This is a genomic window from Ottowia sp. (assembly GCF_046348305.1).
Lineage (GTDB): Bacteria > Pseudomonadota > Gammaproteobacteria > Burkholderiales > Burkholderiaceae_C > Ottowia.
Window position 1 is genome coordinate 1 of the sequence record NZ_JAXMEM010000008.1, and the last position, 114,098, is coordinate 114,098.

General features: G+C 67.9%; 100 protein-coding genes and 2 pseudogenes (1 of these 102 running past the window's edge). 47 read left to right on the top strand and 55 right to left on the bottom strand.

Features of this window, described 5'->3' with window-relative positions:
• The first annotated feature begins 277 nt into the window (after positions 1-277).
• The 3 genes from imuA to U1F38_RS10565 are packed head-to-tail and all read left to right on the top strand — an operon-like array spanning position 278 to position 5,796.
• A complete protein-coding gene (gene imuA, locus U1F38_RS10555) occupies positions 278-1,024 on the top strand; it encodes a translesion DNA synthesis-associated protein ImuA (RefSeq protein ID WP_409987027.1) in 747 nt (248 codons plus the stop codon).
• Positions 993-2,378, top strand: coding sequence for a DNA polymerase Y family protein (locus tag U1F38_RS10560; RefSeq protein ID WP_409987028.1), 1,386 nt, complete (start codon positions 993-995; stop codon positions 2,376-2,378). The genes imuA and U1F38_RS10560 overlap by 32 nt, the downstream gene beginning before the upstream one ends.
• Positions 2,371-5,796: an error-prone DNA polymerase gene (locus tag U1F38_RS10565; RefSeq protein WP_409987029.1), complete on the top strand. Its 3,426-nt coding sequence runs from the start codon at positions 2,371-2,373 to the stop codon at positions 5,794-5,796. Before U1F38_RS10560 ends, U1F38_RS10565 begins: the two co-directional genes overlap by 8 nt.
• Here the strand turns inward: U1F38_RS10565 and U1F38_RS10570 are convergent.
• Positions 5,790-6,608: a ferritin-like domain-containing protein gene (locus U1F38_RS10570; protein WP_409987030.1), complete on the bottom strand. Its 819-nt coding sequence runs from the start codon at positions 6,606-6,608 to the stop codon at positions 5,790-5,792. The two genes, U1F38_RS10565 and U1F38_RS10570, sit on opposite strands and share 7 nt — an antisense overlap.
• A 39-nt stretch (positions 6,609-6,647) precedes the next feature.
• Here U1F38_RS10570 and U1F38_RS10575 point away from each other — a divergent pair, with 39 nt between their 5' ends.
• The 11 genes from U1F38_RS10575 (at position 6,648) to U1F38_RS10625 (ending at position 17,405) form a co-directional block, all read left to right on the top strand.
• Positions 6,648-7,172 (top strand): gamma carbonic anhydrase family protein, encoded by a 525-nt coding sequence (locus U1F38_RS10575; protein ID WP_409987031.1) that lies wholly within the window; start codon positions 6,648-6,650, stop codon positions 7,170-7,172.
• 17 nt (positions 7,173-7,189) lie between these two features.
• On the top strand, positions 7,190-8,179 hold the full coding sequence (locus U1F38_RS10580; protein WP_409987032.1) for an Hsp33 family molecular chaperone HslO: 990 nt from the start codon (positions 7,190-7,192) through the stop codon (positions 8,177-8,179).
• 10 nt (positions 8,180-8,189) lie between these two features.
• On the top strand, positions 8,190-8,957 hold the full coding sequence (gene trmD / locus U1F38_RS10585; protein WP_409987033.1) for a tRNA (guanosine(37)-N1)-methyltransferase TrmD: 768 nt from the start codon (positions 8,190-8,192) through the stop codon (positions 8,955-8,957).
• Positions 8,958-9,065: 108 nt separating this feature from the next.
• Positions 9,066-9,452 carry a 50S ribosomal protein L19 gene (gene rplS / locus U1F38_RS10590; protein ID WP_409987034.1) on the top strand — a complete coding sequence of 129 codons (387 nt, stop codon included), beginning with the start codon at positions 9,066-9,068 and terminating at the stop codon, positions 9,450-9,452.
• Between the two features lie 102 nt (positions 9,453-9,554).
• On the top strand, positions 9,555-10,280 hold the full coding sequence (locus U1F38_RS10595) for an NUDIX hydrolase (RefSeq protein WP_409987035.1): 726 nt from the start codon (positions 9,555-9,557) through the stop codon (positions 10,278-10,280).
• Between the two features lie 56 nt (positions 10,281-10,336).
• Positions 10,337-11,296, top strand: coding sequence for a CobD/CbiB family protein (locus U1F38_RS10600; protein WP_409987036.1), 960 nt, complete (start codon positions 10,337-10,339; stop codon positions 11,294-11,296).
• 181 nt (positions 11,297-11,477) lie between these two features.
• Complete coding sequence (locus U1F38_RS10605; protein ID WP_409987037.1) at positions 11,478-12,629, top strand: ABC transporter substrate-binding protein; 1,152 nt, start codon at positions 11,478-11,480, stop codon at positions 12,627-12,629.
• A 427-nt stretch (positions 12,630-13,056) separates the two neighbouring features.
• Complete coding sequence (locus U1F38_RS10610) at positions 13,057-14,085, top strand: branched-chain amino acid ABC transporter permease (RefSeq protein ID WP_409987038.1); 1,029 nt, start codon at positions 13,057-13,059, stop codon at positions 14,083-14,085.
• Positions 14,082-15,902, top strand: coding sequence for an ABC transporter permease subunit (locus U1F38_RS10615; protein WP_409987039.1), 1,821 nt, complete (start codon positions 14,082-14,084; stop codon positions 15,900-15,902). The genes U1F38_RS10610 and U1F38_RS10615 overlap by 4 nt, the downstream gene beginning before the upstream one ends.
• On the top strand, positions 15,899-16,639 hold the full coding sequence (locus U1F38_RS10620; protein WP_409987040.1) for an ABC transporter ATP-binding protein: 741 nt from the start codon (positions 15,899-15,901) through the stop codon (positions 16,637-16,639). The genes U1F38_RS10615 and U1F38_RS10620 overlap by 4 nt, the downstream gene beginning before the upstream one ends.
• A 40-nt stretch (positions 16,640-16,679) precedes the next feature.
• Entirely contained in the window at positions 16,680-17,405 is a 726-nt protein-coding gene (locus U1F38_RS10625; RefSeq protein WP_409987041.1) for a Crp/Fnr family transcriptional regulator, read from the top strand.
• A 217-nt stretch (positions 17,406-17,622) separates the two neighbouring features.
• Here U1F38_RS10625 and U1F38_RS10630 read toward each other — a convergent pair whose 3' ends face one another.
• The 3 genes from U1F38_RS10630 to dnaG form a co-directional block, all read right to left on the bottom strand.
• The gene (locus U1F38_RS10630) at positions 17,623-18,885 is read right to left on the bottom strand and encodes a multidrug effflux MFS transporter (RefSeq protein ID WP_409987042.1); all 1,263 of its coding nucleotides are present in this window, start codon (positions 18,883-18,885) and stop codon (positions 17,623-17,625) included.
• 82 nt (positions 18,886-18,967) lie between these two features.
• The gene (rpoD, locus tag U1F38_RS10635) at positions 18,968-21,214 is read right to left on the bottom strand and encodes an RNA polymerase sigma factor RpoD (RefSeq protein WP_409987043.1); all 2,247 of its coding nucleotides are present in this window, start codon (positions 21,212-21,214) and stop codon (positions 18,968-18,970) included.
• A 321-nt stretch (positions 21,215-21,535) separates the two neighbouring features.
• The gene (gene dnaG, locus U1F38_RS10640) at positions 21,536-23,371 is read right to left on the bottom strand and encodes a DNA primase (protein ID WP_409987044.1); all 1,836 of its coding nucleotides are present in this window, start codon (positions 23,369-23,371) and stop codon (positions 21,536-21,538) included.
• A 75-nt stretch (positions 23,372-23,446) separates the two neighbouring features.
• Here dnaG and U1F38_RS10645 point away from each other — a divergent pair, with 75 nt between their 5' ends.
• On the top strand, positions 23,447-25,090 hold the full coding sequence (locus tag U1F38_RS10645; protein ID WP_409987045.1) for an acyl-CoA synthetase: 1,644 nt from the start codon (positions 23,447-23,449) through the stop codon (positions 25,088-25,090).
• A gap of 66 nt (positions 25,091-25,156) precedes the next feature.
• Here U1F38_RS10645 and U1F38_RS10650 read toward each other — a convergent pair whose 3' ends face one another.
• Genes U1F38_RS10650 through U1F38_RS10670 form a run of 5 tightly spaced genes read right to left on the bottom strand, consistent with a single transcriptional unit; the run spans position 25,157 to position 31,466 of the window.
• On the bottom strand, positions 25,157-26,644 hold the full coding sequence (locus tag U1F38_RS10650; protein WP_409987046.1) for a nucleobase:cation symporter-2 family protein: 1,488 nt from the start codon (positions 26,642-26,644) through the stop codon (positions 25,157-25,159).
• 48 nt (positions 26,645-26,692) lie between these two features.
• A complete protein-coding gene (locus tag U1F38_RS10655; protein ID WP_409987047.1) occupies positions 26,693-27,964 on the bottom strand; it encodes a M20/M25/M40 family metallo-hydrolase in 1,272 nt (423 codons plus the stop codon).
• A gap of 56 nt (positions 27,965-28,020) precedes the next feature.
• A complete protein-coding gene (gene uraD, locus U1F38_RS10660; RefSeq protein WP_409987048.1) occupies positions 28,021-29,805 on the bottom strand; it encodes a 2-oxo-4-hydroxy-4-carboxy-5-ureidoimidazoline decarboxylase in 1,785 nt (594 codons plus the stop codon).
• A 3-nt stretch (positions 29,806-29,808) separates the two neighbouring features.
• Positions 29,809-30,765 (bottom strand): allantoinase PuuE, encoded by a 957-nt coding sequence (gene puuE / locus U1F38_RS10665; RefSeq protein WP_409987049.1) that lies wholly within the window; start codon positions 30,763-30,765, stop codon positions 29,809-29,811.
• Positions 30,762-31,466: a GntR family transcriptional regulator gene (locus U1F38_RS10670; RefSeq protein ID WP_409987050.1), complete on the bottom strand. Its 705-nt coding sequence runs from the start codon at positions 31,464-31,466 to the stop codon at positions 30,762-30,764. The genes puuE and U1F38_RS10670 overlap by 4 nt, the downstream gene beginning before the upstream one ends.
• Positions 31,467-31,538: 72 nt before the next feature.
• Between U1F38_RS10670 and uraH the strand changes: the two genes are divergently transcribed.
• Entirely contained in the window at positions 31,539-31,892 is a 354-nt protein-coding gene (gene uraH / locus U1F38_RS10675) for a hydroxyisourate hydrolase (RefSeq protein ID WP_409987051.1), read from the top strand.
• An 80-nt stretch (positions 31,893-31,972) separates the two neighbouring features.
• Here the strand turns inward: uraH and U1F38_RS10680 are convergent, their stop codons facing one another.
• Entirely contained in the window at positions 31,973-32,131 is a 159-nt protein-coding gene (locus tag U1F38_RS10680) for a hypothetical protein (RefSeq protein ID WP_409987052.1), read from the bottom strand.
• 256 nt (positions 32,132-32,387) lie between these two features.
• Here U1F38_RS10680 and U1F38_RS10685 point away from each other — a divergent pair, with 256 nt between their 5' ends.
• Positions 32,388-33,596 carry a urate hydroxylase PuuD gene (locus U1F38_RS10685; protein ID WP_409987053.1) on the top strand — a complete coding sequence of 403 codons (1,209 nt, stop codon included), beginning with the start codon at positions 32,388-32,390 and terminating at the stop codon, positions 33,594-33,596.
• Positions 33,597-33,729: 133 nt separating this feature from the next.
• Here the strand turns inward: U1F38_RS10685 and U1F38_RS10690 are convergent, their stop codons facing one another.
• The 11 genes from U1F38_RS10690 to dapC form a co-directional block, all read right to left on the bottom strand.
• Positions 33,730-33,900 (bottom strand): hypothetical protein, encoded by a 171-nt coding sequence (locus tag U1F38_RS10690; RefSeq protein WP_409987054.1) that lies wholly within the window; start codon positions 33,898-33,900, stop codon positions 33,730-33,732.
• Entirely contained in the window at positions 33,897-34,865 is a 969-nt protein-coding gene (locus tag U1F38_RS10695) for a restriction endonuclease subunit S (protein WP_409987055.1), read from the bottom strand. The genes U1F38_RS10690 and U1F38_RS10695 overlap by 4 nt, the downstream gene beginning before the upstream one ends.
• On the bottom strand, positions 34,862-36,517 hold the full coding sequence (locus U1F38_RS10700; RefSeq protein ID WP_409987056.1) for a class I SAM-dependent DNA methyltransferase: 1,656 nt from the start codon (positions 36,515-36,517) through the stop codon (positions 34,862-34,864). The genes U1F38_RS10695 and U1F38_RS10700 overlap by 4 nt, the downstream gene beginning before the upstream one ends.
• A gap of 75 nt (positions 36,518-36,592) precedes the next feature.
• Complete coding sequence (locus U1F38_RS10705) at positions 36,593-36,847, bottom strand: YlcI/YnfO family protein (RefSeq protein WP_409987057.1); 255 nt, start codon at positions 36,845-36,847, stop codon at positions 36,593-36,595.
• Positions 36,848-36,849: 2 nt separating this feature from the next.
• On the bottom strand, positions 36,850-37,278 hold the full coding sequence (locus U1F38_RS10710; protein ID WP_409987058.1) for a putative toxin-antitoxin system toxin component, PIN family: 429 nt from the start codon (positions 37,276-37,278) through the stop codon (positions 36,850-36,852).
• Positions 37,279-37,335: 57 nt separating this feature from the next.
• Positions 37,336-39,477 (bottom strand): DEAD/DEAH box helicase family protein, encoded by a 2,142-nt coding sequence (locus U1F38_RS10715; protein ID WP_409987059.1) that lies wholly within the window; start codon positions 39,475-39,477, stop codon positions 37,336-37,338.
• A gap of 62 nt (positions 39,478-39,539) precedes the next feature.
• Positions 39,540-39,788, bottom strand: coding sequence for a GlsB/YeaQ/YmgE family stress response membrane protein (locus tag U1F38_RS10720; RefSeq protein WP_409987060.1), 249 nt, complete (start codon positions 39,786-39,788; stop codon positions 39,540-39,542).
• A 91-nt stretch (positions 39,789-39,879) separates the two neighbouring features.
• Entirely contained in the window at positions 39,880-41,964 is a 2,085-nt protein-coding gene (locus U1F38_RS10725) for an ABC-F family ATP-binding cassette domain-containing protein (RefSeq protein ID WP_409987061.1), read from the bottom strand.
• 87 nt (positions 41,965-42,051) lie between these two features.
• Positions 42,052-43,314, bottom strand: coding sequence for a PilT/PilU family type 4a pilus ATPase (locus tag U1F38_RS10730; protein ID WP_409987062.1), 1,263 nt, complete (start codon positions 43,312-43,314; stop codon positions 42,052-42,054).
• A gap of 46 nt (positions 43,315-43,360) precedes the next feature.
• Positions 43,361-44,194 (bottom strand): 2,3,4,5-tetrahydropyridine-2,6-dicarboxylate N-succinyltransferase, encoded by an 834-nt coding sequence (gene dapD, locus U1F38_RS10735; protein WP_409987063.1) that lies wholly within the window; start codon positions 44,192-44,194, stop codon positions 43,361-43,363.
• A gap of 16 nt (positions 44,195-44,210) precedes the next feature.
• A complete protein-coding gene (gene dapC, locus U1F38_RS10740; protein WP_409987064.1) occupies positions 44,211-45,416 on the bottom strand; it encodes a succinyldiaminopimelate transaminase in 1,206 nt (401 codons plus the stop codon).
• 107 nt (positions 45,417-45,523) lie between these two features.
• Here dapC and U1F38_RS10745 point away from each other — a divergent pair, with 107 nt between their 5' ends.
• On the top strand, positions 45,524-46,417 hold the full coding sequence (locus U1F38_RS10745; RefSeq protein ID WP_409987240.1) for a LysR family transcriptional regulator: 894 nt from the start codon (positions 45,524-45,526) through the stop codon (positions 46,415-46,417).
• Between the two features lie 12 nt (positions 46,418-46,429).
• On the opposite strand, the gene U1F38_RS10750 is transcribed toward U1F38_RS10745, so the two are convergent.
• Positions 46,430-47,647, bottom strand: coding sequence for a D-amino acid dehydrogenase (locus tag U1F38_RS10750; RefSeq protein WP_409987065.1), 1,218 nt, complete (start codon positions 47,645-47,647; stop codon positions 46,430-46,432).
• Positions 47,648-47,902: 255 nt separating this feature from the next.
• On the opposite strand from U1F38_RS10750, the gene U1F38_RS10755 reads away from it, so the two are divergent.
• From U1F38_RS10755 to def, 8 genes are all read left to right on the top strand, one after another.
• A complete protein-coding gene (locus U1F38_RS10755; RefSeq protein WP_409987066.1) occupies positions 47,903-48,412 on the top strand; it encodes a hypothetical protein in 510 nt (169 codons plus the stop codon).
• 406 nt (positions 48,413-48,818) lie between these two features.
• Positions 48,819-49,322: a signal peptide protein gene (locus U1F38_RS10760; protein WP_409987067.1), complete on the top strand. Its 504-nt coding sequence runs from the start codon at positions 48,819-48,821 to the stop codon at positions 49,320-49,322.
• Between the two features lie 221 nt (positions 49,323-49,543).
• A complete protein-coding gene (gene smc, locus U1F38_RS10765) occupies positions 49,544-53,059 on the top strand; it encodes a chromosome segregation protein SMC (RefSeq protein WP_409987068.1) in 3,516 nt (1,171 codons plus the stop codon).
• Between the two features lie 172 nt (positions 53,060-53,231).
• A complete protein-coding gene (locus U1F38_RS10770; RefSeq protein WP_409987069.1) occupies positions 53,232-54,311 on the top strand; it encodes a cell division protein ZipA C-terminal FtsZ-binding domain-containing protein in 1,080 nt (359 codons plus the stop codon).
• Between the two features lie 229 nt (positions 54,312-54,540).
• On the top strand, positions 54,541-56,703 hold the full coding sequence (gene ligA, locus U1F38_RS10775) for an NAD-dependent DNA ligase LigA (RefSeq protein ID WP_409987070.1): 2,163 nt from the start codon (positions 54,541-54,543) through the stop codon (positions 56,701-56,703).
• Entirely contained in the window at positions 56,700-57,683 is a 984-nt protein-coding gene (locus tag U1F38_RS10780; RefSeq protein WP_409987071.1) for an ROK family protein, read from the top strand. The genes ligA and U1F38_RS10780 overlap by 4 nt, the downstream gene beginning before the upstream one ends.
• A 123-nt stretch (positions 57,684-57,806) precedes the next feature.
• Positions 57,807-58,262 (top strand): hypothetical protein, encoded by a 456-nt coding sequence (locus tag U1F38_RS10785; RefSeq protein ID WP_409987072.1) that lies wholly within the window; start codon positions 57,807-57,809, stop codon positions 58,260-58,262.
• Between the two features lie 45 nt (positions 58,263-58,307).
• The gene (gene def / locus U1F38_RS10790) at positions 58,308-58,844 is read left to right on the top strand and encodes a peptide deformylase (protein WP_409987073.1); all 537 of its coding nucleotides are present in this window, start codon (positions 58,308-58,310) and stop codon (positions 58,842-58,844) included.
• A gap of 90 nt (positions 58,845-58,934) precedes the next feature.
• On the opposite strand, the gene U1F38_RS10795 is transcribed toward def, so the two are convergent.
• Positions 58,935-59,621 (bottom strand): C40 family peptidase, encoded by a 687-nt coding sequence (locus U1F38_RS10795; protein ID WP_409987074.1) that lies wholly within the window; start codon positions 59,619-59,621, stop codon positions 58,935-58,937.
• Positions 59,622-59,876: 255 nt separating this feature from the next.
• On the opposite strand from U1F38_RS10795, the gene U1F38_RS10800 reads away from it, so the two are divergent.
• A complete protein-coding gene (locus U1F38_RS10800) occupies positions 59,877-61,040 on the top strand; it encodes a PQQ-dependent sugar dehydrogenase (protein WP_409987075.1) in 1,164 nt (387 codons plus the stop codon).
• Between the two features lie 92 nt (positions 61,041-61,132).
• On the opposite strand, the gene U1F38_RS10805 is transcribed toward U1F38_RS10800, so the two are convergent.
• Together U1F38_RS10805 and U1F38_RS10810 are read right to left on the bottom strand one after the other, a co-directional pair.
• Entirely contained in the window at positions 61,133-62,191 is a 1,059-nt protein-coding gene (locus tag U1F38_RS10805) for an extracellular solute-binding protein (RefSeq protein WP_409987076.1), read from the bottom strand.
• Between the two features lie 316 nt (positions 62,192-62,507).
• The gene (locus U1F38_RS10810; protein ID WP_409987241.1) at positions 62,508-63,062 is read right to left on the bottom strand and encodes a phasin family protein; all 555 of its coding nucleotides are present in this window, start codon (positions 63,060-63,062) and stop codon (positions 62,508-62,510) included.
• A 213-nt stretch (positions 63,063-63,275) separates the two neighbouring features.
• On the opposite strand from U1F38_RS10810, the gene U1F38_RS10815 reads away from it, so the two are divergent.
• The 6 genes from U1F38_RS10815 (at position 63,276) to U1F38_RS10840 (ending at position 68,749) form a co-directional block, all read left to right on the top strand.
• Positions 63,276-63,725, top strand: coding sequence for an acyl-CoA thioesterase (locus U1F38_RS10815; RefSeq protein WP_409987077.1), 450 nt, complete (start codon positions 63,276-63,278; stop codon positions 63,723-63,725).
• Entirely contained in the window at positions 63,713-64,432 is a 720-nt protein-coding gene (locus U1F38_RS10820) for a nitroreductase (protein ID WP_409987078.1), read from the top strand. The genes U1F38_RS10815 and U1F38_RS10820 overlap by 13 nt, the downstream gene beginning before the upstream one ends.
• Before the next feature lie 72 nt (positions 64,433-64,504).
• Positions 64,505-65,734, top strand: coding sequence for a nicotinate phosphoribosyltransferase (pncB, locus tag U1F38_RS10825; RefSeq protein ID WP_409987079.1), 1,230 nt, complete (start codon positions 64,505-64,507; stop codon positions 65,732-65,734).
• Positions 65,735-65,798: 64 nt separating this feature from the next.
• A complete protein-coding gene (locus tag U1F38_RS10830; protein WP_409987080.1) occupies positions 65,799-67,256 on the top strand; it encodes a sodium:proton antiporter in 1,458 nt (485 codons plus the stop codon).
• Position 67,257: 1 nt separating this feature from the next.
• Entirely contained in the window at positions 67,258-68,316 is a 1,059-nt protein-coding gene (gene nagZ, locus U1F38_RS10835) for a beta-N-acetylhexosaminidase (protein WP_409987081.1), read from the top strand.
• Between the two features lie 31 nt (positions 68,317-68,347).
• Positions 68,348-68,749 carry a hypothetical protein gene (locus tag U1F38_RS10840; protein WP_409987082.1) on the top strand — a complete coding sequence of 134 codons (402 nt, stop codon included), beginning with the start codon at positions 68,348-68,350 and terminating at the stop codon, positions 68,747-68,749.
• 91 nt (positions 68,750-68,840) lie between these two features.
• Here U1F38_RS10840 and U1F38_RS10845 read toward each other — a convergent pair whose 3' ends face one another.
• Positions 68,841-69,473: a TetR/AcrR family transcriptional regulator gene (locus U1F38_RS10845; protein WP_409987083.1), complete on the bottom strand. Its 633-nt coding sequence runs from the start codon at positions 69,471-69,473 to the stop codon at positions 68,841-68,843.
• 227 nt (positions 69,474-69,700) lie between these two features.
• Here U1F38_RS10845 and U1F38_RS10850 point away from each other — a divergent pair, with 227 nt between their 5' ends.
• The 9 genes and pseudogenes from U1F38_RS10850 to U1F38_RS10890 all read left to right on the top strand — a co-directional run bounded on the left by U1F38_RS10850 (position 69,701) and on the right by U1F38_RS10890 (position 81,523).
• Positions 69,701-71,104, top strand: coding sequence for an efflux transporter outer membrane subunit (locus U1F38_RS10850; RefSeq protein WP_409987242.1), 1,404 nt, complete (start codon positions 69,701-69,703; stop codon positions 71,102-71,104).
• The gene (locus U1F38_RS10855) at positions 71,104-72,186 is read left to right on the top strand and encodes an HlyD family secretion protein (protein ID WP_409987084.1); all 1,083 of its coding nucleotides are present in this window, start codon (positions 71,104-71,106) and stop codon (positions 72,184-72,186) included. The genes U1F38_RS10850 and U1F38_RS10855 overlap by 1 nt, the downstream gene beginning before the upstream one ends.
• Complete coding sequence (rbbA, locus tag U1F38_RS10860) at positions 72,186-74,969, top strand: ribosome-associated ATPase/putative transporter RbbA (protein WP_409987085.1); 2,784 nt, start codon at positions 72,186-72,188, stop codon at positions 74,967-74,969. Before U1F38_RS10855 ends, rbbA begins: the two co-directional genes overlap by 1 nt.
• 2 nt (positions 74,970-74,971) lie before the next feature.
• Positions 74,972-76,102, top strand: a complete 1,131-nt coding sequence (locus U1F38_RS10865; RefSeq protein WP_409987086.1) for an ABC transporter permease — start codon at positions 74,972-74,974, stop codon at positions 76,100-76,102.
• Between the two features lie 61 nt (positions 76,103-76,163).
• Positions 76,164-76,286, top strand: a complete 123-nt coding sequence (locus tag U1F38_RS10870) for a hypothetical protein (protein ID WP_409987087.1) — start codon at positions 76,164-76,166, stop codon at positions 76,284-76,286.
• Positions 76,287-76,304: 18 nt separating this feature from the next.
• Positions 76,305-78,547: pseudogene (locus U1F38_RS10875) on the top strand (DUF3141 domain-containing protein).
• 50 nt (positions 78,548-78,597) lie between these two features.
• A pseudogene (locus U1F38_RS10880) lies at positions 78,598-79,500 on the top strand (bifunctional enoyl-CoA hydratase/phosphate acetyltransferase); the annotation flags it as partial.
• A gap of 18 nt (positions 79,501-79,518) precedes the next feature.
• Entirely contained in the window at positions 79,519-80,292 is a 774-nt protein-coding gene (gene fabI / locus U1F38_RS10885) for an enoyl-ACP reductase FabI (protein ID WP_409987088.1), read from the top strand.
• A gap of 40 nt (positions 80,293-80,332) precedes the next feature.
• Positions 80,333-81,523, top strand: a complete 1,191-nt coding sequence (locus U1F38_RS10890) for an acetate/propionate family kinase (RefSeq protein ID WP_409987089.1) — start codon at positions 80,333-80,335, stop codon at positions 81,521-81,523.
• A 5-nt stretch (positions 81,524-81,528) separates the two neighbouring features.
• On the opposite strand, the gene U1F38_RS10895 is transcribed toward U1F38_RS10890, so the two are convergent.
• The 11 genes from U1F38_RS10895 to U1F38_RS10945 form a co-directional block, all read right to left on the bottom strand.
• The gene (locus U1F38_RS10895) at positions 81,529-82,638 is read right to left on the bottom strand and encodes a transglutaminase-like domain-containing protein (RefSeq protein WP_409987090.1); all 1,110 of its coding nucleotides are present in this window, start codon (positions 82,636-82,638) and stop codon (positions 81,529-81,531) included.
• A gap of 170 nt (positions 82,639-82,808) precedes the next feature.
• Entirely contained in the window at positions 82,809-83,042 is a 234-nt protein-coding gene (locus U1F38_RS10900; RefSeq protein WP_409987091.1) for a hypothetical protein, read from the bottom strand.
• A 45-nt stretch (positions 83,043-83,087) separates the two neighbouring features.
• Positions 83,088-84,317, bottom strand: coding sequence for an MFS transporter (locus U1F38_RS10905; protein ID WP_409987243.1), 1,230 nt, complete (start codon positions 84,315-84,317; stop codon positions 83,088-83,090).
• A 236-nt stretch (positions 84,318-84,553) separates the two neighbouring features.
• Positions 84,554-85,486: an electron transfer flavoprotein subunit alpha/FixB family protein gene (locus U1F38_RS10910; protein ID WP_409987092.1), complete on the bottom strand. Its 933-nt coding sequence runs from the start codon at positions 85,484-85,486 to the stop codon at positions 84,554-84,556.
• Positions 85,487-85,505: 19 nt separating this feature from the next.
• Positions 85,506-86,255 carry an electron transfer flavoprotein subunit beta/FixA family protein gene (locus U1F38_RS10915; protein ID WP_409987093.1) on the bottom strand — a complete coding sequence of 250 codons (750 nt, stop codon included), beginning with the start codon at positions 86,253-86,255 and terminating at the stop codon, positions 85,506-85,508.
• Positions 86,256-86,269: 14 nt separating this feature from the next.
• The gene (locus tag U1F38_RS10920) at positions 86,270-86,713 is read right to left on the bottom strand and encodes a MaoC family dehydratase (protein ID WP_409987094.1); all 444 of its coding nucleotides are present in this window, start codon (positions 86,711-86,713) and stop codon (positions 86,270-86,272) included.
• A 61-nt stretch (positions 86,714-86,774) separates the two neighbouring features.
• Positions 86,775-87,692: a phosphate acyltransferase gene (locus U1F38_RS10925; protein WP_409987095.1), complete on the bottom strand. Its 918-nt coding sequence runs from the start codon at positions 87,690-87,692 to the stop codon at positions 86,775-86,777.
• Positions 87,692-87,979 (bottom strand): hypothetical protein, encoded by a 288-nt coding sequence (locus tag U1F38_RS10930; protein WP_409987096.1) that lies wholly within the window; start codon positions 87,977-87,979, stop codon positions 87,692-87,694. The genes U1F38_RS10925 and U1F38_RS10930 overlap by 1 nt, the downstream gene beginning before the upstream one ends.
• Positions 87,980-87,987: 8 nt before the next feature.
• A protein-coding gene (locus U1F38_RS10935; RefSeq protein ID WP_409985737.1) for an IS3 family transposase occupies positions 87,988-89,174 on the bottom strand; the annotation gives its coding sequence in 2 pieces (ribosomal slippage) (positions 87,988-88,919 and positions 88,919-89,174; 1,188 coding nt in all).
• 30 nt (positions 89,175-89,204) lie between these two features.
• Positions 89,205-90,086 carry a butyrate kinase gene (buk, locus tag U1F38_RS10940; RefSeq protein ID WP_409987097.1) on the bottom strand — a complete coding sequence of 294 codons (882 nt, stop codon included), beginning with the start codon at positions 90,084-90,086 and terminating at the stop codon, positions 89,205-89,207.
• Positions 90,087-90,260: 174 nt separating this feature from the next.
• Complete coding sequence (locus U1F38_RS10945; protein WP_409987098.1) at positions 90,261-91,463, bottom strand: acyl-CoA dehydrogenase; 1,203 nt, start codon at positions 91,461-91,463, stop codon at positions 90,261-90,263.
• A 107-nt stretch (positions 91,464-91,570) separates the two neighbouring features.
• Between U1F38_RS10945 and U1F38_RS10950 the strand changes: the two genes are divergently transcribed.
• Positions 91,571-92,482, top strand: a complete 912-nt coding sequence (locus U1F38_RS10950; RefSeq protein WP_409987099.1) for a LysR family transcriptional regulator — start codon at positions 91,571-91,573, stop codon at positions 92,480-92,482.
• 327 nt (positions 92,483-92,809) lie between these two features.
• On the opposite strand, the gene U1F38_RS10955 is transcribed toward U1F38_RS10950, so the two are convergent.
• Positions 92,810-94,672 (bottom strand): glutamine--tRNA ligase/YqeY domain fusion protein, encoded by a 1,863-nt coding sequence (locus tag U1F38_RS10955; protein ID WP_409987100.1) that lies wholly within the window; start codon positions 94,670-94,672, stop codon positions 92,810-92,812.
• Between the two features lie 213 nt (positions 94,673-94,885).
• Between U1F38_RS10955 and U1F38_RS10960 the strand changes: the two genes are divergently transcribed.
• Genes U1F38_RS10960 through U1F38_RS10970 form a run of 3 tightly spaced genes read left to right on the top strand, consistent with a single transcriptional unit; the run spans position 94,886 to position 97,046 of the window.
• Positions 94,886-95,236 (top strand): hypothetical protein, encoded by a 351-nt coding sequence (locus U1F38_RS10960; protein ID WP_409987101.1) that lies wholly within the window; start codon positions 94,886-94,888, stop codon positions 95,234-95,236.
• Between the two features lie 46 nt (positions 95,237-95,282).
• Complete coding sequence (gene aroC / locus U1F38_RS10965; protein ID WP_409987102.1) at positions 95,283-96,371, top strand: chorismate synthase; 1,089 nt, start codon at positions 95,283-95,285, stop codon at positions 96,369-96,371.
• 6 nt (positions 96,372-96,377) lie between these two features.
• Complete coding sequence (locus U1F38_RS10970) at positions 96,378-97,046, top strand: sensor histidine kinase (RefSeq protein WP_409987103.1); 669 nt, start codon at positions 96,378-96,380, stop codon at positions 97,044-97,046.
• Here the strand turns inward: U1F38_RS10970 and U1F38_RS10975 are convergent.
• The 6 genes from U1F38_RS10975 to U1F38_RS11000 all read right to left on the bottom strand — a co-directional run bounded on the left by U1F38_RS10975 (position 97,036) and on the right by U1F38_RS11000 (position 103,164).
• Positions 97,036-97,626 carry a LuxR C-terminal-related transcriptional regulator gene (locus U1F38_RS10975; RefSeq protein ID WP_409987104.1) on the bottom strand — a complete coding sequence of 197 codons (591 nt, stop codon included), beginning with the start codon at positions 97,624-97,626 and terminating at the stop codon, positions 97,036-97,038. The genes U1F38_RS10970 and U1F38_RS10975 overlap by 11 nt on opposite strands.
• Before the next feature lie 121 nt (positions 97,627-97,747).
• Positions 97,748-99,064, bottom strand: coding sequence for a tryptophan--tRNA ligase (locus tag U1F38_RS10980; RefSeq protein WP_409987105.1), 1,317 nt, complete (start codon positions 99,062-99,064; stop codon positions 97,748-97,750).
• A complete protein-coding gene (locus U1F38_RS10985; RefSeq protein ID WP_409987244.1) occupies positions 99,061-99,738 on the bottom strand; it encodes a site-2 protease family protein in 678 nt (225 codons plus the stop codon). Before U1F38_RS10985 ends, U1F38_RS10980 begins: the two co-directional genes overlap by 4 nt.
• A gap of 4 nt (positions 99,739-99,742) precedes the next feature.
• On the bottom strand, positions 99,743-100,366 hold the full coding sequence (locus U1F38_RS10990; RefSeq protein ID WP_409987106.1) for an L-threonylcarbamoyladenylate synthase: 624 nt from the start codon (positions 100,364-100,366) through the stop codon (positions 99,743-99,745).
• Positions 100,367-101,064: 698 nt separating this feature from the next.
• On the bottom strand, positions 101,065-102,207 hold the full coding sequence (locus tag U1F38_RS10995) for an IS110 family transposase (protein ID WP_409985584.1): 1,143 nt from the start codon (positions 102,205-102,207) through the stop codon (positions 101,065-101,067).
• An 81-nt stretch (positions 102,208-102,288) separates the two neighbouring features.
• A complete protein-coding gene (locus tag U1F38_RS11000) occupies positions 102,289-103,164 on the bottom strand; it encodes a 3',5'-nucleoside bisphosphate phosphatase (protein ID WP_409987107.1) in 876 nt (291 codons plus the stop codon).
• Between the two features lie 239 nt (positions 103,165-103,403).
• Between U1F38_RS11000 and U1F38_RS11005 the strand changes: the two genes are divergently transcribed.
• Positions 103,404-103,961 (top strand): sterol desaturase family protein, encoded by a 558-nt coding sequence (locus U1F38_RS11005; protein ID WP_409987108.1) that lies wholly within the window; start codon positions 103,404-103,406, stop codon positions 103,959-103,961.
• Here the strand turns inward: U1F38_RS11005 and U1F38_RS11010 are convergent.
• The 11 genes from U1F38_RS11010 to U1F38_RS11060 form a co-directional block, all read right to left on the bottom strand.
• Complete coding sequence (locus U1F38_RS11010; RefSeq protein ID WP_409987109.1) at positions 103,955-105,355, bottom strand: amidase; 1,401 nt, start codon at positions 105,353-105,355, stop codon at positions 103,955-103,957. The genes U1F38_RS11005 and U1F38_RS11010 overlap by 7 nt on opposite strands.
• Before the next feature lie 77 nt (positions 105,356-105,432).
• Positions 105,433-106,923: an ABC transporter substrate-binding protein gene (locus U1F38_RS11015; protein ID WP_409987245.1), complete on the bottom strand. Its 1,491-nt coding sequence runs from the start codon at positions 106,921-106,923 to the stop codon at positions 105,433-105,435.
• Between the two features lie 64 nt (positions 106,924-106,987).
• On the bottom strand, positions 106,988-107,809 hold the full coding sequence (locus tag U1F38_RS11020; RefSeq protein WP_409987110.1) for an ATP-binding cassette domain-containing protein: 822 nt from the start codon (positions 107,807-107,809) through the stop codon (positions 106,988-106,990).
• Complete coding sequence (locus U1F38_RS11025; protein ID WP_409987111.1) at positions 107,806-108,819, bottom strand: ABC transporter ATP-binding protein; 1,014 nt, start codon at positions 108,817-108,819, stop codon at positions 107,806-107,808. The genes U1F38_RS11020 and U1F38_RS11025 overlap by 4 nt, the downstream gene beginning before the upstream one ends.
• A gap of 9 nt (positions 108,820-108,828) precedes the next feature.
• Positions 108,829-109,326: a type II toxin-antitoxin system VapC family toxin gene (locus U1F38_RS11030; RefSeq protein ID WP_409987112.1), complete on the bottom strand. Its 498-nt coding sequence runs from the start codon at positions 109,324-109,326 to the stop codon at positions 108,829-108,831.
• Positions 109,323-109,586, bottom strand: coding sequence for a ribbon-helix-helix protein, CopG family (locus U1F38_RS11035; protein ID WP_409987113.1), 264 nt, complete (start codon positions 109,584-109,586; stop codon positions 109,323-109,325). The genes U1F38_RS11030 and U1F38_RS11035 overlap by 4 nt, the downstream gene beginning before the upstream one ends.
• Before the next feature lie 213 nt (positions 109,587-109,799).
• On the bottom strand, positions 109,800-110,672 hold the full coding sequence (locus tag U1F38_RS11040) for an ABC transporter permease (protein WP_409987114.1): 873 nt from the start codon (positions 110,670-110,672) through the stop codon (positions 109,800-109,802).
• A gap of 94 nt (positions 110,673-110,766) precedes the next feature.
• Positions 110,767-111,735, bottom strand: coding sequence for an ABC transporter permease (locus U1F38_RS11045; protein ID WP_409987115.1), 969 nt, complete (start codon positions 111,733-111,735; stop codon positions 110,767-110,769).
• Between the two features lie 40 nt (positions 111,736-111,775).
• Positions 111,776-112,411 (bottom strand): aminoacyl-tRNA hydrolase, encoded by a 636-nt coding sequence (gene pth, locus U1F38_RS11050; protein WP_409987116.1) that lies wholly within the window; start codon positions 112,409-112,411, stop codon positions 111,776-111,778.
• A gap of 88 nt (positions 112,412-112,499) precedes the next feature.
• Positions 112,500-113,147: a 50S ribosomal protein L25/general stress protein Ctc gene (locus U1F38_RS11055; RefSeq protein ID WP_409987117.1), complete on the bottom strand. Its 648-nt coding sequence runs from the start codon at positions 113,145-113,147 to the stop codon at positions 112,500-112,502.
• A 95-nt stretch (positions 113,148-113,242) separates the two neighbouring features.
• A protein-coding gene (locus tag U1F38_RS11060) for a ribose-phosphate pyrophosphokinase (protein ID WP_409987118.1) crosses the window boundary here: on the bottom strand, positions 113,243-114,098 show its 3' portion. 122 nt of this gene lie beyond the right edge of the window; the window shows 856 of its 978 coding nt (coding positions 123-978); the start codon falls outside the window, past its right edge; the stop codon is at positions 113,243-113,245.

Here is a 114,098-nt window from a genome sequence, read left to right on the forward strand (position 1 = left end):
CGGCGCACCTGCGCCATTGCCGCGCTACGGCCGCGCTGCAGCAGTTCCAATTCGCCTCGCTCGGTTGTGCCCAAGCGGATCGGTTTCATGCGCCTTGGTGCAGGTGCAATTTCAATGGTCATTCGATTAGAATGTGATAACTGTATAAACATACAGTATCATGATGATGTTGGAACTTGATGGCTGCCTCTTGAAAAGTACAGTGATCGTGCCTGCCCTTGCCTTGGTTTCTGCGGCCCACCGAGTGGCCGATTGGCGCGCGACTGCGCCACCCGGCGTGTTGCCGGCCGATGCGCTGGCCGCTGATGATGGGGGGCGCACCGTGTCGACCGCCCACCCGTCGCTGGACGTCCAGTTGCCGGGGGGTGGCTGGCCCCTGGGCGCGTTGATCGAGCTTTTGCAGCCCGCGCCCGATGCGCCCGTCTGGCCGCTGGTGCTGCCGGCACTGGCTGCGCGCCAGCACAGCGCGGGCGGCGCACTGGCGCTGGTCGGTTCGCCGCACGAGCCTTTCGTGCCGGCGCTGATGGCTGCCGGCGTTCGGGCCGATGCCGTGCTGTGGTTGCGCGCCGATGCGCCGTCGGCGCGGCTGTGGCTGGCCGAGCAGGCCTTGGCCTGCGCCGACGTGGCGGCCGTGCTGGCCTGGCTGCCGCGTGCGCGCTCGGCCGATCTGCGGCGCCTGCATCTGGCGGCGGCGCGGCGTGGCGAAGGCCTGCTGTTTGCGCTGCGCCCGGCCGAGGCCGCTGTCAGTGCCTCGCCCGCGCCGCTGCGGGTGCAGGTCGATGCCGAAGACGGCACACCTGTACCCACGCTGCGCCTGCACCTGCTCAAGCGGCGCGGCCCGCCTCTGGCCGAACCCGTGCTGTTGGGGCGCTGCGCGCCGCTGCGCGATGTGCTGGCGGCCAGTGCGGCGGGGCAGGGCGTTTCGGATGCGGATCGGGCGCCGCCGTGGGCGGCGCGTGCGGGGTTGGATGTCGTGCGGCCGGAGGTGGGTGATGCTGTGGTTCGCCTTGCCGTGGCCGCTTGAGAAAGCATCGGCCCAGCCCGCCCAGGACGAGCCGGGCGATCCGCCGGCTTGCGACCCGTTGGGCTGGTGGGCGCTGCGCTTGACCCCGCACGTGACGCGGCTGGGCGATGCGTTGTTGCTGGAGGTGTCGGGCAGCTTGCGCCTGTGGGGTGGGGCGGCGGCCTTGCAGCGCCGAATCTTTGAAGAAAATCCGGCTCTGGCGTCCGCCAATATTGCGCAAGCAGCTATCGGAATAATAGCATTGGCGCACTTGCGCCTGCGCCGTGACGGGCGCGGCGTGCCTGCGGGCGGCGTGGCCGCCTTGCCCTTGTCGGTGCTGGATGCCGCGCGATTGCACTTGCCGCTGCTGGAGCGGCTGGGCCTGCGCACCTGGGGCGATGCACACGCCTTGCCGCGCGCGCCCATGGTGCGCCGCTTCGGACCGGGCTTGCGCGCCGCGCTGGACGTGGCTTTCGGCCTGGTGCCCGAGCGCTACCCGTGGCTGGTGCTGCCCGAACGCTTTGATGAGGCCCTGGAATTGCCCGCGCACGCCGAGTCGGCGCCGGCCCTGCTGTGGTCGGCCAATCGTCTGCTGGCCGCGCTGCAAGCCTGGCTGCGCGCGCGCCAGCAAGGGGTGCTGGCTTTCGAGCTGGGCTGGACGCTCGACCAAAAGCGCCTGAATGGGCGCGCGCTGCCGCCGGCGCAGTCGCTGCGGATCCGCACCGCCGAACCCGCGCAGTCCATGGATCACCTGCGCCGCCTGCTGGCCGAGCGGCTGGCGCGCACGTCCCTGCTGGCCCCCGCCATCGGCCTGCGCCTGCATGCCGTGCAGACCGCGCCCTGGCAGCCCGGCAACGCCGCGCTGCTGCCGGGGGAGCAGCGGCGCGGCGAGCCGCTGCATGTGTTCATCGAGCGCGCCAATGCGCGCCTGGGGCCCGGCAGCGTGCGCCGCCCGGTGCTGCGCGCCGATCATCGGCCCGAACAGCGGCAGCGTTGGGAGGTGGTGGACGAAAAAAATCACCCCCACCCCAAGCCTCTCCCGCCTGCGGGAGAGGGGGCAACCGACCACGCACCCGCCGACGCCCTGGCGCCCACCTGGCTGCTGCATCCGCCGCAGCCGCTGGAGGTGCGCGGCGGGCTGCCCTGGCGCGGGGGCGCCGCGCTGCGCCTGCTGACCCGGCCCTGTCGCGTCGAAACCGGCTGGTGGGCTGAAGGCGCTCCGGCGTCCGATGCGGCGGGCGAGGCCGTCGCGCGCGACTACTTCATGGCCCAGGGCGCGGCGCAGGAGCTGCTGTGGGTCTACCGCGAGCGGCCGACCTCGCGCACGCCGGCCAGCGCCGCGCCGCGCTGGTTTTTGCACGGCATTTATGCCTGAGCCGAGCCGCAAGGACGAACAAGCGCGCCGCCGCGCCCGGTTGCGCGAGCAGCCGGCCATGCCCCGCGTGGATGCGGCGTTGCCGGGCTATGCGGAGCTGCATTGCCTGACGCATTTCAGCTTTCAGCGCGGCGCTTCCAGCCCCGAGGAGCTGGTGCACCGCGCGCAGGCGCTGGGCTACGCCGCCCTGGCCATCACCGACGAGTGTTCGGTGGCTGGTGCGGTGCAGGCCTGGCGCGCACGGGCCGAACTGAAAGGCGAGGGGCAGGGCGAGGCGCGCGCCGATGCGGCTGGGCCGGGGAGCGAGGCGCTGCACCTGATCTACGGCAGCGAGTTCCGCTTTGCCGGGCAGGGCACGCTGGTGGCGCTGGCGCGCGACCGGCCAGGCTGGGGCGATCTGTGCGCCTTCATCAGCGCCTGCCGACGCGCCGCGCCCAAAGGGCAGTACCGCTTGCCGCCGCTGGCCGAGGCACTGGCGGCGCTGGCCCGTTGCGAGTGCCTGTGGGCGCCGGCGCGGGGGGGCGGTTTTTCTTCGTCGCTCATGGGCGAAAACAATGGCCCTCACCCCAACCTTCTTCCGCGCGCGGGAGAGGGGGTTTTCGCGGGGCTGGATGCTGCGGTGGCCCACGCACGAGTTTCGCTGCTGCTCGAATTGCACGCCGATGCCGACGACGCGCTGTGGCTGGCGCATATGCAGCGGCTTGCGGCCGCCAGCGGCTGCCCCCTGGTGGCCGCGGGCGACGTGCACATGCACGCGCGCGGCGCCAAGCGGCTGCACGACGTGATGTGCGCCATCCGTCTGGGCCGGCCGGTGGCCGAGTGCGGCTTTGCGCTGCAAGCCAATGCCGAGCGCCACCTGCGGGCGCGCGAGCGCCTGGCCGAAATTTATCCGCCCGAGCTGCTGGCCGCCACGCTGGCCGTGGCCGCGCGCTGCACCTTTCGGCTCGATGAGCTGCGCTACGACTATCCGCGCGAGTCGGTGTTGCCGGGATTGAGTCCCACCCAGACGCTGCGCCGCCACACCGTGGCCGGCGCGCACGAGCGCTACCCGCGCGGCGTGCCGACGCGCATCTGGCGCTATCTGGCCAAGGAGCTGCGCCTGATCGCCGAGTGCCGCTACGAGATGTTCTTTCTCACCGTGCACGACATCGTGTGCTTTGCCAGGCGGCGCGGCATCCTGTGCCAGGGACGTGGCTCGGCGGCCAATTCGGTCGTCTGCTTTTGCCTGGGCATCACCGCGGCCGACCCCGAGCATTCGCACCCGCTGCTCGAGCGCTTCATCAGCAAGGCGCGCCGCAGCGAGCCGCCCGACATCGATGTGGACTTCGAGCACGAGCGGCGCGAGGAGGTCATCCAGTACATCTACGGCAAGTACGGCCGCGAGCGCACCGCGCTGGCCGCCGCCGTCATCGCGTACCGCAGCCGCAGCGCGCTGCGCGACGTGGGTGCGGCGCTGGGGGTGGATGCGCGCCTGGTCGACGCCCTGGCCAAGGACCATCACGGTTTTGACGGCGACGCGCCTGAGTCGCGCTTGCGGGAGATGGCGCAGTCCCTGGGCGTGGCCCTGCCCGACGCCCTGGCGCGCCAGTGGCTGGAGCTGGCGGCCCAACTGCGCGGGCGCCCGCGCCACCTCAGCCAGCACGTGGGCGGCTTTGTGCTGACCGAGACACCGCTCACGCGCCTGGTGCCCATCGAGCCCGCCGCCATGCCCGACCGCACCGTCATCCAGTGGGACAAGGACGACTTGGAGGCGCTGGGCCTGCTCAAGGTGGACGTGCTGGCGCTGGGCATGCTCACGGCCGTGCGACGGTGCATCGATCTGGTCCGCCAGCGGCGTGGCCAGCCGTTCACGCGCTATGACATCCAGGGCGAAGACCCGGCCACCTACGCCATGATTCGCCGCGCCGACACCGTGGGCGTGTTCCAGATCGAAAGCCGCGCGCAAATGAGCATGCTGCCGCGCCTGGCGCCCACCACCTTCTACGACCTGGTGGTGCAGGTGGCCATCGTGCGCCCCGGGCCCATCACCGGTGGCATGGTGCACCCCTACCTGAAGGCGCGCCAGCGCCAGCGCCGCGGCCTGCCCATCGAATACGAGCGCTCGCACCACGACCGGCCCGGCACCAAACCCCGGCTGGCGCAGGCGCTGGAGCGCACGCTGGGCATCCCCATCTTTCAGGAGCAGGTGATGGAGCTGTCCATGCTGGCGGCGGGCTTCAGCGCCGAAAAGGCCGACCGCCTGCGCCGCGCCATGGCGGCCTGGAAGAAAAAGGGCGGCCTGGAGCCCTTCGAGCGCGAGCTGATCGAGGGCATGCGCGCGCGCGGCTACAGCGCCGCCTTTGCCCAGCGCATCTTCGAGCAGATCAAGGGCTTTGGCGAATACGGCTTTCCCGAAAGCCACGCCTGGAGTTTTGCCCTGATCGCCTACGAGAGCGCCTGGCTCAAGTGTCACGAGCCCGAGGCCTGGCTGGCCGCGCTGCTCAATTCGCAGCCCATGGGCTTTTACGCTCCCGCCCAACTCGTGCAAGACGCCCGCCGCCACGGTGTGCAAGTGCTGCCCCCCGACGTGAGCGTGAGCGACTGGGACTGCACGCTGGCCGACCCTCACCCCAACCCTATCCCGCCTGCGGGAGAGGGAGCAAAAAAATTGGGGTCAGACCAACATTTTTCAGGTCAACCATCGCCGCGCCCCGCCGTGCGCCTGGGCTTGCGCATGGTGCGCGCTCTGGCCGAGGCGGCAGCGCGGCGCATCATCGCCGCGCGCGCCGCGTGGGCTTTTGTCGATGTCGATGACCTGGCGCGCCGCGCCGCGCTGGATACCGGCGAGCTCAATCAACTGGCCGCCGCCGATGCGCTGGCCAGCCTGGCCGGCCACCGGCGCCAGCAGGTGTGGCAGGCCGCAGCGCTGAAGGCCATGCCCACGCTGCTGCGCGATGCACCGATCGACGAGGCGCCGCTTGCGCTGCCCGCCGCCGGCGAAGGCGAAGCCATCGTGCACGACTACGCCGCGCTGGGCCTCACGTTGCGCCGCCACCCCTTGGCCCTGCTGCGCCCGCGCCTGGAGCGCCAGCGCCTGCTGACTGCGGCCGAGTTGCAGCACCTGCCCAGCGGCCAGTTGGTGCGCGCCTGCGGTCTGGTGACGGGGCGCCAGCGCCCAGCCACGGCCAAGGGCACCATCTTCGTCACGCTGGAAGATGAGACCGGCCCGGTCAACGTCATCGTCTGGCCCGGCTTGCGCGCCGACGAGGCGCAGCGCCGCGCCTTGCTGCGCGCGCAGTTGCTGGCCGTCGAAGGGCAGTGGCAGCGCGATGAAGGCAGCGGCGGGCAAGTGCGCCATTTGGTGGCGCGGCGCCTGCGCGATCTCACGCCCTTGCTGGGACGCCTGGCCGGCCTGACGGCCAGCCGGGACTTTCACTGATCAAGCGGCGCGCCGGCCGCATCGCTCCATTGCGCCATTTCCTGGGCCGTGAAGCCTGCCCGCCGGCGCGCCGCCAGGTTGAACGGGCCTTTCAATCGCGGGGCTTGGTAGGTGATGGTCAATTGCTGGTAATGCGCCACCGGCTCCAGCCCCTGGCGCTGGCACAGCCAGCCATACCAGTGGTTGCCGATGGCCACGTGGCCGATTTCGTCGCGCAGGATGATGTCCAGGATGTCGCACGCGGCCCGCGCGTCGGGCGTGTCCACGGCGCGCAGCTTGCGCTGGATCAGCGGCGTGGCGTCCAGCCCGCGCGCCTCCAGCGTGCGCGGCACCAGGGCCATGCGGGCGGTCACGTCGCCCGCGGTTTTCTCGCACATGGTCCACAGGCCGTCGTGCGCGGCAAAGTCGCCATAGCGGCGGCCCAGCGTTTGCAGGTGCGCATGCAGCAGGCTGAAGTGATGCGCTTCTTCGCCCGCCACGCGCAGCCAGTCGCGGTAATAGGCCTCGGGCATGCCGACAAAGCGCCACACCGCGTCCAGCGCCAGGTTGATGGCGTTGAACTCGATGTGGCAGATGGCGTGGATCAGCGCCGCGCGGCCGTCCAGCGTGTGCATCGAACGCCTGGGCAACTGCGTGTGCTCGATCAACACTGGCCGCACCGGGCGCCCGGGCAGGCCGACTGGTGCGTCGACCACGCACCCGGATGCTATTGTTAACGTAGCTGCCTGCGCTGACAGGGAGCTCGTCAGCGCCAGTTTTGTTTCAACATCGTCGGCCATGAGGGCCTGCAGGGCAAGGGCGCGCATCTCCATCCCTACAATTGTAGTTTTGCCTTTTGAAGGAGCCGCGCGATGGCTGTGTATGAACTCGATGGCGTGGTCCCGCAGGTGGCGGCCAGCGCATGGGTGGCCGACTCGGCCGAGGTGATCGGCCACGTCACGCTGGCGGCCGATGCCAGCGTGTGGTTTGGCTGCGTGCTGCGCGGCGACACCGAGCACATGACGGTGGGCGAGGGCAGCAACATCCAGGACTTGAGCGTGCTGCACGCCGACGTGGGCCAGCCGCTCACCATCGGCCGGCACGTCACCGTGGGCCACAAGGTGATGCTGCACGGCTGCACCATCGGCGACGAATCGCTGATCGGCATCGGCGCCGTGGTGCTCAACGGCGCGCGCATTGGCAAGAACTGCCTGGTGGGCGCCGGCGCTCTGGTGACCGAGGGCAAGGAATTTGCGGACGGCAGCATGATCGTGGGCGCCCCCGCGCGTGTGGTGCGCCAGCTCACGCCCGAGCAGATCGAGGGCCTGCGGCGCAGCGCGCAGCATTACATCGACAACGCGCGCCGCTTCAAGGCCGGCTTGAAGAAGCGAGCTTGAGGCCTCATCTGCAACGGATGTCCGAACTGCACAAATTCATCTTCGAGGGCCTGCCGGTGCGTGGCGCGCTGGTGCGCCTCACCGACGCCTGGCAAGAGGTGCTGCGCCGGCGCGCGGCCAACACGCAAACGGGGGCGTACCCCGCGCCCGTGCAAGGCCTGCTGGGCGAGATGGTCGCCGCCGCGGTGCTGATGCAGTCGGGCATCAAGTTCGACGGCGCGTTGGTGATGCAGATTTTTGGCGACGGCCCGGTCAAGCTGGCCGTGGCCGAGGTGCAGTCCGACCTGCGCCTGCGCGCCACCGCGTCGGTGACCGGCGCCGTGCACGCGGGCGCCAGCCTGGCCGAGCTGGTCAACGTGCGCGGCGGCGGACGCTGCGCCATCACGCTGGACCCGCGCCTGCGCCTGCCCGGCCAGCAGCCCTATCAGGGCGTGGTGCCGCTGGTGGACGCCGGCGGGGCCGCACTGGGCGGCATCGGGCCCGTGGTGGAGCATTACATGCGCCAGTCCGAGCAACTGGACACCACCCTCGTGCTGGCCGCAGACGACAACGTGGCCGCCGGCTTGTTGCTGCAGCGCCTGCCGGTGCAGGGTCAGCACAACCTGGCGCAAAGCCAGGTGGCCGGCGAGGCAGCGGATGAGACCAATGCAGATGACCCGTTCGAGCGCCTGTCGCTGCTGGCGCGCAGCCTCAAGCGCGAGGAGCTGCTGGGGCTGGATGCCGACACGGTCCTGCACCGCCTGTTCTGGCAAGAGCCGCTGCGGCGCTTCGAGCCCGCGCAAGGCAGCACGAGGCCGCGCTTTGCCTGCTCGTGCAGCCGCGAGCGCGTGGCCGCCATGCTCAAGGGCCTGGGCCAGGCCGAGGTCGACTCCATCGTGCACGAGCAGGGCCAGGTGGAAGTGAGCTGCGATTTTTGCGGCCAGCAGGAGCGCTTTGACGCCGTGGACGTGGCGCGCCTGTTCACGCCGGCCGCGCAGCAGTCGCCCTTGCCGGGGTCGGTGCAGTAAGCCTCGCCCCATGCGCTTTGACGTCATCACGCTGTTTCCGGAGCTGTTTGCTCCGTTTATGGAAGCGGGCATCACGCGCCGCGCTTACGCTAGCGGCCAGATCGAACTGAAGCTGTGGAACCCGCGCGAGCACGCCGAGGGCAACTACCGCCGCGTCGACGACCGCCCCTTTGGCGGTGGCCCCGGCATGGTGATGATGGCCGAGCCGCTGGCGCGCTGCCTGCACGCCGTGCGCGCCGACCGCGCCGAGGCGATCGACGTGCAGGCGCCGGCCGTGCTGTTCTCGCCGACGGGCGAGCCGCTGCGCCACGCCGGCGTGCAGCGCTGGGCCGAAAGCCGCGGCGCCATCCTGATCTGCGGGCGCTACGAGGGCATCGACCAGCGCTTCATCGACACCTGCGTCGATGTGCAGATCAGCCTGGGCGACTTCGTGCTGTCGGGCGGCGAAATCGCGGCGCTGGCCCTGCTGGACGCGGTGGCGCGCCTGCAGCCCGGCGTGCTGGGCGAGGAGGGCAGCCACCAGCAGGACAGCTTCAACCCCGCGCTGGATGGGCTGCTGGATTGCCCGCACTACACCCGCCCCGAACTGTGGCGTGAGCAGCCCGTGCCTGCCCCGCTGCTGTCGGGCCACCACGCGCAGATCGAGCGCTGGCGGCGCGAGCAGCGCCTGCTGCTGACGGCGCATCAGCGCCCGGCCCTGATCGACGCTGCGCGCGCGGCCGGCCGCCTGGACGCTCGGGACGAGCAGCTGCTGAGCAGCATTTCAGGCACGCTATAATGGCAGGCTTTTCGATCCTCTGTCCGCCGCGGCCACGCCCTTGTGCCACCCGTGCAACCATGGCCGCCCCTAGCGTAGCGTGAGCATGATCGAGACAGGAAAAGAGTGATGAACCTGATTGAAACCCTCGAAAAAGAGGAAATCGCCCGCCTGGGCAAGAACGTGCCCGATTTTGCGCCCGGCGACACCGTGATCGTCAGCGTGAACGTGGTCGAAGGCAGCCGCAAGCGCGTGCAGGCCTACGAAGGCGTGGTGATCGCCAAGCGCAACCGGGGCCTGAACAGCGGCTTCACCGTGCGCAAGATCTCCAACGGCGAAGGCGTGGAGCGCACCTTCCAGACCTACTCGCCGCTGATCGCCAAGATCGAGGTCAAGCGCCGCGGCGATGTGCGCCGCGCCAAGCTGTACTACCTGCGCGGCCTGAGCGGCAAGAAGGCCCGCATCAAGGAAAAGCTCGCCGGTCGCGCTGCCGCCCCCCAGGCCGAAACCGCGTGATGCCGGGGCGGCACCCCCCACCGGGTGTCGCCTGGTTGCGCTTGCAACCGCCTGCCGCTTTGCGCGTGCAGGCGGTTTTTGCATTGGCGCCCACCATCCATCATGGCCACCTCTCCAACGCTTTTGCCTTCGTTCGACCCGCGCCGCGTGCCGGTGACGGGCGTGGACGATCACCTGCCCGCCGTGCCGCCCGATCGGCTCACGCCCGCGGCTTTGCGCCAGCGCTTTCAGGCGCCGCCGCCCTGGCAACCCGAGGTGCGTCAGGAGCCACTTTTCGTCGATCGCGCGCCGGTGGACGCCGCCGTGCTGGTGCCGCTGGTGCTGCGCTCGGGTGGTTTGTCGGTGTTGCTGACCGAGCGTGCGCTGGGCTTGTCCAGCCACTCGGGCCAGGTTGCGTTTCCGGGCGGCAAGGTCGAGACCAGCGATGGCGACGTGGTGCACGCGGCCTTGCGCGAGACCCGCGAGGAAGTCGGACTGGCGGATCGCTTCATCGACGTGCTGGGGCAGTTGCCGGTTTATGCGACCGGCTCGCAGTTTCTTGTCACGCCGGTGGTGGCGCTGGTGCGCGAAGGTTTCGTGCTGCATCCCAACGCCGATGAGGTGGCGCACGCCTTCGAGGTGCCGCTGGCGTTTTTGATGGACCCGGCGCACCACCGCCGCCATCGCCTCGAATGGGCGGGCGGCGTGCGCGAGTGGTTCTCGATGCCTTACCGCGAACCGGCCCAGGCGGTGCCCGGCAGCGGTGAAAGCGCGCCCGCCGCCGAGCACTTCATCTGGGGCGCCACGGCCGGCATGTTGCGAAATTTCTACAGATTCCTGCTGGCCTGAGCCGCAGTCGACATCTCGGTGCCGCGCGACAGCGGCGGCCTGACTATCATCACCGCATGATTTTGCTGGCCATCGTGATCACCTTGCTGCTCGAGCAGGTGTGGCCCTTGGCGCCGCGCAACCCCGTCATGCTGGGGCTGCTGCAATGGGCCCGCACGGTGGCGCGCAACATGGATACCGGCGCGGCCAATCACGCCTGGCTGGCGTGGGCGGTGGCGGTGGGCCTGCCTGCGCTGGGCGTGGCGGCAGTGCATGCACTGCTGACCTGGCTGGGAGGGTGGCCATTGACCACGCTGTGGACCATCGCCGTGCTGTATTGCACGCTTGGTTTTCGCCAGTTCAGCCACCACTTCGTCGCCATTCGCGACGCGCTGGAGATTGGCGATGACGAGCGGGCGCGGCAGCTGCTGGCGCAGTGGCGGCAGGTCGATGCCAGCGCCGTGGCGCGCTCCGACGTGGTGCGCCAGGCGCTCGAGGTTTCGGTGCTGGCAGCGCATCGCCACGTGTTTGGCGTGATGCTCTGGTTTTGCGTGCTGGAGGTGCTCGGCCTGGGCCCGGCCGGAGCCGTGCTGTATCGCCAGGCCGAGGCGCTGTCGCGGGTCTGGCGACGCGACGCGGCGGCGCCCGAACGCGGTGTCAGCGCCGCCCTGGCGCGCGCCGCCGGCGAGGCCTGGCGCTGGATCGACTGGCTTCCGGCACGCGCGACGGCGCTGGCGCTGGCCATCGTGGGGAGCTTCGAGGATGCGATCGATGCCTGGCGTCGTCATGCGGGCCAGTTTGCCAACGCCAACGACGGCGTCATCCTGGCGGCGGCCTCCGGTGCCGTGGGTGTGCGCCTGGGCAGCGTGCCCATGCGGGCCCCGGGCCCGCTGGCGGCCGGCGGGCCGGCCGATGCCTTGCCTGGCGAGGCGCCCAGCGTCGCGCACTTTGCCCGCGTGGTGGGCCTGGTTTGGCGGATGGTGGCGCTGTGGCTGCTGCTGCTGGCGCTGCTGACGGTAGCGCACGTGCTGGGCTGAAACACGCATCAACGCTGGCGCGTGCAGGGCTTTCACGCATAGGGAAATTCCCAGTTTGTTGACTGGGTGCAAGCCGGTGCGGGCCGATACAATCATTAACCGACCGAGCGGTCACTTTATGGGTAGCCCGTTCTCCGGCCACCTTCTCGTGACAATTTCAATCCCCGTTGGAGCCAAATCCATGAAGATCAAACACATCGCCTTGGCGTGCCTTGCCGCAACCGGCTTCTCCCTGTCCGCCTGGGCCGACATCAACGTGGGCGTCACGCTCTCGGCCACCGGGCCGGCCGCGTCGCTGGGCATTCCCGAGAAAAACACCATCTCACTGCTGCCCAAGACCATGGGCGGACAGAAGGTCAACTACATCGTGCTGGACGACGGGTCCGACACCACCGGCGCCGTCACCAATGCGCGCAAGCTGATGTCCGAAAAGGTGGATGTCATCTTCGGCTCGTCCACCACGCCGGCCTCGCTGGCCATGATCGACGCGGTGGCCGAGGGCAAGACGCCGATGATCTCGCTGGGCGCCTCGGCGGCCATCATCGAGCCGCAGGACGCCAAGAAGCGCTGGGTGTTCAAGACGCCGCAAAACGACATCATGATGGCGCTGGCCATTGCCGGCCACATGGCCGACCACGGCATCAAGACGGTGGGCTTCATCGGCTTTTCCGACGCCTACGGCGAGGGCTGGTACAAGGAAACCGTCAAGGCGCTGGACCTCAAGAAGATCAAGCTGGTCGCCAACGAGCGCTACGGCCGCACCGACACCGCCGTCACCGGCCAAGTGCTCAAGCTGATGGCTGCCAAGCCGGACGCGGTGCTGATCGCCGGCTCGGGCACGCCGGCGGCGCTGCCCGAAAAGACGCTGAAGGAGCGCGGCTACACCGGCAAGATCTACCAGACGCACGGCGTGGCCAACAACGACTTCCTGCGCGTGGGCGGCAAGGACGTGGAGGGCACCCTGCTGCCGGCCGGCCCGGTGCTGGTGGCCGATCAACTGCCGGCCAGCAACCCGGTGCGCAAGTCGGCGCTGGAATACATCCATGCCTACGAGGGCGCCTACGGCAAGGGCAGCGTGTCCACCTTTGGCGGGCATGTGTGGGACGCCGGCAAGGTGCTGGCTGCGGCCGCGCCGGTGGCGCTCAAGGGTGGCCAGCCGGGCACCGAGGCGTTCCGCGCGGCCTTGCGCGACGCCATTGAGCAGGTCAAGGACGTGGCTGGCGCGCACGGCATCTTCAACATGTCGCCGCAGGATCACCTGGGGCTGGACCAGCGCGGCGTGGTCATGGTCAAGATCGAGAACGGCAAGTGGGTGTATCAGCCCGGCAAATGAGCGGCCATGGGCGGCTGCGTTCTTGAGTGTTCGCACCGTTCAGAACAGGGCGACGTGCCTGCGGCAGTCGCCCTGTTCGCGTATGGCGATGCATCACGGAGATCCGCAGTGGGCCGGTCGGCGCGAGCGACCGATGGCGCCGGGGAGAAAACCAGGGTGTCCTGTACCGATATCATGGTTTTCCATGAGGGATCACGTCTTGCGTTGGCGTTGAAATAATTATTTAATATAAATAAATCGGACTTGAATTCGACGGATGGAATGAGACGAGCGGGTTGAAGAATCCGGGCGCTGAGCAAATCTTGCGACGGCCTGCGGTGGATATCATCCCTCCGGCGGTATCGGTTCCCACGGGATTTCGCCGGCCCCGCATGCAGCCCCCGGGGCTTTCTTGACAAGGCTTCGCGATGAACAGGTTTATCAGTCAATGGACGCACAAATAGCCCTGATGCTGGGCCAGGACGGTCTCGTCACCGGCGCGATCTACGCGCTGGTGGCGCTGGCGCTGGTGCTGGTGTTTTCCGTCACGCGCGTGATCTTCATCCCGCAAGGGGAATTCGTCACTTACGCGGCGCTGTCGATGGCCGCCATCCAGGCCGGCGGCGTGCCCTCGGCCATCTGGTTGCTGTTGGGCCTGGCCGTGCTGACCCTGGTGGTGGAGGCGTGGCGGCACTGGCGGGGCTTGCATGTCGATTGGGGGTCCACCGCCGTGTGGGCCATCGTGCTGCCGGCGGTGGCAGCCGCGGTGGCGCTGTGGGTCAGGCCGGCCGCGGCCTGGGCGCAGACGGTGCTGGCGCTGCTGCTGATCGTGCCCATGGGCCCGCTGCTGTACCGGCTGGTGTACCGCCCGCTGGCGCACGCCAGCGTGCTGATGCTGCTGATCGTGTCGGTTGCACTGCACTGGGTCATGGTGGGGCTGGGCTTGTACTTCTTTGGCGCCGAGGGCGCGCGCACCGCGACAATGTGGGACGCGCGCTGGGATCTGGGCGGCTTGCCGGTCAGCGGCCAGTCGCTGGTGGTGATCGGCGCGGCCGTCGTGCTGCTGGCGGCGATGTACGTGTTTTTCGAGCGCTCCATCATCGGCAAGGCGCTGCGCGCCACCGCCATCAACCGCGTGGGTGCGCGCCTGATGGGCATCCCGACCGACCTGTCGGGGGACATCTGTTTTGCGCTGGCCGCACTCATCGGCGCCGTTTGCGGCCTGCTGATCGCACCCATCACCACCATCTACTACGACACCGGCTTCCTGATCGGCTTGAAGGGCTTTGTCGCGGCCATCGTCGGCGGGCTGATGAGCTACCCCATGTCGGTGCTGGGCGCGCTGCTGGTGGGCCAGCTCGAATCCTTCTCCTCGTTCTGGGCCAGTGCCTTCAAGGAAGTCATCGTGTTCACCCTCATCATTCCGGTGCTGTGGTGGCGCTCGCTCAACACCCGTCACGTGGAGGACGAGGAATGACGAGTCGCCATTTCACCTGGCTTGCCATCGCCCTGTTCGCGCTGGCCTGGCCCCTGTTTGGGGCTTTCACCATCACCCTGGTGAACTACATCGGCCTGTACTCCCTGGTCGCCGTGGGCCTGGTCATGCTCACCGGCGTGGGCGGCATCACCTCGTTCGGGCAGGCGGCCTTCGTCGGCCTGGGGGCGTACGCCACGGCCTGGATCTGCACCTCGCCCACGGCCGCGCAGGCATTGTCGGCGCTGCCGGCGGGTGCCTTGCCGTGGCTGGGCCTGCTGCTGGGCCTGGCGGTCACGGCGCTGATCGCCTGGTTTCTGGGCGCGGTCACGCTGCCGCTGGCGGGGCACTTCCTGCCGCTGGGCACGCTGGCCTGGGGTCTGAGCCTGTATTACATCTTCGGCAACCTGGATGGCCTGGGGGGCTTCACCGGCATCACCGGCGTGCCAGCGCTGACGATCGGCGGCTTCGAGCTGAGTTCGCCGCGCGTGCTGGGGGTGCTGATCTGGGCCGTGCTGCTGCTGGCGATCTGGGCCTTGCACAACCTGCTGGACTCGCGCGAGGGCAGGGCCATCCGTGCGCTCAAGAGCGGTCGCGTGATGGCCGAGTCGATGGGCGTGGACACCGGGCGCCAGCGCATGAAGCTGTTCGTGTTGGCCGCCCTGCTGTCGGCCGTGTCCGGATGGCTCTATGCGCACTTGCAGCGCTTCGTCAACCCCACACCTTTCGACCTGAACATCGGCATCGAATACCTGTTCATGGCCGTGGTGGGCGGCTCCGGCCATCTGTGGGGTGCGGTGCTGGGCGCCACGCTGATCACCCTGCTCAAGGAGCAGCTGCAGGACTGGCTGCCGCGCCTGCTGGGCGCAAGCGGCAACTTCGAGGTCATCGTCTTCGGCCTGCTCATGTTGCTGGTGCTGCAACGCGCGGCCGATGGTTTGTGGCCCCTGATTGCGGCCGGGGCGCGCAAATTCATCAAGCCCGAAGCGCCGCGCCACGCGCAAACGACGGCCGCGGAGCTGCCGCGGCATGCGCTGCCGCCGGCGGGCCAGTCCGTACTGGAGGCGCGCGAGGTCACCAAGCGCTTTGGCGGTCTGGTGGCCAACAACGCCGTCAACCTGGATGTCAAGGCCGGCGAGGTACATGCGCTGATCGGGCCCAACGGCGCGGGCAAGAGCACTTTCTTCAACATGATCTCGGGGGTGGACGACCCGACCTCGGGCACCGTCGCGCTGCTGGGCCAGGCCATGGCCGGCAAGCCCTCGCGCGCATTTGCCGCGCTGGGGCTGGGGCGCACCTTTCAGCACGTGCGGCTGCTGGGTCAGCGCAGTGTGCTCGAGAACGTCGCCGTGGGAGCGCACCTGCGTGGGCATCGCGGCTGGCTGTCGGCCATGCTGCGCCGCGACCGACACGAAGAAGCCGCCTTGCTGGCCGAGGCGCGCCGCCAGATCGAGCGCTGCGGCCTCACGCAATACATCGACACGCCGGCGGCATCGCTGCCGCTGGGCCAGCAGCGCATCGTCGAGATCGCGCGGGCGCTGGCCGGCCAGCCATCCGTGCTGCTGCTGGACGAGCCCGCCGCCGGCTTGCGCCACCTTGAAAAGCAGGCCCTGGCCGAGCTGCTGGCGCAACTGCGCGCCGAGGGGCTGGCGGTGCTGGTGGTGGAACACGACATGGAGTTCGTCATGAACCTGGCCGACCGCGTCACCGTGCTGGAGTTCGGCACCGTCATTGCCCTGGGCACGCCCGCCCAGGTGCAGGCCGATCCGCGCGTGATGGCGGCGTACCTGGGCAGTGACATGCCGGGAGCGCAAGCATGAGCGCGACCCCGTTGCTTGAACTGAACGGTTTTTCCGTCTGCTACGGGCCGGTCGAGGCGCTGCACCAGGTGGCGCTGACGGTGGGCGAGGGCGAGATCGTCACCGTGATCGGCCCCAACGGCGCCGGCAAGAGCACGCTGCTGAATGCCGCCATGGGTTTGCTGCCGTCCACCGGCGGCGTGCAGCTGGCCGGCCAGAGCATTGCGCGGCCCACGGTGGAATCCATGGTGGCCCGGGGCGTCGGCCTGGTGCCCGAAAAGCGCGAGCTGTTCGGCGAGATGTCGGTGGAGGACAACCTGCTGCTGGGAGGCTTCGCCCGCTGGCGGCGCGGCCAGCGCGACCAGGCCGAGCGCATGGGCGAGGTGTTTGACTTGTTCCCGCGCCTGAAGGAGCGACGCGCGCAACTGGCCGCCACGCTGTCGGGTGGCGAGCGGCAGATGCTGGCGATCGGCCGGGCGCTGATGGCGCGCCCCAAGCTGCTGATGCTGGACGAACCCTCGCTGGGCCTGGCGCCCCTGATCGTGCGCGAGGTGTTGCACATCGTGGCTTCGCTGCGCGATCTGGGCGTGTCGGTGCTGCTGATCGAGCAGAACGCCCGCGCGGCGCTGCAGGTGGCCGACCGCGGCTACGTGCTGGAGATGGGCGCCGTGGCGCTGGAGGGCGAGGCCAGCGCGCTGCTCACCGATCGGCGCGTGATCGAGACCTATCTGGGCGTGGGCGGCAAGAAGGCGGCGTGAGGGCGCGCGGGCCGAATCCGCCGGCCCTACACTGCGTTCCATGACCGCCGGCAAACCCCGGCCCCTGACCGTGACGCACGACAGTTTCGATCTTCAGCGCTACCTGGGCACTCTGCCGCTGTTTTCCAGCATCACCGAGGCCGAGCGCACCCGCCTGGCCCAGGATTGCCATGTCCGCCGGCTGGAGCGCGGGCGCGTGATTTTTCACGTGGGCGACGCCTGCCGCGAATTTCACGTCGTGATCATGGGGCAGGTCAAGCTGTTTGCCATGTCGCCCACGGGGGTCGAAAAGGTGATCCACCTGTGCGGGCCGGGTCGCAGCTTTGGCGAGGCGGTGATGTTCATGGGCTCGCCCTATCTGGTGACGGCCCAGACCCTGACCGAGACGCTGTTGCTCACCGTCGAGCGCGCGGGCGTGATGCGCGAGATCGAGCGCAACCCGGAGTTCTCGCTGCACATGCTGGCCGGTCTGGCGCGGCGCCTGCAAGGCCTGGTGCACGACGTGCAGGCGTATTCGCTGCACAGCGGCACGCAGCGCGTGATCGGCTACCTGCTGGGCGGACGCTCGACACCCGAGCCGGGCAGCGCGTCGATGACGGTGACGCTGCCCGTCAGCAAGGCGGTCATTGCATCGCGCCTGTCGATCACGCCGGAGTATTTTTCGCGCGTGTTGGGCGATTTGGCTTCGCAAGGGCTGATCGAGGTGGACAAGCGCGAGATCCGCATCCCCGACGTGGGCAAACTGGCCAGCTATCAGGAGCGCTGAGCCTAGAAACGGCAATTGGACGCGCTTGCCAGTGCCGTGATCGGTGTGCCAGGCAAGGCGCGACGACGCGGCGGGCTTCTGCCCGCAAGGAGAAGCAACGCGGCATGGCGCGCCGAGCGCGGTGCTGGCGAGTGCGTAGCGCTGTCACCCCACAGGTGAGGGGCAACGAAGCCATCAAAGTCAATGTCCATGCGGCGCTCACGACGGTTGAAAGCGGTCAACTGCCGTTTCTAGGCTGAGACGCGTTCGCCACTTGCCGGCGCGGGTCGCCGATCTCGGGCCAGCGCTTGTGCAGCCACAGCCAGGACGCCAGCCCCACCACCATGAAGACGGCCGACATCAGCGCCATGCCCAGGGCCGAATGCATGACCAGCGGGGCCACGGCGCCGGCCACGATGCCGTTGGCCACCGAGCCCACCACCGATTGCAGCGACGAGGCCATGCCGCGCCGCTCGGGATGCAGGTCGAGCACCAGCAGCGTCACCACCGGCACCATCAGCGCCCAGCCGAAGGCAAACAGGGCGATCGGCCACAGCGACCACCAGATCTCGGGCTCCAGCAAGGCATTGGCGGCGATGTTCAGCACCGTGACGGCCACCATGATGCGAAAACCCTGCATGACCTGATTCTTGGGCGCGACCTTGCCGGCCATGCGGCCCGACAGCCAGGAGCCCACCATGATCCCGCCGATGTTGAGCGCGAAGAACCAGAAGAACTGCGTGGGTTTGAGGTGCAGCACGTCGCCCAGATAGGCAGGCGCCCCCAGAATGTAGAGAAACAGGCCGTTGAAGGGCACGCCCGAGGCCAGCGCCAGCAGGAAAAAACGCGGGTCCGACAGCAGCGCCGCGTAGCCTTTCAACAGGTGCTTGACGTGAAAGGGTTGGCGGTCCTTGACGTGCAGCGTCTCGGGCAGCAGGCGCAGGTTGGCGACGATCAACACCACGCCGACCCCCACCAGAAACCAGAAGATCGAGTGCCAGCCGAGATACTCGGACAGCACGCCGCCCATCATGGGCGCGATGGCGGGCGCGACACCAAAGAAGATGGTGACCTGACTCATCACGCGCTGGGCTTCGGCCTGGGGAAACATGTCGCGGATGACGGCGCGCGAAACCACCACGCCGGCGCCGGTGGACAGGCCCTGCAGCGCGCGAAAGAAGATCAGGTGCCCCACGGTTTGCGACAGTGCGCAGCCGATGGAAGCCAGGGTGAACAGGATCAGGCCGCCCAGGATCACCGGTCGGCGCCCGAAGCTGTCGGACAGCGCACCGTGAAACAGGTTCATGAAGGCGAAGCCGAACAGGTAGGCCGACAGCGTTTGCTGCATCTCGACCGGTGTGGCGTGCAGCGACCGGGAGATGGCCGAGAACGCGGGCAGATAGGTGTCGATGGAAAACGGCCCCAGCATGCCGAGCATGGCCAGCAAGATGGCCAGGGCCCAGCGCGGGGCCTTCCAGATTTTGTCGGCATCAGGGTTCATGGATGCATTGGATACTACAAATAAAATAGCGTCTGGCGCATATCAGATGCTGGCCAGACGCTGATTTGATTGAAAAAAGCGGTCAGGTGTTGTCGGTGAAGCTGCGCAGCTTGTCCGAGCGGCTGGGGTGCTTGAGCTTGCGCAGCGCCTTGGCCTCGATCTGGCGGATGCGCTCGCGCGTGACGTCGAACTGCTTGCCCACCTCTTCCAGCGTGTGGTCGTTGTCCATCTCGATGCCAAAGCGCATTCGCAGCACCTTGGCCTCGCGCGGGGTCAGGCTGTCGAGGATGTCCTTGACGACATCGCGCAGGCCGGCCTGCATGGCCGCTTCCACCGGCGCGGTGTTGTTGGTGTCCTCGATGAAATCGCCCAGGTGGCTGTCGTCGTCGTCGCCGATGGGGGTTTCCATCGAGATCGGCTCCTTGGCGATCTTCATGATCTTGCGGATCTTGTCCTCGGGCATTTCCATCTTCTCGGCCAGCAGGGCGGCGTCCGGCTCGAAGCCGAATTCCTGCAGGTGCTGGCGCGAGATGCGGTTCATCTTGTTGATGGTCTCGATCATGTGCACCGGGATGCGGATGGTGCGTGCCTGATCGGCGATCGAGCGCGTGATGGCCTGGCGGATCCACCAGGTGGCGTAGGTCGAGAATTTGTAGCCGCGGCGGTATTCGAATTTATCGACCGCCTTCATCAGGCCGATGTTGCCCTCCTGGATCAGGTCCAGGAACTGCAGGCCGCGGTTGGTGTACTTCTTGGCGATCGAGATGACCAGGCGCAAGTTGGCCTCGATCATCTCCTTCTTGGCGTCCCGGCTGGCGGCTTCGCCCTCGTTCATGCGCTTGTTGATGGCCTTCAGCTCGTCGAGCGGCACCACCACCTGCGCCTGCAGGTCGATCAGTTTTTGCTGCAAGTCCTGGATCGGCGGGATGTTGCGCTCCATGATCGCGCTCCAGGGCTTGCCCGCAGCCGCCTGCCTTTCGACCCACTTGAGCTCCAGCAGATGCGAGCGCACCCGGTGGCCCGCCTTGTCGCGGCCGGAAAAATCGGCGATGAAGAGCTCCTGCGGATAGCCGCAGCGATCGACCACGATACGGCGCAGCTCGCGCTCGTACTTGCGCACGTCGTCCACCTGGCCGCGCAGCAGGTCGCACAGTTTCTCGATGGTCTTGGCCGTGAAGCGGATGCTCATCAGCCGCTGCGACAGCGCGTGCTGGGCCTTGACATAGGTGGGCGAACCCCAGCCTTCCTTGTCGTAGGCACGGCGCACCTTGTCGAACAGCGCGGCGACGTCGTCAAAGCGCTCCAGCGCCTCGGCCTTGAGCTTCTCCAGCAGGCGCGTCATGGCCTTGGAGCCGCCCTTGCCGTCGTCGTCGTCCTCTTCGTCGTACTCGTCGAAGTCTTCCTCGGCCACGTAGTCGTCGTTCTCGTCGGCGTCGGCAAAGCCATCGACGATGGTGCTGATGACCACCTTGCCCTCGCGAATCTCGCTGGCCATCTTCAGGATTTCGGCGATCGTGGTGGGGCTGGCGCTGATGGCGTCCATCATCTCCATCAGGCCGCCCTCGATGCGCTTGGCGATCTCGATCTCGCCCTCGCGCGTGAGCAGTTCCACCGTACCCATCTCGCGCATGTACATGCGCACCGGGTCGGTGGTGCGGCCGAACTCGCTGTCCACGGTGGACAGCGCCGCCTCGGCCTCTTCCTCGGCTTCTTCCTCGGTGGCGGTACTGGTGCCGGTGTTGGTCAGCAGCAGGGTCTCGGCGTCGGGCGTCTGCTCATACACGGCCACGCCCAGGTCGTTGAGCATGGAGACCACGGCCTCCAGTGTCTCGGCATCCACCAGCTTGTCGGGCAGGTGGTCGTTGATTTCGCCGTGCGTCAGATAGCCGCGCGTCTTGCCGAGCTTGAGCAGAGCCTTCAGGTTGGCGCGGCGGGTGTTCATCTCCTCTTCGGAGAGCACGCCTTCGTCCAGGCCGAACTCCTTCATCAAGGCCCGCTCCTTGGCCTTGCTGATCTTCATGCGAAGCGGCTTGGCCTTTTCCACCACCTCGGGCGCGGCGGCCTCGGGCTCGCCCTCCAGGTCAGCCTCGATGTCGGACAGATCGGCGTCGTCCTGATCGCGGGCAGCGGCCTTGCCGGCGGCCCCACGCTTGGGCGGCGGCGATTTTTCAGCGGCAGGCTTGGCGGGGCCCGCGGCCTTTCGGCCCGTGGCCTTCTTGGCGACGGCTTTGCTCTCGAGTTCTTCGGCGGCGGCCTTGGCTTTGCCGGCCTTGGGCGTGGCGGGAGCGGCCTTGGCAGGAGACTTGGCGGTTTTGGCGCTGGTGGGCATGGTTCGACCTCTGGGCGGATGGGGTTTGACAACCGGAACGCGGGCACGCGCTTCCGGTCAGATGGTTCCAATCCGAATCAAAACAATAGAAAAGCACTGCGGCTGTTGCCTGCTGGGCGCGCGGCCGCACAGGCATCAAACCGTCATGGGCAAGATGGTCGGGCGAACATTTGGAGTGCAGTCCTTGCGGCGATGTGGCCGACCCTGTGTGGGAGCGCGCTCAGGCGGTGCTTGTGCGCTGGCCGATCCGGAGGTGCTGCTGTCGCTCTTGCCGGTGACAACCCACAATTATAACTGGTTTTTCGGATTTCAAGGGCGAACTCAGCTGTTTTCAACGACATTCAAGGATGCCTTGGCGGCCGCCAGTTGGGGCAGCAGCGCCTGGTACAGCTCCAGGTCGCCGGCGCTCAGGGCGGCGTCCATGCGCCGCTTCAGGTACAGCGGGCGCTCGCGGCGCAGGATCGCGTGCAGCTCGGCGGGGTCCGACTCGATGTCGTCATGCAGGCTTTCGATCGCTTGTACGGCGGCGTTTTCGTGCTCGTGCTCGCGCAGGGCCTCGCGCAGGGCGCTCCAGGGTTGGGTGCCGTGCTCCTGCTCCTGGCCGTCGAGCCAGGTGAACAGCGCCCCGTACGGCGCCGGCAGCTCGCACAGCAGCTGATGGTCGCTGGCCGACAGCGCCGGCCAGATCTCGGGCGCGGTCAGCACGATTTGCAGCGCGCGCTGGGCGCGGCCCAGCGGCGCCGCGCGTTGGGGGACTTGCGGTGTCCCTCGCCCGGACGTTCCGGGGCCGGCTGGGGGCGCGGTGTTGCCCGCGTGACGCTCGCGCAGCGCCCGGGTACTGGCGATGGGGCCGGCGGGGCGAACGCCCCACAGCGCGTGCAGCTCGTGGGTGCCAATGCGCACCAGCGCGGCGATCTCGCCCAGCAGCTGCTGCGCCAGCGCGCCGGCGGGCAAGGCCTGCCACAGCGGCCGGGCGTTGGCGGCAAAGTGCGAGCGCCCTTCGGCCGTTTCCATGTCGCAGCCCTCGGCGGCGGCGTCCAGCACGAAGCGCGACAGGGGAACGGCGGCCTGCACCGCCTGGCGGAAGGCTTCGGCGCCTTCGGTGCGGATGAAGCTGTCGGGGTCGTGCTCGGGAGGCAAGAACAAAAACTTGACGCTGCGCACGTCGCTGGCCAGGGGCAGGGCGGCGGCCAGCGCCTTGTGCGCTGCGCGCCGACCGGCGGCATCGCCGTCGAAGCTGAAGACCACGCTGTTGGTGAAGCGAAACAGCTTGTGCACATGCTCGGGCGTGCAGGCGGTGCCCAGGGTGGCCACGGCGTTGGCAAAGCCCAGCTGGGCCAGGGCCACCACGTCCATGTAGCCTTCGGTGACCAGGGCGTAGCCGTGCTCGCGCAGCGCGCCGCGCGCCTCGAACAGGCCGTACAGCTCGCGGCCCTTGTGGAACACCGGGGTTTCGGGCGAATTCAGGTACTTGGGTTTTTCGTCGCCCAGCACGCGCCCGCCAAAGCCGATCACCTGGCCTTTCACGTCGCGGATGGGGAACATGATGCGGTCGCGAAAGCGGTCGTAGCGCTTGTCTTCATCCTGCTCGCCGACGATGACCAGGCCGCTTTGCTCCAGCAGCGGGTCGGCGTAGTCGGGAAACACGCTGGCCAGCGCGCGCCAGCCCTCGGGCGCGTAGCCCAGGCCGAAGTCGCGCGCCACGGCGCCGGAGACGCCGCGCCGCTTGAGATAGTCGACCGCGTGGGGCGAGGCCTTGAGGTGCTGGCGGTAAGCGTCGGCGGCGCGCTCGAGCACGTCGGTCAGGGTGGCGCGCTTTTCGCTCTCCTGTGCGGCGCGGGCGCGCTCGGCGGGGCTGCGCTCGTCCTCGGGCACCGGCAGGCCGTATTGCTGGGCCAGGTCGTGCACGGCCTCGACGAAACCCGCGCCGGTGAACTCCATCAGAAAGCCGATGGCGTTGCCGTTCTTGCCGCAGCCAAAGCAGTGAAAGAACTGCTTGGAGGGGCTGACGGTGAAGGAGGGCGTTTTCTCGCCGTGGAAGGGGCACAGGCCCGAGAAATTGGCGCCGGTTTTCTTCAGCTGCACGTAGCGGCCGACGATCTCGACCACGTCGGCGCGTGCCAGAAGTTCCTGGATGAAGGGTTGGGGAATGGCCACCGGTCGATTGTCGCGCAAGGGACGTGCCGGCCCATTTTGACTATCATGGGAAGGTTCATTCGCCGGAGCCTTGCCATGCCTTCGATTTTCGATACCGACCTGCCCCGCACTGAAGCCAACTTTGCCCCCCTCACGCCGCTGGCGTTCATCCAGCGTGCGGCCGAGGTCTATCCCGAGCGATTGGCCGTGGTGCATGGCGATCTGCGCCAAAGCTGGGGCCAGACCTATGCGCGCTGCCGCCAGTTGGCCAGCGCCTTGCAGCAGGCCGGCGTGGGCAAGAACGACACCGTCGCCGTGATGCTGCCCAACACCCCGCCGATGGTGGAGGCGCATTTCGGCGTGCCCATGGCCGGCGCCGTGCTGAACGCGCTGAACACCCGGCTCGACCCCGAGGCCGTGGCCTTCATGCTGGACCACGGCGAGGCCAAGGTGGTGATCGTCGATCCGGAATTTGCCGGCGTGATGAAGAAGGCGCTGGCGCTGCGGCAGTCGAAGGCGCCGATGCGGGTGATCGACGTGGAGGACGCGCTGTACGGCGCGGGCGAGCCCATCGGCAGCACCACCTACGAGCACTTTTTGGCGCAGGGTGACGCCGGCTTCGAATGGGTCTATCCGGCTGACGAATGGGACGCCATTGCACTGAACTACACCAGCGGCACCACCGGCAACCCCAAGGGCGTGGTCTACCACCACCGCGGCGCGGCCACCAATGCCGTCAGCAACATCCTGGAATGGGACATGCCCAAGCACGCGGTCTACCTGTGGACGCTGCCCATGTTTCACTGCAACGGCTGGTGCTTTCCGTGGACGGTGGCGGCGCGTGCAGGTGTCAACGTGTGCCTGCGCCGCGTGGAGGCCAAGGCCATCTTCGACGCCATCCGCCAGCACGGCGTGACGCACTACTGCGGCGCGCCCATCGTGCACGGGCTTCTGGTGAACGCACCCGCCGAGCTGAAGGCCGGTGTGCCGCGCGGCGTCAAGTGCATGGTGGCCGGAGCCGCGCCGCCGGCCTCGATGATCGAGGGCATGGAGCAGATGGGCTTCGATCTGACGCACGTGTACGGCCTGACCGAGGTCTACGGCCCGGCCACCGTGTGTGCCAAGCATGAACGCTGGGACGAGTTGCCCATCGGCGAGCGCGCCGCCCTGAACGCCCGCCAGGGCGTGCGCTACCACCTGCAGCGTGACGCGCGCGTGATCGACCCCGAGACGATGCAAGCCGTGCCGCTGGATGGCGAAACGATGGGCGAGATCATGTTCCGCGGCAACATCGCCATGAAGGGCTACCTGAAGAACCCCACCGCCACGGCCGAGGCCTTTGCCGGCGGCTGGTTCCATTCGGGCGACTTGGCGGTGCAATACCCTGACGGGTACATCAAGATCAAGGACCGCAGCAAGGACATCATCATCTCGGGCGGCGAGAACATCTCGTCCATCGAGGTCGAAGACGTGCTGTACCGCCACCCCGCCGTGCTGGCCGCGGCCGTGGTCGCCAAGCCCGACCCCAAGTGGGGCGAAACCCCCTGCGCCTTCATCGAGCTGAAGGCTGGCGCCCAGGTGAGCGAGGCCGACATCGTGGCCCACTGCAAGCAGCACCTGGCCGGCTTCAAGGTGCCGCGCGCCGTGGTGTTCGGCGAGCTGCCCAAGACCAGCACCGGCAAGATCCAGAAGTTCGAGCTGCGCAAGCAGGCCGGATCGGCGACGGCGATCGACGTGTGAAAAAAGCGCGCCCAAGGCGCGCTGTTTTCGGCGCGGCAGGGTGACGGATGAAATCCGGCTCCTGCCTCAATGCGCCTCGGCCTGCTTGGCCGCGCGGATCACGGCCTCGGTGTCGCCCTTGCTGCCGTTGAACACCAGGTTCAGCACTACCGCCGAGATGGAGGCCAGCACGATGCCCGACTCGATCAGGATGTGGATGGAGTGCGGCATCCACTGCAGGTATCGGGGCGCGATGACGGGGATCATGCCGACGCCGATCGACACGGCCACGACCAGGGCGTTGTTGCGGTTTTTGACGAAGTCCACGCCACCCAGGATGCGGATGCCGGTGGCCGCGACCATGCCGAACATGACGATGCCGGCGCCGCCCAGCACCACCGTGGGCAGCGACTCGACCAGCGCCGCCATCTTGGGCAGCAGGCCCAGCAGGATCAGGATCACGCCGCCGGCCACGCAGACAAAGCGGCTCTTGATGCCGGTGACCGCGACCAGGCCCACGTTCTGCGAGAAGCTGGTGTACGGGAAGGTGTTGAAGATGCCGCCCAGCAGGGTGCCCAGGCCGTCGGTGCGCAGGCCGCGCGAGAGCATGGGCTGGTCGATCTGCTTGTCGGTCATCTCGCCCAGCGCCAGGAACATGCCGGTGGACTCGATCATCACCACCAGCATGATGAGCGACATGGTCAGGATCGACACCGGGTCGAAGATCGGCATGCCGAAGTGAAAGGGCAGCACCAGGTCCACCCACTTGGCTTCGCTGACCTTGCTGAAGTTCATCATGCCGCTGGCCGCCGCCACCACGCCGCCGACGATGATGCCGACCAGCACCGAGATATTGGCCAGAAAGCCCTTGGCGAACTTGGCGACCAGCAAGATGGTGACCAGCACGATGGCTGACACGCCCACGCCCGACAGCGCGGCGTAGCGCGGGTTGGGCAGCGTGGGCGCCAGCGCCAGGCCCTGGGGCACGGCCGGCACGCCGGGCGCACCCGTGGCGCCGGCACTGCGCAGGGTGCTCAGCCATTCGCTGTGCTCGGGCGAGACGATCAGGGGCGCGGTCGGGCCCACGGGGTTGCCGAAGATCCAGTTGATGCCCACGCGCATCAAATCGATGCCGATGACCGCAATGATGGTGCCGGTGACCACCGGCGGGAAGAAGCGCAGCATGCGGCTGACCACCGGCGCGATGAGGATCGAGATGATGCCGGCGCCGATGATGGAGCCGAACAGCAATCGCGCGCCGTCGGTGCCGGGGTTGCTGCTGGCAATGGCCACCATGGGGCTGACGGCGGCAAAGGTCACGCCCATCATCACCGGCAGCTTGATGCCGAACCATTGCGTGGCGCCAAAGGCCTGGATCAGTGTGGCCAGGCCGCAGCAAAACAGGTCGGCCGAGATCAGCATGGCCACCTCGTGCGGCGACAGCTTGAGCGCGCGGCCGACGATCAGCGGCACGGCGATGGCGCCGGCATACATCACCAGCACGTGTTGCAGGCCGAGCGCGGTCAGCTTGCCGGTGGGCAGGCGCTCGTCGATGGGGTGGACGTTGGGGGTCATCATGTCTCCTGGGCTTCGGGTCTCTGGCGGACGCCGTGGGTGAGAGGATTAGGGGCTGGTCAGCAGGTCGGCAAGGGTGCGGGCCACCACCTGGGTGGCGCGGCGCAGGTCCTGCAGGTCCACGCGCTCGTCGTTGCGCTTGGCGTGGCTTTCCAGCACGGTGCGCGGGCCGGCGCCGTAGATCACGCCGGGGATGCCGTGCTCGCCGTACAGGCGCACGTCGGTATACAGCGGCGTGCCAACGGCGGGGGGCTTGGCGCCAAACACCGCCTGGGCATTGCGCTGGATGGCGTCGACCAGCGGCGCATTGCCGGGCAGCGGCGTCATGGCGTTGGCCAGCAGGATGCGCCGCACGTCGGTGCGCACGGCGTCCTCACCCTTCACGCCGCGCCAGCGGTTGAATTGGCGCGTGGCGTCTTCGATCACATTGCGGATGCGCGCCTCGACCTGGGCCGGTTTTTCCTCGGGGATCATGCGGCGGTCGAGCTTGAGCACCACCTTGCCCGGGACCACGTTGGTGTTGGTGCCACCTTCGATGCGGCCGATGTTGAGGTAGGGGTGATTGATGCCGGGCACCCGGGAGCTGATCTTTTGATAGGCCGTGTTTTCCGCATACAGCGCGTTCATGATGAACACCGCAGCCTGCAGCGCGTCCACGCCGGTGTCGGGCACGGCGGCATGAGCCATGCGGCCCTGGACGGTGACCTCCATTTGCAGGCAGCCGTTGTGCGCCGTCACCACTTCGTAGCTGAAACCGGCGGCGATCATCAAGTCGGGCCGGGTCAGGCCGTTTTTCAAAAGCCAGCCGGGGCCCAGCAGGCCGCCGAATTCCTCGTCGTAGGTGAAGTGCAGCTCGACGGCGCCTTGCCTGGGCCTGGCCACGGCTTCCAGCGCGCGCACCGCGAACGTGAAGGTGGAAAAGTCACTCTTGCTGACGGCGGTGGCGCGGCCGTACATCTTGCCGTCCTCGATTTCGGCGCCGTAGGGGTCGTGCGCCCAGCCTTCGCCCGGCGGCACCACGTCGCCGTGGGCGTTCAGCGCAATGGTCTTGCCGCCGGCGCCGTAGGGGCGGCGCACGATCAGGTTGGTGATGCTTTGCATGCCGTAGTCCTGCACCTCGCGCTGCGGCACCGGGTGCTTTTCGGCGTCGAAGCCCCAGGCCTGGATCAGCTCGGCGGTGCGCTCGGCATGCGGCGCGTTGTTGCCCGGCGGGGTGTCGGTGGGCACGCGCACCAGTTGCTGCAGGAACTGGACCTGCTCGTCGAAGTGCTGATCGACCCAGGCGTCGAGCTGGGCGTGGATGGCGGAGGTGTCGGTCATGATTTTTAAATGAAAAGTGGCTCTGGCACAGGTGTGGCAAGCGCAAGCAGCTATGATTATTGAAGTTTCTCGACTGCCACGGCATCCAGCAGATGCTGCATGGCACGCACGGCGAGTTCCATGTCCTCGGCGCTGGTCTGCTCCAGCGGGTTGTGGCTGATGCCGGCGTTCTCGCCGCGCACGAACAGCATGGCCTGGGGCATCACCTCGTGCAGCTTCATGGCGTCGTGGCCGGCGCCGCTGGGCAGGCGAAACACCGGCAGGCCCAGCGACTGCACGGCCGCTTCCCAGCGCTTTTGCCAGGCCGGAGCGCTGGGCGCGGCGGCCGCGCGCATGGTCTCGTCGAGCTTGAGCATCACGCCGCGGCGCTCGGCAATGGCGTGCGCCTCGGCCACGATGTCCTGCGCCATGGCGTCGCGCTGGGCATTGCTGGGCGCGCGCAGATCCAGGCTGAAGCTGCAACGGCCCGGCACCACGTTGATGGAGCCGCTGGGCACGGCCAGCATGCCCATGGTGGCCACCGAGTCGCCATCCTTGGCCGCGCGCTGCTCGGCAAACAGGGCCAGCTCGGCGGCGGCGCAGGCGGCGTCGCGGCGGCGGTTCATGGGCGTGGTGCCGGCGTGGCTGGCCTGGCCGACGTATTCGCCCACGTAGCGCACGCTGGCGTTGATGGAGGTGACGATGCCCAGCGGCAGATTCAATTCGTTCAACACCGGGCCCTGCTCGATGTGCACCTCGATGAAGCCCAGGTAGTCGGCCGGGTTGCGGCGCAGCGCGGCGATGTCGTCGATGGCCAGGCCCGCGTGCTGCATGGCCTGGCGCATGGTGATGCCGTCGGCGTCCTGTTGCTCCAGCCATTCGGATTTGAAGTCGCCCACCAGCGCGCCCGAGCCCAGAAAGGTGGCCTTGTAGCGCTGGCCTTCTTCTTCGGCAAAGCCCACCACCTCGAAGTGGTAGGGCAGGCGCCGGCCGGCGCGGTGCAGCACGCGCACGCAGGCGATCGGCACGAAGATGCCCAGGCGGCCGTCGTACTTGCCACCGTTGCGCACGGTGTCGTAGTGGCTGCCGGTGAGCAGGGTCTTGGCGTTGGGGACTTTGGGGTCGGCGTTGTAGCGGCCCACCACGTTGCCGACGGCGTCGATGTGCACCTCGTCAAAGCCGCAGTCGTGCATCAGTTGGCTGATCTGGACGGCGCAGGCGCGGTGCGCGTCGGTCAGATACGTGACGGTGAGCTGGCCGGCTTCGGCGAAACCCGGATCGCTGTGCCGGGCCAACTGCTCGTGCCAGTCCCACACATCGTTGCCCAGCACGGGATCGGCGGCGAACTTGTCGGCCAGGCGGATTTCGACGATGCGGTTGATCTGGCGCAGCGCCTCGGTACGCTCGAAGTCGGGGTGGCCCGACAGGCGCCGTTCGAAGGTGTCGATGATCTGCTGCTTGCCGAGGCCCGTGCCGCGCGGGCCGCGCACGCACAGCACGAACGGGAAGCCGAAGCGCGCGCCGTAGTCATGGTTGAGCTGGCGGATGTGCTGGAGCTCTTCGGGCGTGCAGGCCGTCAGTCCGGCGCGGGCTTGCTCGCCGGTCGATTCGGTGGTGAGCGTGCCGGCGCTCATGGCCTTGCCGGCCAGCTCGGGGTGGGCGCGGATCAGCGCCAGCTGGGCGTCCACGCCCGCCTTGTCCAGAATGCTGGCCATGGTCTGCTTGATCTGGGCCAGCGAGTGGAAGGGCCGCGCCTTGACGGCCTGGGCGGCGATCCAGGGCGTGTGCTCGTACAGGCCGCCGAGCATCTGCTCGGCCTCCGCCGGCGAGGCGCGGTTGAATTGGTCCAGCGTGTAGGGCATGGCTCAGTCCTTGCAGGGGTGGGTGGCGATCCAGTGGCGGGCGATGTCCATGCGGCGGCACACCCAGACGTCGGGGTGCTGCGCGATGTGGTCCAGAAAGCGCTTGAGCGCGGCAAAGCGCCCCGGCCGGCCGACCATGCGGTTGTGCAGGCCGACGCTGAGCATCTTGGGTCGGTCCAGGCCTTTGGGGTCGCCCTCGGCATAGAGCGTGTCGAAGCTGTCGCGCATGTAGCGATAAAACGGCTCGGCATCGCTGTAGCCCTGCGGCAGGCCAAAGCGCATGTCGTTGCAGTCCAGCGTGTAGGGCACCACCAGGTGGTTGACGTCGCTGCCGTCGCTCTTGCGCACCTTCATCCAGAAGGGCAGGTCGTCGCCGTAGTAGTCGCTGTCGTACAGCAGGCGGCCGTCGTCCACCACCAGGCGGCGCGTGTTGATGCTGTCGCGGCCGGTGTACCAGCCCTGCGGCCGTTCGCCGGCGATCTTCTCGATGAGGTCGAGCGCCTCCTTCATCTGCGCGCGCTCGCCGGCCTCGTCCATGCCCTGGTAATGGATCCACTTGAGCGCGTGGCAGGCAACCTCGTGGCCGCCGTCCCGGAAAGCCCTGGCCATTTCGGGATAGCGTTGCAGCGCGCTGGCCACGCAAAAGATCGTCAGCGGCAGGCCGCGCTGTCCGAACTCGCGCAGCACGCGCCAGACGCCGGCGCGCGAGCCGTATTCGTAGATGCTCTCCATGCTCAGGTGCCGCTCGGGGTAGGCGGCCGGGTTGAACATTTCGGACAGGAAGGTCTCGCTGGCGGCGTCGCCGTGCAGCACGCAGTTCTCGCCGCCTTCCTCGTAGTTGAGGACGAACTGCACGGCAATGCGCGCGCCGCCCGGCCAGCGGGCGTGCGGGACGTCGGCGCCGTAGCCGCGCAGGTCGCGCGGATAGGCGGCGGTGCTGTCGTAGAGGGGTGCGTTCATGCGGGTCTCCGGGCGGTTTTGCGGGCGCGCGGGGCATGGGCCAGCGCCTGCTGGATATCGAAAGTGGGCACGGGTTGCTCCAGGTTGAGCCCGGCCTCGACGTGATCGAGGTGGGCGCGCATCAGGCGCACGGCCTGCGTGACGTCGCCGGCGGCAAAGCACTCCACCAGGGCGGCGTGCTCGGCCGACGAATCGTGCGCGGCGGTGGTGCTCTGGTACATCAGCGTGGCAATGGCGCAGCGTGCCAGCAGCTCGCGCAGCACCTGGGCCAGCACCTCGTTGCCGATCAACTCGGCCATGCGAACGTGAAAGTCGCCCAGCAATTCGGTGCGATCGGCCACGTCCTCGCGGGCCACGGCGGCCTGCTCGCGCGCCACGTGTTCGCGCAAATCCGCGATGCGCTCGGGCGTGGCGGCGCGCACGAAGGCGCGGGTCAGTTCGATCTCGAGCATGCGCCGCACCGCGAACACTTGCCGGGCTTCATCCACCGAGGGGCTGGCCACGAAGGCGCCGCGCGAGGGCTCCAGCCGCACCAGGCGCTTTTCGGACAGCAGGAACAAGGCCTGGCGCACCAGGGTGCGCGATACCTGAAAGTGGTCGGCCAGCGTCTGCTCGACCAAGCGCGCGCCGGGTTGCAGGCGATGCTCCACGATGGCGTGCGTGAGCGCCTGGGCGATCTGGTCGGTGCTGGAGGTTTCCATCGTGCGGCGAATCATAGACGGCTTTTCAAAAATTGTATACACTTCCGTGCACAATTTCTGAAGGAGCACACCATGGGTCTGAGCACGCACGTCCTGGACACGATGAACGGCACCCCCGCGGCCGGCATGCAGGTCACCTTGTATGAAACCAGCGGCGGCGTCGCCAAGCAGGTCAAGCGCTTTCGCCTGAACGACGATGGCCGCAACCCCGACGGCCCGCTGTACGACAACGCCAGCCTGAAGGTGGGCACCTATCGCCTGAGCTTCGAGGTGGCCGATTACTTCCGCTTGATCGGCGTAAAGCTGCCCGAGCCGCCGTTTCTGGACGTGGTGCACCTGGACTTCGGCGTGGCCCACACCGATCAGCACTACCACGTGCCGCTGCTGGTCAGCCCCTGGAGCCACTCGACCTACCGCGGGTCCTGATCCGCGTGACCGCACAAATGAAAAATGGCGCCGCAAGGCGCCATTTTTGTGGTGGAGGAGGGACCGCCGGGGCGGGCCGTTCAACCCTGATGCGGACGCTTGCCCGCGTTTTTCTTGCTGCGCGTGTGCGAGCCGCGCTCCAGGCTGCGCTTTTGGCCGACCGCCAGCTTGCGCACGGGCGCGCCGGGCAGCGGAGGGGTGGCTTTGCGCATGGCTTCGGTGACGAGTTGCTTGCCCATGATGAGTCCTTGTTGGTGGGTGTTGGTGAAAACCCTCTATTTTGACCGATTTTCACAAGCGCCAACAAGGTTTTTTCAGGTGGAAACCCTGATGAAAAATCATATGGCGTTTGCACACCAAACTGTATACAATTCGCGTCGATCGCAGCGGTGTCAAGGCCTGGGCGGGTGTGTGCCACCCACCGTCCGATGCGCGATTACCTGAAGCCGGCTTGCAGCGCCCGCGGTGGCGAGCCCGATCAAGAGGAGACTCTGCATGGAAACCTATTTGCTGGATTGGGCCAACCTGCTGCTGCGCTGGCTGCACGTCATCGTCGCCATCGCCTGGATCGGCTCGTCGTTCTATTTCGTCTTTCTGGACAGCAACCTGGAGCCGCCCAAGGCCGATGACCTGAAGAAAAAGGGCGTGGACGGCGCCATCTGGTCGGTGCACGGCGGCGGGTTCTACAACGCGCACAAATACATGGTGGCGCCCCAGGGCGGCATCGACAGCAAGCTGCACTGGTTCTATTGGGAAAGCTACTGGACCTGGATGTCGGGCTTCGCGCTGTTCGTGGTGCTGTACCTGTGGAACGCCAGCATCTTCCTGGTCGACAAAAACGTGTTCGACTGGTCGCCCACGGCGGCCGGCATCACGGCGGTGCTGTTCCTGGTGGGCTTCTGGCTGATCTATGACACCATTTGCCGCGTCTTCGGATTTCGCAAGAACGGCGACCGCATCGTTGGCGCGCTGATCCTGGTGGTGGTGGCCATTGCGGCCTGGCTGGCCTGCCACCTGTTCGCCGGCCGCGCGGCCTTTTTGATCGTGGGTGCGATGATCGCCACGACCATGAGCGCCAACGTGTTCTTCTGGATCATTCCCGGCCAGCGCAAGGTGGTGGCGGCCATGACCAGCGGCAAGCCGTATGACCCGGCCGAATTCGCCATCTACGGCAAGCGCGGCAAGCAGCGCAGCGTGCACAACACCTACTTCACGCTGCCGGTCATCATCGCGATGCTGAGCAACCACTACAGCTTTCTGTACAGCGACGCCCACCGCTGGGTGGTGCTGTTCGTGCTGATGCTGGCCGGCGCGCTGATCCGGCAGTTTTTCGTCACCCGCCACGCCTGGCACCTGGGCAAGGCCCGCCACCCGTGGCCCTACGCCGCCGTCGGCGTGCTGTTGCTGATCGGCCTGGTGGCCTGGATGAAGCCCGCCCCCGAGGCGCCCGCCGCCGCCGTGCCCGCCACGGTGGACTACGCCCAGCTCAAGCCCATCCTGGAGCAGCGCTGCTACATCTGCCACGGCGAGGCGGTGCAGCAAAAGGGCCTGCGTTTCGATTCGGAAGACCACGTCAAGGCCAACGCCCAGCTGATCTACCAGCAGGTGGTGGTGCAAAAACTGATGCCGCTGGGCAACGCCACGCAGATGACCGACGCCGAGCGCGCCATGGTCAAGCGCTGGTTCGACGGCGGGGCGAAGTAGGGCGAGCGGTGAGCGGGGGGCCGCGGCGTGATCGGCGCGCCCGGCCCACTGGGCAGCAGGGGGGTGACCGTTTGATGGTTGCTATGTTGTCAATAGCTGCCTGTGCTTGCTGCACAAGGGCTGTGGCCCGATTTCAATCAAAATCCTGGTGGCCGAACGCACGCGCCAGAAGCGCTTGAAAGCTGGCTTCGGCTTTCTTGAGGGCTTCGGATTGCTGAAGCGTGATTGAGTCGACAGCGGCGGCCCGATCGGCAAACACTTCCTGTTCCGTCATTGGCGGCAATACGACCGGAAACGCGCTCAACTGCGTTTTGTTGATGGACGCGCGATCCCCGTCGTTTTCTTCGCCACGCTCAAGAAGTACGCCTTGCCGTAGGTACTTCCGGCGAGGGCGCGCAGGTAGGAGGGCAGCACTCGGCTGCGATCGCTGCGCACCTTGAAGATGTGATTTTGATGGACGCAATGGTCAATCTCACCCGACCAGAGCGCGGCGCGGCCCAGCTTGTCGGGGTCGCCGCCTTCGGTCATGAGCAGGTCGCCAGGCTGGATCAGCAGCTTGTCCACTTCCGTGCGTTTGATCGCAATGGTCTTCACTTCGCCAAGGTCCAGGTAGCCATCCTTCACGTTGGCGACCCGCATATAGGGCAGCTCGATCCCCTCGTCTGCCGCCAATTTTCGGCCCTTGGCAATGCCGGAAATGACCTGCGCAACCTCGGAAAGCGGCGCCGTCGGCCAGCCCTTCGGATTCGTCGCCGGGTCGCCGAACAGGTCGAAGAACAGCGCGGGGATGATGGCCTGGGCCTTGGCCTGGGCCTCGCGGCGCAGGCGCACGATGCCCTCGGCGCGGGAGAGCAGGTCGACGATGCGGCGTTGCTCTTCCAAAGGCGGAAACGAAATGGATTCGCGGTAAACATCCTCTCGTGTTAGGCCGGGTACGCCAGTTGCTGTCCTGAGTCTCGGGAGGTCTTTACGGCGCAGGAGGTAGAAGAGAAAGCGCGGATCGAACTCAAACCCCAGCCTGGATTTGACGTAGTACGTTGTGTCGATAGGAAAGCAAGGCTCTTCAACGTATTGAACAGCGCCCGCGCTTCCCTTGCGACCTACGATAACCGTCGGACCTTTGATTAACGACTCGTTGTGCCAGCCAGTCACACCGTTGGAGCCATAGACGGGCACATGCCCGTTGGCTACCCTCGCGGATTTTGGGAGAGCTTTACCGTAGGCGAATTCCAGTGCTTCGCCCAACGAAACCGTGCGCCATGCGGTCATGCCACCTCACCCATCATCACCCGCAGCGCCTCCACCTCCTCGGCAATCTCCGCCTCGATCGCCGCCAGCTCGGCCAGCAGTTCGCGCGGGTCTTGGTGCTCCACCTGTGCCCGGCTTATTGGCCGGTAGCGGCCGGCGGACAGGTTGAAGTCGTTGGCGCGCAGGGTGGCCATGTCGGCAAACCACCAGGGCGCGGTCCATTCGGCCTTGGGGTCGCGTGCTTCCCATTCGGCCAGGTGGGCCTGGCGGTTGCGATACGCGGACACCAAGGCGGGCAGGTCGTCCTGCTCCACGGGCTGGTCGTGGTTGGCGTCGAGCTTGTAGCCGTCGTTGTCGGCGTGCAGAAACATCACGTGCCCGGTGCTGCCGCCCCGGCGGAAGAACAGCACCGAGGTCTTGACGCCGCTGTAGGGCTGGAACACGCCGCCGGGCAGGCTGAGCACGGCTTCGACGCGGTGGTTTTCGAGCAGCTGGCGGCGCAGCTCGCGGTGCGCGCCGGTGGAGCCGAACAGCACGCCCTCGGGCACCACGACGGCGGCGCGGCCGCCGTCGTTGGTGTTTCTGGCCGCACCGGCCGCCGGGGGCCGCAGGCTGTCCATCATGTATTTGAGAAACAGCAGCTCGGTGGCGGTGCTGGTGCCGACCTTCACGTCGTCGACGATGCGGTCGCGGTCGACGCGGCCTGAGAACGGCGGGTTGGCCAGCACCACGTGAAAGCCGCCTTCGGGCAGGCCCAGCTGGGCCTTGCGCTCGGCGTCCAGCGTGGTGGTGAGCACGTTGCGCAGCAGGATGCGCACGTTGGGCAGGCCGCGCAGGGTGAGGTTCATGGTGGCCAGGCGCACCATCTTGGGGTCCACGTCGTTGCCGTGGAAGGTCTGGTTGTGCAGCACGCGGGTTTGCGCTGCCGACAGCCGGTCGCCCAGGCCGCGCGCCTGCGGCTTGCCGTCGACCTCGACGGTTTGCGTGCCGCCGGGCGAGGAGTTGGCCAGGCGGATGTGGTTGTAGGCGGCAACGAGAAAGCCCGCCGTGCCCGCCGCCGGGTCGTACACGGTTTCGCCGATCTGCGGGTCGATGATTTCGACGATGGCGCGGATGACGTGGCGCGGGGTGCGGAACTGCCCCAGCTCGCCGGCCTGCTTGATCTGCTTGAGCACGTGCTCGAACAGGTCGCCCTTGGTGTCGGCGTCGGCACGGTCCAGGCGCAGGCCGTCGACCAGGGTGACGACCTGGCTGAGCACGGTGGGCTCGTCGATGACCAGGCGCGCGCCGTGCATGAAGTTGACGGCGGAGTCGCCGGCCACGTCGGCAAAGAAGGGAAAGACCTCGTCGCGCACCCAGCGCACCAGCGGTTCGGCGGACAGGCCCCTGGCCCACGACGACCAGCGGAAGCGCTCGCAGGGCACGGCGGTCTGGCCGGGGCTGGTGGCGTTTTGCAGGTTGCGCAGCGTGCGGGTGCCGGCAAACAGGCTTTGGTAGGGCTGCCGGAGGACTTTGGCGCGGGCCTGGTTTTCGGCGTCGATGCCTTCGACGAGGTAGAAGAAGAACAGGAAGGACAGTTGCTCGGCGTTGCTCACCGGGTCGGGGTAGCCGCCGCCAAAGAGGTAGTCGCGGATCTGATCGATGGCGCGACGCATGTCGGGGGTGAGGGGCATGGGGTGCGGTTCTTGAACGAGGTCAGGCTCTGGCGATTGTCCAGAAAGCGCAGGCAGCTATGATTTTTGATTGGCTCAGCGACTTGGCAGTCGGTCGTCGTCCGCGGGCGGTTGTCCGCCCGCGCGGCGCAGGAAGGCGAGCGCGGCATCGAGGTCGCCCGTGCGGGCGCGCTCCTGAAAGTAATCCGCCGTCTTCATCGCGGCCAGTTTTTCGGCCACGGCGCTGACGATGAACTGGTTGAGGGTGGTGCCGTCCTCGCGCGCGACCTGCTCGGCGCCGGCCTTCAGCGACGCGGGCAGGCGCAGGGCGTAATTGCTTTGGGTTCCCATGGTCAGACTCCTTGAAAGAATTGCGCCGGCCCGATGACCGGGATGCCGAAGCGCGTTGCCTGGGGCAGGAAGTCGCGCTGGTTGAACGTCACCAGGGTGACCGGCTGGCCCCGGCCCAAGCCATTCACGGCCAGCTCGAGCACCATGTCGTCATTGGGGTCGCGCAGTTGGGGCCGCCACAGAAACTGTATCGACACCGGCACCAGCACGCTAGCCAGGGCATGCAGGAGGTTGCGCACGTCCCCCGGCCGCGCGTGGGCGGCGGCCAGTTGCCCGGGCCGCATCAGGACGTCCTCGTACTCGATGAACAGGGGCACGCTGCACAGCATGGGCACCTGACGCGTCAGCACGCGGCGCAGCAATTCGGCCGAAGCCCCGGCCGGGCTGCGCACGGCGGCCACGAGGACGTTGGTGTCCAGGACATAGTTCATATTGCTGGCAATATATCACCCGCTGTCCCTCCAGCCAAGAAACCGGGTGCCCGGCGATCATTGCCAGGCGGCGGGTTGGCTGGGCGCTCCTTCGGCGGCGCCATCGTCGCCCGGAAAAACAGCCGCGTTCAGGCTGGCCAGCAGGTCATCGAGCGGCTCGTCGCCACCGAACACGCGCAGGGCTTCGGGCAGGCCGCCCATCAGGGTGAAGGGCGGGAAGGCAAAGTGGCCGGCGGTGAATTCGTCCCAGGCGTCGGCGTTGGCGCGCAACTGGCTGCCGATGGTGAGCAGCCAGCGCTGCTGCTCGGGCGCGAGCTGGTCTTCACGCTGCAGCAGCCAGGCCTCGAAGCGTGCGCCGATCTCGGCGCGGCGCTGGTCTGCCGCCTCGGGCCAGACCAGGTTGCCGTCCTCGTCCACCGTGATCCAGGCGCGCGTGGCGGGGTCGATGTGGTCGTCGATGTCGAGCGACAGCAGGCGGCGCGGCTCGTGCTGCTTTTTGCGCGGGCGCTCCATGACCACGCCGCCTTCGGCCATGCCGTCGTCGTCGCCGTGCCAGTCGGTCACGCCCACGAAGTCGAACATCGTGAAGACGGGCTTGCCCCGGGCCTTGCGGGTGCCGCGTCCGCGCATCTGCTGGTACAGGATGGCCGAACGCGTGAAGCGGGCGAAGAGGAGGTTGACGACCTCGGGGCAGTCGAAGCCGGTGTCGAGCATGTTGACCGAGACCAAGATTTGCGGGAACGGCTCTTTCTTGAAGCGCTTGATCTTGGCCATGGCGTCGGTGCTGTCGTCCGGCCCGGCGCCGGAGACCACGTAGTCGGCGTAGCGCACGTCGGGCGAGGGCTTGCGGTCGGCGAATTCGGCGTCGAACCCTTGCGCCAGCGTTTCGGCGTGGCGCTTGGTGACGGCGAAGACGATGGTCTTGCCGATCAGCGGTTTGCGCAGCATGCCGCGCGCGTCGGTGTAGCCGTCCTGCAGCACCTGGCGGAACTCGCGCACGATGGCGCGGTTGCGCTCGGGGATGGTGAAGCGGCGCTCCAGCGCGGCGGGGTCGACGGTGAGGCGGTTGCGCTCGCCGAAGGCCTGCTCCAGCTCGGCGCGGGTGGCGGCGTTCATGGCGGACCAGTCCAATTCATCGCGCCGCACCTCGAAACCGCCCGCGGCGGCCGTCTTGACGGTTTTGGCCTTGTAGATCTGGTAGGGCACGAGCGTGCCGTCGCGGATGGCGTCCTTGAGCCGGTAGCTGAAGGTGGGCCGCTCCACCTCGAAGAAGCGCAGCGTGTCGCGCACGAAGAGCTGGTCTTGCTCGTCGCCCAGGTCTTCCACGCTGGCGACGCAGGGCGTGGCCGTGAGGCCGATCTGAATGCCGTCGAAGTGCTTGAGCACGCCGCTCCACTTGCCGTAGATGGAGCGGTGGCATTCGTCTGAAATCACCAGGTCGAAGTAGCCCGCCGAGTAGTCGCGGTAGATGTTGACCATGCTTTGCAGCGTGGTGATGGTGATGCGCTTCTCGTCCTGGAAACGCCGCCCGGCGCGCAGCACGTAGGCGGGAAGGCCCGGCAGGTGCTCGGCGAAGGCGTCCTCGGTCTGCCGGGCCAGCGGGATGCGGTCGACCAGGAACAGCACGCGGGTGACGGCACCCGCCTCGAACAGGCGCTGGATGAGTGCGGCGGCGGTGCGCGTCTTGCCGGTGCCGGTGGCCATTTCCACCAGCAGCTTGCGCCGGCCCACGTTGATCTCGCGGCAGAGGGTGTCGATGCAATTGATCTGGTAGTCGCGGCTGGCGACGTGCCGGGCTATGGGCACGGCGAGCGGGTCGCGCTGCACCTGCTGGGTGGCGGCGCGGCGCTCCAGGTCGGCCTGCGAGAAGAAGGTCTTGACGGGCCGCGGGAAGGCGTCGCGCTGCCAGTCCCAGAAGCGGATTTCCTCGCCGTTGGCGAGGAAGACATAGGGTACGTTCAGTTGCCGGGCGTAGCCTCGGGCCTGCGCCTGGGCCTGGGTCGGGTTGATGGCGGCGCGCTTGGCTTCGACCACCGCGAGCGCGCGGCCGTGGCGGTCACACAGCACGTAGTCGGCGCGGGTACCGTCGGGCAGGAGTACCTCGAAGCGGACGGACCGGCTGTCCAGCACGTCCCAGCCCTGGTCCTTGAGCTGGGCGTCGATCTGGACGCGGGAGAAGGCCTCGTTGGTGGGGGGCATCGGCTCATTATCGGCGGGGATGTTTTGCCGATGCTCCTGCCGCGGCCCCGTGGACGGCCGCGTCAGCTCTTCTTGGTCACCAGGCCGTAGATGAACAGCACGATGATGGCCCCCACCACCGAGGCGATCCAGCCGGCCGGGGTGCCCTGGGCGTACAGGCCGATCGCCGCGCCGCCGTAGCTGGCCACCAGCGAGCCGACGATGCCCAGGATGGTGGTCATGATGATGCCCATGCTCTGGTTGCCGGGCATGATGGCGCGGGCGATCAGGCCGACGATGAAGCCGACGACGATGGTGATGATGATGCTCACGGCGCTTCCTTTCCACCCTTGGGCGGTTGTTGTCGATGGCTTGCCACTGTAGTCGTCTATTGCCCCCGTTGGGACAGCGCCGGCGTCGGAATCAGCCGCCGGCGTGGACTTGTTCCGGCGCCGGCGCGGCCGCGAGGGCCTCGATGGCGCTGGCGTGCGTGAGCCAGGCTTCTTCCAGCTGCGCCAGTTCGTCCTGCAGGGCCTTCAGTCGCCGGCCGGCATCGGCCAGGTCGGCAGGGGCCAGCCCGGCGGTGCTCAGGCGGGTTTCGAGCTGGGTGCGCTCGTGCTCGATGGCCTGCATGCGCTGCTCGGCCTGCTGCAGCGCTCGCTGGTGGGGGCGTGCGCGCTCGGCCTGCTGCTGGCGGCGCTGGGCTTCCTGGCGGCGCTGCTCGGCCGGATTCAGTGCGGTGCTTGGCCGCTGCGTGTCGGCTGGATCGCCCGTGCGGGGCGTGGGCGCCGCCGCCTGGGCGGCCTGTTCGTCCTTGCGCCGGCGGCTTTCGTCCAGCAGATAGCGCTGGTAGTCTTCCAGGTCGCCGTCGAACGGCGCCACGGCCCCGCGCGCCACCAGCCAGAACTCGTCGCACACGCTGCGCAGCAGGGCGCGGTCGTGGCTGACCAGCATCAGCGTGCCTTCGAACTCGTTGAGCGCCACGGCCAGCGCCTCGCGGGTGTTCAGGTCGAGGTGGTTGGTCGGCTCGTCCAGCAGCAGCAGGTTGGGGCGCTGCCACACGATCATGGCCAGCACCAGGCGCGCCTTTTCGCCGCCGCTGAACTGGCCCACGGGTTGCGCCACCATCTCGCCCGGAAAGTTGAAGCCGCCCAGAAAGTTGCGCAGCTGCTGCTCGCGCGCGGATTCGCTGGCGGCCTGGCCGGTCTCGCGCGCCAGACGCACCATGTGCTCCAGCGGCGTGTCCTGCGGACGCAGGACGTCCAGCTCCTGCTGGGCGAAGTAGCCGATCGACAGGCCCTTGCCCTCGGTGAGCGTGCCGCCCTGCAATGCCAGGGTGCGCGCCACCGTCTTGACGAAGGTGGATTTGCCCTGGCCATTGGCGCCCAGGATGCCGATGCGCTGGCCCGCCAGCACGGTGCGGTTGACGCCGCGCAGGATCACGCGGGGTGCCGCCGCTTCCGGGTCAAATTGGCCTGCAGCGACCGTTGATCCTGCGCCGGGCGCTTCGCTTTCAGGAGTATTCGACGCATCCTGCGCCGCGTAGCCAAACACTCCGTCGCTGATCACCAGCATGGGGTTGGGCAGGTTGGCCGGCTCCAGAAACTCGAACTGGAACTCGGCCTCGGCCAGCACCGGCGCGATGCGCTCCATGCGCTCCAGCGCCTTGACGCGGCTTTGCGCCTGCCGCGCCTTGGTGGCCTTGGCCTTGAAGCGGTCGATGAACTTCTGCAGGTGGGCAATCTTGTCCTGCTGCTTGGCAAAGGCGGCCTGCTGCAGCGTCAGCTGCTGCGCGCGCAGCTCTTCGAAGGCGCTGTAGTTGCCGCCGTAGCGCGTGAGGCGCCCGCCCTCGATGTGCAGCGTGACGCGCGTGACGGCGTCGAGAAATTCGCGGTCGTGGCTGATTACGATCAGCGTGCCGGCATAGCGCGCCAGCCAGCCTTCCAGCCACACCAGCGCATCCAGGTCCAGGTGGTTGGTCGGCTCGTCCAGCAGCAGCAGATCGCTGGGCGCCATCAGCGCGCGCGCCAGTTGCAGGCGCATGCGCCAGCCGCCCGAGAAGCTGTTGACGGGGCGCTGCAATTGATCGGGCGTGAAGCCCAGGCCCAGGATCAGCGCCTCGGCGCGCGCGCGGGCGTCGTGCGCACCGGCGTCCTGCAGGTCGCTGTGGCTTTGGGCGATGGCCATGCCGTCACCCGATTGCTCTGCTTTTGATAGCTGCTCGCGCAGATGGGTCAGGCGCTCGTCGCCTGAAATGACAAAATCGGTGGCGGGCGCATCGGTTTCGGGCATGTGCTGCGCGACCTGGGCCAGCCGCCATCCGGCGGGCAGCGTGAGGCTGCCGCGGTCTTCGTGCAGCGCGCCGCTCAGCAGCGCCAGCAGGGTCGACTTGCCCGTGCCGTTGCGCCCCACCAGCGCTACCTTTTCTCCGGCGTGGATGCTGACGCTGGCGCCTTCCAGCAGCACCTTGGCGCCCCGGCGCAGCGTGATGTCTTTCAGTTCGATCATGGTTGACTGGGGCGCGCCCTTCAAGGCAGGGCGCGCATGGCCGCCCGCTGGCGCGGGGGTTGGCCGGATCGCTCGGGCAGGGCGGTGTCAGGCGCTGCCGAGGCGGGAATCCACGGCGCTGCCCAACCTGGAGTCGCGAAAGCCCGAGGCCTCGAAACTGGAGGGCCCGAAGCCCGACTGGCCGAAGCCGCTGGGGCGCACGTCCAGGGTGATGTCGGTAAAGGAGGGCTCGTTGCTGGTGCCTTCGTCCAGTTGCGCCTGGTTGGCCGAATGGCGCTCGGCCGCGTTTTGCAGGCGCCACATCAGGTTGGTGGGCGAATCGGCAAAGGCCAGCGCCTCCTTGCGGTCGATGCGGCCCTCGCGCACCAGGCGCGCCAGGTCCTGCTCGAACGTCTGCGAGCCCTCGGCGATGGCGTTGTCCATGGCTTCCTTGACGCCGCCGAAGTCGCTCTTCTCGATCAGGTCGGCCACCAGCTTGGTGTTGAGCAGCACCTCCACGGCCGGCACGCGGCCGCCATCCAGCGCCGGGATCAGACGCTGCGAGACGATGGATTTGAGCGCCGCGGCCAGGTCGCCCAGCAGGGTGGGGCGCACCTCGACCGGGTAGAAGCTGAGCACCCGGTTGAGCGCCTGGTAGCTGTTGTTGGCGTGCAGCGTGGCCAGGCACAGGTGGCCCGACTGGGCGTAGGAGATGGCCGCGGTCATGGTCTCGCGGTCGCGGATTTCGCCGATCATGATCACGTCGGGCGCCTGGCGCAGGGCGTTTTTCAGTGCCACCTGCAGCGTGGCGGCGTCGGAGCCGACCTCGCGCTGGTTGATCAGGGACTTCTTGTTCTCGAACATGTATTCGATCGGGTTCTCGACGGTCAGGATGTGACCCGAGACGCGTTCGTTGCGGTGATCGAGCATGGCCGCCAGCGTGGTGGACTTGCCCGCGCCGGTGGCGCCCACCATCAGGATCAGGCCGCGCTTTTCCATCACCAGGCGTTCCAGCACGGGCGGCAGGTTGAGCGATTCCAGCTTGGGGATGTCGGGGCTGATGAAGCGGATCACGGCCGCGTACTGGCCGCGCTGGCGCATGGCCGAGATGCGGTAGTTGCCCACGCCGGGCAGCGGCACGGCCATGTTCAGCTCGCCCGTCTCCTTGAGCTCCTCGATGCGGTTGGGCGGCAGGATGTCCATCAGCAGGTTCATCGTTGCCTCGGGCGGCAGCGGCTGGTTGTTGATGGGCACGCAGGTGCCGTTGATGCGGATGGTGGCCGGGGCATGGGCCGTCAGGTACACGTCCGAGGCCTTTTTCTCGGCCATCAGGTGCAAGATGCGTTCCATCATGGTGCTGGGGGCAGGCATCGCGGGTGTTCCTTCTGGGTTGTGGCGCCGACGGGGGTGGGAATGTTCAGGAGCGCAGCAGCTCGTTGATGCTGGTCTTGGAGCGCGTGCGCGCATCCACGGTCTTGACGATGACGGCGCAGTACAGGCCATAGGCCTGGCCGCCGGCGGTGGTCTTGGGCAGCGTGCCGCTGACCACCACGCTGCCGCTGGGCACGCGCCCGTAGCTGATCTCACCGCTTTCGCGGTGGAAGATGGGCGTGCTCTGGCCGATGTACACGCCCATGCCGAGCACCGAGTTTTCCTCGACGACGACGCCTTCGACCACTTCGGAGCGCGCGCCGATGAAGCAGTTGTCCTCGATGATGGTGGGGCCGGCCTGGATCGGCTCGAGCACGCCACCCAAGCCCACGCCGCCCGACAGGTGAACGTTGCGGCCCACTTGGGCGCACGAGCCCACGGTGGCCCAGGTGTCGACCATGGTGCCGGCATCGACATAGGCGCCGATGTTGACGTAGCTGGGCATCAGCACCACGCCCGGCGCGATGAAGCTGCCGCGCCGCGCCATGGCCGGGGGCACCACGCGCACGCCGCTGCTGCGCAGGCGCTCGTCATCCTGGGCATTGAACTTGGGCGCCACCTTGTCGAAAAAGCCCAGATCGCCGGCGCGGATGCAGGCGTTGTCGCGCAGCCGGAACGACAGCAGCACGGCCTTCTTGATCCATTGGTGCACCGTCCAGCGGCCGACGCCCTCACGCGTGGCCACGCGCAGGCGGCCGGTGTCCAGCGCGTCGATCACATGCTCGACCGCCTCGGTCAGCTCGCGCGGCGCGGATTCGGGGTTGATGTCGGCGCGCTGTTCCCAGGCGCTGTCAATGAGGTGTTGCAAGGGATCGGTCACGGAAATGCTTCTTTCTTCAGGTTCGGGCGCGGATGAATGCGGCGATGCGCTCGGCGGCTTCCAGGCATTCGGCGGTTTCGGCCACCAGGGCCATGCGCACGCGGCCCTGACCCGGATTGTCGGTGCCATCGGCGCGTGCGAGAAAGCTGCCGGGCAAAACCGTGACATTGTATTGAGCCAGCAGCTCGCGGGCGAAGTCGGTGTCGCTGCCGGCCCACGCGTCGGGCACCCGCGCCCACAGGTAGAACGCGGCATCGGGCAGGCGCACGTCCATCACCTGGGCCAGCAGCGGCGTGACCGCGGCAAATTTTTCGCGGTACAGGCGCCGGTTGTCCTGCACGTGCGTCTCGTCGCTCCAGGCGGCCATGCTGGCGGCCGCCACCGGCGGGCTCATGGCGCTGCCGTGGTAGGTGCGGTAGAGCAAAAACGCCTTGATCAGCTCGGCGTCGCCCGCCACGAAACCCGAGCGCATGCCCGGCACGTTGCTGCGCTTGGACAGGCTGGTGAGCATGACCAGGCGCTTGAAGTCGCCGCGGCCCAGGCGCGCGGCCGCCTCCAGTCCGCCCAGGGGCGCTTCGTCACGGAAGTAGATTTCGCTGTAGCACTCGTCCGATGCGATCACGAAACCGTGGCGGTCCGACAGCTCGAACAGCAGCCGCCATTCATCCAGCGGCATCACCGCGCCGGTGGGGTTGCCGGGCGAGCACACGTACACCAGCTGCGTGCGTGCCCAGACGGCCTCGGGCACCTCGCTCCAGCGCGGCGCGAAGTTGCGCGCCGGATCGACCGGCACGAAGTGCGGCGTGGCGCCGGCCAGCACGGTGGCCCCTTCGTAGATTTGATAGAACGGGTTGGGGCACACCACCGTGGCGCCGGGGCGGGTGCGGTCCACCACGGTTTGCGCCAGCGCAAACAGCGCCTCGCGCGATCCCAGCACCGGCAGCACCTGCGTGCCGGGGTCCACGGCCACGCCGTAGCGCCGTTGCAGCCAATCCGCGCAGGCCGTGCGCAAGGCCGGCGAGCCGGCGGTGGGCGGGTAGCTGGCCAGGCCGGTGGCCAGATCGCCCGCCAGGGCATCCTGGATGAAGCGTGGCGTGGCGTGCCTGGGCTCGCCGATGCCCAGGCTGATGGGGCGCAGGGCCGGATTGGGCGTGACACCCTCGAAGAGCTGGCGCAGGCGTTCGAAGGGGTAGGGTTGCAGCCGGGAGAGCAGCGGGTTCATGGGCCCGATTATGGAGTTTGGCGTGGCTGCGGGCTGCCATGGCGGGCCGAACAATGCCCAAGACCGTGCAAACTCGCGGCCTGTCCATGCTCCGCCGGGGTTTGCCCATGCGCCTGCGCCACATCGAGGTCTTCAACGCCGTCATGCTCACCGGCAGCGTCAGCGCCGCCGCGCGCCTGATCAACGTGACGCAGCCGGCGGTCAGCCGCACGCTGCAGCATGCCGAGCTGCAACTGGGCTTTCCGCTGTTTCGGCGCGACAGGGGGCGGCTGACGCCGACCGCCGAGGCCCTGGCACTGCATCCGCACGTGCAGCGCCTGTTCGCGCAGCTCGACGAGGTCGATCGGCTGGCCGCGAGCCTGCGCGAGCAGGGCGATCGCGGCGAGCTGCGCATCGTCACCGTGATGGCCCTGACGCAGGAGGTGCTGCCGCGCGCGCTGCAGGCGTTTCGCGCGCGCCATCCGCGCATCAAGCTGCACATCGAGGCGCAGCACTCGCCCCAGGTCATGGCGCAGTTGCTGCTGCGCGAGGCGGACATCGGCTTTGCCTTCAGCCCCGCCGTGCATCCGGGCTTGCGCGAGGAGCGCCTGGCCGACGCGCCCGTCGTCTGCGTGGCGCCGCACGGTGCGTTGCCCAGCAGCCTGGTCAAGTCCGGGCGCGTGGGCCTGGCCGACCTGGCCGGCCTTCCCATGCTGGCGCTGGATGCGGATGACCCGGTGGGCCAGTTGGTGAGCCGCGCCTGCCGCGAGTCGGACGTGACGCTGGAAAACGGGGTGACGGTGCAGACCTACCACGCCGCGCTGTCGATGGCACAGCACGGCCTGGGCGTGGCCTTGCTCGACGGCTACACCGCGCTGTCCGCCCAGCGCGAGCGCGTGGACGTGCTGGCGCTGGAGCCGGCCATCACGGTGCCGGTCAGTGCGCTGCGTCTGGCCCAGCACCCCGAATCGGGGGCGGCGCGCACGCTGCTGCGCTGCATGCGCCAGGCGCTGGCAGGCTGAGGTTGTCTCCGGTCATGCCATCGGCAATTGCGCAGCGATGCGCCCCGCCGTGCCGAAGGCCAGCGTCAACCCCAGGGCGCCGTGCCCGGTGTTGAACAGCACGTTGGCCGGCGCGCGCCCGACCCGCCCGACGATGGGCAGGCCCGTGGGCGTGGCCGGGCGCATGCCGGTCCACGGCTCGGGCGCGTCGAACACCTGGCCACACTGCGGAAACACCGCTTGCGTGGCGGCCACGAGCGTGCGGATGCGCTCGGGCGGGATGCGCGTGTCGGCGCCCACGATCTCCGCCATGCCGGCCACGCGCAAGCGCTCGCCCAGGCGCGCGAACACCACCTTGCGGGCGCTGTCGGTGACGCTCACGCGCGGCGCCGCCCCGGGCGCCGTGTCCGGCGTGACGGTGATGCTGTAGCCCTTGAGCGGATACACCGGCAGATACACGCCCAGCTGCCGCCCGATGGCGTGCGAGGCCGTGCCCAGCGCCAGCACGAAGGCGTCGGCTTCGATCTCGCCCACCTGCGTCTTGACCGCCACTGCACGGCCGGCGCGTTGCACCCAACCCTGCACCTCGTGCTGGAGCAGCAGGTGCGCGCCATCGGCGGCCAACGCCTGCGCCAGCGCCTGGCACAGCTTCAGGCAGTCGGCGGCGCATTCGCTGGGCGTGTGCACGGCGCCGGCGATGTGGCGGCGATAGCCGTCCAGGGCGGGTTCGATTGCCACGCATTCCTGCGCCGTCAGCAGTTGCTGCTGGCTGCCCAGTTGGCGTTGCAATTCCAGTTGGCGGCGCGCGCCGGCCAGGCTTTCGGCGTTGTCGTAGAGCACCAGCTTGCCGGTGGCGGAAAAATCGCAGTCGGGCCGGAGCTTGGCGCGCATCGTATCAAAGGCGGCGCGGCTTTCGGCGGCCAGGATCAGCAGTTGCGCCGTGGTGGCGCGGGCCGTGCCGGCGTTGCAGGCGGCCAGAAAGCGCAGGCCCCACTGCCACTGCAGGGGATCCAGCCGGGGGCGCAGCTTGAGCGGCGAATCGGCGGCCAGCAGCAGCTTGGGCAACTGGCCCCAGATGCCGGGGTCGGCCAGCGGCGCGACGTAGGAGTAGCTCAGTTGCGCGCCGTTGCCACCGCTGGCGCCGTGGCCGGGTTGCGCCCGGTCGATGACCGTGACGTCGTGGCCCTGCTGACGCAGTTGCCAGGCCGTGGCCAAACCGACGATGCCGGCGCCGAGCACGCAAATCCTCATGGAAAGCTCACCGAAGATGAATGACGATGGGCCGACTGTAGAGGCCGCCGCCGCGTCCGGCGAATGCCGTTTGAACCGTCGCCCATGCGCTGGGGTTATGGCCGGCCGCGGGCGCGCCGTTCCGGATCGGGCATCGACAAGGGCGCCGTCAAGCCGATCGGCCCCGGTTTGCTGGATATCCCCTAGGCCGCGCATCTTGCGCTCCGTCAGGTTTCCTTTTGTAATACGAACACTTTTTTCTGTACCGATTGGCCCATGATCTATACGAAGTCCGACGCTGGCGCTCAGGCCATCAAGGATCGGCACGCCGTGGAGATCACGCGCGGCCAGCGTTCCGCGCTGATCCTGTTTGACGGCCAGCGCTCCGTGCGGGCCGTGCTGGACGCCACCGCGGCACTGGGCGTGACGGCGGCCGACGTGGACGCGCTGGTGGCCATGGGTTTGCTCCGGCGCGTGGGCGCGATCGACGGGGAAAGCGTGACGGACGCGAGCGAAGAGACGCCGACGCCGGAGCCGATCCAGGCGGATGCCAGCCTGGCCGCCTCGCCGGAGCTGACCGACGAGGAGCGGGCCCGCCGCTATCGCCTGGCCTACCCGTTGGCCACGCAACTCACGGCTCACCTGGGCCTGCGGGGCTTCACGCTGAACCTGGCGGTCGAGTCCGCGCAGGGCTTTGATGGTTTGACAGCGCTGCTGCCCCGCTTGCGCGCTGCCGTGGGGGACGAGCGCCTGCGGCCACTGGAAGACGCGCTGCAAGGGCGTTGAACCTAAAAACGGCAGTTGACCGCTTGTCACCTTCGGGAAACCCGCTTGAACATTGAATTTCGCGGCTTCGTTGATCCTCGCCGGTTGGGTGAACGCGCTACGCACTCGCCAGCACCGCGCTCAGCGCGCCATGCGGCGTTGCTCCTCCTTGTGGGCACCAGCCCGCCGCGTCGTCGCGCCTTGCCTGACGCACCGATCACGGCACTGACGAGTGCGTCCAACTGCCGTTTTTAGGTTGAAGGGGCGTTTGGCCGGTCCCGCCTCCATGGCTGGCGGCGTTCCGTGCACGGCGCAGGTCCATGGGCATATGTCACGAATCGGACGACGGCCGTGTCATCCGGGTTTCCCGGTGGCGCGTTGCTCAGTCACGTGCGGCGTTCGTGCGTGCCAGAAACGGAGATTGATCATGAGACTTGCCCCTGCTTTGCTTTCCCTGGGTGTTCTGTTTGCCGCGTCCGCGTTTGCCCAGGCACCGGTGGCACCAGCCGCAGCCGCCGCGGCCAGCGTGCACGCGATCTGCAAGGATGGCACCACCTACGAAGGTGCCACCAAACAGGGCGCATGCAGCGGGCACGGCGGTATCGACAAGAAGGCCACCAAGAACGCGGCCAAGGCCGGCGGTGCAGCACCGGCGGCTGCTGCTGCACCGGCCGCTGCTGCAGCACCCACCGCAGCCGCTGCACCGGCGGCGCCCGCTGCGCCGACGACGGCTGCCAAGCCGGCTGCAGCCAAGACCGCCGCGCCTGCTGCGGGCGGTGGCCCCGGCCAGGTGTGGGCCAACGATTCAACCAAGGTCTATCACTGCAGCGGCGACCGCTTCTACGGCAAGACCAAGAAGGGCGAGTACCTGAGCGAGGCCGATGCCAAGGCCAAGGGCTTTCACGCCGCGCACGGCAAAGCCTGCTCCTGATGGCCTGAGCGTGGCCCGCGCCGCGCGGGCCACCACAACCGGCCGAGCGCCTGAACGCCGGCCGGTTTTGTTTTGGGGCGGAGGACAGAGGTCGAAAGTGACCGACTGCCCGCATCTGCTCGGGTAACATTCAAGATCTGCCGCGCCCCCTGCGCAGCTTGGGCCTGCGCCGCTGTTTTAAGGCGCGGGCATGCTTTCCGTCGATCTGGCTGATTTTTCGCGTGCGCCTCGATTCCATCAAGCTCTCGGGCTTCAAGTCCTTCGCCGAACCCACCAACTTTCTGCTGCCCGGCCAACTGGTCGGCGTGGTGGGGCCCAATGGCTGCGGCAAGTCCAACATCATGGACGCCGTGCGCTGGGTGCTGGGCGAGTCCAAGGCCAGCGAGCTGCGCGGCGAGTCGATGCAGGACGTGATCTTCAACGGCACCACCAGCCGCAAGGCCGCCTCGCGCGCGTCGGTGGAGCTGGTGTTCGACAACCAGGACCACCGCGCCGGCGGCCAGTGGAACCAGTTTGCCGAAATTTCCGTCAAGCGCGTGCTCACGCGCGACGGCACCAGCAGCTACTACATCAACAACCAACCCGTGCGCCGGCGCGACGTGCAGGACGTTTTTTTGGGCACGGGCCTGGGCCCGCGCGCCTACGCCATCATCGGCCAGGGCACCATCAGCCGCATCATTGAAAGCCGCCCCGAGGAGTTGCGCCTGTTCCTGGAAGAGGCCGCCGGCGTCAGCAAGTACAAGGAGCGCCGCCGCGAGACCGAAAACCGGCTGTCGGACACGCGCGAGAACCTCACGCGCGTTGAGGACATCCTGCGCGAACTGAGCACCAACCTCGACAAGCTGGAAAAGCAGGCCGAGGTGGCCCAGCAGTACCAAAACCTGCAATCGTCGGCGCAGCTCAAGCAGAACCAGCTCTGGTTTTTGAAGCGCGCCGAGGCCGAGGAGGGGCAATCTCGCCTCAAGCTCGACGCCGACAAGGCCGCCACCGATCTGGAGTCGCGCACGGCCGACCTGCGCCACGTCGAGGCCGACCTGGAAACCATCCGCCAGGCGCATTACGCCGCGGGCGACCAGGTCAACCAGGCGCAGGGCCGGCTGTACGAGGCCAGCGCCGAGGTCGGGCGGCTGGAGGCCGAGATCCGTTTTGTCGTCGAAGGCCGCCAGCGTGCGGAAAACCGCCTGACGCAGCTGGCCGAGCAAACGGCGCAATGGAGCGCGCGTGGACAGGAGGCCGAAGCCGAGATCGAGCAACTGGCGAGCCAGGACGCCGAGACCGAAGAGCAGGCCATCACCCTGGCGGCGCAGCTCGAAGAGCAGCAAACCGTGCAGCCCGAGCTGGAGGACGCCTTGCGCCAGGCGCAGGCCGGCGCCAGCCAGCAGCGCGGCGCGGTGGCCCAGGTGCAGCAGCAAATCCAGGTGCTGGCCGCCGAGCAGCGCGGCATCGAGGAGCAGGCGCGCCAACTCGGTGTCCGCCGCGAGAAGCTTGCCGCCGACCGCAACGCGCTGGCCGCGCCCGACGAGCAGCGCCTGACAAACCTTCAGGCGCAGCTGGCCACCGCGCAAGAAAGCGCCGAAGTCACCGACGCGCGCCTGCAGGAGCTGCAAGAAAGCGTGCCGCAGCTGGACGAAGCGCGCCGCGCGGCGCAGCACGCCGTCAATACCGAATCGGCCAGGCAGGCCGATTTGTCGGCGCGGCTGGAGGCGCTGAAGGCGCTGCAGGAAAAGGTCAGGACCGACGGCAAGCTGGGCCCCTGGCTGGCCAGGCACGGCCTGGACAGCCTGCAAGGCCTGTGGAGCCGCATCCATGTCGAGCCCGGCTGGGAGAACGCGCTCGAGGCGGCGCTGCGCGAGCGCCTGTCGGCGCTGGAGGTCAGCCGCCTGGAGATGGTGCGCGCCTTTGCTGCCGATGCGCCGCCGGCCAAGCTGGTGTTCTACAGCCCGCCCGCCGCCGGCCTGCCCGAGGGGCCCGGCGATTTGCCCCGCCTGGCCGACCTGCTGCGCCTGAACGATGCCGGCCTGAAGGCCTTGCTGGGCGACTGGCTGGCCGGCTGCCACACGGCGCCCACGCTGGAAGACGCGCTGGCGCAGCGCCCGCGCTTGCAGGCCGGCCAGGCCATCTACGTACCCAGCGGCCATGCGGTGACGGCGCACGGCGTGAGCTTTTACGCCCCCGATTCCGAGCAGGCCGGCCTGCTGGCGCGCCAGCAGGAGATCGAGAACCTGGAAAAGCAGCAACGCGCCCAGGCCCTGATCCACGAGCAGGCGCGCGGCGACCTGGTCAAGGCCGAGGCGACCTATGGCGACGCCTCGCAACGCTTGGTCACCACCCGGCGCGAGGCCTCTGATGCGCGCCAGCGTGCGCACGAGTTGCAGGTCGAGACCCTGCGCCTGACCCAGCTGGCCGAGCAGGCGCGGGCGCGCAGCCAGCAGATCGAGGGCGACCTGGCCGAGGTCGATGCCGGCCTGGATGAGCTGCAAGAGCGCCGCGCCACCGCCGAGGCGCGCTTTGAAGAGCTGGACATGCAGCTGGCCGACACGCAGGAGCGCCACGCCGAGCTGGACGAGCGCGTGATCGAGGCCGAGCGCAAGCTGGGCGAGGCGCGCGAGCAGCAGCGCGCGCTGGAGCGGCGCGCGCAAGAGGCGCAGTTCGCCCAGCGCAGCCTGCAGGCGCGGCGCGCCGAGCTGCGCCGCACCATCGACACCGCGGCGCAGCAAAACGCCAGTCTGCACGCCGAGCGTGAGCGCGCGCAGGACGAGCTCACGCGCCTGACGGACGCCGCCGCGCAGGCCGGCCTGCAGGACGCGCTGGCGCTCAAGCTCGAGCGCGAACAGGCCTTGGGTGCCCAGCGCAGCAGCTACGACGACCTGACCACCAAGCTGCGCGCCAGCGACGAGCGGCGCTTGCAGCTCGAGCGCGAACTGGAGCCGCTGCGCGCGCGCATCACCGACTTGCAGCTCAAGGAACAGGCCGCGCGCCTGGGCGTGGAGCAGTACGCGCAGCAACTGGCCGAAGCCCAGGCCGACCTGGCCGCGGTGGCCCAGTCGATCGAGGCGGGCAATGTGCGCCTGGCCGGCCTGCAGGGCGAGATCGACCGCATGCACCGCGAGATCCAGGCGCTGGGGGCGGTCAACCTGGCGGCGCTGGACGAGCTGACCACCGCGCGCGAGCGCAAGCAGTTTCTGGACGCCCAGTCGGCCGACCTGACGGACGCCATGACCACGCTGGAGGACGCCATCCGCACCATCGACGCCGAGACGCGCGAACTGCTGGGCGGCACCTTCAACACCGTCAACGAGCACTTCGGCCGCATGTTCCCCGAGCTGTTTGGCGGCGGCCAGGCCAGGCTGGTGATGACGGGCGAGGAAATCCTGGACTCGGGCGTGCAGGTGATGGCCCAGCCGCCGGGCAAGAAGAACCAGACCATCCACCTGCTCTCGGGCGGCGAGAAGGCGCTGACCGCCATTGCGCTGGTGTTTGCCATCTTCCAGCTCAACCCCGCGCCATTTTGTTTGCTGGACGAGGTGGACGCGCCGCTGGACGACGCCAACACCGAGCGCTACGCCAAGCTGGTGACCAAGATGAGCGGGCAGGGCACGCAGTTCCTGTTCATCAGCCACAACAAGATCGCCATGGAGATGGCCCAGCAACTGATCGGCGTGACGATGCAGGAGCAGGGCGTCTCGCGCATCGTGGCGGTGGACATGGAAAGCGCCGTGGGCATGGCGCAAGCATGAGGCACCTCCCTGCGTCGCTGCGCGCCTTCCCCCCTCAGCTGCGCGAGGGGGGACCGCGCCAACGCCCGGCGCAGGTCCGGGCATGGCGTTCGCTGGTGTGGCCTGCTCTGCGACCATTCGATGCATGTGTGGCGCCGGCCGATTGCTGTGGCGCGCAAGGAGCAACGCGAACATGAATTCTTTGCAAGTGGGCCTGGCGGTTGCCGGCGGCCTGATTCTTGGCGGCGTGATCGCCTACAACACCTGGAACGCGCGCCGCAACGAGCCGCGCCAGGCGCAGCCCGAGGCGAGCGGCGTGGCGGGCGACGGCGAACGCGTCGAGCCCGCGATTGCCAGCGCGCCCATGGCGCAGCCCGATCGCGTGGAGCCCTCGTTTGACGGCGACGCCGCCATGCCCGCGCTGGGGCCGCTGCCCGCGCCCGAAAAGCGCCCCGGCCTGGACGCGCTGATCGACGTGATTGCGCCCATCGCGCTGGACGGGCGCGTGGTGTCGGGCGACGCGCTGCTGGCGGCCTTGCCGGCCACGCGGCGCGTGGGCAGCAAGCCCTTTGCGGTCGAGGGCCAGCCCGAGGGCGGCGGCGAGTGGGAGTTTCCGGTGGCCGGCCGGCGCTACGTCGCCGTGCAGGCCGGCGTGCAACTGGCCAACCGCACCGGCGCACTCAACGAGATCGAGTTTTCCGAGTTCGTCGCCAAGGCGCAGCACTACGCCGACGCGGTGGGCGGCGCGCCCGAGTGTCCGGACATGATGCCCGAGGTCATGCGCGCGCGCGAGCTGGACCAGTTCGCCAGCCAGCACGACGCGCAGCTGGGCTTTACCCTGCGCGCCCGCAGCACCGCCTGGAGCCCCGGCTATGTGGCCCAGCAGGCGGCGCGCCAGGGCTTTGTCGCCGGTGTCGTGCCCGGGCGCATGGTCTTGCCGGCCGCGCAAATGGGCCTGCCGCCGATGCTGGGCCTCACGTATGACGCGCAGGCGGCCTTGTCCGAGCACCCCGACCAGACGGCCATCCACGAGGTGTCCCTGCAGCTCGACGTGCCGCAGGTCGACCGTGCCGAGCAGCCCTTCGCGCGCCTGCGCGATGCCGCGTTCGCGCTGGCCGAGGCGATGGACGGCGTGATCACCGACGAGGCGGGGCAATTGTTGCGCCCTGAAATGATGGATGCCATCAGCGCCGACCTCGACCAGCTGTACGACACGCTGGAGCAGCACGACCTGGCGGCGGGCTCGCCCCAGGCGCGGCGGCTGTTCAGTTGAAATGACACACCCCCAGTCTCCACTCGCTGCGCGATGTTTCGCCTTCCCCCTTCAAGGGGGCATCGCCAGTGGCCGGGGAGACCCCGGCCAGGACGATCGCTGGCCAGGCCTGCTCCGCGGCCGCTTGGCTCTTTGGGTTTCATGCTCTGCGGGTGGTGCTCGGCGCCATGGATAGCTGAGATGCGAGCCCGCAGTGACGCTGGCCAAAACTTGATCAGCGCGAGCAGCTATGAATAGTGAAGCAAACGCCAGCACCCGGGCGGCCGCGCTGCGCGCTGCGCTCAACCGCGCCGCGCACCAGTACTACACGCTGGACGCCCCCGAAATCCCGGACGCCGAATACGACCGGCTGTTTCGCGAGCTGCAAGCGCTGGAGGCGGCGCACCCCGAGCTGGCCACGCCCGATTCGCCCACCCGCCGCGTGGGCGCTCGCGTGCTGGAGGGCTTTGCCCCGGTGCGCCACCAAGTCCCCATGCTCAGCATCCGCACCGAGACGGACACCACGCCCGCCGGCGCCCAGGCCTTCGACGCGCGCGTGCGCCGCGAGCTGAAGCTGCCGGCCGACGCGCCGCCCGTGGCCTACGTGGCCGAGCCCAAGTTCGACGGCCTGGCCATGAGCCTGCGCTACGAGCACGGCGTGCTGGTGCAGGCGGCCACCCGCGGCGACGGCGAGACCGGCGAGGACGTCACGCAGAACATCCGCACCATCGGGCAGATTCCGCTGCGCCTCCAGGGCGCCGCGCCTCCCACGCCAGCCAGCGCCTGGGAGGGGCAAGGTGGCGCACTCCCTCTCCCGCCTGCGGGAGAGGGCGGGGGTGAGGGCAGCGGCGCATCCATCCCCCCCGTGCTCGAAGTGCGCGGCGAGGTCTACATGCGCCGCGACGACTTCGAGCAGCTCAACGAGCGCATGCGCCAGCGCATGGCCGCGGGCGACAAGGCCGCCAAGACCTTTGTCAACCCGCGCAACGCCGCCGCCGGCGCGGTGCGCCAGCTCGACCCGGCGATCGCCGCCGAGCGCCCGCTCAGCTTCTTCGCCTACGCGCTGGGCGAGGTCACGCCGGCGGCCGAGGGCGGTCCCGACTGGGGCTCGCACTGGCAAGTGCTGCAACGCCTGCGCGCATGGGGTTTTCCGGTCTCCGCGCTCTCCAGACAAGCGCAAGGCGCTCCCGGTTTGATAGCGTTTCACGAAGACTTGGCAACCCAGCGCGACCGCCTGCCCTTCGACATCGACGGCGTGGTCTACAAGGTGGACAGCCTGGCGCTGCAACGCGAGCTGGGCTTCGTCACGCGCGAGCCGCGCTGGGCCGTTGCGCACAAGTACCCGCCGCAGGAGCAGCTCACCACCGTGCAGGCGATCGACGTGCAGGTCGGGCGCACCGGCAAGCTCACGCCCGTGGCCAAGCTGGCGCCCGTGTTCGTCGGCGGCGTCACGGTCACCAACGCCACGCTGCACAACGAGCTGGAGGCGCGCCGCAAGGATGTGCGCGTGGGCGACACCGTCATCGTGCGCCGCGCCGGCGACGTGATTCCCGAGGTGGTGGGCGTGCTGCTCGACAAGCGCCCGGCGGGCGCGCCCGAATTCAGCATGCCCGCGCACTGCCCGGTGTGCGGCAGCGCCGCCGTGCGCGAGGAGGGCGAGGCCGATCACCGCTGCACCGGGGGCCTGTTTTGCAGCGCCCAGCGCAAGCAGGCCCTGCTGCACTTTGCCAGCCGCCGCGCCATGGACATCGAAGGCCTGGGCGAGAAGCTGGTCGATCAACTGGTGGACGCCGGCCTGGTCCAGACGCTGCCGGACCTGTACCGCCTGGACTTGCTGCGTCTGTCGGTGCTCGATCGCATGGGCGAGAAGTCGGCGCAAAACCTGCTTGATTCGCTGCAAAAATCGAAGCAGACCACGCTGGCGCGGTTTGTCTACGCGCTCGGTGTTCGGCACGTGGGTGAGGCCACGGCCAAGGACCTCGCACGTCACTTCGGCGCCCTGGACACCATCATGCAGGCCAGCGCCGAGCAGCTCGCGCAGGTGCCCGACGTCGGCCCGGTCGTGGCTGCCAGCATCCACACCTTTTTCCAGCAGGAGCACAACCGCGAGGTGATTGCGCAACTGCGCGCCGCCGGCATCCATTGGCCCGAGGGCGAGCCCGCGCCCGCCGCGACGCTGCCCCTGGCGGGCCAGACCTTCGTGCTGACCGGCACCTTGCCCACGCTCAGCCGCGACGAGGCCAAGGCCATGCTGGAAGCCGCCGGCGCCAAGGTGGCCGGCAGCGTCAGCAAGAAGACGCACTGCGTGGTGGCCGGCGAGGAGGCCGGCAGCAAGCTTGACAAGGCGCGCGAGCTGGGCGTGCGCGTGATCGATGAGGCCGGGCTGCGCGCGCTGCTGGGAGCGGGCGCGTGAGCCGCCTGCGCCTGGGCATCGACCTGGGCGGCACCAAGATCGAGATTGCCGCGCTGGATGCGGCGGGTGCCTTCGTGCTGCGCCGGCGCGTGGCCACGCCGCAGGGCGACTACGCGGCCACCCTGCGCGCCGTGGCGGCGCTGGTGCGGGCGGCGGAGGCGCAACTGGGGCTGGCGGGGCTGCCCCTGGGCATGGGCATTCCGGGCAGCCTCTCGCCCCTGACGGGCCGGGTGCGCAATGCCAATTCGACGGCGCTCAACGGCCAGCCCCTGCGCGAGGATCTGCAGGCGCTGCTGCAACGCCCCGTCCGGCTGGAAAACGACGCCAACTGCCTGGCCCTGTCCGAGGCCACCGACGGTGCGGGTGCCGGCGCCGAGGTGGTGTTTGCCGCCATTCTGGGCACGGGCGTGGGCGCCGGCATTGCCGTGCATGGGCAGGTGCTGCGCGGCTGCAATGGCATTGCGGGCGAATGGGGCCACAACCCGCTGCCGCCGCGGCCGGGCGAGGCGCGTGCGTCGCGCACCTGCTGGTGCGGGCGGCGCGATTGCGTGGAGGCCTGGCTGTCCGGCCCGGCACTGGCCGCCGACCACGCCGAGGCGGCCGGCGGGGCGCTGGATGCCACACAGGTGGTGGCCGCGATGCGCGCCGGGGACGCGGCGGCTCGCGGCAGCTTCGAGCGCTACGCCGAGCGCCTGGCGCGCGCCCTGGCCAGTGTCATCAACGTGCTCGATCCGCAGGTCATCGTGCTTGGCGGCGGCCTGAGCCAGGTGTCCGAGCTGTTGGTCGAAGTCCCTCGGCACTGGAGTTCGCACGTGTTCAGCGACACCGTGCGGACGGCGCTCCGGCCGGCGCTGCACGGCGATTCGTCGGGCGTGCGGGGGGCGGCCTGGCTGGCCGATCGAGCGTCAGTTGGCGCTTGGCGCCGCGGTGGTCGAGATACGGAGTCTGACAACTTCAAACCGGGGCCGGTCGGCGCGTGAAGGGGGCCGTGCGTTGAGGAGAAAGGCGCCGGATCGTCCGCTTCACGCCAGATTTACACGGTGCGCTTAAAGTTTCAACCCGGTCAGCGAAAGGGCGCTGGTGACTCTTCAAGAGGTTCAGACATGACCCGTCAAAATTCATCTCGCGTGGCTCTGGCGTTGGGCGCGGTGGCGCTGCTGACGCTGGGCGGGTGCGCCGTGGTTCCGATGGACGGCTACGACGTGGGCGCGCCGGTGGCGTATCCGGCCGGCCCCGTGTATGGCGCGCCGTACGTCGCGACGCCGGCGTATCCGGTCTATTCGGCGCCGTATTACGCTGCGCCCTCCGTCTCGCTGGGCGTCTACGGCGGCTGGTCCAATGACCGTCACTACTGGCACGACCGCCCGCCGCGTCCGGGTTGGGGTGGAGTGCCTCCTCCGCGGCCCGGTTGGGGAGGCAATCCGCCCCCGCGTCCGGGCTGGGGTGGCAACCCGGGCCATGGGGCGCGTCCGCCGGCGGTGCCCCCACGTCCGATGCCTCCGGGCTGGCCCCGGCCGAGCCTGGGTGGCCGCGGCCACAACGTCGACGGCGGCGGTTGATGCACCGGACCAGCGGCGCGTCGTGTTTGGGCGATGATCGGGCGCATGGCGATTCGTGACATCCTGAAGATGGGCGACGCGCGCCTGTTGCGCGTGGCGCAGGCGGTCACCGACTTCGACACCGACGAGCTGCATCGGCTGGTGCGCGACCTGGTCGACACCATGCGCGCGGCCGACGGCGCGGGCTTGGCGGCTCCGCAGATCGGCGTGGATTTGCAGGTGGTGATCTTTGGCTCCGACGCCGTCAATCCGCGCTATCCGGACGCGCCCCCGGTGCCGCGCACGGTGCTGTGCAACCCGGTGATCACGCCGCTGTCCGGCGAGACCGCGGAGGACTGGGAGGGGTGCCTGTCGGTGCCTGGCTTGCGCGCCGTGGTGCCGCGCTGGCGCCATATTCGATACACGGGCGTGGATGTGCATGGCGAGCCGATCGAGCGCGAGGCCCGCGACTTTCATGCCCGTGTGGTGCAGCACGAGTGCGACCACCTGCAAGGCGTGCTCTACCCCATGCGGGTGCGCGACTTCACGCGCTTTGGCTTTACTGAGGTGCTGTTTCCGGGGCTGGACGCGCCGGACGATTGAAAAAACCCCTTCGCCAAAAAAGAGGGCCCTTGCGGGCCCCGTACCTTTGGAGGAGGTAAAAACTTGCAATCAGTGCGCCCGGCGCGACGGTCAAATGTTGCCGTTGCCGTTGCCGTTGTTGCGGGCGGCCCGTTCACTGGGCAACTGCCAGACATCTTCGCTCATTTTGGCACCGGCGCCGCCTCCCAGGCGGACCGCGCTGGGTGCGGGGGTTTCGCGGTTCAGCACGCTGGAGGTGCGCAGGGCCGCGGCATCGGTCTCGACACCGGGCACGCGGCGCGCGCCGTTGAAGCGCTTTTTCCAGTAGCTCAGCTCCATGCTCTCGACGCGCACGCGGCTGCCGGTGCGCGGCGCGTGGATGAACTGGCCATCGCCCAGGTAGATGCCCACGTGGCTGTAGGCGCGGCGCAGCGTGTTGAAGAAAACCAGGTCGCCCGGTTGCAGGTCGGCCCGGCTGATCTTGCTGGCGGCGGCGGCCTGCTCCTCGGCGCGGCGCGGCAGCACCAGCCCCATGGCCTGCTCGAAGGTGGCACGCACGAAGCCGCTGCAGTCAAAGCCCGTGTCGGCCGATTCGCCGCCGCGGCGGTAGGGCACGCCAATGGCGCTCATGGCGCTGGTGACCAGGGCGCTGGCACGGTCGGTGGCCTGGTGGATGCTGTCCCCCAAGCGGCCGGCCAGGCTTCGGGATTGGGGCAGAAGGTCCGGATCATCCTGCGGGCTTGCGTGGGCAAGGGGAGCGGCAAGCACGGCGGCAGCGATGATCAAGGCTTTGAACATGGATCCCGATGAAGTGAGGTGCAGCGGCAGGCTGGCACCGTGTGAGTCGATCCGTTGCGTCGTTGCACAGCGGACCTCAAAAAATGTAACTGAATTTCTTATTGTCCCAAACAGGCGACCGACGTAGTGTAGGGTAAAAGGAGCGGGGTTGAGCTGCGTCCGCGACGCTGAAAGCAAGGGTTTTCCCGCGCGCGGGTTCGTGACAGTGATTTGCGCCACATCAGCGCAAGCCCTCAACCGATTCGGAGACAAGCGATGAGCATTCAAACTCGGGATCCAACAGCCGGCGCCGAGCGCCTTGCGCGTCTGTGCGTGCTGGCGGGGGCCCTGGTCGCGGCGCCGCTGGTGTGGGCGCAGTCCGCAACGCCCCAGGTGCAAACCGTGGTCGGCGTGCTCGATCATCCCTGGGCGGTGGCGTTTTTGCCGGGCGGGCGTTTTCTGGTGACCGAGCGGCCGGGTCGGCTGCGCGTGGTCGAGTCCGACGGCACGCTGCGCCCGCCGGTGGCGGGCCTGCCTGCGGTGGCGGCGGGCGGGCAGGGCGGCTTGCTGGATGTGGTTACCGATTCGCGGTTTGCCGCCAACGGCACGATCTACTTTTGCTTCAGCGAGCCGGGGCCCAACGGCACCAACGGCACCGCGCTGGCCCGGGCGCGCCTGTCCGATGACCGCACGCGGCTGGAGGACGTGCAGGTGATCTTCAGCCAGCAGCCCAAGGTGGCCAGCCGCCTGCATTTTGGCTGCCGCATCGTCGAGCGCATGGTGGGCGGGCAGCCCGACGGCACCTTGTTTCTGACCCTGGGCGAGCGCTTCACGCAGCGCGATGCGGCGCAAAAGCTGGACAACGACCTGGGCAAGATCGTGCGCGTGGGCAAGGACGGCAGCATTCCGCCCGACAACCCCTTCGTGGGCAAGGCGGGCGCGCGCCCCGAGATCTGGAGCTATGGCCACCGCAATGTGCAAGGCGCCACGCTGGCCGCGGACGACACGCTGTGGACCGACGAGCACGGCCCCATGGGCGGCGACGAGATCAACCTGCCGCAAGCCGGCAAGAACTACGGCTGGCCCCTGGTGAGCTTTGGCCTGAACTACGACGGCACGCCGGTGGGCACGGGCCAGAGTGCCATGGCCGGCACCGAGCCGCCGCTGCATCACTGGACGCCCTCGATCGCGCCCTCGGGCATGGCCTTTTTGACCAGCGAGCGCTATGGGCCGCAGTGGCGCGGCAACCTGTTCGTGGGCTCGCTGAAGTTCAAGTACCTGGACCGCATCGAGCTGAAGGACGGCCGCGTGGTGGCCGAGCACAAGCTGCTGCAGGAGCTGGGCCAGCGCATCCGCGACGTGCGCCAGGGGCCCGATGGCCTGCTGTACGTGTTGACCGACGAATCGGACGGGCGCTTGCTGCGGTTGCTACCAAATTAATAGCTTCTTGCGCGCTCTGCATGGGCGCTGGCGGCCCATTGGCCTTGAAAATCGCCGCACGGGGTGCGGATTGACGGCTGCGCCGGCGCGGCTTATTTGAACCCGGCGCGATCCAGCATCTGCTGCACCTGCACCAGGTGTTCGCCCACCTTGCTGACCGGAATGGTCTCGGCCTTGAAGCTGCCGCTGCCGCCCGTCATGGCCTTGAGCGCCGGGTTGTCGGTCACCACGCCCTTGGCCACCGGCCACTCATTGTTGCCGTTGGCAAAGTAGTTTTGTGCCGCGGGGCTGGCCAGGTACTCGAGGAACCTGGTGGCACCGGCCACGTTCTTGGAGTGGCGCGCCACGGCGGCGCCGGCGATGTTGACGTGCGTGCCCCAACTGGCCTGGTTGGGAAACACCACGCCGACCTTTTCGGCCACGGCGCGGTCGTCCGGGTTGCCCGATCGCATCATGCGCGCCAGGTAGTAGCTGTTGGTGACGGCGATCTGGCATTCGCCGGCGGCCACGGCCTTGATCTGGTCGGTGTCGCCGCCCTTGGGCGAGCGCGCCATGTTGGCCACCATGCCGCTCAGCCAGGCCTCGGTCTTCTCGGGGCCCATGTGCTCCAGTTGCGAGCCGATCAGGCTCAGGTTGTAGGGGTGCGAGCCGCTGCGGATGCACAGCTTGCCCTTGTTCTTGGGGTCACCCAGGTCGGCATAGGTCGCCACGTCGGCCGGCTTGACGCGGATCTTGTCGTAGACGATGACGCGCGCGCGGGTGGAAAAGCCGAACCACGCAATGCCGCCGTCGGCCGCCGGGGCGGCGCGCAGGCTGGGCGGGATGGCGTCATCGAGCAGTGCGGACTTGATCGGCAAAAACAGCCCGTCGTGCTCGCCGCGCCACAGGCGGGCGGCGTCCACCAGCAGGATCACGTCGGCCGGCGAGGCGCTGCCCTCGGCCTTCAGGCGCGCGATGATGCCGGCGTCGTCGCCGTCCACGCGGTTGATCTTGATGCCGGTGGCCTTGGTGAAACCGTCGTAGAGCTGCTCGTCGGTGGCATAGTGCCGCGCCGAATACAGGTTGATGGTTTGCGCATCCTGCGCCAGGGCCGGGACGGAAGCACCGGCCACGGCGGCAGCGGCGGCGAGCATGAAGACGCGTTTTTTCATGGAAAAGCAAGACCTCTGGAGGCAGGAGGAGGAAAAAGAACAGGCACTGCGATCATAACGCAAACGAGAATTGTTCTCGTTGACAAAAACCGATCAAACAGCAAAAAAAAAAGGCCGATCTTGCGATCGGCCCTTGAAGGGATCCCTGAACCGTTGAAGGTGTCGAAAGGATCCGAGGAGACAAGCGGCGGGGTTGGCTTCGATGCCACCCAGAAGAAAGAGCACGGTGCGCTGGACGGGGTGTCCCTTTCTTCTGGGTGCTCGACCCGGGTGCGGGCCGAGCGTCTGGCGCCCGCGAGAGCGCCAGTGGAGTCAATCAGCGCTTCTTGCCGGCGGCCGTGGCGCTCTTGGCCACGTTGGTGGCGTTGGCGGCAACGGCGTTGAAGTTGGCTTCGGCCATGTCGGTAGCTTGCTTGACGGCTTTTTGCACCGATTCGAAGGCGTTGTTGGCAGCAGCCACGGCGCTCTTCATCATGGCAACGGCGGTGTCCGAACCGGCCGGGGCGTTCTTGGCGGCGCTGTCCACCAGCGAGGCGAATTGCGCCTGGCTCTCGGCCACTTTGGCTTCGACGGCCTTGCTGAATTCGCTGCTGGTGCCCGAAGCGATGTCATACAGATGACGGCTGTAGGCGGCGGTCTTCTCGGCCAGGGGCTGCAGCATGCTGGCTTGCAGCGTCAGCAGTTCTTGCACGTCGCGCACCGACAGCAGGGCTTGGGCGTGCGACTGCGACTCGAGCAGGGCGGCCTTGGTGGCTTGCAGGTTCAGCTCGACCAGCTTTTCAACGCCTTCGAAGGCCTTGTTGGTCAGGCCGTTCAGGGTTTCGAGGTTGGCTTTTTGCGAGGCCAGGAATTGGTCAGGGGTCAACATGATGGAAATCTCCTACGGTGGATGGGGTATGGTTGGATGCTGCCCCTCAACCACTTCTTATGTTGCAGTGCAGCATGGGTTGAATTTTAGGGGAAACCCGCAGGAAATCAAGGCGTTTTGCGTGATTGCGGCATTTTTAGATGCAGCGGTCTAACCCGGCTCGCCCGGCCCGGGATTCGGCGCGGGCTCGAAAGGCGCCGCTGGCAGAATGCGCCCATGTCTGTTTCTGCCCGCCCCCAACCCGAAGCCCGTGAGCGCTATCGCGCCTTTCGTACCATCACCACACGCTGGATGGACAACGACCAGTACGGGCACGTCAACAACGTCGTGTACTACTCGTGGTTCGATACCGCCGTCAACGCCCATTTGATCGACCGCGGCGCGCTGGACCCGGGCGGCGGCGGCACCATCGGCTTCGTGATCGAGACGCAATGCCAGTACTTCGCGCCGCTGGCCTTTCCGCAGAACGTGGAGGCGGGCATTCGCGTGGCGCACATCGGCTCGTCCAGCGTGCGCTATGAAGTCGGCCTGTTTGCCGAAGGCGCGCCGCTGACGGCGGCCAAGGGGCATTTCGTGCACGTGTACGTCGATCGCGACACGCATCGGCCCGTGCCCCTGCCGGCCCCGCTCCAAACCGTTCTGGAGTCGCTTCAATGTCCCAGCTGAAAGCCCCGATCGCCGATGCGGCCAGCGTGGACGCGGCCATCGAAAACCGCTTTTGCGTGCGCGCGTTCTCGCCTGCGCCGGTGCCGCGCCAGAGCATCGAGGACATCCTGCGCGTGGCTTCGCGCAGCCCTTCGGGCACCAATGCCCAGCCCTGGCAGGTGTATGTGCTGCAAGGGGCCAGCCGCGACGCGCTGGTCGAGAAGGTGTGCGCCGCGTACGACGAGGGCCGCCACAACCCGACGGCGGCGGCGAGCTTTCAGGAAGAGTACGACTACTACCCGCGCCAGTGGATCGACCCGTACCTGGCGCGCCGGCGTCAAAACGGCTGGAGCCTGTATGGCCTGCTGGGCATCACCAGGGACGACAAGGAAAAGATGCACGCTCAGCACCGGCGCAACTTTTGCTTCTTCGACGCGCCCGTCGGCCTGATGTTCACCGTTGACCGCGTGATGGGCGCGGGCTCGCTGCTGGACTACGGCATGTTCCTGCAAAACATCATGGTGGCGGCGCGCGCCCGCGGCCTGCACACCTGCCCCCAGGCGGCGTGGAACCATTATGGCGCCATCATCTTGCCGCACATCGGCGCCGGCGCCGAGGAAAAGATCGTCTGCGGCATGGCGCTGGGCTGGGCCGATGAGACGGCGCTGGTCAACACCTACAAGACGCCGCGTGAGCCGGTGGGCGGCTTCACCCGCTGGCTCGATTGAGCGCCGCTCTCGGGCAGGCGGGCGCTACACTGGGTCGCATCGGGGCCACGACACAAGGGAGACTCGCGCGCCATGATCATTGAAAGCCTGCTCGACACCGACCTGTACAAGTTCACCATGATGCAGGCCGTGCTGCATCAGTTTCCGGGCGCGCAGGTGGAGTACAAGTTCCGCTGCCGCACGCCCGGCGTGCAATTGGCGCCCTACGTCCACGAGATCCACGACGAACTGCGCCACCTGTGCAGCCTGCGCTTTTCCGATGACGAACTGGCCTACATGCGCGGCATGCGTTTCATCAAGAGCGACTTCATCGATTTTCTGGGCCTGTTTCGCCTGAACGAGCAGCACCTCACGCTCACCCCGCAGGACGACGGCGCCATCGACATCCGCGTGCGCGGCCCCTGGCTGCACACCATCTTGTTCGAGATTCCGGTGCTGGCCATCATCAGCGAGATCTACTTCCGCAACACGCAGCCCCATCTTGATCTGGCCGAGGGCCGCCGGCGCCTGGCCGCCAAGATCGAGCTGCTGAAGGCCCCCGGGCTGGCCGAGCTGAAGATTGCCGACTACGGCACGCGCCGGCGCTTTTCGCGCCCCTGGCAGCGTGAGGTCCTGCAAACCCTGCAACAGCGCCTGGGCACGGGCGAGGCGGGCCAGCTCACCGGCACCAGCAACGTGCTGTTCGCGCGCGACCTGGGCCTGCGCCCCATGGGCACCATGGCGCACGAATACCTGCAGGCCTGCCAGGCGCTGGGCCCGCGCCTGCGCGACACGCAGGTGTTCGGCTTCGAGAAGTGGGCGCAGGAGTACCGGGGCGACCTGGGCATCGCGCTGTCCGACGTGTACGGCATGAACGCCTTCCTGCGCGACTTCGACATGTACTTCTGCAAGCTGTTCGACGGCGCGCGCCACGACTCGGGCGACCCCTTCCTGTGGGGCGAGCGCATGATCGAGCACTACAAGGCCAACCGCTGCGATCCGCGCACCAAGACGCTGATCTTCAGCGACGGCCTGACCATTCCGCGCTGCATCGAGTTGTTCGAGCGCTTTCACGGCCGCGTGCAGGTGGCCTTCGGCGTCGGCACCAACCTGACCAACGACGTCGGCCCCGACGCGCTGCAGCTGGTGCTGAAGATGGTGCAGTGCAACGGCCAGCCGGTGGCCAAGATCTCGGACACGCCCGGCAAGACCATGGTGGAGGACGAGGGCTACCTGAACTACCTGCGCCAGGTGTTCGACCTGCCGGCGCCGCCCGCGCCCGGCAGCGGCCCGGTCATCCGCACCGCGCCGGTGATGCTCTGATACTATTATTTATATAGCTAATAGCGCACACTCCATAAGCGCTATGGCCTGATTTGACCTGAAAATGACTGTGCCGACCACTTCCTGCCACGCCGCCCAACCCAAATGCCTGCGCAAGGCACTGGCCCCCGCGTGGTGGCTGGCGCCCGCGCTGCTGGCGCTGGCCGCGCCCGCCCACGCGGCCGGGCTCGACGGCCGCCAGCTGTCGGCCCTGTGGGGCCTGCCCTTTGTCGGCATCCTGCTGTCGATCGCCGTCTGGCCGCTGGTCGGCCCGCACTTCTGGCACCACCACTTCGGCAAGATCGCCGCCGCCTGGTCGCTGGCCTTTCTGCTGCCCTTCGCGGCGGTGTTCGGCGCGCACACGGCACTGGCCGGCCTGGTGCATGCGCTGGTGGCCGAATACATCCCCTTCATCCTGCTGCTGACGGCGCTGTTCACCGTCTCGGGCGGCATCTACATCCGCGGCAACCTGCACGGCACGCCGCAGCTGAACACCGCCATCCTGGCCATCGGCGCGGTGCTGGCCAGCTTCATGGGCACCACGGGCGCGTCCATGCTGCTGATCCGCCCGCTGATCCGCGCCAACGACAACCGCCCCAGCTGCGCGCACGTGGTGGTGTTCTTCATCTTCATCGTCAGCAACATCGGTGGCTCGCTCACGCCGCTGGGCGACCCGCCGCTGTTCCTGGGCTTTCTCAAGGGCGTCGGCTTCTTCTGGACGCTCGAGAACATCTACCGCGAAACCCTGTTCATGACGGTGGTGCTGCTGGCGCTGTTCTACGTCCTCGACCGCCACCTGTACCGCAAGCAGGGCGTGACGCGGCCCGATCCGACGCCCGACACGCCGACGTTCGGCTTCGACGGCGCCGTCAACTTCGTGCTGCTGGGCGTGGTGGTGGCGCTGGTGCTGATGAGCGGCATGTGGGCCAGCCCGGTGTCGTTCGACGTCATGGGCACCGCCGTCGGCCTGCCGGGACTGGTGCGCGACGTCGGCCTGATCGGGGTCACGGCGGTGTCGATCGCCATCACGCCGCGCGCGGTGCACGAGTCCAACCAGTTCGACTGGGGGCCGATGCAGGAGGTGGGCAAGCTGTTCGCCGGCATCTTCCTGACCATCATCCCCGTCATCGCCATGCTGCAGGCGGGCGAGGACGGGCCCTTCGGCGCCATCGTCAAGGCGGTCACCAACGCCGACGGCACGCCCAACCCGGCCGCCTACTTCTGGGCCACCGGCGTGCTCAGCTCCTTCCTGGACAACGCGCCGACCTACCTCGTGTTCTTCAACACCGCGGGCGGCGACGCGGCGCACCTGATGGGGCCGCTGGCCAGCACCCTGGCGGCCATCAGCGCCGGCGCCGTGTTCATGGGCGCCAACAGCTACATCGGCAACGCGCCCAACCTGATGGTCAAGGCCATCGCCGAGGATCGCGGCGTGAAGATGCCCAGCTTCTTCGGCTACATGGCCTGGAGCGGCGGCATCCTGATTCCGCTGTTCCTGCTCGTCACGTGGATCTTTTTCTGACATGCCGCCGCACGCCCCGCTGATCATCGACATCGCCGGCACCACGCTGAGCGCGGTGGACCGCCAGCGCCTGGCGCACCCGCTGGTGGGCGGGCTGATCCTGTTCGCGCGCAACTGGGACAGCCGCGCGCAGCTCACCGCCCTGTGCGCGGCCGTCAAGCGCGTGCGGGGCGATCTGCTGATCGCCGTCGACCACGAAGGCGGGCGCGTGCAGCGCTTTCGCAGCGATGGCTTCACCCACCTGCCGCCCATGCGCCGCCTGGGCGAGCTGTGGATGCGCGACGCCATGCGCGCGCAGGACGCCGCCACCGCCTGCGGCCACGTGCTGGGCGCCGAGCTGCGCGCCTGCGGGGTCGATCTCAGCTTCACGCCCGTGCTCGACCTGGATTGGGGGCCCAGTGGGGTCATCGGCGACCGCGCCCTGCACGCCGACGCGCGCGTGGTCACCCTGCTGGCCAAGAGCCTGATGCACGGCCTGCTGCTGGCCGGCATGGCGCACTGTGGCAAGCACTTTCCGGGTCACGGTTTCGTTGCGGCCGACTCGCACACCGACGTGCCGCGCGACACGCGCCCGCTCAAGGCCATCCTGCATCAAGATGCCGCGCCCTACGGCTGGCTGGCCAGCAGCCTGCGCGCCGTGATGCCGGCGCACGTGATCTACACCCGGGTGGACAAGCGCCCGGCCGGTTTTTCGGCCCGCTGGCTGCAGGCCATCCTGCGTGAGCAGCTGGGTTTTGACGGCGCCATCATCAGCGACGACCTGAGCATGGCCGGCGCGCGCCAGATCGAGGGGCGCACCGTCAGCCCGGCCGATGCGGTGCTGGCCGCGCTGGATGCCGGTTGCGATCTGGCCCTGCTGTGCAACCAGTCGCTGGGGCAGGGCGCGGTGATCGACGACACCATCGACGCCCTGGCGCGCGCCCAGCTCGACGGGCGCTGGCAGCCCAAGGCCGCGAGCGAGCGGCGCCGGATGGCTTTGCTGCCACAAGGTCTTGCGGTCGACTGGGAGGCGCTGATGCGCACACCGGCCTATATTCACGCTCTGGAACGCCTGCCTTGAAACTTTGGGCACCGCCCCGACTCTGACCGACATGACTCAAACGCCTTACGGATTTTTGCCGCCGCCCGCGTCTTCGCCCGCCAACCCGCTGGAGCGCGTGCTCGGCCGCATCGTCGGCTGGCTGGGCTGGGCCGTGCTGATGGCGCTGGGGCTGGTCTTTGTCGTCAGCCTGTTGTTCTGGCTGGTGGTGATGGTGGTCTACAGCCTGGTGTCGGGCTGGATCACCGGGCGTCCGGCCACCGTCACGCTGCTGTGGCAACGCTACCGCGCCATGGCGCGCCAGCACTGGCCGCGCCGCCCGGCGGGCCAGCCGGCATCCAGCACGCCCCGCGCCGACGCGGCGCAAGCCACCGGTGCCTCGATGGACACCGGCGTGCAGGACGTGGGCTGGCGCGAGGTGCGCGAGCCGCAGCAGGCGCCGCGTCAGGACTGAGAGCCTCAGAGAGGCAGCACGCCTCCCGCGGGCGCGCCCGATACGGCGAGCCGACGCGCGGGAGATGCGTCGATGCGCCGTTTTATCGGGCTCAACCCAGCAGCTCGCACAGCATCTCGACATGGGCCTCGCGGTAGTGCGGGTCCGGGCTGACCCCGTCACCCAGCATCGTTTGCCACAGCAGCACATGAATGGCCGGTGAAATGGCCAGCCAGGGGTGGCGCGCCAGCACGCTGCCTTGCTTGCCGCAAGCCTCCAGCGCATGGCCGATCAAGGCCGCGACGTGCTCCGTGCGCAGGCGAATCAGGTTTTGCTGCCACTCCTGCACGCGCACCGGGACGCGTTCGCGCTCCGGGATCAGGATGCGCAAGATCGCCACGCTGTCGGGTGTCAACAGGGTGTCATGCAGGCGATCCACGATCCATTCGGCGACCTCGCGCGTGCTGGCCGGGCTTGCCGACGTGGGCATTTCTCCCCAATCCACATGATGCACGGTGCGGTCGAGCAGGGCCTTGAAGATGGCGTCCTTGCCGTCGAAATGAGCGTAAAGCCCTCCTTTTGACAAACCGCTGCGTCGCGCTATATCGTCCATGCGCGTGGCCACGAAGCCGCGTCGCGAAAACTCTTCCATCGCGGCGTCCAGGATCAGCGGCACCCGTGCTTCGGGCGTCAGCCGCTGTCGCCGTTTCGTCTCGGCGGCGTCGTGTCGAATGTTGTTACGCATGATCAGCTGGCAAATCGGATTTTTGACATGATCCGATAGTATACTAGCTACCAACCAGTCGGTAGTTAACAAAAAAACGTGATGAATCTGCCATGAATGCTTCCCGGCTTTTCGAAACGCGACGGCACCGCGCCAGTGCACTTGACGCCGGCCATGTGCCCGGGGTGGGTGCACGGGGCTCTCGACAGGGCGAAGGCGCCACCTCGGCGCCGTCCAGATCGGCCTTCCTGGGCATCGGCATCGCCTTGGCGCTGGCCGGGTGCACGTCGCTGGCGCCGGACCATGAGCGCCCACCGCTGCCCGTGCCCGACCAGTACGCCGAAGCCGGCGCCGTCGCGGCCACGCACAGCGCCGCCGACATCGACTGGCGCAGCTACTTCGTCGACCAACGCCTGCAGCGCTTGATCGAGCAGGCCTTGGCGAACAACCGCGATTTGCGCCTGGCCGTGCTGCGCGTGGACGAGGCGCGCGCGGCCTATGGCGTGCAGCGCGCCGATCGCGTGCCGACCATCGGCGCGAGCCTGGATGCGACGCGCTCGCGCGTGCCGGCGGATTTGAGCGGCATCGGCCAGGCGGTCGTCGGCAACCAGATCCAGCTCGGCATCGGGTTGAGCACCTGGGAGCTGGACTTCTGGGGGCGGGTGCGCAATCTCGAATCGGCGGCGTTGTCGAGCTATTTGTCCACCGACGAGGCGCGCCGCGCCGCCACGCTCAGCCTGATCGCGCAGACGGCCGACGCCTACCTGAGCCTGGCCGAACTCGACGAACGCATCGCGCTGGCGCGGCGCACCGTCACCACCCGCCAGGAGACCCTGCGCATCTTCCGCCGGCGGGTCGAACTGGGCGCGACGTCCAAGCTCGATCTGACGCAGGTCGAGGTGCTGGCGCAGCAGGCCGAAACCCTGGTGTCGCAGCTCGAACAGTCGCGCGCCGCGCAGGCCCATGCGCTGACCAAGCTCGTCGGCGCCAGTGTCGATCTTTCGCCCGGCGGCGAGCGGCTGGACGAGATCCGCATGTCGCGGCAACTCGAGCCCGGACTGCCCTCCGAGCTGCTCACCCGCCGCCCCGACATCATCGCTGCCGAACACGACCTGCGCGCGGCCAATGCCAACATCGGCGCCGCGCGGGCGGCGTTCTACCCGCGCATCTCGCTCACCGGCGCGCTGGGCACGGCCAGCGCCGAGCTGGACGGCCTGTTCCGCTCGGGCAGCCATGCGTGGACCTTTGCGCCGCAGATCTCGCTGCCCATCTTCGACGGCGGGCGGCGCCAGGCCTCGCTCGATCTGGCCGAGGTGCGCCGCGACGAAGCGGTGGTGCGCTATGAACAAACCATCGAGGCGGCGTTCCGCGACGTCTCGGATGCACTGTCGGCGCAGCGCTGGCTCGCCGACCAGGTGCGCACGCTGCGCGAGACGCAGACGGTGCAGACCGAGCGCGCCCGCCTGGCCAAGCTGCGCTACGACAGCGGCGCCGCGCGCTACCTGGAGGTGCTGGATGCCGAGCGCGACTTGCTGTCGGCGCAGCAGCAGCTGGTGCAGACCCGGCGCGCGCAGCTTTCCGCGCAGGTCGCCCTGTATTCCGCCCTGGGGGGCGGCTCCCACTCCATCGCTCCAGACAACAAGGTCCGCTGATGAGCTCCGAAACCATGAAATCAATCAAGAAATTCATTCCGGCTTTGGTGATCGTGGCCGTCGCCGCAGTCGGCTGGTACGCGTGGACCACGCTGCGCGCGCCGGCCGACGATGCGGGCCTGACCAAGGGCAACGGACGCATCGAGGCCACCGAGGTCGACGTTGCCACGAAACTGGCCGGGCGCGTGCAGGCCCTCCTTGTTGCCGAGGGCGACTTTGTCAAGGCCGGCCAGCCACTGGCGCGCATGCTGGACAGCAGCCTCGTGGCGCAGCGCGCTGAAGCCGTGGCACGCCAGCAGCAGTCCCGCTACGGCGTTGCCGGCGCCCAGGCGCAGGTGGCGCTGCGCGAGAGCGACCAGCAGGCGGTGCAGGCGCAGGTGCGCCAACGCGAGGTCGAGCTGGATGCCGCGCGGCGCCGGCTGGCGCGATCCGAGACGCTGTCGAAGGAAGGGGCATCGTCGGGCCAGGAGCTCGATGACGATCGCGCCAAGGCCAGCACCGCGGAAGCCACGCTCGCGGCCACGCGGGCCCAGCTCAAGTCCGCCATCGCGGCGGTCGTGGCGGCGCGGGCACAGGTCACGGCGTCGCAGTCGGACGTGGCAGCCGCCGAGGCCGCGGTTGCTCGCATCGACGCCGATCTGACCGACAGCACGCTGAAGGCACCGCGCGACGGACGCGTGCAGTTCCTCGTTGCGCAGCCCGGCGAGGTGCTGGCCGCCGGCGGCAAGGTGCTGAACATGGTCGACCTGTCCGACGTGTCGATGACTTTCTTCGTGCCGGAGACCGTCGCCGGACGAATCGCGCTCGGCAGCGAGGTGCGCATCGTGCTCGACGCGGCGCCGCAGTACGTGATTCCGGCCAAGGTTTCGTTCATCGCCAGCGTCGCGCAGTTCACGCCCAAGACGGTGGAGACCGAAAGCGAGCGGCAAAAGCTGATGTTTCGCGTCAAGGCGCGAATCGACCCCGAGCTGCTCCAGAAGCACCTCGAACAGGTCAAGACCGGCGTGCCGGGTGTCGCCTGGGTCAAGTCGGACCCGCAGGCCCAGTGGCCCGCCCGTCTGGCGGTGAAGGTCACGCCCTGATGGCGCAGCTCATTGCGTCGGCACAGCCTGCAGCGCCGTCCGTCGGTGCAGCGCCGGTCGCGCGGCTGCAGGAGCTGCACTTGCGCTACGGCAAGACGACGGCCCTGGACGGCGTGACGCTGGACATCCCGGCGGGCGTGATGGTGGGCCTGATCGGACCCGACGGCGTCGGCAAGTCCAGCCTGCTGGCGCTGCTGTCCGGCGCTCGCGAAATCCAGCAGGGCCGCGTCGAGGCGCTGGGCGGCGACATGGCCAGCCGCAGTCACCGCAACGCCGTATGCCCGCGCATCGCGTACATGCCGCAGGGTCTGGGCAAGAACCTGTACCCGACGCTGTCGGTCGAAGAGAACCTGCGTTTTTTTGCGCGCCTGTTCGGCCATTCTGAAGCCGAGCAGCGCCGGCGCATCGACGAGCTCACCCGCGCCACCGGCCTGCAGAACTTCCTGGCGCGCCCCGCCGGCAAGCTCTCGGGCGGCATGAAGCAGAAGCTGGGCCTGTGCTGCTCGCTGATTCATGACCCCGATCTCCTGATCCTCGACGAGCCGACGACCGGCGTCGATCCGCTGGCGCGCGCGCAGTTCTGGGATCTGATCGACACCATCCGCGTCGACCGCCCCGGAATGAGCGTGATCGTGGCCACCGCCTACATGGACGAGGCGCAGCGCTTCAACTGGCTGGTGGCGATGGACGAAGGGCGCGTGCTGGCCACCGGCACGCCGACTGAGCTGCTCGCGCGCACGCACACCGACTCGCTGGAGGACGCCTTCATCGCGCTGCTGCCCGAGGAGAAGAAGCGCGGCTACGCGCCGGTGGTGATCCCGCCACTGGCGGTCGCGGACGACGACATCGCCATCGAGGCCAAGGGGCTGACGATGCGCTTTGGCGACTTCGTTGCCGTCGATCACGTGAGTTTTCGCATCCGGCGCGGCGAAATCTTCGGGTTTCTCGGATCCAACGGCTGCGGCAAATCAACCACGATGAAGATGCTGACCGGCTTGCTGCCGGCCAGCGAGGGCACGGCCTCGCTGTTCGGCCACGAGGTGGACCCGCGCGACCTGGACACGCGCCGCCGCGTCGGCTACATGTCGCAGGCGTTCTCGCTTTACGGCGAGCTGACCGTGCGCCAGAACCTGGTGATGCACGCGCGCCTGTTCCATGTGCCCGAAGGCGACATCCCGGCGCGCGTGCAGGAGATGGTCGAGCGCTTCGACCTGCAACGCTCCATCGACGAGCTGCCCGAATCGCTGCCGCTGGGCGTGCGCCAGCGCCTGTCGCTGGCGGTGGCGATGGTGCACAAGCCCGACCTGCTGATCCTGGACGAACCCACCTCGGGCGTCGATCCGGTGGCGCGCGACGCCTTCTGGCGCCTGCTGGTGGAGCTGTCGCGGCGCGACAAGGTGACGATCTTCATCTCCACCCATTTCATGAACGAGGCCGAGCGCTGCGACCGCATGTCGATGATGCACGCCGGCAAGGTGCTCGACAGCGATGCGCCGGCCGCGCTGGTGCGAAAGCGCGGCGCGAAAACCCTGGAGGAAGCCTTCATCGGTTACCTGGTCGAGGCCGGGGGCGGCACGCCGTCGGCTGAAGCCGCGCCGGCCGCACCGCCCGCGCCGCCGACGCCCGCCACGGCGGCCCCCCACGCCGCCGGGCCACGCTCTCGCTTCAGCCTGCAGCGCCTGTACACCTGCGCCTGGCGCGAGGCCCTCGAGCTGCTGCGTGATCCGGTGCGCCTGACCCTGGCGCTGGCCGGCTCGCTGATCCTGATGATCGTGATGGGCTACGGCATCGGCATGGACGTGAAAGACCTGCGCTACGCGGTGCTCGATCTGGACCAGACGACGCTGTCGACAAGCTACAAGCTCGACATCTCGGGCTCGCCGTACTTCCTCGAGCAGCCCCCGATCCACAGCTACGCCGAGCTCGACCAGCGCATGGCCAGCGGCGAGCTGGCGCTGGCGATCGAGATCCCGCCCGGTTTCGCGCGCGACGTGGCGCGTGGCGACACGGTGACGATCGGTGCCTGGTTCGACGGTGCGATGCCGATGCGCGCCGAGACCGTGCAAGGCTATCTGCAAGGCATGCATCAGCACTGGCTGACCGACCAGGCGCGCCAGCGCGGCATGTCGGGCACCAGCAACGTGTCGATCGAGAACCGCTACCGCTACAACCCTGATGTCCAGAGCCTGCCCGCGATGGTGCCGGCCGTGATCCCGATGCTGCTGCTGATGTTTCCGGCCATGCTGACCGCGCTGGCGGTGGTGCGCGAGAAGGAAACGGGCTCGATCCTCAATCTCTACGTCACGCCGGTGACGCGCAGCGAATTCCTGCTGGGCAAGCAACTGCCGTACGTTGCGCTGGCGCTGCTCAACTACCTGCTCCTGGTGCTGATGGCGGTGACCCTGTTCGCGGTGCCGCTCACCGGCAGCTTTATGGCCCTGACAGTCGGCATGCTGCTGTTTTGCATCATCTCCACCGGCATGGGCCTGCTGGTCTCGGCGGTCACCAAGAGCCAGATCGCGGCGATGTTCTTCGCGATGATCGGCACGCTGATCCCGGCCATGCAGTACGGTGGCCTGACCGACCCGGTGTCCTCGCTGCAAGGCGTCGGCCGCACGATCGGCGAGATCTACCCCGCCAGCCACATCTTCACGATCAGCCGCGGTGTCTTCAGCAAGGCGCTGGGTTTTTCCGACCTGTCGGCCTCGTTCTGGCCCTTGTTGCTGGCCGTGCCGGTGATCGTGGGTTCGGCCATCTGGCTGCTGAAGAAGCAGGAGCGCTGAACATGTTCGGACGCAAACTCGAGAACATCTACCGCCTGGGCGTCAAGGAGCTGTGGAGCCTGTGGCGCGACCCGGTGATGCTGGTGCTGATCGTCTACGTGTTCACGCTGGCGGTGTACACCGCCGCCAGTGCCATGCCCGAGACGCTGAACAACGCGCCGATCGCGATCGTCGACGAGGATCACTCGCCGCTGTCGCAGCGCATCGTCTCCGCGTTCGATCCGCCGCGGTTCACGCAGCCCTACATGATCGATCAGTCCCAGGTGGATGCGGGCATGGATGCCGGCGACTACACCTTCGCGCTGATCATTCCGCCCAACTTCCAGCGCGACGTGCTGGGCGGGCGACCCGCGGAAATCCAGCTCAACACCGACGCCACGCGCATGACGCAGGCCTTTACCGGCGGCGGCTATGTGCAGCAGATCGTGAGCGCCGAGATCACCGAGTTCGTGCAGCGCTACCGCGGCAGCGCCGCGCTGCCGGTGGATTTGGCGCTGCGTGCGCGCTTCAATCCGACGCTCGACAAGTCGTGGTTCGGCGGGTTGAACCAGATCATCAACCAAATCACGATGCTGTCGATCATCCTGACCGGCGCCGCGCTGATTCGCGAGCGCGAACACGGCACCATCGAGCACCTGCTGGTGATGCCGGTGACCCCGTTCGAGATCATGCTCGCCAAGGTCTGGTCGATGGGCCTGGTGGTGCTGGTGGCGGCGGCGCTGTCGCTCAACATTGTGGTGCGCGGCTGGCTTGGGGTGCCGGTGATCGGATCGCTGTGGCTGTTCTTCTCCGCGGCGGTATTGATGCTGTTTGCCACCACGTCGCTGGGGATTTTCCTGGCCACCGTGGCGCGCAACATGCCGCAGTTCGGCATGCTGATGGTGATGACCATCGTGCCGCTGCAGATGCTTTCGGGCGGCAGCACGCCATACGAGAGCATGCCGCAGGTGGTGCAGGACGTGATGCAGGTCGCGCCCACCACCCACTTCGTCAAGCTGGGCAGCGCCATTCTGTTTCGCGGCGCCGGTTTCGACGTGGTCTGGCCCCAGTTCGTCGCGCTTGCCGTGATCGGCGCGGTGCTGTTCGCGTTCTCGCTGGCGCGCTTTCGCAAGACCATCGCCCAGATGGCCTGACCTGGTCCGCAGCGCCATCCGTCGACGATTCACCAACCCATATTCAGCCAGGAGTTCCGTGATGAACAAAAACAGCAAAGCCGCTGCAGCGTGCGCCTTCGGCCAGCCGACGGTGGTCGAGGGCGCGGCGGCGCGGCGCCCGGACGTAATCGAAGCTCGCCGCATGCTCGAGTTGGGCGCTTGAGCCGACGGGAGGACTCTCATGTTCAATTTCTGGTCCATGCCCCAGCAGACCGTCGACTACGTCGGTGACGCGTGGCAGCGCAGCATCCTGTATGCCGACGTCATGCGTCAGCGCGGCAACCAGTACCGCGCCCACATGCAGGAAACCGCGCCCAACGTGCTGGACTTTCCGGCCACGCTGGTGATGCGCGGCGACACGCTGCCGCGCCCGGTCAATTACGGGCTGGTGCGCATACAGCCCGCAGCCGGCGTGGCCACCGACCCCACCCAGCGCCCCTTCGTCATCGTCGATCCGCGCGCCGGCCACGGCCCGGGCATCGGCGGCTTCAAGGCCGACAGCGAAATCGGCGCCGCGCTGGCCGCCGGCCACCCGTGCTACTACGTCGGCTTCACGCCCGACCCCATGCCGGGGCAGACGGTCGAGGACGTGATGCGCGCCGAGGCCGCCTTTCTGCGCAAGGTGATCGAGCTGCACCCCGACGCGCACGGCAAGCCGGCGGTGATCGGCAATTGCCAGGCGGGCTGGCAGATCATGATGGCCGCCGCCGTCTGGCCCGAGCTGTTCGGCCCCATCATCCTGGCCGGCACGCCGCTGTCGTACTGGGCCGGCTGGCGCAGGCAACCCGATGCGCTACGGCAAGGACTGACCGGCGGCAGCTGGCTGACCGCGCTGGCCAGCGACATCGGTGCCGGCAAGTTCGACGGCGCCTGGCTGGTGCAGAACTTCGAGAACCCCGGCCCGGCCAACACCCTGTGGGAGAAGAAGCACCACGTCTATGCCAATGTCGACACCGAAGGGCCGCGCTTCTGGCCTTCGAGAAATACTGGGGCGGCCACGTCTGCCTCAACGACGTGGAGATGCAAACCATCGTCGATGATCTGTTCATCGGCAACAAACTGAGCTCGGCCGAGCTGGTCACCAGCGACGGCGTGCGCATCGACCTGCGCAACATCACTTCGCCGATCGTGGTGTTCTGCTCCTATGGCGACAACATCACGCCGCCGCCGCAGGCGCTGGGCTGGATCACCGACCTGTACCGCAGCGACGACGAGCTGCTCGGCCATGACCAGACCATCGTCTGGGCGACGCACCAGAGCATCGGCCATCTCGGCATCTTCGTGTCCGGTGCCGTCGGCCGCAAGGAACACACCAAGTTCACCAGCAACATCGACCTGATCGACATGCTGCCCGCCGGGCTGTTCGAGCTCAGCGTGCAGGACAAGGCGCCGGACATGGCGCACGCCGAGATCGTGCCTGGCGACTACCTGATGACCGTGCATCAGCGCACGCTGGACGACGTGCGCGCCATCGTTGCCCCCAACCCCGACGAGGTGGCCGCAAGCGACCGGCGCTTTGCCGCCGCCGCTCACGTCTCGCAGGTCAATCTGGCCCTGTATCGGCGCTACCTGCAGCCCTGGGTGCGTGGCGCCGTCACCCCGCAATTTGCCGACGCGCTGCGCGCCTGGCATCCGCTGCGCATCGGCTACGAGATGTGGTCCGACCGCAACCTGCTCGCGCCCTTGGTCGAGCAGCAGGCCGAATCCGTGCGCGCCGATCGCAAGCCGGTGGGCGCCGACAACCCGTGGTGGAGTTGGCAAGAGGCCTGCTCGGACGCGATCACGCATTCGCTGCAGGTGTTCAGCCAGTCGCGCGACGAGGCCGAAGAGATGGCCTTCGAGGCGATTTACAGCCATCCGCTGGTGCAGGCGCTGGCGGGTCAGGCCGATCCAGCCGCGGCGTTGCGCCCGCACCCTGGCGACACCCCCGAACACCGCGCCTGGATGGCGCAACGGCTGGGCGGCCTGCGTGCGTCGATCGAGCAGGGCGGCCTGCCCGAAGCGACGGTGCGGGCGTTGATGTTCGTGCTGCAACCGCGGCGCGAAGCGGACGAGCGCCAGTACCGTCGCGCCTTGCTGCTGCGCCAGACCGAGCTGGCGAGCCGCCTTGACATCGAGGACGCGCGCGAGCTGGTGCGCCGCCAGGCATTGCTGATGCGTGTGGCCGGCGCCGAGGCCATGGCCGCGCTGCTGGCGCGCGCACCGGCCCGGCATATCCGCACCGCCTTGCAGTACCTGGAGGCGATGCTGACGACCGGCGAACCGTTGCAGGACGAAGAGCTGGCACGCTGGCAAGCCATGCAGCGGGTGTTCGAGCGCGCCGCGCAAGCCAGTAGTCCGGCATTGGCGCTGGCGAGCGCCGCTGCACCGAAGCCACCGGGCCGGCGCGCTCCCCGCAAGACAAAAGTGAGGCAAGCATCATGACTTCGAACGAATCCAATCAGCCGGGCACCGGCCAAGGCGCCAGCCTGCGCGGCGTTGATCGGCTGATCGCCCACGTGCGCGGCCTGCCCGCGGTACGCATGGCGGTCGTCCATCCCTGCGATGCACTCAGCCTGGGCGGGGCCATGGATGCGCGCGACGCCGGCGTCATCGTCCCGGTGCTGGTGGCGCCGGAGGAAAAACTGCGCCGCGTGGCCGCCGACGCCGGCATCGACCTGGCGGGCTGCGAGATCGTCGACGCGCCGCACAGCCACGGCGCCGCGGCCACCGCCGCGCGCCTGGCCGGCAAGGGGGAAGTCCAGGCCATCATGAAGGGCAGCCTGCACAGCGACGAACTGCTCGGCGCCATCCTGGCACCGGACGCCGGCCTGCGCACCGAGCGCCGTCTGACGCACTGCTTCATCATGGAGACGGCCAGCTACCCCCGGCCCTTCATCATCACCGACGCAGCCATCAACATTGCCCCCACGCTGCCGGAAAAAGCCGACATCGTGCGCAATGCCATCGAACTGGCCCACGTCATCGGCGTGCCCGAGCCTCGCGTGGCCATTCTTGCCGCCGTCGAGACGGTGAACCCGAACATGCCGGCAACACTGGATGCGGCCGCGCTGTGCAAGATGGCCGACCGCGGCCAGATCACCGGTGGCCTGCTGGACGGCCCTCTGGCCTTCGACAACGCCGTCTCGCCCGAGGCAGCGCGTGTCAAGGGCATCAAGTCGCCAGTCGCCGGTCGCGCGGACATTCTGGTGGTGCCGGACCTGGAAAGCGGCAACATGCTGGCCAAGCAGCTCGAATACCTGGGCGGCGCCAGCAGCGCCGGCATCGTCTTGGGTGCGCGCGTCCCGGTGGTGCTCACCAGCCGCGCCGATTCACGCCAGTCCCGACTGGCCTCGTGTGCCATTGCCGTCATGCTGGCGCAGCCCCGGCGCGCTTGATCCGGTCGCGAGCGAAGCATGAACCCCAACCCCTACAGCCTGGCCGGCAAGAACGGTCTGGTTCTCGGAATTGCCAACGACAGCAGCATCGCTTTCGCCTGTGCCCGGCTGGCGCGGAGCATGGGTGCCGAGCTCGTGGCCACATGCCAGAGCGACAAGGCGCGTGGCTTCGTCGAGCCGCATACCCGGTCGCTCGGCATCGATCTGGTCAACTGCGACGTGCAGACGCCGGGCGAACTCGAAGCTGCGGTGTCGCTTGCGGTGCAAAAATTCGGGTCGCTCGACTTCGCCATCCACTCCATCGCCTGGGCGCCGCTGACCGATTTGCACGGCGAGGTGATGGACAGCTCGCGCGAGGGCTTTGCCCGGGCCATGGACGTCTCCTGCCACAGCTTCGCCCGGCTTGCTCGCCTGTGCGCGCCGCACATGCCGGCCGGTGGCAGCCTGCTGGCCATGAGCTACCTGGGCTCGAACGAAGCGGTGCCCAACTACGGCCTGATGGGTCCGGTCAAGGCGGCGCTTGAATCCATGGTGCGCTATCTGGCCATGGAGCTGGGTCCCGGCAACGTTCGTGTGCATGCGGTCTCGCCCGGCCCCATCCTGACACGCGCCGGCTCGGGCATCGCCCACTTCGATGCGCTGATGGCGAACGCGCGAGCCAAGGCGCCGCTGCAGCGCCTGGTGACGCTTGATGAAATCGCGCAGCTCAGCGCCTTCCTGTGCATGGACGCCGCCAGCGGCATGAGCGGCCAGACCATCTACGTCGATGCCGGCGTTCACGCGATGGACTGATGGGTGTGCAGCCAACTGATCGATTCCAGGAGTTCCGACCATGAGTGACAGCGTCATCCTCGCCCTCAATTGCGGCTCGTCCAGCATCAAGTTCGCGGTGTTCGACGCCAGCACCCAGCCGCTGCCGCGCACGCCGCTGTGGGGCGGCAAGGTTCAGGGCATCGGCGGGGCGACGCCGCACTTCGACGAAACGGGCAGCGCGTCGCAGGCCATCCAGCTCGACGCCGAACACCCCAACACTGCCGCGCTGGCGCTGATCCGCGAGCGCGTCACTCAGCGGCTGCAGGGCCGACGCCTGGCCGGGGTGGTGCACCGCGTGGTGCACGGCGGCCAGCACTACTTTGCTGCCACCCGGGTGACGCAGCAGGTCATCGACGAGCTGCGCAGCTACATCCCGCTGGCGCCGCTGCACCAGCCGTTTCCGCTCAAGGCCATGAGCCTGCTGCTGGCGCAGCACCCGGACGTGCCGCAGGTGGCCTGCTTCGACACCGGTTTTCACCGCACGACCGGGCCGGTCGAGCAGATGTTCGCGCTGCCCTGGACCGCGTGGGAACGCGGCGTGCGCCGCTACGGCTTTCATGGCCTGTCCTACGACTACATGAGCCACGCGCTGCCCGAACGCCACGGCGACGCCGCGCGCGGACGCACCATCGTCTGCCACCTGGGCAGCGGCGCCAGCCTGTGCGCCATGCGCGAGCTGCGCAGCGCGGCCACGACCATGGGCTTTTCGGCGCTCGACGGCCTGATGATGGGCACGCGATGCGGCGCGCTGGACCCGGGCGCGGTGATCTACCTGATGCAGATCGAAAAGCTCTCGCTGGACGACTTGGCCCACATGCTTTATCACGACTCGGGCCTGCTGGGCGTTTCCGGCGTCTCGGCCGACCCGCGCGATTTGCTGCCGGTCGAAGCGCAGAACGAACGCGTGCGCCTGGCCTTGCAGCTGTATGTGCACCGCATCGTGCGCGAGATCGGCGCACTGACCGCCGTACTGGGCGGGCTCGATCTGCTGGTGTTCACCGCCGGCATCGGCGAGAACAACGACGTGCTGCGCGCGCGTGTGTGCCAGCAGCTCGGCTGGCTGGGCGTGCAGGTGGATGCCGCTGCCAATGCGCGCCACGATCCGGTCATCTCGCGCCCTGACAGCCCAGTGCTGGTGGGCGTCGAGAAAACCAACGAGGAATGGATTGCCGCATCGGAGGCGGCGCAGCTGTTGCAGATCGCGGCGTAAGCCGCTCAGGCCTTCACTTCGCGCGCCGAAATGGCGTACTTGAAGGTCGCCGGGTCGTACTGGTCCAGCCAGCCGTCGGCGTTCTCGGCCATCGGGTACATCACAAAGCCCAGTGCATCGCCCGCGCTGCCCGGCAGCTTGACGTCGTGCGCGGTGTTGTAGGCCATCCAGTTGCCCTCCCAGGCACCGTACAGGCCGGCAAAAACCGGGGCGATCAGCGGGTCGTCGGTGCGCTTGATCCACTGCGGCGTCTCTTGCCGCATCACCTTGGCCACGTCGGCCGGGTCCATCGCCGTCCAGCCGCGCGCCTGCAGGTACACCTCGGCGCGGCAGTGCTGGGCGCCGGCGAGGTTGCCTGAGTTGCTGCCCAGCTGCTGGTAGCCAAAGCCGGAGGGCGCCAGGCGAATGCCGTACAGGTCGCGCGCGGGCACGCCCACGGCGCGGCACAGGCCGACAAACAGCGCGTTGATGTCGGCGCACTTGCCGCCCAGGTTGCCGGTCTCCAGCATGGTCTTGATGTCGCCTTCGCCGCAGCCCTTGACGGTGGGCTCGCGCCAGGCGTTGGCCACCACCCAGTCGTACAGCGCGCGCACCTTGGCCTCGTCGCCGCGGGCGCCGCGCGTGGCCTTCTGGGCGGTCTCGCGCACGATGCCATCAAGGGGCAACAGGTGGGTGGGTCGCAGGGCGTCGCGCAGGGTGCTGGCGTCATCGCGCACGCGCTGCGTGCCCAGCGTGCGGCTTTGCGTGCGCACGCGGCTGGTGACTTCGACGTAGGGCTTGGCCACGCCGTCGGCAAACGCCACTGCAACCAGGCGCACGCCTTGCGCGCCATCGGTGGCGATGCCAGCCTGGCCGTTGCTGGCAAAGCTGTCGCCCAGCGGCACTTGCCAGCCGGTCTGCACCGAGGGCAGCGGCACCCACACGCGGGTGGCGCCGGTGGTGGCGGGCAGCTCGACGCGGGTGGTGACATCGAAGCTGCGCCAGTCGCCCGGCTTCGGTGCAAAGCGATGGGAGGAGGGGGGGCGTTGCCCGGTGGCGGCAAAGGCGGGGGGCAGGCTGGCAGCAAGGCCCAAGCCAGCCGCGCGCCGGATGAGGGAGCGGCGATGCAAGTTCATTCAGAGAACTCCAGTGGGTGGCGAAACACCGGTCGGCGCACACGAGGCGAGCGGATCGATCCGTCAACGCCAATGCTCCGAAGGCCGGTGGCTGGCGCTGGCGGGCGGCGCGCGGCGGGGGCGATTATCCGCCAGGGTCTTGATCCTGTCCTGTCTTCTCCGCGAATCCTTCAGGCCCGCGATGCGGTTGAACACCAGCGGGCCTCCTGCCTGATGATCGAGCCGATCGGCGACAAAACGCCGTAGCGCTCGATCCACAGCTCGCGGCCCAGCATGAAATGGCGCTGGCCCAGCTCGCGGTGGTGCGGGTGCACGGGGGGCGTGGAAGGGCTCCAGATGAGCGTCGCTGCCAAACACCTCGGCCGGACATCGATGAGGCGCTTGGCAGGCTCCAGCGCGGTCATGCCGCGCGGGATCAAGAGGTTGGCCGTCGCCGGCCGGAGCTTGCGTCAGGCCCGCGCCAATTGCCCGGTGCCACCAGCGGTCGCCGGCCGAATCACCGCGATCAACAGCACGCCAGCGGCCAGGGCCAAGCCCATCATCAAATACAGACCGGCCGTCTGTCCTCCAGTCATCTCGCTGAGCCAGTTCCTGATCGAAGGCATGAATGCAGGCCCGAGGTTGCCCAGGCTGCTGACCAGCCCGATGCCGGCGGCAGCGGTTTTCTTGGGCATGTATTCGCTGAGCGCCGCGAAGAACAGTGGCGTGGCCGACGACATGCCGAGTTGATACACCATCAGTCCAGCCAGACTCACGACCAGATTCCCTTGGCCCCAGATCATCACCGCGGTGCCCGCGGCGGAAATCGCACAAGTGGCGAAATAGTGCCAGCGCCGCTCGAGGTGCTTGTCGGAGCTGCGGCCGAACAGCACCATGCCGATCAGGCCGCATGCCGCGGGCAGGGCGGTCAAGATTCCCAGAAAGAACAGGTTCTGCACCCCCCAGCTTCGCACCAAGGTCGGCGTCCAGAACAGCACGGTATAGACCACCGACAACTGCAGGCAATAGACCAGTGCCATCGTGAACACCTTCGGATCGCGCAGCAGCGACCACGCCGACGCGTGCGAAGCGGTCGCGACGACCTGCGTGTCGTTGTCCAGATGGCTGCGCAGCGATCGCTTTTGCTCCGGGCTCAGCCAGTCGGCGTCCTCGGGCCGGTCCTTCAGGGTGAAAAAGGCCACGAGACCCAAAATACACGCCGGCAGGCCTTCCACGATGAATAGCCACTGCCAACCGTGCAAACCGTGCCAGCCTTCCATGTACTGCATGATGCCGCCCGACATCGGCCCGGCCATCAGCTTGCCCAGGGCCGCGCCGGTCATGAAGATGGCAATGGCCTTGGCGCGCCGCGCCGACGGGTACCAGTAGGTCAGATACAAAATGACGCCGGGGAAGAAGCCCGCTTCAAATGCACCGAGCAGGAAGCGCAAGACGTAGAACTGCATCGGGGTCTTCACGAACGCCATGCCGGCCGCGGCCAAGCCCCACAGAAACAGGATGCGCAACAGCGTCTTGCGCGCGCCCATCTTCTCGAGCAGGAGGTTGCTCGGAACTTCAAAAATAAAATAGCCGACAAAGAAGATGCCGGCGCCGAACGCGTAGGCCGCGTCGCTGAACGATAGCGTCTTCTCCATCTGCAGCTGTGCATAGCCGATGTTGATGCGGTCGATGTACGAAATGACGTATCAGACGATCAGCAACGGCAGCAAGCGCCACCCGACCTTGGAGAACAGCTTTTCATCGGCGGGGCTGTAGGTTTGATGCGGGTGATCCTGCGCTGGCATGTGGTGGGCCATGGCTTGTCTCCGTGCGCCGGTCAAAGACGGCAAGGTGTTGTCAAGATGTTGTGAATGAAAATTGCATTTGCTATTGGTGTCGCCAGCTACGACGGTCGCGAGTCATGCGTCCCGCTGCGTCACAGCGCCTTTACCAATTCGGGCACGGCCACGAACAGGTCGGCCACCAGCCCATAGTCCGCGACGCTGAAGATCGGCGCCTCTTCGTCCTTGTTGATGGCCACGATGACCTTGCTGTCCTTCATGCCGGCCAGATGCTGGATGGCGCCGGAAATGCCGCAGGCCACGTACAGCTGCGGCGCGACGATCTTGCCGGTCTGCCCCACCTGCAGGTCGTTGGCGGCGTAGCCCGCGTCCACCGCGGCGCGGCTGGCGCCGATGGCCGCGCCCAGCTTGTCGGCCAGTGGGGTCATGACTTCGTTGAACTTCTCGCTGCTGCCCAGCGCGCGCCCGCCCGAGACGATGATCTTGGCGGCCGTCAGCTCGGGGCGGTCGTTCTTGGCGATCTCCTGGCCGACGAAATGGCTCTTGCCACTGTCGGCCACCGCCGCCACGGTCTCGACCGCGGCGCTGCCCCCGCTGGCCGCCGCTGCGTCAAAGCCGGTGCCGCGCACGGTGATGACCTTGATGGCGTCCTGCGACTGCACGGTGGCAATGGCGTTGCCGGCGTAGATGGGGCGCTCGAAGGTGTCGGCGCTGTCGACCTTGGTGATGTCGCTGATCTGCGCCACGTCCAGCTTGGCGGCCACGCGCGGGGCGATGTTCTTGCCGCTGGCGGTGGCCGGAAACAGGATGTGGCTGTAGTCCTTGGCCAGCGCCAGCACCTGGGCGGCGACGTTTTCGGCCAGGCCGTGGGCCAGGCCTTCGGCGTCGGCGTGCAGCACCTTGGCCACGCCGGCAATCTGCGCGGCGGCCTGGGCGGCAGCGCCGGCATTGTGGCCGGCCACCAGCACGTGCACGTCGCCGCCGCAGGCCTTGGCGGCGGTGATGGTGTTGAGGGTGGCGCCCTTGATGGCGGCGTTGTCGTGTTCGGCGATGACGAGTGCGGTCATGTTTCTTCTACCCTCTTGATCAGATCACTTTGGCTTCGTTGCGCAGCTTTTCCACCAGGGTGGCCACGTCGGGCACCTTGATGCCGGCGCCGCGCTTGGGCGGCTCGCTGACCTTCAGGGTCTTCAGGTGCGGCTTGACGTCCACGCCCAGGTCTTCGGGCTTGACGGTGTCGAGCGGCTTTTTCTTGGCCTTCATGATGTTGGGCAGGGTGACGTAGCGCGGCTCGTTCAGGCGCAGGTCGGTGGTCACCACGGCGGGCAGGCTGATGGCGATGGTCTCCAGGCCGCCATCGACCTCGCGCGTGACCTTGGCCTTGTCGCCGTCGATTTCGAGCTTGCTGGCAAAGGTGGCCTGCGGCAGCTCGCCCAGGGCGGCCAGCATCTGGCCGGTCTGGTTGGCGTCGTCGTCGATGGCCTGCTTGCCCAGGATGATGAGGCCGGGTTGTTCCTTGTCCACCAGGGCCTTGAGCAGCTTGGCGACGGCCAGGGGCTGCAGTTCTTCGTTGGTCTCGACCAGGATGCCGCGGTCGGCGCCAATCGCCATGGCGGTGCGCAGGGTTTCCTGGCATTGCGCCACGCCGCAGGAGACGGCGATGACCTCGGTGACGACGCCCTTTTCCTTCAGGCGCACGGCCTCTTCGACGGCGATTTCGTCAAAGGGGTTCATGCTCATCTTGACGTTGGCGATGTCCACCCCGGTGCCGTCGCCCTTGACGCGTACCTTCACGTTGTAGTCCACCACGCGTTTGACCGCGACGAGTGCTTTCATGGGTGTGCTCCTCTTCAAACTTTTGCGCGCCGCGCGCGGGATGTGGTCATGACCGTTGCCTCGCCGTCGATGACGACGGTGCCGCGCACCTGGCAGGTTGTTGACAGAACCACACGGGCCTTGGCAAGGTCAACCGACACCACGGTGACGCACGCATGCACCGTGTCGCCCGGTCGAACCGGCGCCTTGAAGCGCAGTTGTTGGCCGAGGTAGATCGTGCCGGGCCCCGGCAGCCGATTCGCGATCGCCGCCGAGATGACGCTCGCGGTCAGAATGCCATGCGCAATGCGGCCTCCAAACTGCGTGGTCGCGGCGAATTCCTCGTTCACGTGCACGGCGTTGTTGTCACCGGAAACGGCCGCGAACAGCACGATGTCGGCTTCGGTAATCGTCTTGGAAAAGGTGGCGCTCATGCCTGGCTGCAGGTCTTCGGCGTCGTAACCATTCAAATCGTTCATGGATGTTTCCCTCAAGGCATGTGTGCGCCGGGCATCGTCAATGCCCGTGTTGAAGTCCGTCTCACGCACGCTCCCGATCCGACAGGATGCACAGTGCGATCACCATGCCCAGTATGCGCCGCTCCACGCCGTCGGAGCGGGAATTCAGGAGCATCGGCGCGGCAGCGCCCAGGATCACACTGCCGGTTTTTGCCTGGCCATGAAATTTCCAGGCCTTCGCGGTGGCATTGGCGGATTCGATGTTCGGGAACAGGATGAGGTCGGCTTGTCCCGCGACGGGTGAGTCCGCAAAGCCCTTGGTCTTGGCAGCCTCCGGGCTGATCGCCACGTCGTAGCCGAATGGGCCATCGACGATCATCCCTGGGAATGCGCCTTCGCGGCTCTCCTTGGTCAAGGCTGCGGCATCCACCGTCGCCGGCTGCTTGTCGGAAATTTTCTCGGTGGCCGCAATCGCCGCCACGCGCGTCTGCGCCAAGCCCAAGCTGCGGAACAAGGGGGCCGCATTGCGAAGAATCGCCCGCTTTTGTTCCAGAGTCGGCAGCGGCAGGATGCCGTTGTCCGTCGCGCCGATAAGCCGGGGCAGCGATGGCATCTCAGCGAGCGTGAGATTGGAAAGGACACCTTCACCGCGAATGCCGGACGTGTGGTCCAGCACCGCGCGCAGATAGCTGGTGGAATCGACCCCACCCTTGATCAAGAGCCCGGCACGCCCCGCACGCACTTCCGCGACGGCCGCGGCAGCCGCCGCGGCGGGTGTGTCGGCCGGCAGGGTCCGTATGCGCTCGCGCAGCGCATCGGGCACGTTGGCGAGAATGGCTTGCGGATTCCCGGAGATCGCTGCGGACGCAATGAGACCACCCTCCAGAGCGGCAACGATCGACGCCATGACGTTCGGCTCGTCTCCTCCCGCCACCGCGACGGCAACTGGAGGACGGCCGGCGACATGCGCCCGCATTTCTTCAAACGTGCGAATCGGCATCACTTGCTCTCCTCGGGTATGGCGACCGGCCAGGTCATCGGTGTCTCCTCGCCTGCCAGCGCCCGCGCCGCGCCTTGGGCCAAGGCCAGGCTTTCGTCGCTGCCAGGATAGACATGCATCGGTCCCAGTGGCGCACATTGGGCTTTCAGCCTTTGCACGACGCGCGCGCTGTGGGCCATGCCGCCCGTCAGGATGATTCCATCCGGACGGAAGTCGAGCACCGAAGCCATGGCGCCGATGGTTTTTCCGATCTGGTAGTGACCTTGCCCCTGGAATCCGTATCCCATAGCTGCTCTCATGCACTGGCTTGCCGGGGTTGATTGGCCTGCCAGTTCTCTTCAAACCGCATCGGGCTGACGTAGTCCAGCGTCGAATGCAGCCGTTCCCGGTTGTACCAGAGCAGCCAGCCAATCACCTCATCCATGGCCTGACGGCGAGTGTTGAACCGCTGCCCGTGCAGCCGCTCCACCTTCAACGAACCAAACAAGGTCTCGCTGCATGCGTTGTCCCAGCAGTTGCCCTTGCGGCTCATCGAGCTGGTGATGCCGTACTCGGCCAGCACCGCCGTGAACTCGCCGCTGGCGTACTGGCTGCCTCTGTCGCTGTGGAAGATCACCCCGGCATTCTTGCCTGGATGGCGCTTGAACCACGCCATGCGCAGCGCATCGATGACGATGCTGCGCGTCATGTCGCTGCGCAGACTCCAGCCCACCACCTGACGGCTGAACAGATCGATCACCACGGCCAGAAACAGCCAGCCTTCGTCGGTGGCGATGTAGGTGATGTCGCCCACCCAGACTTTGTCTGGCTCGGCCACGTTGAACTGCTGCCCAAGCAGGTTGGGCGCAATCGGCAGATCGTGGCGGCTGTCGGTGGTGACTTTGAAGCGGCGTTTGCCCTTGGCGCGGATGCCGTGCAACTGCATGAGCTTTTGCACCCGCTCTTTGCCTACGCGGATACCCCGGGCCAGCAGATCACGCCACACGCGGGGCCAACCGTAGCTGCCGCGGCTCTGGGCATGGATGGCCTTGATGTGTACCAGCAACGCGTCGTCGCTCAGGTGGCGACGATGGTCATCGCTGGCGCGCCGTACAAAGTGCTCGTGATAACCAGCTACGCTGACGCCGAGCACGCGGCACTGCACCGAGATGGGCCACACGCGCCGGTGGCGCTGAATGAAGGCGTACTTCACGTCGATGCCTTTGCGAAGTACGCCGTCGCTTTTCCCAGGATGTCGCGCTCCATCTTCACGCGCGCCAGTTCTGCGCGCAGCCGACTGATCTCCATCTGCTCGGCGCTCACCAGCTTGCTGTCGGCGCCGGTGAGTTTGCCGGCACGCTGGGCTTTGACCCAGTTGAACAGGGTCTGATCGACCACGCCCAGGGTGCGGGCGGCCGCCGCGATGCTCTGGCCGCCTTCGACCAGCCGCACGGCCTCTTGCTTGAATTCGAGCGTGTAGCGCGCTCTCGTCGTCTTCGTCATCTTCGTCTCTCCTTGCTTGGATTGAACCACTCAGCAAGGGATACGTTTTTCGGGGGCAAGGTCATAGAGCATCGCGTCATAGACGAGCTTGGCTTGCTCCTCGCCCGCGTCCACCATGGCTTCGACGCGCCGCATGTCCTTGGTGCCAAGGTAGGCGAAGACGCCACCTTTCCCATAAAGCTGCTTCATCAACGTCGCCTTGTCATAGCGACCGGAGTAGCACAGCTCGATCAAGGGCATGGGGGGCAGGCCGCCTGCGCGCTCTGGGCTGAAGGGCGACAGTTCCATTCGGTTCGAGCTGTCCACAATCCGGCCATTTTTCAGCGCCGCGATGGAGATCCCTGCGCCCATGTGTGCCACCACGGCGTTGAGTTTGGCAAAGGGCTTGCCCAGTTCACTCGCCAAGCGGCGCCCACAGGCGCGAATGTTGAGCGCATGGACAAAGCTGAAACGCGGAATCTCGGGAAACCCGGAAACGCGGGCGACCGGGGGAAGCTCGTCCACGCTGACCGGGTCGACGATGAATGCCGGGCAATGGGCTGCCGTGGCCATGCGAAACGCCAGCGGAGCCCCCAAGTTGGAAGCATGGTGGTAGCGCGGGGTGTGCAGCGCGAAATCCACCAACGCCTGGTTGACCGCAATGACACCCGCCGGGACCGGGCTGAGCATGCCGCCCCGGCCGGCGACCGCAGCCAAGCGCCCCACAGCATCCGTTCCGGCCAGAAATTTGCTCAGGCACTCGGCCCGGTAGTCGAACTGGTCGGCGATGCTGGCAAAGCCGGCCATCACTTTTTCGTCATGCTCGATCGTGTCTTCCCGAACCGGCTTGACCGCTGCGCCATCGCGTTCATACAACCCGCAGCGCATGGTGGTGGTGCCTGGGTTGATCGTGAGAATCATGTTCTGTGTCACAGCTCTCTCTCCTGGACAAGGCGTAGACGCAGGCGCAGCAAACCCTGCGCTGCGAGTTCGCGCAAATGACTGAATCAACCGCGGGGCGCGCGAACGTCAGGTCAGACCCCGTCGCAACGCTGCCGCATGCATCGGGACCCGTCGCCCCGATGCACACACAGATCAGGGATATCGCTAGTTCGCGAACGCAGCGAGGCCCGTGATGGCGCGCCCGATGATCAGCCCATGGATGTCGTGCGTGCCCTCGTAGGTGTTGACCACCTCGAGGTTGACCAGGTGGCGCGCCACGCCGAACTCGTCGCTGATGCCGTTGCCGCCCATCATGTCGCGCGCCAGCCGGGCGATGTCCAGGCTCTTGCCGCAGCTGTTGCGCTTGATGATCGAGGTCAGCTCGACGGCCGGATTGCCCTCTTCCTTCATGCGGCCCAGACGCAGGCAAGCTTGCAGGCCCAGGGCGATTTCGGTCATCATGTCCGCCAGCTTTTTCTGAATGAGCTGGTTGGCTGCCAGAGGCCGCCCGAACTGCTTGCGATCGAGCACGTACTGGCGCGCACGGGTATAGCAGTCTTCCGCTGCGCCGAGTGCGCCCCAGGCGATGCCAAAGCGGGCGCTGTTCAGGCAAGTGAACGGACCCTTCAGGCCGCGCACTTCAGGGAAGGCGTTTTCCTCGGGGCAGAAGACTTCGTCCATGACGATTTCACCGGTGAGCGATGCCCGCAGACCCACCTTGCCGTGAATGGCCGGCGCCGACAGGCCCTTGGCACCCTTTTCCAGCACGAAGCCGCGGATGGCGCCCTCGTCGTCCTTGGCCCAGACGACGAACACGTCGGCGAACGGACTGTTGGAGATCCACATCTTGGCGCCGCTCAGGCTGTAGCCACCGGGCACCTTCCTGGCCCGCGTGATCATGCTGCCGGGGTCGGAGCCGTGGTTGGGCTCGGTCAGACCAAAGCAGCCGATCCATTCGCCCGTGGCCAGCTTGGGCAGATACTTCTGCTTTTGCGCCTCGGTGCCGAACTCGTTGATCGGCACCATGACGAGCGAGGACTGCACGCTCATCATCGAGCGATAGCCCGAATCCACGCGCTCGACTTCGCGCGCGACCAACCCGTAGCTGACATAGCCCAGACCGCTGCCGCCGTAGGCTTCGGGGATCGTCACGCCAAGCAGCCCGAGCTCGCCCATCTCGCGAAATATCGCCGGGTCGGTGTGTTCTTTGCGAAACGCCTCCTGCACGCGCGGCAGCAGCTTGTCTTGCGCATAGGCGTGCGCGGCGTCGCGGATCATGCGCTCGTCTTCGGTCAGCTGCTGCTCGAGATGCAGTGGATCCGACCAATCGAATTTTGCTTTGGTTTCAGTCTGGTTTGTCTTGCTCACGCCAATCACCTTTCTGTTTGTGTCTCCAGGACGGCCAAATACCGTGGGGAGGAATATAGGAGATGGCCTCCTATGTTAGAAATACATTTTTGTGATGACTTGATACGATGAGCCGAATCAATTTGACGCTCCACCAGCTCAAGGTGTTCATGGTGGTTGCGCAGCAAGGCGGCTTCACGTCGGCCGCCGAGGAGTTGTCGACCTCTCAACCCGGGCTGACCTCGGCCGTGCGTCAACTCGAAGAGGAATTGCAGGTGCGGTTGTTCAACCGCACGACCCGTCACGTCGAGTTGACCTCGGCTGGCTTGGAATTGCTGCCGGTGGCCGAGCGGCTCTTTGCCGAGCTCGATCTGACGGTACAGAGCCTGCGCGACCTGGGGAACGTGCGGCGAGGGCTGGTCATCGTCGCCGCGCTGCCGTCCTTGTCAGCGACGCTGATGCCGCAGGCGCTGGCGCTGTTTCGCGACCAGTATCCGGACGTCCGGGTTCAGCTTCGGGACGGCATTGCCAGCGAGATCGTCGAGATGGTTCGCGCGGGCCATGCCGACTTCGCGGTCGGCGCCCTGGGCGGTGCCCAGCACGCTCTGAAGTTCACCGTGGTGATGAAGGATCGGATGCACCTGGTGTGCCGCGCGGGACACCCGCTGTCGTCGCTGGGCGAGGTGCCGTGGCGGGCGCTGATCGACTATCCGTTCGTGGCGATGAATGCCGGCTCCAGCGTGCGCCACATCACCGACAGCGCTTTTGCCGAGCTCGGCGTGGTCAAGGTGCCGGAACAAGAGGTGTCGCAGCTGACCACCATGTTCGGGCTGGCGAAGGCGGGGCTGGCCGTGACGGCCATGCCGGCGGCCGTGATGCGCGCCTTCGACGTCGAGGGCGTGGTCAAGCTCCCGCTTGTCGATCCGGTCGTGGAGCGCGAACTGGGCTTCATCGTGCGTCGCGGCCACCTTCTTTCGCCCGCCGCCGAGGCGCTGATGAAGTCGATCAGGCAAGTATCCGAAACGGCGCTTGTTGTGTGATGGCGAACCACGCCGTGCGAACTGGCCGCTGACCGCACTGGGCCGAGCCTTGGGCACGATCGAGCCCGGCACACGGCTTTCGCGAGTGGTCGGTCTTGGCCGGCATGCGCCAAGCTGCAGAATTGGCGCGCCATGTGTCGACCGGTCGCCGGTGCCCCGGGGTCACCGCTGGCCGGTCCTCAACTCGGGTGGCCGAGGGGAGGGCGCGTCAAGGGGTCGGTCGTCGTGGCTTGGTTGCCTTGATTTCTTCGAGCTGGGCCACCTCATCCTGACCGAGCGCTGACCGAGCGGGCGGTCAGCCTGTTGAAGATGGCGTGGAAGAGCAGGTCACTTGCCCCACGAATCCTTCAAGCCCGCGATGCGGTTGAACACCAGCGGGCCTCCCGCCTGATGATCGAGCCGATCGGCGACGAAAAAGCCATGCCGCTCGAACTGAAAGCGGTCTTCGGGCTGGGCGCGGGCCAACGAGGGCTCGACGACGGCTTGCGTGACGTGCAGGCTGTTGGGGTTGAGCACGCTGAGGAAGTCGCGCCCGCCGGCGTCGGGCTGCTCTTCGGTGAACAGGCGATCCACCAGGCGCACCTCGGCGGGCAAACCATCGTGCACGCCGACCCAGGTGATGACGCCCTTGACCTTGACGCTGTCCGCGCCGGGGGTGCCGGATTTGGTGTCTTTTATGATGTTTGCCCGCACCACGCTTGCGCAACCAGCTTCGCTTTTTGCAGCGCCCAGGCATTCGATGACGTAGCCGTATTTCAGGCGCACCTTGCTTCCTGGGACGGCGTTGCCGCTGGCGTCAATGCGCGGCGGGAACAGGCGAAAGAAGCCCTTGGGCGGCGTCTCTTCGTAGTCGCTGCGCTCGATCCACACCTCGCGGCCCAGCATGAAATGGCGCTGGCCCAGCTCGGGGTGGTGCGGATGCACGGGCGCGTGGCAGGGCTCCAGGTGATCGTCGCTGCCAAACACCTCGGCCCAATTCTCGATCACCAGTTTGACCGGCTCCAGCACGGCCATGGCGCGCGGGGCGTGGGGGTCCAGCGTCTCGCGCAGGGCGGCGTCGAGCGCGGCGTAGTCGGTCCAGGCGTTGCTGGTCTTGGTGACGCCCGAGCGCTCGGCAAACAGGCGCAGGGCCTCGGGGGTGTAGCCGCGCCGGCGCAGGCCGGCCAGGGTGGGCATGCGCGGGTCGTCCCAGCCGGCGACGTGGCCTTCTTCGACCAGCTGGCGCAGCTTGCGCTTGCTGGTGATGACGTGGCCGACGTTCAGGCGCGCGAATTCGTACTGGCGCGGGGGAGGGGCCGTCAGCAGGCCGCCTTCGCACAGGCGCTCCAGCACCCAGTCGTAGAACGGGCGCTGGTCCTCGAACTCCAGCGTGCAGATGCTGTGGGTGATCTGCTCCAGCGCGTCCTCGATGGGGTGCGCGTAGGTGTACATGGGGTAGATGCACCAGGTGTCACCCGTGCGGTGGTGCGTGGCGTGGCGAATGCGGTAGATGGCCGGGTCGCGCAGGTTGATGTTGGGGCTGGCCATGTCGATCCTGGCGCGCAGCACCATCGCGCCGTCGGGGTGCTGGCCGGCGCGCATCTGCCTGAAGCGCGCCAGGTTCTCGGCCGGACTGCGGTCCCGAAACGGGCTGTTGGTGCCGGGCGTGCCGAAGTCGCCGCGCGCGGCGCGCATCTGCTCGGCAGTCTGCTCGTCGACGTAGGCGTGGCCGGCCTCGATCAGGTATTCGGCTGCGCGGTACATGAAGTCGAAGTCGTCGCTGGCGAAGTATTTGTGCGGCTGGGGCACGCCGGGTTCGCGCGGGTTGTCGGCAAAGCCGTGGCTCCAGCCCAGCCAGTGCACCATCTCGCGGATGGAATCGACGTATTCCTGCTCTTCCTTCTCGGGGTTGGTGTCGTCAAAGCGCAGGTGGCACACGCCGCCGTATTCCTGCGCCAGGCTGAAGTTCAGCCAGATGCTCTTGGCGTGGCCGATGTGCAGGTAGCCGTTGGGCTCGGGCGGAAAGCGGGTGCGGATTTTGGCCGGGTCGGGCGCGCCGGCCAGGTGGTGCGGGCCGTCACCCGGGCTGCCGCCCCAGTGGCGCTGGGCGTAGGTGCCTTTTTCCAGATCGTGCTCGATGGCCTGGCGGATGAAATGGCTGGGCTTGGTGGTGTCAATGGCCGCCGGGGCCGCAGGTTTTGGGTTCGACATGCCTGGATTTTATGTGCCGAGGCGCGCGGGCCTGGATGGACGCTTTGCCCCGGCGGCATGGACTGTGCTTGATGCTGATTGTCGACTTTGGCGTTACTCGTCGATACGGGTTTCACAATCGCGGGGTGCTCCGGATCGAGGCTTGGCGCGTTAGATGCCCACGCGGCTGCCACAATGCGGCCAGATCTCGATGGACAGGAGAGAGTGACAGAGATGAAAACCTTGCAGGGTTTGGCACTGGCCGGCACCTTGATGGTGGGCGCACTGGGTTTTGCCGGTACCGCGCAAGCGCGCGACAACGTCTACTGGTCGGTGGGCGTGGGCGCGCCGGGCGTGGCGGTGGGCGTGGGCAATGCGCCGCCGGTGGTGTATGCGCCACCACCGCCCGTCTATGTGGCGCCCCCGCCGGTGTATGTGCCGCCGCGCCCGGTGTACGTGGCGCCGCCACCGGCCTACTATGCACCGCCGGTTGTGTATCGACCCGCGCCGCGGTATTACTACGGCCCGCCGGGCCACTACAAGCACCGCAGGTGGCACCGGCATCATCACCGCGATTGGGATTGAGCGCCTGAAGCTCTGACTGCCGGGCGCTCTGGAATAATCGGGCGCCATGAGCGGCAACACCCTCGGCAACCTGTTTGCCGTCACCAATTTCGGCGAATCGCACGGGCCGGCCATCGGCTGCGTGATCGATGGCTGCCCGCCGGGCATGGCCTTGTCCGAGGCCGACATCCAGCCCGAGCTGGACCGACGCCGGCCGGGCACCAGCAAGTTCGTCACGCAAAGGCAGGAGGCCGACCAGGTCGAGATCCTGTCGGGCGTGTACGAGGGCCGCACCACGGGCACGCCGATTGCCCTGCTGATCCGCAACCAGGATCAGCGCAGCAAGGACTACGGCGACATCGCCCTGCGCTTTCGGCCCGGCCATGCCGACTACACCTACTGGCGCAAGTACGGCGTGCGCGACCCGCGCGGCGGCGGGCGCTCGTCGGCGCGCCTGACGGCGCCCACGGTGGCGGCCGGCGCGGTGGCGCGCAAGTGGTTGCGCGAAAAATATGGCACGAGCTTCCGCGGTTGCATGACCCAGGTGGGCGAGCTGGCCATCGGCTTCGAGAGCTGGGAACACGTAGCCCACAACCCGTTTTTTGCCCCCGTCGCCGACGTCTCGGCCATCGAGGACTACATGGGCGCGCTGCGCAAATCGGGCGATTCCTGCGGCGCGCGCCTGCGCGTGACGGCGCAAAACGTGCCCGTGGGCCTGGGCGAGCCGATTTACGACCGGCTGGACGCCGACATCGCCCACGCGCTGATGGGGCTCAACGCCGTCAAGGGCGTGGAAATTGGTGACGGCTTTGCGAGCGTGGTGCACAAGGGCAGCATGCACGGCGATTCTTTGCGCGCCGATCCGCGCGGCAGCTTTGCCAGCAACCACGACGGCGGCGTGCTGGGCGGCATCAGCACCGGGCAGGACCTGGAAGTGGCCATTGCCATCAAGCCGACCAGCTCGATCCTGGTGCCGCGCGCCTCCATCGACGTGACGGGCGCGCCGGTGGAGCTGATCACCAAGGGCCGGCACGACCCCTGCGTGGGCATCCGCGCCACGCCCATTGCCGAGGCGCTGCTGGCGCTGGTGGTGATGGAGCACGCGCTGCGCCAGCGCGCGCAGTGCGCCGACGTGCCGGTGCCCGACGGGTTTTGAGTGCCGGTGGCCGAGCCGACCTCGAGTGACACCGAGCTCGCCCGACGATTGGCGGGCGCTCTGCACGACCTGCGCCAGCCGCTGGAAGCGCTGGCCATCTATGCCGACCTGCTGACCCATGACCCCGCGCAGGCGGCCGACCTGGCGCCGCGGATGGCGCGCGCGGTGGCCGTGGCCCAGGGTCTGGCCCGTTCACTGCAGGACTATGCGGCGTTGCGTGCCAATGCCGCTGCACTGACGCAGCGGCCGATGCCGGTGCCGGCGCTGCTGGCCGATCTGGCCGCCGTCTATGAGCCGCTGGCACGGCAAAAGAGCCTGCGCTGGCACATGCGCGGCGTGGATGCCACGCTGCACACCAATGCGGCCATGCTGCGCCGCCTGCTGGGCAACCTGCTGGCCAACGCGATTGCCTACACGGCGCGCGGCGGCGTGCTGCTGGCGGTGCGCCGGCGTGGCACGGCGCTCGTGTTCGAGGTGTGGGACACCGGGCGCGGCATGGCGCTGCGGGATCAGGAGCGGGTGTTCGAACCCTTTGTCCGCCTGGGGGCTGCGGGCGAGGGCGCCGGCTTGGGACTGGCGGTGGTGCGGGAGCTGGCCGATCGGCTGGGCTGCAGCGTGGCGCTGCATTCCCGGCCGGGTCGCGGCAGCGTGTTTCGCGTGAGCTTCAGGGCGTGAGCAAGCCGTTCATGCGCGCGTAGTGCAGGGTCTGCGTGCGGCTCTTGACCCCCAGGCGCCGGAACAGGCGCCACAGATGCACCTTGACGGTGTGCTCGCTGATGCCCAGTCGCTCGGCGATCTCGCGGTTGGACAGGCCTTCGTCCAGCATGAGCAGAAGCTGCTTCTGGCGCTTGGACAGGCGGGTGATGTCTTCCAGCCCGCCCATCTCGCTGTCACCTTGCAGCATCAGGCGCAGGGCGTTGACGATTTCGGCGGCGCCGGCGGATTTTTCGATGTAGACGTCGGCACCGGCCTCGCGACACCATTCCTCGACGTCGCTGGCCGGCGTGGCCGAGATGACCGCCAGGGGGACGTCAGGGTATTGGCTGGCCACCAGGCGCACGCCCGACAGGCCCAGGGTGTCGGGCAGCTTCAGGTCGAGGCAAAACAGCTCCGGCGCACTGCCCTTGGCGACGGCGGGCTCCAGTTCGGACAGCTGCGACAGCTCGACCAGCTCGGTGCCCGGGCGCACACGCCGCAGCAGCATGACGATGGCCTCGCGCATCAGCGGGTGGTCGTCGATTACATAAATGGCCAATTCGTACTCCCTTGTTACGTGGGCCCGATTATTGGCGAGGCCGCAGCGTTTTTACGCAAAAATAATTAATTCATCTGCGCTGAGTGTTCGGAATCGGAACAAAGTCACACATGCTCCGAGATCAGTTTCCGGCCTGCTCGGCCCGCAGGGACTCCAGCGCGGACTGCAGTGCAGGTGCTCCAACGTCGGGCAAGGGCTGCAAATGCGCCGTCAACGCCGCCAGGGCCGCCGCGCCTTCGCTCTGCAGACGCTTGATGGCCTGGCCGGCGTCGCGCGGCGCGTCGAAACCCCGGCTTTGCAGCAGCACGGCGCCGCTGGCGTCGGTCAGCTTGAAGTAAAAGCGTCCATCGGCCTCGCGGTATTGCTTGAACGTTGGCAGGCTGGAGCGGGCGCTGCTCTTGCCGCTGGCCCATGCGGCCTGCGCCGTCAGCGCGCGCAGGCCCACGGCGTGGCGCAGCGTGCGCATGAAGGGCGTGGCCAGGGCGCGGGCCTTGCGCGCGCCGGCCTGCAGGATGGCCTCGACCTCCTCGGGGTGCGCCATCAGGTGCTCGTAGCGCGCGCGCATGGGGCCGATCTCGCGCTCGATGCGCTCGAACAGCTGCTGCTTGGCGTCGCCCCAGGCAATGCCGTCCGCAAAGGCCTGCGCGAATGCTGCCGCCTCGGCGTCGTCGGCAAAGGCGCGGTAGATGGCGTACAGGGCCGAGCCCTCGGTGTCCTTGGGCGCGCCCGGCGCGCGCGAGTCGGTGACGATGGACATGATCTGCTTGCGCATCTGCTCGCGCGGGCCGAACAGGGCAATGGTGTTGTCGTAGCTCTTGCTCATCTTGCGCCCGTCCAGGCCGGGCAGCAGGGCCACGTTGTCGTCGATCAGCGCCGCGGGCGGCGTCAGATGCTCGCCATACAGGTGGTTGAAGCTGGCGGCCATGTCGCGGGCCATCTCGATGTGCTGGATCTGGTCGCGCCCCACCGGCACCTGGTGGGCGCTGAACATCAGGATGTCGGCGCCCATCAGCACCGGGTACATGAACAGGCCGGCGGTCACGTCGGCGTCCGCGTCCTGGCCGGCCGCCGCGTTCTTGTCCAGCATGGCCTTGTAGGCATGCGCGCGGTTGAGCGCGCCCTTGCCGGTGACGCAGGTCAGCAGCCAGGTGAGCTCGGGGATCTCGGGGATGTCGGACTGGCGGTAGAAGATGACGTGCTCCGGGTCGAGCCCGGCGGCCAGCCAGCTGGCGGCGATCTCCAGCGTGCTGCGCTGAACGCGCGCCGGCTCCTGGCACTTGATGAGGGCGTGGTAGTCGGCCAGGAAGTAAAAACTCTGTACGCCCGGCTGGCGGCTGGCGCGCACCGAGGCGCGGATCGAGCCCACGTAGTTGCCCAGGTGCGGCGTGCCGCTGGTGGTGATGCCGGTGAGAACGCGGCGCGAGGCGGGTGAAGTCATGAGAGCAGCAATTTCAGCGGCGTGAGCACCGCGTCCAGAAAAGCGAAGGTGAGCTGCATCAGCGGGCGCATCCACAGGTTGCTGATGACGCCGGCGACGATGAGTGCCATGACGATGAAAAAGCCCCAGGGCTCGATGCGGCTGACGGCGATGGCCTGGCGCGCCGGCAGCAGGCCCACCAGCACGCGCCCGCCGTCCAGCGGCGGCAGCGGAAAGAGGTTGAAGACGAACATCACCACGTTGACCAGAATGCCGCCGCGGCACATGTCGATGAAAAAGCGCTCGTCCACCCCAGCGGCAACCAGCAGGTACAGCAAGATGCCCCAGCCCAGCGCCATCAGCAGGTTGGACACGGGCCCGGCCAGCGCCACCCAGATCATGTCGCGCTTGGGGTTGCGCAGCTGGCCGAAGTTGACCGGCACCGGCTTGGCGTAGCCGAAGATGAAGGCGCCGCTGGTGACCACGTACAGCACCAGCGGCATGATGATGGTGCCGACCGGGTCGATGTGCTTGAGCGGGTTGAGCGTCACGCGCCCCAGAAAGGATGCGGTGCCGTCGCCAAAATAGCGCGCCACGTAGCCATGCGCTGCCTCATGCACGGTGATGGAAAACAGCACCGGCAGGGCGTAGATGGCGATGGTCTGGATGATGTCGTTGAAGTCCACGGCGGGGATTGTGTCAGAGCCCCAGCCGCGCCGGGTCGCCGCGCCCGCGCCGCAGCACGGTCGGGGCCTCGACGCTCAGGTCCACCACGGTGGTTGCCACCCGCGGGCAGGCGCCGGCGTCGATGACGGCGGCGATGTCGTGCTCCAGCCGCTGGCGGATGGTGGCGGGCTCGTTCAGTGGGTCCTCGTCGTCCGGCAGGATCAGGGTGGTGGCCAGCAGCGGGGCGCCGTGCAGCTCGATCAGGCCTTGCAGCGCGCGATGCTCGGGCACGCGCAGGCCGATGGTCTTGCGCTGCGGGTGGCTGACGCGCCGGGGCACCTCCTTGCTGGCCTCCAGGATGAAGGTGAAGGGCCCGGGCGTGCCCAGCTTGAGCAGGCGGTATTGCGCGTTGTCCACCCGCGCGTAGCTGGCCAGCTCGCTCAGGTCGCGGCACAGCAGGGACAGCAACTGCTTGTCCTCCAGCCGGCGGATGTGGCGCAGGCGGTCGGCCGCGGCGCGATCGTCCAGCTGGCACACCAGGGCATAGCTGGAGTCGGTGGGCACGGCCAGCACATCGCCGCGCCGCAGCAGGTCAGCGGCCTGCTTGAGCAGGCGCGCCTGCGGGTTCTCGGGGTGCACGGTAAAGAGTTGGGCCATGGGGCGAGGTTAAAACTACGAAAATGATAGCTGCTGGCGCTTGATCACCAAGCGCCAAAGGCCGATTGTGCTTGAAAAATCACGCTGCGCCGGCAGCGTGCATGCGGTCGGCCAGGCCCCGTAGGTCGAGTCCGCGCAGCGAACCCGACGTGGGCGCGCCCGAGAGCCCACCGTGTGCAGCGACAACCCCCGTCGGGTTTCCGTTCCTCAACCCGACCTACGGCGAGGGCGGCGGGGCATCGATGCGGTCCGCCAGGCCTCGTAGGTCGGGTGCGCGCAGCGAACCCGACGTGGGTGCGCCGAGAGCCCACCGTGTGCAGCAACAACCTCCGTCGGGCTTTCGTTCCTCAACCCGACCTTCTATGACCTCTCCGAGGCTGTCAAGGCTTTTTGCGTTTCATCCTGGGACAGTGATCAGCAGTTGGTTCGCGTCACATCGAAGCTCTCGGTCTCTTGTACGTGGACTGAACGTCTCACCACCTTCTATCCGTTGGTTTTTGACCAACCGAATCCTGCATGCGCGTTGCGCTCAAGGTGACCTCGATTGGAGCAAACCCCATCTACTAGGGTCGGTCGCCTCGCCGGGCGACCAGGTTGGGTAACGGGCGTGCTCGACTTCCAGGCTGCGAATGCTCGACTGATCCTCTGTGTTCCTCCTTTCCTGACGACGGGCTGTTCGGGCCGTTGGTGTGCTTTTCTCAGACGCTCTTGAGCTTCGCGCCCTCGGGCATGACGCCTTGCTCGATGTAGCGCCACAGGGCAATGGCCAGCCGCCGGGCCACTGCCACGATGGCGATGCGCTTGCCCCTCTTGTTGGCCGCATTGCCTGCCGTGCGCATGGCAAACCATCGGGCAATCGCGCTCTCGCTCTGGTAGCGCAGCCACATCCAGGCCATCTCGATCAGCAGCGCCCGCACCTTGCGGTTACCCTGCTTGCTGATGCCCTGATCCACCCTTGAGGCGCCGCTGTCATAAGGTTGTGCCACCAAGCCGATACAGGAGCCCACCTGCCGTCGGTTGTGGAACTGGCGCCAGAACAGCTCGATCACCAGCCGCATCGCACCGATCCAGCCCACGCCCTTCAAGCGCGCCAGTTGCTCGATGCGCTGCTGCAGCGGTGCGGGCAGTTGGCGGCGCAGTTGCTCTTCGAGCGCGGCCAGTTGCTGCTGCGCCAGCACCAGCCGCTCGCATTCGCGCGCCAGCCGCTCACGCAGTGGCTCGGGCAACACTTGGCCGTCCCAGCATCGCAGTTTCCCGCCGTCCAAGCGCGCCTGCAAGTGTGCCTGCACATCTTCCCAGCAGCCCACTGTGCGCAGCAGCTTCCTGATGCGGTCGCGGTGCTGCACGATCTCCTTTTGCAGCTCGCCACGATCGCGTATCAGCTGGCGCTGCGCTTCGGCTTCTTGCGAGGGAATGCGCACGACATGCATGCGCTGGCGCTCTCCTCGCAGCCAGCCGAACAGGCACTCCAGCAGCGTCAGCGCATCGAGCCGGTCCGTCTTGGCTCGCCGGGCGTGGCGCGCCACCGGGATGCTGGCTGGATCCACCACGAACACCTTGATGCCCGCCGCCTGCAGGGCACGGGCGATCCAGAACGCGTCCTGGCCGGCTTCGTACACCGCATAGACCTCAGAGCCGGCCGGCAGCTGCCATTTCGCCTTGAGCTGCTCGATGCGTTGCAGCACTTGCTGCAGGCGCTCCCAAGGCGCCTTGGCCTCTGCCCCATGCAGCGCCGGCTTCTCCCGGCAGCCGTCGGAGGCGGCAATCTTCCAGCTGCCGCTGCTAAGTTCGAGAGACAACGCCAAGCCGGACGTAACATTGAATGTGTGGGTCGGTTGCATTTCGGTAGCTCCTGGTTTGGTTGGTCGAAACTCCATGCTAAGGATTACTTCGCAATCGGCCTACACCCCCAGTCATAGGATCTACGGGGACGGCGTCGATGGGGTGTGGATGCGGTCGGCCAGCACGCTCCAGACGGGCGTCAGGTCGGTGGGCAGGGGCGGCAGGCGGCCCAGGTCGATGTGGCTTTCGTTGGGGCTGTGGAAGTCGCTGCCGCGCGAGGCGACCAGATCCAGCTCGCGCGCCAGATCGGCGTAGCGCAGCGCTTCGGCGCTCGTGTGGCTGCCGGTGATGACCTCCACGCCCTGGCCGCCGTGCTGCTTGAATTCGGAGAACAGGGCGTACTCCACGGTCGGGCTGAAGTGGTAGCGCGCCGGGTGGGCCACCACGGCCACGCCGCCGGCCTGGGTGATCCAGCGCACCGCATCGCCGAGCTTGGCCCAGCGGTGCGGCACGTAGCCGGGCTTGCCCTCGATCAGGTATTTGCGAAACACCTCCTGCGTGTCGCGGCACACGCCGGCATCGACCAGAAAGCGCGCGAAGTGCGTGCGCGAGATCAGCGCCGGGTTGCCCACGTACTTGAGCGCACCTTCGTAGGCGCCGGCGATGCCCGCCTGGGCGAGCTGCTCGGCCATTTCGCGCGCCCGTGGGCCGCGCCCGTCGCGCGTGTCGGCCAGTCCCTGCACCAACTGCTGATCGCCAGGGTCAAAACCCAGTCCCACGATGTGCACCGTGGTGTCGGCAAACGTGACCGAGATTTCAACGCCGCTCAAGTAGCTCAGCCCGATGGCTCTGGCCGCCGCCAGGGCGCGCTGCTGGCCGCCCACTTCGTCGTGGTCGGTCAGCGCCCACAGATCCACGCCGCCGCGCAGCGCGCGTGTGGCCAGGTCTTCGGGGGTCAGGGTGCCGTCGGAGACGACCGAGTGGCAGTGCAGGTCGGGGTTGGCGTAGGCAGTCACACACACATTTTACGAAGCGACGGCATGCCGCGCTGGCCGATGGGCGACGAGCATCGGTCTATACTTTTTGCCAAGCACCGCAGGCTGTTTGCCGTGCCCTGATGGCGGCGACGCCCAGGTGCCCGAAAGGGGTAGCCATGATGCGCAGACCCGATTCACCGGATTCCCGCAATCGTGCCGCAGGCCTTGCTCGACAGGGGTGGGCTCCGCTTCGATGGAGCGCGCGCCAACTGGCACATTTGTCCACCACGCGCCTGAATTTGCGCCTGGGCCTGACTGCCGACAGCCTGACCGCCGCCGTGCTGATCGGAGCGGCGATCGCCGACGGCGGCCTGCGCTGGCCGTGGGCGCTGGTGACGGTGCTGCTGGGCCTTTGGGTGTTCAGCTTCATCGAATATGCCGCCCACCGCTGGCTGTTTCACGGCCGCCACACGGGCCTGTTCGCGCGCGGGCATGGCCATCACCACCTCAATCCCCTGGGCTATGACGCGCTGCCGTTCTTCCTGCCGCCGCTGTTCATGGGGGCGCTGGCGGGCGTGTTCTCGCTGGTGCTGGCGACTGACTACGCGCTGCTGCTGGCCGGCGTGGTGGCGGCCGGCTATGCGGCCTATGGCATCAGCCACGTGCTGATTCACGTGCACCGCTTCAAGAGCCCGCGGATGCAGCGCTGGGTGGCGTTTCACGAGGCGCACCACCGGCACGCCAACAAGAACTTCGGCGTGACGACGGGCCTGTGGGACGTGGTCTTGGGCACGCGCCATCGGCCGCGCCCGGAGGGGTCAGGCCCGGGTCACTGAGGCTGCGGCCAGGGGCGCTGCGGGCCGCGCAACTGCTCGAACGCGCGCGCCACGCGCATGACGCCCACATCGTCGAAGCGCGCGCCGGCAATCTGCAGGCCGATGGGCAGGCCGCTGGCCGAGTAGCCGCAGTTGATGGAGGCCGCGGGCTGCTCGCTCATGTTCCAGGGCACGGTGAAGGCGATGTGTTCGAGCGGGCGCAGCGGGTCGTTGGTGGGCGAGGGGTCTTCGGCCAGCGCCGGCAGGTTGGGAGCCACGGGCGAAATCACGCAGTCGAAGGGCGCGCTGGCGGCCACCGCAGCCACGCGCGTGGCGTGGGTTTGCGCGTAGGCCCTGAAGACGTGCGGGCCGTCGAAGGCGGCGGCGCTCTCGGCCCACCGGCGGATGAAGGGCAGCAGTTTTTCGCGCTGCGCGGGCGACAGCGCCTGCAGGTCGATGTACGAGCGCATGCGCCAGAAGTGGTCCAGCCCATCCAGCATCTCGCGGGTGAAGAAGGGGCGCATCGGCGTGATGCGGGCGCCGGCGGACTCCAGCAGCTGCGCAGCGGCCTGCACGGCGGCGGTCACCTGCGGATCGACCGGCAAGCCGCAGCCCGCATCCAGCAGCAGGCCGATGGAGAGGCCCTTGAGATGCTCGACCGGCGTGTCGGCCACGCCGGCCCAGGAGAGCTGCTGCGCGGGCAGGCTCATGCTGTCGCGCGCGTCGGGTTGGGCCAGCACCTGCAGCATGAGGGCCGCGTCGCTCACGCTGCGGGTCATGGGGCCGGCGGCGCGGCCCATGTAGGGTGGGTCGATCGGCACGCGGCCCAGGCTGGGCTTGAGCGTGAAGATGCCGCACCAGCCGGCCGGCAGGCGCAGCGAACCGCCGATGTCGGTGCCCACGTGCAGCGGGCCGTAGCCAGCGGCCGCCGCAGCGCCCGCGCCGGCGCTGCTACCGCCGGGCGTGCGCGCCAGGTCCCAGGGGTTGCGCGCCAGGCGGTGAAAACTGGACAGGCCCGAGGACAGCATGCCCCAGTCGGGCATGGTGGTCTTGCTGATGCGCACCAGGCCGGCCTCGCGCAGGCGGGCGGCGGGCGGGGCGTCCTGCGCGGCCAGGGGCGCCGTTGACGCGGCGGTGCCCGAGGGCATGGGGTCGCCGGCGGTGGCGATGTTTTCCTTCAGCGTGCCGGGCACGCCGTCGAGTGGGCCGCAGGGCACGCCGCGTTGCCAGCGTGCGGTGCTGGCGCGGGCCTGCTCCAGCGCTTGCTCGGGCCGGTAGAGGTAGGTGGCCTGCAGGCGCGGCTCCCAGCGCTCGATGTGGGCGATGACGGCTTGCGTGACCTCGAGCGGAGAGAAGGCGCGGCTGGCGTAGCCGGCAAGCAGCTCATGGGCGCTCAGTTGGTGCAGATCGGGCATGGAACGGGGTCTTCAAATGAAAAGAGCCGCTGGCGCCTGTCAATCAAGCGCCAGCAGCTCCTGCTTTTATAGTCAACTCAAGTCCAACTCAAGGCCGACAAGTCGTTGACGAAGATCGGCATGTCCTTCCACAGCCCGTGCACGCGCTTGTTGGCCACCGTCACCCATTGCGGGGTGTACAGCCAGGCCAGCGCAGCGTCCTTGGCCAGCAAGGTCTGCGCTTCGCCCAGCAGCTTGTTGCGCTCGGCTTCGTTGGCCGTGTTCTTGATGCGCGTGAACAGCTCGTTGAACTTGGGGTTGTCATAGCCCCAGTAGTAGCCGGGCGTGGCGAAATTGCCCAGGTCGAAGGGCTCGACGTGGCTGATGATGGTCAGGTCGTAGTTGTGCGCGCCGCCGTAGACGTTGGCCAGCCACTGTGCCCATTCGACGTTCTGCACCTTGCAGGTGATGCCGATCTTGGCCAGCTCGCTGACGATGACCTCGCCGCCCTGGCGCGCATACGGCGGGGGTGGCAGCACCAGCGAGAGCTCCAGCGGGGTGGTGACGCCGGCTTCCTTGAGCAGCGCCCTGGCCTTCTCGGGGTCGTAGGGGTTGATGCCGGTGGTGTCCACGTAGCCGGGTGCGCTGGGCACGTAGTGGCTGCCGATGGGCACGCCCAGGCCGTCGCCGGCGCCCTGGATGACGGCCTTGCGGTCGATGGCCATGCTGATGGCGCGGCGCACGCGCACGTCGTTCAGGGGCTTCCTGGCGTTGTTGATGGCCAGCACGGTCTTGGCGCGCGAGCCGCAGATCAGCGTCTGCAGGTGCGGGTCGCGCTTGAACTGGGCCAGGCCGCGCGGCGTGACGCGCGGAAAGGCGTCGATGTCGCCCGAGAGCACGGCGGCCACCTGCGCCGCCGGGTCGCTGATGAAGCGGAAGGTGGCGCGCTTGATCCTGATGGCGCCCGCATTGCGATAGCCCGGCCAGGCCTTGAGCGTGATGGACGAGCCCTTGGCCCAGTTGTCGAGCACGTAGGGGCCGGTGCCGGTGGGCTTGGCGTTGTTGTCCGCGGCGCTCTTGGGCTCGACGATGGCGGCGGTGGCCTGGCCCATGTAGAACAGGAAGTCGGGGTCGGGCTCCTTGTTGATGACGACCACGGTGTGCTCGTCCACGGCGCTGACGCTGTCCATGGCGGTGAAGGTGCGCTTGTCCTTGTTGGTGCTCTTTTCGCCCGTCGCGCGCTCGAAGCTGAACTTGACGGCGGCGGCGTTGAACGGCTCGCCGTTGCTGAAGGTGACGCCCTTGCGCAGGTAGAAGGTGATGGTGCGCAGGTCGGGCGAGATCTCCCAGCGCTCGGCCAGCATGGGGGTGACGCTGCCGTCGGCATTGATCTTGGTGAGCGTCTCGAAGATGTTGTCCTGCACCACCTCGGCGATGGCGGCGGCCGCGCCGGCCGTGGGGTCCAGCCCCGGCACGGGCTCCAGCGCCATGCCCAGCACGATGCTGGTCTTGCCCGACTGCGCCAGCGCGGGCAGGTGGGCTGCGGCGGCCAGGGTGGGCAGCGACAGCGCGAAATGGCGGCGTTTCATCGGCATGGATCTCCTCGGTTGAAAGCGGTGGCAAGCATGGTAGCGCAGTGGTGAGCCGCGCCAATCACGCCAAGGCCGGCGGCGTCATCTCGGGCACGGCGTCCAGCAGGGTGCGGGTGTAGGGGTGCGTGGGCGCACTCAGGACCTGGCGCACGGGGCCGCGCTCGACGATCAGGCCGCCCTGCATCACGGCCACGTCCTGGCACAGGTGGCTGACCACGGCCAGGTCGTGGCTGATGAACAAAAACGTGACGCCGTGGGCGTCGCGCAGGTCGGCCATCAGGTTGAGCACCTGCGCCTGCACAGAGACGTCGAGCGCACTGACGGCCTCGTCGGCCACGATCAGCTTGGGCCGGGTGATGAGCGCGCGCGCGATGGCGATGCGCTGGCGCTGGCCGCCGGAAAACTCGTGCGGGTATTTGTCCAGCGCATCGGTGCGCAGGCCCACGGCCGTCAGCATCTCGGCGGCGCGCTCGCGCTGCTGGGCGCGGCTGGCGTGTTCCAGCGCGGCGGCCGGCTCGGCCACGGTGCGCCACACGGGGCGGCGCGGGTCGAGCGAGCCGTACGGGTCCTGGAACACCATCTGAAAGTCGCGCCGGGCATGGCGCAACGCTGCGGGCGAGAGGGCATGCACATCGCGCCCCTCGAACAGCACCTGGCCGCTCGTGGGGCGCTCCAGCGCCATCGCCAGCCGCGCCATGGTGCTCTTGCCCGAGCCCGATTCGCCCACGATCCCCAGGCTGCGCCCGGCGGTGACCGCGAGCGACACGTCCTTGAGCGCCTGAACGACGGCGGGCGGATGCAGCAGGGAGTCGCGCGGCAGCGTGTAGCTGCGCGTGACTTGGCGCAATTCAAGCAAAAACGGGGTGTCGCCCTTGTCCATCATGCGCAACCAGCTATCGAATTGCAAGCGCCCAGAACGACGTCGGCGCGCCGGCACTTGAACGCGTGGGTGGGCGAGCGCTCGACCCGCGGCGGTGCGTCGCGGCTGCACGCGGGCTCTTCGGTGAAGGGGCAGCGCCCGGCAAACGGGCAGCCGGGCGGCAGGTCGAACAGGTCGGGCACGGTGCCGGCAATGGTGGGCAGGCGATCGCCCCGGTGCGCATGAAGGCGCTGCGCCAGCGTGGGGCGCGCCGCCAGCAGGCCGCGCGTGTAGGGGTGGGCCGGCTGGCCGAACACCTCGTCGGCGCGGCCCGATTCGACCACGCTGCCGCCATACATCACCAGCATGCGCCGCACGTTTTGCGCCACCAGGCCCAGGTCGTGCGAGATCAGCACCAGCGCCATGCCGCGCTCTTGCACCAGCTCGCGGATCAGCGCCAGGATCTGCTTTTGCACCGTGACGTCGAGCGCGGTGGTGGGCTCGTCGGCGATCAGCACGTCGGGCTCGCAGGCCAGGGCCATGGCGATCATCAGGCGCTGGCGCTGGCCGCCCGAGAACTGGTGCGGAAAGCTGTCCACGCGCCGCACCGGCTCGGGGATGCCCACGCGCGTCATCAACTCGATCGTGCGGGTACGCGCCGCGGCGGCGGTCATGCCGCGGTGCAGGATGAGCGGCTCGGCGATCTGCGCGCCCACGCGGTGCACCGGGTTGAGCGCGGTCATCGGCTCCTGGAAGATCATGGCGATGCGGTTGCCGCGCAACTCGCGCCAGCCGCGATCGCCCAGGCCGATCAGCTCCTGCCCGTTCAGGCGCACGCTGCCGCTCACGGTGGCGTTGTCGGGCGCCAGGCCCATCAGCGCCAGCGCCGTCATCGACTTGCCGCAGCCCGATTCGCCGATCAGGCCCAGGGTGTCGCCGCGTTCGAGCGTGAAGCCCACGTCGCGCACCGCCGGCGCGCTGCCGCGGTGCGTGCGCAGATCGACGCGCAGATGCCGGACTTCAAGCAGGGCCATGGCGCGGTGTCAGTGGTTCAGCAGGTTGGTGAGCGGGCGGCCCCGGCCATCGCGGTAGACGTCGAAATCGGCGTCCACGCTCAGGATGTTGCGCAGGCCCAGGCGCTCGGCGGCTTCGGCAATCGAGGCGTCGGCCAGGTCCAGCGGCAGGCTGGCAAAGCGCTGGGCGATGCGGCGCATCTGCGGCAGGCTGGTGTCGATGGGCGAGTCAACACGCAGTCCGCCGCGCTCGACCCACAGCAAGAAGTCCAGCGCGGCCTGGTTGTGCACGCGCCGCGCCAGCAGGGCGCAGACCTCGGTCAGCACCGGCCAGGTGCTGACCAGCGCCATGGCGGGGTGCGCCTTGAGCCACGCGAGCACGCGCGCATGCCAGCTGTCACCCGCGTTGAACAAGGCCAGCAGCGGGCCGCTGCCCACCAGCACCTGGCCCTGCAGCGCCGCGGCCCACGGCGCCGCAGGCTCGGCCACGTGGTGCGGGTTGGCAGGGGCCGCGGCGTCGCGGGTCATGATCCGGAGCGGCGGGCGTGCTTGGCTTCCCAGACGTCGGCGGCGTGGGCGCGGCGTGTTTCTGCCAGATCGGCAGGACCCGCGTGTCGGCCGAACAGGTCGGCACCCAGCGACCAGGCCGAGGGCGGCGCCTGCGGCACCTTGGCCAGGTAGGCGGTCAGCGCGTCGCGCATCAGATCGCTGATGCTGCGGCCCTCGACCGCGCTTTGCCGGCGCAAGGATTGCTCGAGGCCGGGCGGGAGTTTGACGGTGGTGGTCATGGCGGCACCTGATTTGGTAATAATGTAAATATTACGAGAAAGTTGCCAGGTTGACAAGGTCAAGGTGGTATCGAAATCGCCTGGCTCTAACGGCCGCGGAGCAGGCCATGCCAGCGATCGCCGTGGAAGGGCTTGGCCCGCCCACTGGCGATGCCCCCTGCAAGGGGGTAGGCGAAACATTGCGCAGCAAGTGGAGACTGGGGGTGTGTCATTTCACCGGCTCTTCAGGCGCGGGTCGAGCACGTCGCGCAGCCCGTCGCCCAGCAGGTTCAGCCCCAGCACCGACAGCATGATGGCCAGACCTGGCCACACGGCGAGCAGCGGCGCGTCGAACATGAGCGTCTGCGCCTCGCTCAGCATGCGGCCCCAGCTGGGCTGTGGCGGCTGGGTGCCCAGGCCCAGGTAGGACAGCGCCGCCTCGGCCAGGATGGCGACCGCAAAGCGGATGGTGGCCTGCACGATCAGCACGGCGGCGATGTTGGGCAGCACATGTTCGAACGTGATGCTGAACGCGCCCTTGCCGCAGCTGCGCGCGGCCAGCACGTAATCGCGCGCCCACACCGCGTTGCCGGCGGCACGCGTGATGCGGGCAAAAGCGGGGATGTTGTAGATGCCGATGGCGATGATGGCGTTGACGATGCCCGGGCCATACACCGCCGTCAGCATGATGGCCGACAGGATGGCCGGAAAGGCAAAGCCGAAGTCGCAGGCGCGCATGATGGCTTCTTCGACCCAGCCGCGCCGCGCCGAGGCCAGCAGACCCAGCGCCGTGCCCGCGACGAGGCCGATGCCCACGGCAATCACGCCCACCAGGATGGATGCGCGCGCGCCCACCAGCAGTTGCGACACGACGTCGCGCCCGAAGGCGTCGGTGCCCAGCCAGAAGCGGGCGCTGGGCGGCAGCAGCTTGTCACCCATGTTCACCTCGTAGACCGAATGCGGCGCCCACGCGTAGGACAGCGCGGCCGCCAGCAGCAGTGCCAGCGTGAGCAGCCCGCCGATCACGAAACCCGGATGGCGCCGCGCACGCTCCCAGAAGCCGGGTGCGGCGCGCTGGGCGGGGGCGGGCAGGGCGGTGGCGTTCATCGGTTGCCGGTTTGCAAATCAATCGTGGTTGCAGCGCTTGCTGGACAAGCGCAAGCAGCTATGAAAAATGTAGAAACCGGCAGGCCGCCGAAGCTCATATTTCGCTCGCTTTGACGCGCGGGTCGATCGCGGCATACAGCACATCGACGATGAAGTTGACCACCACCACCATGCCCGCCAGCAGCATCACGCAGTTGCGCACCACGATCAGGTCGCGGTTGGCGATGCTCTGGAAAATCAGCCGCCCCAGGCCGGGCAGGTAGAACACGCTTTCGACCACGATGGTGCCGGCCAGCAGCTCGGCAAACTGCAGGCCCATGACGGTGACGACCGGGATCATGGCGTTGCGCAGCACGTGGCCCCACAGCGTGGCGCGGCGCGACAGGCCCTTGGCGCGCGCGGTGCGCACGAAGTCCTCGCGCAGCACCTCCAGCACCGCCGAGCGGGTAAAGCGCGCCAGGATGGCCGCCTGCACCACGGCCAGCGCCACGGCCGGCAGGATGAGGGCCTTGACGCCGTTCCACAGGCCGGCCCACACGCCATCGTCGAAGTACCAGCCGTCGAAGCCGCCGGCCGAAAACCATTGCAGCTTGACCGAGAACAGCAGGATCAGCAGGATGGCAAACCAGAAGTTGGGCACCGCGATGCCCAGCTGCGCCAGCGCCATCAAGCCGGTGTCACCCAGCTTGTTGTGCTGCGAGGCGGCATAGACACCCACCGCCAGCGCCAGAACGGCGGTCAGCGCCATGGCCAGCAGCGCCAGCGGCACGGTCAGCTGCAGGCGCTCGCCGATCAGCTCCGACACCGAGGAGCCATAGGCATAAGACAGCCCCATGTCGCCGCGCAGCAGCCCGGCGATCCAGTGGCCGTAGCGCTGCAGGGCGGGTTGGTCCAGGCCCAGCTCCACCGTTTTGGCGGCGACGGCGGCGGGGTCGGCGTCCGGGCCCATCAGCACCTGGGCCGCGTTGCCGGGCAGGATTTCGAGCACCGCAAACACGATCACGCTGGTGGCCACCAGCGTGACGATCAGCGTGAGCAGGCGCTTGACGAGGAAGAAGCCCATGGGTGGCCGGCATTATCACCAACAAAGCCGGCCGCCTGGCTCAGCCGTCTGGTTGCGCGCCGGACGTCGCAGGGGGCGGCTTGCGCTCGGGCTTGGGGCGCGGCGGCTTGCTGGTGTGGATGCGCTGCGTGGCGGCATTCATGTCGCCGGCGGCCAGCAGTTCGAACGCAGCGGCGGCGCGGTCTGCGGCCTGCTCGATGGCGATCTGCTCGTCCAGCGGGGGGCGCTGAAGCACCCAGCCCACCACCTCGTGGCGCGCACCGGGGTGGCCGATGCCCAGGCGCAGTCGCCAGTAGTCGCCCGTTCCCAGTTGCGCGTGAATGTCGCGCAGGCCGTTGTGGCCGGCGTGGCCGCCGCCGAACTTGAGCTTGGCCTCGCCCGCGGGCAGGTCCAGCTCGTCGTGCGCCACCAAAATCTCATCGGGCGCGATCTTGAAGAAGCGCGCCAGCGCCGATACCGACTGCCCTGACAGGTTCATGAAGGTCTGCGGCTCGAGCAGCCACACGCTCTGGCCGGCCACGCTGGCGCGCGCCACCCGGCCTTTGTAGGCCCGCTCGAGCGTGAGCGACACATTCAGGCGCCGCGCAAGCTGATCGATCCACCAGAAGCCCGCGTTGTGTCGCGTGGCGGCGTACTCGGGGCCCGGGTTGCCCAGGCCGACAAACAGCTTGATCATGGGTGTCGATTATCGAGGTGCAGAAGAAACAACGGCCCGCACTGGGCGGGCCGTTGGGGGGCGCAGGCGGCGTGCGGGCCGCGCGGCCTTACTTCTTGTCGCCGGCGGGGGCGGCCGGGGCTGCTGCTGCCGCTGGGGCAGCGGCGTCGGCGGCCGGTTCGGCTTCTTCGACGACGGGGTTGACCACCGCCACCAGCACCATGCCTTCAGCCGTGTGGCCGCGCAGCACGGCCTCGACGCCCTTGGGCAGGGTGACGTCCTTGAGGGTGAGCGTCGCGCCCTTTTCCAGCTTGGACAGATCGACCGTGATGGCTTCCGGCAGGTCGGCCGGCAGGCAGCTGATCTCCAGGTCGGTCTGGATGTGGTTGACCAGGCACTTGTCGGTCTTGACGGCCGGCGATTCTTCCTCGCCCTGGTAGTGCAGCGGCACCTTCATGTGGATCTTCTGCTTGGCGGACACGCGCTGGAAGTCCACGTGCAGCACCTGCTGGCGATAGGGGTGCACCTGCACGTCGCGCAGCAGTACCGGGCTTTCCTTGCCGGCCAGCTCCATGGTGAGCACGCTGGAGTGGAAAGCCTCTTTCTTGAGGGCTTGCCACAGCGCGTTGTGATCGAGCTCGATCAGTTGCGGCTGGCCCTCGCCACCGTAGACGATGCCGGGCGCCTTGCCGGCGTTGCGCAGACGGCGGCTCGCACCCGTACCCTGCTTGCTGCGCTCGAAAGCGACGAATTTCATGTTGAACTCCTGAAAAGGGCCGACCGCGACCAGTGCGACCCCGTTTGAAAAGGACGGCGCATCCGCGTGGATGGCGTCGCCCGCGAAATGTCCCTCTAAAACAGGTTCTCCTGCTCGCGGAACAAACTCATGACCGACTGCCCGTGCGCGATGCGCTGAATGGTTTGCGCAAACAGCGGCGCCACCGACAGCTGGCGAATCTTGGGGCACTGGGCCGCCGCGGGGCTGAGCGGAATGGTGTTGGTGACCACCACCTCGTCCAGGGCCTCGCCCTGCGTGATGCGATCGACCGCCGGGCCCGAGAAAATGGGGTGCGTGCAATAGGCATACACCTTCTTGGCGCCGCGCTGCTTGAGCACCTCGGCGGCCTTGACCAGGGTGCCGGCGGTGTCGATCATGTCGTCCATGATCACGCAGTTGCGCCCGTCGATGTCGCCGATCACGTGCATCACCTCGCTCACGTTGGCCTTGGGCCGGCGCTTGTCGATGATGGCCAGGTCGCAGCCGAGCTGCTTGGCCAGTGCACGGGCGCGCACCACGCCGCCCACGTCGGGGCTGACGACCAGCAGGTCGTGGTAATTCTTTTGCCGCAAATCGGCCAGCAACACCGGCGAGGCGTAGATGTTGTCGACCGGGATGTCGAAGAAGCCCTGGATCTGGTCGGCGTGCAAATCCATGGTCAGCACGCTGTTGACGCCCACGGCCTGCAGCATGTTGGCCACCACCTTGGCCGAGATCGGCACGCGGGTGGAGCGTGGACGGCGGTCCTGGCGGGCGTAGCCGAAGTAGGGGATGACGGCGCAGATGCGCTCGACCGAGGCGCGCTTGAGCGCATCCACCATCACCAGCAACTCCATCAGGTTGTCGTTGGTGGGGGCGCAGGTGGGCTGCACCACGAAGATGTCGCGGGCTCGCACGTTCTGCTTGAGCTCGACCGTCACTTCGCCGTCG

Bases quoted from the DNA above. Each gene is read 5' to 3' on its own strand.
- pncB (WP_409987079.1), top strand. From the start codon at position 64,505: ATGATCATTGAAAGCCTGCTCGACACCGACCTGTACAAGTTCACCATG.
- rpoD (WP_409987043.1), bottom strand. From the start codon at position 21,214: ATGCCCACCAGCGCCAAAACCGCCAAGTCTCCTGCCAAGGCCGCTCCC.
- U1F38_RS10655 (WP_409987047.1), bottom strand. From the start codon at position 27,964: ATGACCGACACCTCCGCCATCCACGCCCAGCTCGACGCCTGGGTCGAT.
- U1F38_RS10920 (WP_409987094.1), bottom strand. From the start codon at position 86,713: ATGAACGATTTGAATGGTTACGACGCCGAAGACCTGCAGCCAGGCATG.
- U1F38_RS10610 (WP_409987038.1), top strand. From the start codon at position 13,057: ATGGACGCACAAATAGCCCTGATGCTGGGCCAGGACGGTCTCGTCACC.
- U1F38_RS10900 (WP_409987091.1), bottom strand. From the start codon at position 83,042: ATGACCGCGCTGGAGCCTGCCAAGCGCCTCATCGATGTCCGGCCGAGG.
- U1F38_RS10865 (WP_409987086.1), top strand. From the start codon at position 74,972: ATGTTCGGACGCAAACTCGAGAACATCTACCGCCTGGGCGTCAAGGAG.
- U1F38_RS10570 (WP_409987030.1), bottom strand. From the start codon at position 6,608: ATGGAGATGCGCGCCCTTGCCCTGCAGGCCCTCATGGCCGACGATGTT.
- U1F38_RS10670 (WP_409987050.1), bottom strand. From the start codon at position 31,466: ATGGAAACCTCCAGCACCGACCAGATCGCCCAGGCGCTCACGCACGCC.
- U1F38_RS10745 (WP_409987240.1), top strand. From the start codon at position 45,524: ATGCGCCTGCGCCACATCGAGGTCTTCAACGCCGTCATGCTCACCGGC.
- U1F38_RS10695 (WP_409987055.1), bottom strand. From the start codon at position 34,865: ATGACCGCATGGCGCACGGTTTCGTTGGGCGAAGCACTGGAATTCGCC.
- U1F38_RS10645 (WP_409987045.1), top strand. From the start codon at position 23,447: ATGCCTTCGATTTTCGATACCGACCTGCCCCGCACTGAAGCCAACTTT.
- U1F38_RS10580 (WP_409987032.1), top strand. From the start codon at position 7,190: ATGTCCGAACTGCACAAATTCATCTTCGAGGGCCTGCCGGTGCGTGGC.
- puuE (WP_409987049.1), bottom strand. From the start codon at position 30,765: ATGAACGCACCCCTCTACGACAGCACCGCCGCCTATCCGCGCGACCTG.
- U1F38_RS11030 (WP_409987112.1), bottom strand. From the start codon at position 109,326: ATGACCCGCGACGCCGCGGCCCCTGCCAACCCGCACCACGTGGCCGAG.
- U1F38_RS11055 (WP_409987117.1), bottom strand. From the start codon at position 113,147: ATGAAATTCGTCGCTTTCGAGCGCAGCAAGCAGGGTACGGGTGCGAGC.
- U1F38_RS10855 (WP_409987084.1), top strand. From the start codon at position 71,104: ATGAGCTCCGAAACCATGAAATCAATCAAGAAATTCATTCCGGCTTTG.
- U1F38_RS10715 (WP_409987059.1), bottom strand. From the start codon at position 39,477: ATGCCCCCCACCAACGAGGCCTTCTCCCGCGTCCAGATCGACGCCCAG.
- U1F38_RS10760 (WP_409987067.1), top strand. From the start codon at position 48,819: ATGAGACTTGCCCCTGCTTTGCTTTCCCTGGGTGTTCTGTTTGCCGCG.
- U1F38_RS10995 (WP_409985584.1), bottom strand. From the start codon at position 102,207: ATGCAACCGACCCACACATTCAATGTTACGTCCGGCTTGGCGTTGTCT.
- def (WP_409987073.1), top strand. From the start codon at position 58,308: ATGGCGATTCGTGACATCCTGAAGATGGGCGACGCGCGCCTGTTGCGC.
- U1F38_RS10750 (WP_409987065.1), bottom strand. From the start codon at position 47,647: ATGAGGATTTGCGTGCTCGGCGCCGGCATCGTCGGTTTGGCCACGGCC.
- U1F38_RS10805 (WP_409987076.1), bottom strand. From the start codon at position 62,191: ATGAAAAAACGCGTCTTCATGCTCGCCGCCGCTGCCGCCGTGGCCGGT.
- U1F38_RS10930 (WP_409987096.1), bottom strand. From the start codon at position 87,979: ATGGGATACGGATTCCAGGGGCAAGGTCACTACCAGATCGGAAAAACC.
- dapC (WP_409987064.1), bottom strand. From the start codon at position 45,416: ATGAACCCGCTGCTCTCCCGGCTGCAACCCTACCCCTTCGAACGCCTG.
- U1F38_RS10955 (WP_409987100.1), bottom strand. From the start codon at position 94,672: ATGTCGAACCCAAAACCTGCGGCCCCGGCGGCCATTGACACCACCAAG.
- U1F38_RS10830 (WP_409987080.1), top strand. From the start codon at position 65,799: ATGACTGTGCCGACCACTTCCTGCCACGCCGCCCAACCCAAATGCCTG.
- U1F38_RS10840 (WP_409987082.1), top strand. From the start codon at position 68,348: ATGACTCAAACGCCTTACGGATTTTTGCCGCCGCCCGCGTCTTCGCCC.
- U1F38_RS10575 (WP_409987031.1), top strand. From the start codon at position 6,648: ATGGCTGTGTATGAACTCGATGGCGTGGTCCCGCAGGTGGCGGCCAGC.
- U1F38_RS10820 (WP_409987078.1), top strand. From the start codon at position 63,713: ATGTCCCAGCTGAAAGCCCCGATCGCCGATGCGGCCAGCGTGGACGCG.
- U1F38_RS10725 (WP_409987061.1), bottom strand. From the start codon at position 41,964: ATGATCGAACTGAAAGACATCACGCTGCGCCGGGGCGCCAAGGTGCTG.
- U1F38_RS10785 (WP_409987072.1), top strand. From the start codon at position 57,807: ATGACCCGTCAAAATTCATCTCGCGTGGCTCTGGCGTTGGGCGCGGTG.
- U1F38_RS10770 (WP_409987069.1), top strand. From the start codon at position 53,232: ATGAATTCTTTGCAAGTGGGCCTGGCGGTTGCCGGCGGCCTGATTCTT.
- U1F38_RS10710 (WP_409987058.1), bottom strand. From the start codon at position 37,278: ATGAACTATGTCCTGGACACCAACGTCCTCGTGGCCGCCGTGCGCAGC.
- U1F38_RS10700 (WP_409987056.1), bottom strand. From the start codon at position 36,517: ATGCCCCTCACCCCCGACATGCGTCGCGCCATCGATCAGATCCGCGAC.
- U1F38_RS10755 (WP_409987066.1), top strand. From the start codon at position 47,903: ATGATCTATACGAAGTCCGACGCTGGCGCTCAGGCCATCAAGGATCGG.
- U1F38_RS10730 (WP_409987062.1), bottom strand. From the start codon at position 43,314: ATGCCTGCCCCCAGCACCATGATGGAACGCATCTTGCACCTGATGGCC.
- U1F38_RS11020 (WP_409987110.1), bottom strand. From the start codon at position 107,809: ATGATGGACAAGGGCGACACCCCGTTTTTGCTTGAATTGCGCCAAGTC.
- uraH (WP_409987051.1), top strand. From the start codon at position 31,539: ATGGGTCTGAGCACGCACGTCCTGGACACGATGAACGGCACCCCCGCG.
- U1F38_RS10605 (WP_409987037.1), top strand. From the start codon at position 11,478: ATGAAGATCAAACACATCGCCTTGGCGTGCCTTGCCGCAACCGGCTTC.
- U1F38_RS10980 (WP_409987105.1), bottom strand. From the start codon at position 99,064: ATGACTTCACCCGCCTCGCGCCGCGTTCTCACCGGCATCACCACCAGC.
- U1F38_RS11040 (WP_409987114.1), bottom strand. From the start codon at position 110,672: ATGAACGCCACCGCCCTGCCCGCCCCCGCCCAGCGCGCCGCACCCGGC.
- pth (WP_409987116.1), bottom strand. From the start codon at position 112,411: ATGATCAAGCTGTTTGTCGGCCTGGGCAACCCGGGCCCCGAGTACGCC.
- U1F38_RS10685 (WP_409987053.1), top strand. From the start codon at position 32,388: ATGGAAACCTATTTGCTGGATTGGGCCAACCTGCTGCTGCGCTGGCTG.
- U1F38_RS10895 (WP_409987090.1), bottom strand. From the start codon at position 82,638: ATGAACTTGCATCGCCGCTCCCTCATCCGGCGCGCGGCTGGCTTGGGC.
- U1F38_RS10915 (WP_409987093.1), bottom strand. From the start codon at position 86,255: ATGAAAGCACTCGTCGCGGTCAAACGCGTGGTGGACTACAACGTGAAG.
- U1F38_RS11015 (WP_409987245.1), bottom strand. From the start codon at position 106,923: ATGAAACGCCGCCATTTCGCGCTGTCGCTGCCCACCCTGGCCGCCGCA.
- ligA (WP_409987070.1), top strand. From the start codon at position 54,541: ATGAATAGTGAAGCAAACGCCAGCACCCGGGCGGCCGCGCTGCGCGCT.
- U1F38_RS10620 (WP_409987040.1), top strand. From the start codon at position 15,899: ATGAGCGCGACCCCGTTGCTTGAACTGAACGGTTTTTCCGTCTGCTAC.
- U1F38_RS11045 (WP_409987115.1), bottom strand. From the start codon at position 111,735: ATGGGCTTCTTCCTCGTCAAGCGCCTGCTCACGCTGATCGTCACGCTG.
- U1F38_RS10910 (WP_409987092.1), bottom strand. From the start codon at position 85,486: ATGACCGCACTCGTCATCGCCGAACACGACAACGCCGCCATCAAGGGC.
- U1F38_RS10890 (WP_409987089.1), top strand. From the start codon at position 80,333: ATGAGTGACAGCGTCATCCTCGCCCTCAATTGCGGCTCGTCCAGCATC.
- U1F38_RS10680 (WP_409987052.1), bottom strand. From the start codon at position 32,131: ATGGGCAAGCAACTCGTCACCGAAGCCATGCGCAAAGCCACCCCTCCG.
- U1F38_RS10845 (WP_409987083.1), bottom strand. From the start codon at position 69,473: ATGCGTAACAACATTCGACACGACGCCGCCGAGACGAAACGGCGACAG.
- fabI (WP_409987088.1), top strand. From the start codon at position 79,519: ATGAACCCCAACCCCTACAGCCTGGCCGGCAAGAACGGTCTGGTTCTC.
- rplS (WP_409987034.1), top strand. From the start codon at position 9,066: ATGAACCTGATTGAAACCCTCGAAAAAGAGGAAATCGCCCGCCTGGGC.
- U1F38_RS10615 (WP_409987039.1), top strand. From the start codon at position 14,082: ATGACGAGTCGCCATTTCACCTGGCTTGCCATCGCCCTGTTCGCGCTG.
- nagZ (WP_409987081.1), top strand. From the start codon at position 67,258: ATGCCGCCGCACGCCCCGCTGATCATCGACATCGCCGGCACCACGCTG.
- U1F38_RS10560 (WP_409987028.1), top strand. From the start codon at position 993: ATGCTGTGGTTCGCCTTGCCGTGGCCGCTTGAGAAAGCATCGGCCCAG.
- rbbA (WP_409987085.1), top strand. From the start codon at position 72,186: ATGGCGCAGCTCATTGCGTCGGCACAGCCTGCAGCGCCGTCCGTCGGT.
- U1F38_RS10950 (WP_409987099.1), top strand. From the start codon at position 91,571: ATGAGCCGAATCAATTTGACGCTCCACCAGCTCAAGGTGTTCATGGTG.
- U1F38_RS10625 (WP_409987041.1), top strand. From the start codon at position 16,680: ATGACCGCCGGCAAACCCCGGCCCCTGACCGTGACGCACGACAGTTTC.
- U1F38_RS10595 (WP_409987035.1), top strand. From the start codon at position 9,555: ATGGCCACCTCTCCAACGCTTTTGCCTTCGTTCGACCCGCGCCGCGTG.
- U1F38_RS11035 (WP_409987113.1), bottom strand. From the start codon at position 109,586: ATGACCACCACCGTCAAACTCCCGCCCGGCCTCGAGCAATCCTTGCGC.
- U1F38_RS10705 (WP_409987057.1), bottom strand. From the start codon at position 36,847: ATGGGAACCCAAAGCAATTACGCCCTGCGCCTGCCCGCGTCGCTGAAG.
- U1F38_RS10600 (WP_409987036.1), top strand. From the start codon at position 10,337: ATGATTTTGCTGGCCATCGTGATCACCTTGCTGCTCGAGCAGGTGTGG.
- U1F38_RS10565 (WP_409987029.1), top strand. From the start codon at position 2,371: ATGCCTGAGCCGAGCCGCAAGGACGAACAAGCGCGCCGCCGCGCCCGG.
- U1F38_RS10990 (WP_409987106.1), bottom strand. From the start codon at position 100,366: ATGGCCCAACTCTTTACCGTGCACCCCGAGAACCCGCAGGCGCGCCTG.
- U1F38_RS11025 (WP_409987111.1), bottom strand. From the start codon at position 108,819: ATGGCCCTGCTTGAAGTCCGGCATCTGCGCGTCGATCTGCGCACGCAC.
- U1F38_RS10925 (WP_409987095.1), bottom strand. From the start codon at position 87,692: ATGCCGATTCGCACGTTTGAAGAAATGCGGGCGCATGTCGCCGGCCGT.
- trmD (WP_409987033.1), top strand. From the start codon at position 8,190: ATGCGCTTTGACGTCATCACGCTGTTTCCGGAGCTGTTTGCTCCGTTT.
- U1F38_RS10795 (WP_409987074.1), bottom strand. From the start codon at position 59,621: ATGTTCAAAGCCTTGATCATCGCTGCCGCCGTGCTTGCCGCTCCCCTT.
- U1F38_RS10815 (WP_409987077.1), top strand. From the start codon at position 63,276: ATGTCTGTTTCTGCCCGCCCCCAACCCGAAGCCCGTGAGCGCTATCGC.
- U1F38_RS10800 (WP_409987075.1), top strand. From the start codon at position 59,877: ATGAGCATTCAAACTCGGGATCCAACAGCCGGCGCCGAGCGCCTTGCG.
- U1F38_RS10630 (WP_409987042.1), bottom strand. From the start codon at position 18,885: ATGAACCCTGATGCCGACAAAATCTGGAAGGCCCCGCGCTGGGCCCTG.
- U1F38_RS10650 (WP_409987046.1), bottom strand. From the start codon at position 26,644: ATGACCCCCAACGTCCACCCCATCGACGAGCGCCTGCCCACCGGCAAG.
- aroC (WP_409987102.1), top strand. From the start codon at position 95,283: ATGAGCGGCAACACCCTCGGCAACCTGTTTGCCGTCACCAATTTCGGC.
- U1F38_RS10870 (WP_409987087.1), top strand. From the start codon at position 76,164: ATGAACAAAAACAGCAAAGCCGCTGCAGCGTGCGCCTTCGGCCAGCCG.
- uraD (WP_409987048.1), bottom strand. From the start codon at position 29,805: ATGCCCTACACGCTGGACCAATTCAACCGCGCCTCGCCGGCGGAGGCC.
- U1F38_RS10960 (WP_409987101.1), top strand. From the start codon at position 94,886: ATGAAAACCTTGCAGGGTTTGGCACTGGCCGGCACCTTGATGGTGGGC.
- U1F38_RS11010 (WP_409987109.1), bottom strand. From the start codon at position 105,355: ATGCCCGATCTGCACCAACTGAGCGCCCATGAGCTGCTTGCCGGCTAC.